Here is a 113,824-nt window from a genome sequence, read left to right as displayed (position 1 = left end):
AGCCATCAACTGCGCGGACGATCCCGACCGCCCCACCGCCGCCCGCATCACCAGGAACCTCGACCGGCTGCGCGCCGAGTACGAGGAGGCCTCACCGGTCTTCGGCCGCTACCGGCTCACCCAGATGCTCATGTGCTACGGCCGCCCCAAGGGCACCGACTTCATCCGCGAGGACGTACGCGACGTCGACACCCCGAAGATGCTCCTCGTCGGCACCCGCGGCGACCCGGCGACCCCGTACCGCTGGACCGTGGAGACCGCGAAGCGGCTCGGCCCGTCGGCCGTGGTGCTCGACAACAAGGGCGAGGGCCACACGGGATACGGTTCGTCGAAGTGCGTGCACGAGAAGGTCGACGACTTCCTGCTGTACGGCTCGCTCGCGGACGCCGGAAGCTCCTGCGGGGCCGAGGAGCGACCGCCGTCCTGAACGCGGTCAGCTGCGGGCCGCGGCAGGCCCCGTACATATGCCCCACTCTCACGGCCCGAGGCACGGCATCGACGCTCGCATATGCGCTCGTCGAACACGCGAATGAAAGAGTCCGCGGGCGCCGCCACAACTCCACCAACTCGCCTATCCTGTCTACGATTTACTCACTCCCGCGACTAATCCATCCGCACGAGTCGGGCACTCCGGGAGGACGTAGGCATATGCCACAGGCACCAGTGCATCGCGTCTTGCCAAATCCCTTACAGCGCGTCGCGGGCTGTGCAAGAGTCGTAACGGTCCTTCCCTCAGCCTTGGTCGTACCGGGCCTGTATCGGAGTACGTCATGCCGTCCCATCTCTCGGCGGACCACCCAGCCGCCCAGCCGCCCCCACGCGGCTCGGTCGACGCGCTGATCTCGCAGACGCGTCGGCTGCGCGGCGACGTGGACGCCGTGCGACGTGACGCACAGCAGGACGACACGGACCCCGAAGGGCGCTGGCAGCGCGCGCTGTACGATCTCGCGCTGCACCAACTGAACGATCTGGACGAGCACTTGGCGCAGTTGCGGGACGGCCCGCCGCCGGTGCCCGCGACACCCGACACGACGGCTCCCGTCGTACGGACCGTGCCGACCCCTTCTCGGCACGGCTCACTGCTCAGCCGGGTCGGCAGCGCCGAGTGGAACCTGCTGACCGACGAGGCGAGCTGGTCCGGCGAGCTCTACCAGATCCTCGGCCGCGACCCCGCCGCCCCCGCACTCACCCTCGACGAACTGCCGTCCGTCGTGCTCGACGAGGACCGGCCGAAGCTGACGGTGATGGTGACGGACTGCCTCATCGACGCCAAGCCGATCGACGGGGAGTTCCGGATCGTGCACCCGGACGGCACCGTACGGACCGTGCACATGATGGGCGAGCCCGTGCTCGCAGCCGACGGCAGCACCGCCTCGATGTGGGCCGTGCTGCGGGACGTCAGCGAACTGCGCCGCAGCCAAAGGACGGTGCGCGAGACCCGTGACTCGCTGCAACGCCAACGGCATATCGCGCAGACCGAGCACCGGCTCGCGGTCGAGCTGCAGGAAGCTGTGCTGCCGCCGTGGCGCGGCTCCCTGCGGCTCCCGCACCAAGGGCCGCCGGCCCTGGATGTCGCCGCCCGCTATCTGCCCTCCTCGACGAGCGCGCTGATCGGCGGCGACTGGTACGACGCCCTCGAACTGCCCGGCGGCGAAACGATGTTGAGCGTGGGTGAGCTCACCGGGCATGGCACCACCGTCACTTCGGGCATGGCGATGCTCCTCGGCGCGGTGCGCGGCATGGCCATGGCGGGCAGCGAACCTCGCCAACTCATGGCCTGGCTGAACCAGTTACTGGACGCCTCGGTCCAGCCGGCCCTGGGCAGCGCACTGTGCTGCCGCTACCGGCCCGACACCCGGGCGTTGGTGTGGGCGCAGGCGGGGCACCCCGCCCCCCTGCTGTTCCGCAACGGGACGGGGCGCGCGCTGACGCCGCCCGACGGTGTCCTGCTCGGCGCGACCTCGGGCGCTGCCTATGGGCAGGCCGAAGAGCCGCTCGAACCGGGCGACCTGCTGCTCCTGCACACCGATGGACTGGTCCCCGGGCGCAGTCGTGACGCGACAGTGGACCGCCTCCTCGACCTGGCCCCCCGCTTCGGCGAGGCGCGTTCCGCACAGGACTGCGTACGGACGGTCGTGGAGGAGTTCGGCGAGCGGGAACGCGAGGATGACGCCTGCGTACTCATCGCCAGGGTCGCCAACTGACCACGCGTTCACATGTGTTCAGTTCACCGAGCATGCGTTCAGTTCACCGCGCACGGTCCCCCTATGCCCGTGCGCTGTTGCCGCCCCGGATGTTCAGGCCCTTGGGCAGCGACAGTTTGATCTCCTCACGCAGTTCCTGGATCTTCGGGTAGCTGGAGTACTGACCCGTCAGCCGGTACATCTCACGCAGCCGGTCCCAGGTGCGATGGGAGGAGTTCGAACCCATCGAGGTCAGGGCCAGGCGTGCGTACCGGTCGGCCTGTTCGGGGTCGTCGGCGATGAAGCAGGCGGACGCGAGCGAGATGTGGTCGAAGATCTGCGACCGGTCCCGGCCCTTCTCGCGCAGCTTGAGCGCCTCCTTCGCATGGCGCTGTGCGATGGCGGCAGCCGCAGGCTCGTGCTCAGCGAGCGTCCGGTAGGCCAGGGCCTGCATACCGTGCAGGTCCGCCTCGTCGAAGAGCTGCATCCAACTCGGCGCCGGTACGTCGTTCTTGTCCGAGACGAAGAGTTCCTCCGCCTCTCCGAGGGTGCGCCGCATGGCCTGGCCCTTGCCCAGCGAGGCCTGAGCCCAGGCTTCGATGGTGTAGAGCATGGCCTTGGTGCGCGGCAGCACCTCGTCACCGGAGCCCGACTTGGCGAGCTTCATGAGGTCGAGTGCGTCGTCGGGCCGCCCCAGGTGCACCATCTGGCGTGCGGCGCGGGAGAGCGCCTCGCCGGCGCGGGGCCGGTCACCGCCCTCACGGGCGGCGTGGGCGGCGATGACGAAGTACTTCTGGGCCGTGGGCTCCAGGCCGACGTCGTGCGACATCCAGCCCGCGAGGACGGCGAGGTTGGCGGCGACGCCCCACAGGCGCCGCTGGAGATGGTCGGGATGTCGGTAGGCGAGCATGCCGCCCACTTCGTTGAGCTGTCCCACGACAGCCTTGCGTTGCAGCCCGCCGCCGCGGGCCGCGTCCCAGGCCCGGAACACCTCGACCGAGCGCTCCAGTTCCTCGATCTCCTGTGACCCGATGGGGGCGGCCTCATAGCGGTCGTACCCGGCGGGGTCGGCGTGCAGGGGGTCGTGGATTACGGGAGCGTCGGCCGAGAGAGCCGGGTCGGAGTGCAGCCAGTCGTGCATGGCGCTGCTGAGTGCGGATCCTGCGGCGAGCGCGGCGCCCGCGCCCACCAAGCCGCGTCGGTTGAGCATGAGGTCCATTCCCGTGAATTCGGTGAGGACCGCGGCAGTCTGCTCGGGCGTCCACGGCACTCCGTCGGGATGTTCCGCACTCCCGTCGCCCGGCCGTTTCCCCGTACGCCCGTGCCGGACCAGACCGAGGTCCTCGATGGTCACGACACGGCCGAGACGCTCGGTGAACAGCGCTGCCAGCACCCGCGGAACGGGATCGCGCGGGATTTCTCCCATGTCGATCCAGCGCCGCACCCGCGAGGTGTCGGTCGCCAGCTGGGGGTGGCCCATGGCCGCCGCCTGCCGGTTGACCAACCGCGCGAGCTCGCCTTTGGACCAGCCGGCCAGGCCGAACAGATCCGCCAGACGGGTGTTGGGTTGTCCGCTCACGTCAAGCCCCCAGGTTCTCGGCTGAGTTGACAGTAACCCCGTGTCAGTTGCTGCGGGACTATTCGCCAGGGTTCGCCAGGGTGCGCCAGATGGTGTGCCAGTGCGCATCGGGTGTCAGGTAGGAACGCGCCACCCCGACCCGGTCGCCGTAGGGACATTCCCCAGGGTGCACCGAGGCGGCCGGGGCGGGTAGCGCGGTAACTCGCAGGCACACGAAGGGATCCGTATCACCCATGTACGCAGCATCGTCCTCCGTGTCCGCCCCGCCCCGGTCGCTGCGCCCGCGTCCACAGGCTCCTCGAGCTGGGGAGTCGCCGAGGGCGGGCGGCGGCCCTTATCTGGACCCCGCGCGTCAGGGGTCACCCGTGCTCGGCGCCGGCCGGACGCAGCGCGTACCGGGGGTCGGTACCCAACCCCTCAGCGGGAGACTCGACTTGTCCGGCCCCCAGGGCGCGCAGCTGCGCACGGCGATCGCCTCGGTGCACCGGATCTGTCCGGAGTTCGCTCCGGTGCAGGTGCTGCGCCGCAGCGGCCGTGCGGTGCTCCTCGTCGGAACGACAGGGCGCAGCACCGCCGTCGCCAAGTGTTTACTGGACCAGTCTCCAGTCTGGGCCGAGCGGATCCGCCATGAGATAGCGGCATACCGCTCGTTCGTGCGGCACCGGCCTCCGGTGCGGGTGCCACGGCTGATCGCGGCGGATCCGGACAACTGCACACTGGTCATCGAGCGGATGCCCGGGCGGGTGGCGGCACTGCAGCGACACCCGGCGGAGGCCCCGCCGCGCGCGGACATCAGGGCGGCGCTGGGCGCGGTCTGCCGGCTCAACTCGTGGCGCCCGCCGGCCGGGACGTTCGACGCCCCGCTGGACTACGCGGCGCGGATCTCCCGGTATCACGAGCTGGGGCTGCTCACCGACCGCGACATGGGCGATCTCCAGAAGCTCGTGCACGGCATCGCGCACTCGGCGGGGCGCCAGGGGATGGGCCAGTTCTGCCACGGCGACGCCTTGCTGTCGAACATCCTGATCTCACCGGCCGGTCCAGTGCTGGTGGACTGGGAGCACGCGGGCTGGTACCTGCCGGGCTACGACCTGGCGACACTCTGGTCGGTCCTCGGCGACGCGCCGGTTGCCCGCCGCCAGATCAGCCAGCTCGCACAGCAGGCGGGCCTCGCGGCACGGGACGCGTTCCTGGTGAACCTGATGCTCGTACTGACCCGTGAGATCCGTACGTACGAGACGGCCGTGCAGCGTTCGATGCACGAGGCGACCCCGGTACCACCGGGCCCCGCCCACCCGGGCGCCGTGCCGTCCGGAGAGGAGCAGCGGCTGCTGCTGAGGCGGCTGCACGATGACTGCCAGCTGGCGCGGAGGGCGGTTCGGGCGGCGGTGGGCACGCGCTGAACGGGGGACGCAGTCCGCGGTGGCCTGGGCTCAGGCCACCGCGGACTGCGTCATAGATGTGGCCGTTTGCCCAGCAATCGCCGCGCGCACCTGCTCAAGCAAGGTGCACGATCGGGCCCCGTAGGCGGCGCGTGGCTGTGACATGTGCGGTTCTGCCGCCGGGCGCGACCCGCGCCCCGTAAGGGGCGCGGGGAACTGCGCGACCAGCAGACCCGCAGTCGAACTGCACTCAAGCGGCCGCTCAGCCCTCCTCGCCCCACACATACCGCCGCCCAGCAACCGCTTTGAACGTAACCTCCCCCTCCGGCAGGAGCCCACTGCGGACAGTGAGCCGCCGCGTCCGCGACGCGACCAACGCGACGCGAGTCGCACGTCCATCGACCCAGTCGATATCAACCGTGGCGCCGCCACGAGCGCGCAGACCGCGGACCGAGCCGTCAGGCCAGGTAGCGGGCAGCGCAGGCAGCACCTCGATCACGTCGTACTGGCTCTGCAGCAGCATCTCGACCATCCCGGACGTGGCCCCGAAGTTGCCGTCGATCTGGAACGGCGGATGGGTGTCCCAGAGGTTCGGCAGGGTCGAGAACTTGAGCTGTTCGCCGAGCATCTTGTGGGCGTGATCGCCGTCGCGCAGCCGCGCCCAGAAGTTGATCTTCCAGGCCTTGGACCAGCCGGTGCCGCCGTCACCGCGCGCCGTGAGCGAGACCTTCGCGGCGTCGGCCCACTTGGTGCCGGGCTCGATCTGCCGCCCGGGGTGCAGGGCGTAGAGATGCGAGACATGCCGATGCTCGTCATCCGGGTCGTCCAAGTCGGCTTTCCACTCTTGGAGTTGGCCCCAGGAGCCGATACGTAGGCCGGGGTCCACCTCGGCCAGTGCCTTCTCGAGGGACCGGCGGAAGGCGGGCGAGTCGCCCAGGATGCCGGCCGCTTCGAGGGTGTTGGTCAGCAGGTCGTACACGATCTGCTGGGACATGGCGGCGCCGGCCGTGAAGTCGCCGTGCTCGGGCGAGTAGCTGGGCGTGACGACCAGCGTGCCGTCGCGCGGATCGGTGCGCAGATTGTCGAGCCAGAACTCGGCGGCCTCCTTCATCACCGGGTACGCGGTCCTGCGGAGGTAGTCCGTTGAGCCGCCGAACCGGTAGTGCTCGTACATCTGCCCCGTGAGCCACGCCGCCGCCTCGGGGAACCAGAAGGCGGTCGCCCAGTCATGCACGCCGGTGAAGCCGTACGGGTTGGTCTCGTTGTGCACGACCCAGCCGCGCGAACCGAACATCTCCTTGGCGGTACGGCGCCCCGGTGCGCGCAGGGCTTCCACGAAGCGGTCGTACGGGGCTGTCGTCTCGGCGAGGTTCGCGGCCTCGGCGAGCCAGTAGTTCATCTGGATGTTGATGTTGGTGTGGTAGTCCGCCGACCACGGGGGCGAGGTGCTGTTGTTCCAGACGCCCTGGAGGTTGGCCGGCAGTGAGCCGGGGCGCGAGGAGGCGATGAGGAGGTAGCGGCCGTACTGGAAGTAGAGGGCTTCCAGGGCTCGGTCCGCGGAGTTCGCGCCGCCGGTGTAGTTCGCGAGGAGCCGGTTCGTGGGCACATCGGCGGGGACGCTCTGGCCGATGTACAGGGTGACCCGGTTGAACAGGGCGCGGTGGTCGCGGACATGGCGGACGACGAGGGACTGGTAGCGCTCGCCGACCCTGTCGATGGTCCGGGTGACGGCGGCGTGCGGATCCTCGCCGCGGTAGTCGGGGTACGTGTCGGCGTAGTCCGTACCCGCGGCCAGCACGAACCAGGCGCTGTCGGCCCCCGTCACGGTGATCGTGCCGTCGGCGTTCGAGGTGACGGTGCCGCCTTCGCTGCGTACCCGGACCTGGGCCTCGAAGCGCAGCCCGTTGTCCTTCAGCGCGCCGCGCACCGTGAGCCGCCCGCCCGCCGCGGTGACCGTGAAGTCGCTGCGGGGCGAGGCGTAGCGCAGGGTGAAGGTGACCTTGCCGGGGCGGTCCGCGCTGAGCCGCCCCACGATCACACCGTCTGGGTAGGAGGCGAAGAACTCCCTTTGGTGGCGCACCTGTTGGTGGGTATAGACGACCGTCGCGACGGCGTTGGAGATGTCGAGTTCCCGGCGGTACGAGTCCGGGGTGGCCGTCGGCGCGTCTGGGATGTCGAGGTACAGATCGCCGAAGGTCTGATGGGCGCCGTACCCGACACGCGGCTGCCCCAGCTTGTCGGCAACGCTCTCCGGGTCGAGCCGGGTCTTCGCGTCGAGCTCGTCCTGCATGGCAGTGATCGCGCCCGGCCGTGCCTCGCGCCAGTTGCCATGGTCGTAACCCTGGGCCGATCCGGGGCCGCCGGTCCACAGGGTCTTCTCGTTGAACTGAAGCCGCTCGGAGGCGAGCGCGCCGAACACCGTGGCGCCGAGGGCGCCGTTGCCGATGGGCAGGGCCTCGCGTTCCCAGTCGGCGGCCGGAGAGGCGTACCACAGCCCCATCGGCTCCTGCCGCGATACATCGGAGGAGTCGGCGGCGGCCACTCCTTCTGTGACGAGGCTCCCGCCCAGAGCCAGACCGACCGCCCCGCCAACTGTCGTCTTCAACGTGGTTCTTCGGGATATCTCATGCGACTCACGTGAATCATGCAGCTCATGCGACATGGCTCAGGACGCTAAAGGTCCGATCACCTGCTGACAATAGTCATGACGCAGCGTGCGGAATCCCGAACAACTCCGCTAGGACAAGTCCCGCACAAGAGGGACAAGAGGGCCGTCGATCGTCGATTTCAGCCCTGCTGGAACAGCTCCGCGGGCAGCGGCTTCAGCAGCGCGTACAGATCGTCGGTGATGGGCCGGTCCCAGGCGGCGATGGTCACCAGGACGCCGTCGCTGCGGTCGAACTGCACACAGGAGATCCGCGCCTCGGATAGCTTGAGGCGGCGCACGATCAGGAGGTTGTCCCCCTGCATCACCGGCGTGTCCTCGGCCCCGACGACGGTGACCTCCTCGTCGTTCTCCAGCGCCAGCAGCAGCTGAGCCACCTCGAACGGGATCTCGTCCTCGCCGACGTCCCGAGCCGGAGAGCCCTCCGGCAGATTCCCGATGATCATCGCAGGCCCACGGCCACCAAAGAGGTCGTAACGCAGGAACACACCCTGGCAACTGCCGTCGGGCGCGGGCAGCAGGCCCGCACCGAGATTGCCCGGCCAGTCCCCCGGGTCCATGGCCAGAACATCGAAGTCGGGCCCGGCGGGCGTAGCACTGCGGCGGCGGAGGAAGGACATGTCGCCATGGTACGTGCAAGTCGGGGCGCGACGACGCTCCGCTCGGGTGGAGGGGGAGGCCTGAGGACACCGCCCCTGGCCCCCGAAACCGGTCGCTTCTCCGCTGCGGGCCGGATGTGGCCGGTCACAGCCCCGCGCCCCCCAACGAAGCACGTGCCCCCAGCGAGTGGCAGCGAGACTGGCTACAGTTGCCGTGGCCATGATCAGACAAGGTGTACTCGACTACTGGCGCGGTCGGCTCGATCGCGTACCCGACGAGGTGTGGGAGCATCCCGCACCGGAAGTCCTGCTGCTGCCGGAGAACGCACTCACCGAAGTGCCCGCCCGAATCGGCACCCTCAGCACGCTGCACACGCTGGATCTCGGGCACAACCGCCTCACCGAGGTCCCCGACGAGCTGGGTGACCTGACAGGCCTCACGCGCTTCCTCTATCTGCACGACAACCAACTCACCGCGCTGCCCGAGTCGTTGGGCCGTCTCACCCGGCTTGCCTACCTCAACGCCGGCGAGAACCGCCTCACCGCGCTGCCGGAGTCCCTGGGATCGATGACGGGCCTGGTGGAGCTGCGCGCCCAGCACAACCTGCTCATCGAACTGCCCGCCTCGCTTGGCGAGTTGGCATCGCTGCGCGAGCTGTGGCTGCGCGGCAATCAGCTCACGGCGCTCCCCGACTCCGTACGCGATCTGCGGGAACTGCGGGAACTCGAGCTGCGCGAGAACGAGTTCACAGCCGTGCCCGAAGCGCTGCGCGAGCTGCCCTTGTTGCGGCGGCTAGACCTGCGGGCCAATCGGATCAGCGAACTGCCTTCCTGGATCGCGGAGTTGCCGTCGCTGGAAAAGCTGGACCTGCGATGGAACGCCGTCGAGGTCCCGGCCGGAGTGCGGCGGGACCTCGAAGGGAGTGGATGTGTCGTGCTGTGGTGAGGTGGCGGCTCAGCTTGCCTCACCGGTCGACTCGCCGGCCGGTGGCACCACCGCCACCGGGCTCGCCGCATGCAGCAGTACCGCCTGGGTGACCGAGCCGATCATGCGGATGGGGGCCAGTAGGCGTCGGCGGTGGCGGCCCACCACCATGAGGTCGGCGTCCTGGGAGGCAGCGACCAGGTGTCCGGCGGCGTCGCCCGGTGCCACCTGCACATCGACGCGGACGTCGGGGTGCCGTTCGCGATGCGGGGCCACGAAGCCGTCGGCCAGGGTTCGGGTGCCGGTTTCGATGGCCTGCTGGTCGATGGTGGAGGTGGTGATGAAGTCGCCGGGGACGGCCCACATCTGGAGCGGCCACGCGTAGGCCGCGACCACATGCACGCGGGCCGCGCGGCGGGCGGCCTCGGCGAACGCGAAGGCGAGGCTCGCCTCGTCGGGGCCGTCGACGTGCAGGCCGACCACCACGCGCGGGCCCGGTTCGGCGGGACCGTTCGCGTGCACCTGGCGTCCGGGCCGGGGCACCACGACGACGGGGCACTCCGCGTCACGCGCGGCGGCCATGCTGTTCGAGCCGAGGATCAGACTGGCGAAGCCGCCGCGGCCACGGGAGCCGAGCACCAACAGCTGGGCGGCGGAGCCGAGTTCGGGGAGTACCGCCGCGGGGGCGCCCTCCAGTACGGCGTACTCCGTCGCCGGCCGCTCCGTCCGGCTCTCCAGGCGGGTGCGTACGCCTCGCAGGACCGGGTCCTCGTCCGGCTCCGGCGGCGCGGCGGGCAGGACCTCGGGCGTGGCCCAGGGCGCGTACTGCCGCACATGGACGACGCACAACGGCGCTCCGCGCATCCGGGCGGCGTCAAAGGCCCACTCCAGAGCGCGCAGGCTGTCGTCCGAACCGTCGACCGCCGCGATGACGGGCAGGGTGCTCATGGGATGACTCGCCTCCGGAACAACGCCGTCTGTTCTCCGGAGCCACCTTCACTCAGGCATGGCCCCAGGTCGGGAGAGAAGACCGCGTGTCCGGGAACGAGGACGAAAACATCCCTCTGCCGTGCGTCAGGTGAGGTCGAACTCCCCCTCCCGTGCCCCCGACACGAACGCGCCCCACTCCGCGGGCGTGAAGATCAGGGAAGGGCTTTCGGGGCGGCCACTGTTGCGCATTGCGATGAAGCCCTCGACAAAGGCGATCTGGACATCCCCCAGCCCACGGCTGCTGGAGCGCCAGTCGGCATTGCTGAGGTCAAGCTCCGGCTTGTCCCAGCCTGCGAGCGGATGCTGCTGGATGGTGCTCTCGGCCACGTCCGTGCTCCTCCCGGTTCGTCGTCCGCGGCCAGCCTAGCGATCGGGTCCCGCCAGGCACAGGCCACGTGAGGGCCACAGTTCAGGAGGTGGGCGGTTCGGCCCCCACCAGCCACATCGAGAAGAACTGGGAGCCGCCGCCGTAGGCGTGCCCCAGCGCCCTGCGCGCCCCGTCGACCTGGTGTTCTCCCGCTTGGCCGCGAACCTGAAGGGCCGCTTCCGCGAAGCGGATCATGCCGGACGCACCGATCGGATTCGTGGACAGGACACCGCCGGACATGTTGACGGGCAGGTCCCCGTCGAGTTCCGTCACTCCGGACTCGGTGAGTTTCCAGCCTTCGCCCTCGGCGGCGAACCCGAGATTCTCAAGCCACATGGGCTCGTACCAGGAGAACGGCACATACATCTCCACGGCGTCGATCTCCCGGCGCGGGTCGGTGATCCCCGCCTGCTGGTACACGTCGGCCGCGCAGTCCTTGCCGGCCTGCGGCGAGACGCTGTCCTTGCCCGCGAACATGGTCGGCTCGGAGCGCATCGCGCCGCCGTGCATCCAGGCGGGCGGCCGGGGCGAACGGGCCGCCCCCGCACGGTCGGTGAGCACCATCGCGCAGGCGCCGTCCGAGGACGGGCAGGTCTCGGAGTAGCGGATCGGGTCCCACAGCATGGGCGAGGCCTGGACCTTCTCCAGCGTGATGTCGTGCTCGTGCAGATGCGCGTACGGGTTCTTGAGCGCGTTGCGGCGGTCCTTGTACGCGACCAGGGAGCCGACGGAGTCGGGTGCGCCGGTGCGCCGCATATAGGCGCGTACGTGCGGGGCGAAGAAGCCGCCCGCGCCGGCCAGCAGCGGCTGCTGGAAGGGGATCGGCAGGGACAGACCCCACATGGCGTTCGACTCGGACTGTTTTTCGTAAGCCAGGGTCAGGACGGTGCCGTGGACGCGTCCGGCGATCAGGTTCGTGGCGACGAGCGCGGTTGAGCCGCCGACGGATCCCGCGGTGTGCACGCGCAGCATGGGTTTGCCGACCGCGCCGAGGGCGTCGGCAAGGTACAGCTCGGGCATCATGACGCCCTCGAAGAAGTCGGGCGCCTTGCCGATGACGACGGCGTCGATGTCCGCCCACGTCAACTCGGCGTCGTCCAGGGCGCGTTGGGCGGCCTCGCGGACGAGTCCCGCAATGGACACATCCCGGCGCGCGGCGACATGCTTGGTCTGGCCGACCCCGACGACGGCCACGGGCTCCTTGCTCATCGGGCCTCCCCTTCGAGTACGGCAACCAGGTTCTGCTGCAGACACGGTCCTGAAGTGGCGTGCGCGAGCGCGCGCTCGGACTCGCCGCGGTGGATACGGGCCGCGGCCTCACCGATGCGTATGAGCCCGGCGGCCATGATCGGGTTGGTGGCGAGCGCTCCCCCGGAGGGGTTGACCGCGACGTCCTCGCCCAGCCGCAGCGCCTTACGCAGGACCACCTCCTGGGAGGTGAAGGGCGCGTGCAACTCGGCGGTGTCGACGGGCCGTTCGAAGGCGCCCGCCTTCTCGGCGGCGAGCCGCGTGGACGGTGAGTCGGTCAGATCACGCACGCCGAGACCATGCGCCTCGATACGGTGATCGATCCCCCGGATCCAGGCGGGCCGCTCGCACAGCTCACGGGCCCGCTCTCCCGCCGCGAGGATCACGGCCGCAGCCCCGTCGCCGATGGGCGGGCAGTCGCCGGTACGGAGCGGACGTACGAGGTACTCCCCCTGCGGCACCGAACCCCTCAGCTGGGCATGGGAGTTGGCGCGCGCGTCCTCACGACTGCGGGCGGCGACGGAGGCGAGCGCGGGCTCGTCCGTCTCCCCCGCGTCGATGAGTGCCTGCGCCTGAAGGGCGGCCAGGGCCACGGAGTCCGGCCACAGGGGCGCCACGTAGTACGGGTCGAGCTGCCGGGTCAGCACATCGCGTACGGAGCCGGGTGAGGACTTGCCGTACGAGTACACGAGCGCCGTGTCGGCGTCCCCGGTGAGGAGCTTCGTCCAGGCCTCGTACAACGCCCACGCCCCGTCCATCTCGACATGCGACTCGGAGATCGGCGGCCAGGCACCGACCCCGTCGAGCGCCATGGTGAAGGAGAAGGCGCGGCCCGCGAGATAGTCCGTGGAGCCGGAGCAGGTGAAGCCGATGTCGCTGGTCTTCATGCCCGTCCGGTCGAGAACGTCATGCAGCACCGGCATGAGCATCTCCACCTCGGAGAACTCGTCACTGGTGCGCCGGTGATCGGTCTGCCCGAAGGCGACCACGGCGATCTCACGCATCACACCAGCTCCTTGTACGTGTCGTAGTCCGCGTCGGGCTCCCCGGTCGGCCGGTAGTGGTCGGGATAGCGGCCACCGTCCGTCCACACCGGCTCGACCCGCAGCCCCATGCGCACCTGGTCGTAGGGAATTCCGCCGATACGGCCGTGCAGCGCGAGGTCGGCGCCGTCGAGCGCGATGTGCCCGTAGACGTACGGGACTTCGATGTCCAGGTTCTTCGCCTTGATGTTCACGATGCAGAACGTGGTGACCGTGCCTCCCGGCCCCACCTCGACCTCCTCCACGGTGGCCACCCCGCAGGTGGGACACGCACCCCTCGGCGGGACGTACACCTTGCGGCAGGACGGGCAGCGTTCGCCGACGATCCGCCGGTCGGAGAGCGCGTTGATGTAGCCGGACTGGGCGCGGCCGGGTGAGTAGGTGTAGTCGAGGCGGGCGGGGGCGACGATGCCGGTCACCATGTCCTCGAACTGCCCGTCGTGACCGGCGGGTTCGGGTGCTTCCGCCCTGTCGTACGGCTCGAAGCAGGCGATGTCCGTGATGGCGCCGGACCGTTCCTCGGCCCACCGGATACGGACGCGCATCCCGGTACGTACGGCATCGGGGCCGGGGGCGTCCAGAGCGTGCAGGAGGGAGGCGTCGGCCCCGTCGAGCTTCACCAGAACCCAGGCGAAGGGGGTGTCCAGGGGCTGACCGCGGCGAGGGGCATGGTTCCAGGCCCAGGTGGTGACGGTGCCGGTAGGAGCCACCTCGACGAGGTTCCGGATCTCCTCGGAGGTGACGGGGTCGTACTCGACGGGCGGGACGAGGGTCCTGCCGTCGCCGGTCTTCACACCAAGGACGACCCGCTCGCGCAGACCGGTGAGGAAGGCGCTCTGGACAGGGCCGAGGGAGCGGGTGAAGGGAAACTCGACGACGAGGGGGGCTTTGAGCACTTCGGGCACGGGGTCTCCTCGGGGGACGGGGGGCAGGGCCCTTGGAGGGGGCCGCCCCGTAGGGGGCGCGGGCTGTCGGCGGCGCGGGCTGTGAAACGTGGGGTGCGACCAGCGCCCCATTAGGGGCGCGGGGAACTGCGCGACCAGCCACAACGAACCCGCAGGTGTCGGACTGCCGTACCAACGGAGTTACTCTCGCCGGTACACCGGCGGCCGCTTCTCGGCAAAGGCGCGCGAACCCTCCTTCGCATCAGCCGTATCGAAGATCGGCCACCCCCGCTTCAGCTCGGCAGCCAGCCCATCAACCTCGGTCATCTCAGCGGTCTCGTACACAGAGGCCTTCACCGCCTCAACGGCCAACGGTCCACACGCATTGATCTGCTCGGCAATGGCAAGGGCCTTCTCCAGAGCCGTTCCATCGGGCACGACATGCCCGATCAGCCCGATGTCGGCGGCCTCCCGAGCCGAGTACGCCCGCCCGGTCAGCAACATCTCCAGCGCATGAGTCCTCGGAATCTGCCGCTGCAGCCGCACCGTCGAGCCCCCGATCGGAAACAGCCCACGCTTCACCTCGAAGAGCCCAAAGGTCGCGGACTCCCCCGCGACCCGGATATCGGTGCCCTGCAGCATCTCGGTACCGCCGGCCACACAGTGGCCCTCAACCGCGGCGATCACCGGCTTCCGCGGCCGGCGATGCCGCAGCATCGCCTTCCAGTGCAGATCGGGGTCGGCCTTGAGCCGGTCCCGGTACTGCTGCCCCTCCATGCCTTTGCCGGCCAGGGCCTTGAGATCCATGCCCGCGCAGAACGTGCCGCCCGCGCCGGTGAACACGATCGAGCGGATCGCGTCGTCCTCGTCGGCCTCGACCCAGCCGTCGTAGAGGCCGACCAGCATCGGCAACGAGAGGGCGTTCTTGGCCTCGGGCCTGTTGAGTGTGAGTACCAGTGTGGCGCCTTCGCGCTGCACGGTGAGGTGTTCGGTCCCACCCATGACGGTCCTCCTGTCTCGGGACGAGAACAGGTTGCAGTAGGTGCCGGGGCAGTTCAAGGGTTTTCTGACACGCAGTCAGATTTCTTCTGCGCGGACCCTTCACAGTTGGGGCGGGCTTTGCTCTGATGACGTCGAACCGAAGGACACATGCATCTCTGAATCGTCTTGTCGATCGTTTGCCGGGGTCAGGAGGAGCGGTGGAGTACAACCTTGCCGACCTGTTCGAGTCGATCGTCGACGTGGTGCCCGACCGCGAGGCGCTCGTGTACATCGACCACCCCGGCACGGGCGCGGAGCGCCGACTCACTTACGCCGAACTGGACGCGGCGGCCAACCGCATCGCGCACCACCTGATCGACAGCGGCGTACGCCCCGGTGAGCACCTCGGGCTGCACCTCTACAACAGCGTCGAATATCTGCAGACCGTGCTCGGCTGCCTGAAGGCGCGGATCGTGCCGGTCAACGTCAACTACCGCTACGTGGAAGAAGAGTTGGTCTACCTCTACCGTGACGCGGATCTGGTGGCCCTGGTCTTCGACGCGGAGTTCACCGAGCGGGTGGCGGGGGCGCTGCCGCGCGCGGAGAAGCTGCGGCATCTGGTGCGCGTGGGGGCCCCGGCTCCGGACGCTCCGACCCTGTCCGCGGTGGACTTCGCCAAGGCCGAGGCCTCAGGGTCCGCCGAGCGGGACTTCGCGCCGCGCTCGGCCGACGACCAGTTCATCATCTACACCGGCGGCACGACCGGCATGCCCAAGGGCGTGATGTGGCGTCAGGAGGACCTGTTCTTCTCGGGTTTGGGCGGCGGCGCCCCGACCGGAGAGCCGGTCAAGAAGCCGGAAGAGCTGGCCGAGCGGGTCGCGGCCGGCGGTGACGGGATCACGTTCCTCCCCGCTGCACCGCTGATGCACGGCACGTCGACCCTCACCGCCTTCATCGGCTTCAACTTCGGCCAACGCGTGGTGATCCACCGCAAGTTCGTGCCCGAGGAAGTCCTGCGCACCATCGAGAAGGAGAAGGTCACCAGCATGTCGCTGGTCGGCGACGCGATGCTGCGGCCGCTGATCGACGCGCTCAACGGCCCCATGAAGGGGACGGACTGCTCGTCCATGTTCAGCGTCTCGTCCTCCGGCGCGATCATGTCGGACACGGTGCGCGAACAGTTCCAGGCGCTCATGCCGAACGTGATGCTGCTCAACAACTTCGGTTCCTCGGAGTCCGGCTTCAACGGCACGGCGACGGAGGACTCCGGCCCGGACAAGGGCTTCCGGGTGCGCGTCAACTCCCGTACGCAGGTGGTGGATCCAGCGACGTACGAGCCGGTCGCGGTCGGCGAACCGGGCCGCGTCGCACAGCGCGGACATGTCCCGCTCGGCTATTACAACGACCCCAAGAAAACCGCCGAGACCTTCTTCCAGAAGGACGGCGAGCGCTGGGTCCTTCTCGGCGACATGGCGACCGTCGACGAGGAGGGAGTCGTCACCGTCCTCGGCCGCGGCTCCCAGTGCATCAACACCGGAGGCGAGAAGGTCTACCCGGAGGAGGTCGAGCAGGCCCTCAAGGCCCATCCGGACGTGTACGACGCGCTGGTGGCCGGAGTCCCCGACGAGAAGTGGGGCAACCACGTGGCGGCGGTGGTGCAACTGCGCGACGGCGCGCAGCGCCTGTCCCTGGACGACATCCAGACCCACTGCCGCGCCCGTCTCGCCGGCTACAAGATCCCCCGCCAACTGGTGCTCACCGCCTCCATCCAACGCTCCCCGAGCGGCAAGGCGGACTACCGCTGGGCGCGGTCGGTGGCGGAGGAAGCGAACCACTGAGCCCCCGGTCACCCGCACCCGAGCGCGAGGGCCGCCTCGACGCGCTCACCGTGCGCGCCGAGGCTCGGGCCGGCGCCACTCCGGAGGTCCGCGACAGGGCCGCGCACGCCATCGCGGCGGCCGTGAAGGACGGCATCGGCGTCTCGGTCGCGGTCGAGATCGTCGAACCGGAGTCGCTGGAGCGGTCGGAGGGGAAGATCAAGCGGATCGTGGACCTGCGCGCGACAGGGGCCTGACCGGTCGTACGGGTCTTTGGGCTCAAGTCCCTTGAGGGCTAGCTACTTGGAGGGGTTGGGCTGTGAGCCGTACGCCGTCAGGAAGCGGTCGCGGAAGGAGTCCATCCGCCAGACGGGGGCGTCCTTTTCGGGCTTGAGGCCGTCCGTCCAGTTCCAGTCGTCGATCTTGTCCAGTACGGACTTGTCCTGGGCGACGATCGAGATCGGCACGTCCCGGCTGGCCTTGCTGCCGCTGACCTTGGCCATCGGCTGGTGGTCGCCGAGGAAGACGAGCACGGTGTCCTTGCTGCCGTACTTCGTGACGTAGTCGATCAGGCTGGTCACGGAGTACTGGATGGATTTGCCGTACTCCTCCGTCGCCTTCTCGGAGTCGTAGAAGACGTCTCCGGGCTTCTTGCCGGCCTTCTGGATGTCCTTGTAGACGGAGCCGTCGCCGACCTGGTCCCAGGGCACCGTCTCGGGCAGGGGCGCCCAGGGCTGGTGGCTGGACGTCAGGATGATCTGCGACATGAGCGGCTTGTCCTGCTTCTTGCCGTGCTCCCGCTCCTCGAAGGCCTTCAGGGCGTACTGGTCGGGCATCGTCGACCAGCTGAACTTGGGGCCCTTGTAGCCGAGGTCCCGGGAGTCGTAGACCTTGTCGAGGCCGTAGAACTTGCCCTCCGGCCAGTTCTTCTGGACGCCCGGCATGACGCCCACCGTCCGCCAGGCGCCGGTGCGCTGGAAGGCCCCCGTGAGGGTCAGGTGCTCGCCGGCGGTGACGACGCGGTAGCGGTTCTGGTTGTTGATCCACAGGCCCGACAGGAACGTGGAGTGGCCGAGCCAGCTGTTGCCGCCGTAGGTCGACGACTTGAGCCAGCCGCTCTTGGCGGCGAACCCGGCCTTGGCCAGATCCTCGTTCTTGGCGGTGAGCGTCGCGTTGACGCCGGGTGCGATGTCCTCGTCCTCGATGGCGCTGCGGCCGTAGCTCTCGATGAAGGTGAAAATGACGTCCTTGCCGCGCAGGCCGGTGAGCAGCTGGTCGCCCGGCGTGTTGCCGAACTTGTCCTTCTTGGCCTCCTTGGCGAACGCCGCCTCGTCCTTGATGGTGGCACGCACCCGCTTCACCCGGTCCTCGACCAGGGCAACCGTGCTTCTGGCGGCGAGCGGCGTGCCGGCGAGCTGGAGGCCGAGCGCCGCGCAGGTGACCCAAGCGGTTCCGATCAGCACGGTGGTACGGGTGGCCTGGTCCCGGTCGCGGGCCAGGACGTTGCTCAGCCGGAGCACCGCCAGAGTCATCACGGCGAGTATGACCAGGACGAGGACGACGACCCCGATGACGGCGGCGATCGTGCCGACGCTGCCCATCGAGTCCTCGAGATAGGCCTTCGCGTCGTCGAACAGGACCCAGTCGAGGACCACGTTGAAGCCTCGGCCGAGGAACATGTTGAAGCCGATGTCGAGGATGTTCAGCACGGTCACCACGCCGAGGCCCAGACCGGCGAGGACCGCCGCCACCAGCCGTGGTTTGCGCGGCAGGAAGATCAGGACGCCGGCGCCGAGGATCGCCTCCACGGGTATGCGGACGAAGATTCCCGGCCGGAAGGCTTCCATCGAGGTCGGCATGAGGAGCGCGAAGCATACGAGGCCGAGGGAGAGGGCCGTGATCGTCCAGCCGACGTAGCGTGCGGCGGTCGGGTTTCTGTCGCGCCAGCGGCGGGGGGTGGCGGGGTCCGCCGGGGCGTCGGACGGGGCATCGGGGGTGGCGTCGGCCGGAGCTTCCTCGGGGGCGTCGGCGTCGCCCGCGGGGGCCTTCTCGTCGGTGGCGGCTGCAGCGGGTTCGGCGCGTTCAGCGGGGGCTTTCTCTTCGGTGGCGGCCTCAATGGGTTCAGCCGGTTCGGCTGCGGCCTCAGCGGTGGTCTGCGAGGCGGCGGGCCTTTCGTCGGCCGCACTGTCCTCGCCAGAAGCCTCGGTAACGGCATCATCAGGGGTGGCCGCTGGAGGAAGAACCTCTGGCGTCACGTCCTTTTCCGGGGTTGTCCGATCCGTGTCCGGCAGCTGAGGTGAGTTCGTGGTGCTCGACAACCCGGAGGTCCTTCCGTGCGTTTCCCGCTGGTGGCGCGGCGGACCGGGCCCGGGTGGCCGGGTCCGCCGACATGTGTACGGCTCGTCGGCCTCGACCGTTCAATCACCTGGGGCGATGGTTCGGGCGGGCTCGTCCTGGAACCGGTCCCTCAGCTCCCGCTTGAGGATCTTGCCGCTCGCGTTGCGCGGCAGCTCGTCCACGAACAGGACCCGCTTCGGCGCCTTGAAGCCGACGAGCTTCTCACGGGCGTACGCGAGCAGCTCCCCCTCCGCCAGCTCTCCCCGGCGGACGACCACCGCGGTCACGGCCTCGATCCAGCGCTCGTCCGGCAGCCCGATCACCGCGACCTCGGCCACCGCGTCATGCGTGTAGAGCACGTCCTCGACCTGGCGCGAAGCGACCAGTACACCACCGGAGTTGATCACGTCCTTCACCCGGTCGACCACGGTGAAGTAGCCGTGGGCGTCGCGCACGGCGAGATCCCCGGAGTGGAACCAGCCGTCACGGAAGGCCCCGGCCGTCTCCTCGGGCTTGTCCCAGTAGCCCTCGCACAGCTGCGGTGAGCGATAGACGATCTCGCCCCGCTCCCCATCGGGCACGTCCTTGCCGGACTCGTCCACGAGCCGCGCCTCGACGAACAGCACCGGGCGCCCACAGGAATCCATCCGTCCCTTGTGCTCGTGCGGCCCGAGCACCATGGCCAGCGGGCCGATCTCGCTCTGCCCGAAGCAGTTGAAGAAGGCCAGCTTCGGCAGCCGCTCCTTCAGGCGTTCCAGTACGGGCACGGGCATGATCGACGCCCCGTAGTAGGCCTTGCGCAGCCCGCTCAGGTCGCGGGTGGCGAAGTCGGGGCGGTTCGACAGCCCGATCCACACAGTGGGCGGGGCGAACAGGCTGTCCGCGCGACCGCTCTCGATCAGATCGAAGATCTGCTCGGCGTCGGGCGCGTCGAGGATGGTGTTCACGGCGCCGACCGCGAGATACGGCAGCAGGAACACATGCATCTGTGCCGAGTGGTAGAGCGGCAGCGAGTGCACGGGCAGGTCGCCGGCGCTCAGGTCGAGAGCGGCGATCGCGCTCAGGTACTCGTGCACCAGCGCGCGATGCGTCATCATCGCGCCCTTCGGCGCGGCAGTGGTGCCCGAGGTGTAGAGCAACTGCACCAGGTCCTCGGTACGCGGCTCCTCACCGTCGTACGGCGGCGTCGAGGCCAGCCGCGCAAGCAGCGAGTCGTCGGCGTCGCGCAACGGCAACACCCGTACGCCGTCCGGGAGTTGAGCGGCGAGGTCCGGGTCGGCCATCACCAGCGTGCTGCCGGACTGGCCGACGATGTACGCGAGGTCGTCACCGGTCAGGTTCTGGTTGACCGGTACGTGCACCAAACCGGCCCGCGCGCAGGCCAGGAAGCCGATCAGATACGCGTCCGAGTTGTGACCGTAGGCGCCGACCCGGTCGCCGGGTGCGAGCCCCGTGTCGCGCAGCACCTGGGCGGCACGGGAGACGGCATCGTCCAACTCCTCGTAGGTCCAGGTCCGTTCGCCGTAGTGGACCGCGACACGGGCCGGGGTACGGCCGGCACTGCGCCGCAGCACCCCGTCGACCGTCACGTTGGGTCCCACCGCCTCCGCCATGACCTGCTCCTTCGTCCCGCTTGCCTTGGCGTGATCCTCGTGGCGCCGCGTGAGCGGGGTCAAGCGCACCGCGCACATGGGTCGAAGCCGGCACACATGGCCTGAAGTGGATCAACCTCCTCGCCATTCGAACGTACGCACAGGCATCGGGACTTACCCGTTGTTACGCTCAACTTCCCCTTCCCCCAAGGACGTTGGGAGGCTCGACTTGCGCACCCGCCTGAGACAGCTCGTCGTCACAGCCGCGGCCCTGTTCACCGCCGCCGGATCCTTGCCGGCCGCCGCAGCCGACGATCAGGGCCGCCAGGAACACCCTTCGAACGGCGGTCACTCCGCCGTCATCCGCTACACCGAGTACGGTATCCCGCACATCCTCGCGAAGAACTATGCCGACCTCGGCTTCGGCGAAGGCTGGGCGCAGGCCGCCGACGAGGCGTGCACGCTCGCCGACGGCTTCGTGACCCTGCGCGGGGAGCGTTCGCGGTACTTCGGCGCCGACGCGGCCGCCGACGGCGAGCTCTCGGCGGCCCGGACCAACCTCACCAGCGACCTGTACTTCCGCGGGGTCCGCGAGACCCGCACGGTGGAGAAGCTGCTCGCCGAGCCCGCTCCCCGGGGTCCGAGCCGCAAGGTCCGGGACATGATGCGCGGTTGGGCGGCCGGCTACAACGCCTGGCTGAAGCAGAACAAGATCACCGATCCCGCCTGCAAGGACGCCTCCTGGATCCGGCCGGTCACCGAGCTCGACGTGGCCACCCGCGGCTACGCCATCGCCGCGATCTCCGGCGAGGGGCGCTTCGTGGACACGATCACGACCGCGCAGCCGCCGACCGGATCCGCCACCGCGTCCGCTGTCCCCTCCGGCGCCCCGTCCACCCGGTCCGCCCGCACCCCGGACGCGAAGGCCGTGGCAGGGGCGGCGCGCGAGCTGTGGGGCGACCCCGGTATGGGCTCCAACGCGGTCGCCTTCCGCGGCGACACAACGGCGAACGGGCGCGGTCTGCTGCTGGGCAACCCGCACTACCCGTGGCAGGGCGGGCGCCGGTTCTGGCAGTCGCAGCAGACGATCCCCGGCGAGCTGAACGTCTCCGGTGCCTCCCTGCTCGGCACTCCGGCGATCTCCATCGGGTTCAACGCGCACGTGGCGTGGAGCCACACCGTCTCGACCGGCATTCCGGCCAACTTCCACCAGCTGACGCTGGATCCGGCTGATCCGACAACGTACCTCGTGGACGGCGAACCGGAGCGCATGACGAAGCGGACCGTGACGGTCGCGGTGAAGGACGGCGCACCGGTGACCCGCACCCAGTGGTGGACCCGCTACGGCCCTGTCGTCACCTCCCTCAACGCCCAGGTCCCGCTGCCGTGGACCACCACGACGGCGTACGCCCTGCACGACCCCAACGCCGTGAACCTCCGCTTCGCCGACACCTCGCTCGGCTTCAGCAAGGCGCAGAGCACGGACGACGTCCTCGCGTCACTGGCCCGGCACCAGGGCATCCCCTGGGTGAACACGATCGCCGCCGACCGCGCGGGACACTCCCTCTACACCCAGTCGCAGGTACTCCCCCGAATAACCGACGAGTTGGCGGAGCGCTGCTCGACGGCGCTCGGCAGGACCGCGTACCCGGCGTCCGGCATCGCGATCCTCGACGGCTCGCGCGGCGACTGCGCCCTGGGCAGCGACCCCGATGCCGTACGGCCGGGGATCTTCGGCCCGGCACGGATGCCGACGCTCAAGGACGCGCCGTACGTGGAGAACTCGAACGGCACTCCGTGGATGACCAACGCCGACCAGCCGATCACCGGCTACGAGCGGATCTTCGGCACCGTCGGCACCGAGCTCGGTCTGCGCACCCGCGGCGCGATCGAGGACGTGGCGGCGATGGCCGAGAAGGGCGGTCTGACCGTACGGGACCTGCAACGGCAGCAGTTCGCCAACCGGGTGCCCGCGGGTGATCTCGCCGTCGAAGACGCGGCGCGGGCGTGCACCGCTCTGCCCGGCGGTACGGCGACGGGCAGTGACGGCAAGGCCGTTGACGTGTCGGAGGCGTGCGGGGTGCTGAAGGCGTGGGACCGCACCATGGACACCGACAGCCGGGGAGCGCTGCTCTTCGACCGGTTCTGGCGGAAGCTGGCTCAGGCGGTGCCCGCGGCACAGCTGTGGAAGGTGCCGTTCTCGGCGGCGGACCCAGTCCATACCCCGAACACGCTCAACACCGACGCACCCGGCTTCGCCACGGCCCTCGCCGACGCGGTGACGGAACTGCGGACCGCGGGGATCGCGCTCGACGCGAAGCTCGGCGCCCACCAGTTCGTGGTCCGAGGCGGCGAGCGGATCCCGGTGCCGGGCGGTGCGGGGCGGCTCGGCGTGTGGAACGTGCTCGAGCCGACGTGGAACGCGACGGACGGCGGCTATACGGAGGTGCCGTTCGGCTCCAGCCACCTCCAGGCGGTCGGCTGGGACGGCAGCCGATGCCCGGTGGCGCGCACCCTTCTCACGTACTCCCAGTCGTCGAACCCGAACTCGCCGCACTACAGCGACCAGACGCGGCTGTTCTCCGGTGAGAAGTGGGTGACGTCGCGCTTCTGCGAGAAGGACATCCTGTCCTCGCCGAGGCTCAAGGTGGTCCGGGTGAGCGAACGCCGCTGAGTTGCATGAGTGAAGTGCCGGAGTGTGGTGCCGCCCCCCGTGTGGCGGCACCGCACTCATCCCCCGCGGCCGGGCCGGGCCCCGTACATCAGTCGGCGCAGCACCGCTTCGGCGGGCCCTCGGCGTCCGGCGCGCTCCAGGGCGTAGGAACCGGCCACCGTGACCAGCCAGACACCGACCGCGAAGAGCACCATGGTCGCGCTGCTCAGATGCTCACCCAGGCCGAGCCCCCAGGCGGCCAGCAGTGGGGCGAAGATCAGCGAGTGCGTGAGATAGCAGGAGAGGGACCGCTTGCCGACCGCGGAAACCGCCGCCACGGCTGTGGTGCCACATCGGGCCTGCCGACCGGTCCACCAGTGTGCGAAGAGCGCGACGGCGGCGACATAGCCGAGTCCGGCGGCGTTGCCGGTGGCGTCCCTGAGCAGCATGAGCGCGCCCGACTCGCTCTGCGCGTCGGGCGGTACATCCAGGGCGCCGACGTGGGCGAGCGCGGCGGGCAGTGCGCCGAGCCAGCCGACCGCGATGCCGATGACCGCCGTCCGGCGCAGCAGGGTCAGATGACGCCCGGGCTCCTCCAGGATGCGGCGGCGCGCCGCCCAGAAGCCGAGCAGGAAGATGAAGTACCCACCGGCGATCACGGCGTACAGGGCGGCCCCCAAGGTGATGTACAGCCCGGTCTCCAGGCGGACGCCCGCCGCGCCGAACCAGCTCTCCTGGTCCGCACCGAACGCCTTGAAGCCGGGTTCCGCTCCGGCGTCGCCGAGCGTGGCCAGCTCTCCCTGGAGCATGGCCGAGACGAAGGGCAGGGCCGCGAAGGACACGAGCAGTGCGACGCCGATCCATATCCACCACTTCAGTGCGCGTTCGCCGCGCCGGAGGAAGGCCAGGCCCAGAAGGAGACTCAGCACGCCGTAGTAGCCGAGGATGTCGCCCGACATCAGCAGGGTGGAGTGCGCCAGACCGATGACGATCAGCCACAGGCTGCGCCTGCGCAGGATCCTCGCGGCGTCGCGCTCGGAGGCGCCGGCGCCGGTCTGCCGGAGGAAGAGCTGCATCATCCCGTAGCCGAACAGGAACGCGAAGAGCGGGTAGACCCGCAGGTCCAGCATGGTGATCATGGTGAACTGCACCGCGTGGTCGAGCCACGAGCCGTCCACGGGCTGCCATCCGGAGGGTCCGCGCCGGGCCGCCCAGAGGTGGAAGGCGGTGTTGGAGAGGACGATGAGCAGCAGCATGATCCCGCGTGCGAGGTCGGGGGCGAGCGCCCGCTCCTCGGACCGCACGGCCCCGCGGCGCAGCGGCTTTTCCTTGGTCTCGATCGTCATGGCCCCACGCTAGGAAGGGCGTGACGCAACCCGACATCCGCCGGAGGTCGGGCGAGGGCCGACGAAAGGATGACGTCGGCCCCGCAACCCGCGACCAAAGGTCAGACCGTCCTGGCCCGGCCCTCCCAGTACGGCTCCCGCAGCCGTCGCTTGTACAGCTTCCCGTTGGGATCGCGCGGCATCGTCTCGATGAAGTCGACGCTCTTGGGCCGTTTGTAGCCGGCCAGTCGGCGTTCACAGTGGCCGAGGATCTCGGCGGCCAGCGCCTCGCCCGGTGTGAAGCCGGGGGCGGGTTCGACGACGGCCTTGACCTGCTCACCCCAGTCGTCGTGCGGGATGCCGAACGCGGCGGCGTCGGCGACGGCGGGGTGGGTGAGCAGCGCGGACTCGATCTCGGCGGGGTAGATGTTGACGCCGCCCGAGATGATCAGGTCGATCTTGCGGTCGCGGAGGAAGAGATAGCCGTCCTCGTCGAGACAGCCGAGGTCGCCGACGGTGAAGAAGTCGCCGATGCGGTTCTTCTTCGTCTTGGTCTCGTCCTTGTGGTACGAGAAGCCGCCGGTGCTCATCTTCATGTAGACGGTGCCGAGTTCACCGGGCGGCAGCTTGTTCCCGTCGTCGTCGAAGACGGCGAGTTCGCTGATGGGCCAGGCCTTGCCGACCGTGCCGGGCTTCTTCAGCCAGTCCTCGGCGGTCGCGAAGGCTCCACCGCCCTCGCTGGCCGCGTAGTACTCCTCGACGCAGTTGCCCCACCAGTCGATCATGGCCCGTTTCACATGGTCGGGGCAGGGGGCGGCGCCATGGATGGCATGCCGCATGGAGGAGACGTCATAGCGGGCCCGCACCTCGTCGGGCAGCGCCAGTAGGCGATGGAACTGGGTCGGGACCATGTGCGTATGCGTGCATCGATGGGCGTCGATGAGGCGAAGCATCTCCTCGGGCGTCCACTTGTCCATCAGGACGAGGCGGTGGCCGATGTGCAGGGACGCGCCCGCGAACTGGAGCACGGCCGTGTGGTAGAGCGGCGAGCAGACGAGGTGCACGTTGTCGTCGAACGGTTTGATCCCGAAGATGCCGAGGAAGCCACCGAGATACGCCTCCTCAGGGAGCTTGCCGGTCAGTGGGCGCCGGATGCCGCGCGGGCGGCCAGTGGTGCCCGAGGTGTAGTTCATGACCCAGCCGAGGGTCCGGTCGCTGGGCGCCGACTCGGGCTGTCCGTCGAGGAGTTGGGCGTACGGCCGGAAACCCTCGACCGCGCCGACCGCGTACCGCCGCTCCTGGGGCAGCTTCGCCTCGTCGGCCGCGTTCCGTGCGGCGTCCGCGAACCGCTCGTGCGCGATGAGCACCTTGGCCCCCGAGTCGGAGACGATCCAGGCGATCTCGGGGCCGACGAGGTGGTGGTTGACGGGGACGAGATAGAAGCCCGCCTGCGCGGCGGCGAGGTACGCGGTGAAGAACTCGACACTGTTGGGCAGCACGACCGCGAAGGCGTCGCCGCGTTCGAGCCCGGCGGCCCGCAGTCCGTGGACGAGGCGGTTGGTCTCGGCGTGCAGCCGTCCGGCGGTCCACTTCTCCCCGTCGGGGGCGATCAGGACCGTACGCTCGGGGTCTGCGGCTGCCTGGGCCCAGAAGCCGTTGGCGGAAGCCTGGGGGGCCTGGGTCACTCCTCGCTCCTTCCAGCGATCCGGTTGATTCGGTCGACGGCCCGCTCGAAGCCGCGGGTGAGGTCGTCGAAGACGGCCTGGACACTGCGCTCGCTGTTCATCCGGCCGACGATCTGCCCGACGGGTGTGCCGAGCAGCGGCTGCACCTCGTACTTCTGGATCCGGGAGATGGCTTCGGCGACCAACAGGCCCTGGAGCGGCATGGGGAGCGTGCCGGGTCCGTTCGGGTCGTCCCAGGCGTCGGTCCATTCGGTACGCAACTGCCGTGCGGGTTTCCCGGTCAGCGCACGCGAGCGGACCGTGTCGCCGGACCCGGCGGCGAGCAGTTTCCGGGTCACGGCAGGCGAGTGCATGTCGGCCTCGGTGGTGGTCAGCCACAGGGAGCCGAGCCACACCCCCTGAGCGCCGAGTGCGAGCGCGGCGGCGACCTGCTGTCCGCTGCCTATGCCACCGGCCGCCAGTACGGGCAACGGATCGACGGCGTCCACGACTTCGGGCGTGAGCACCATGGAGGCGATCTCACCGGTGTGCCCGCCCGCCTCGTAACCCTGGGCGACGACGATGTCGATGCCCGCCTCCGCGTGCTTAAGGGCATGCCGGGCACTGCCCGCGAGCGCGGCGACCAGCACCCCCTGATCGTGAGCCCGCGAGATGACATCGGCGGGCGGTGAACCGAGCGCGTTCGCCAGCAACTTGATCGGATACTCGAAGGCGACGTCGAGCTGGTTGCGGGCCACCTGCTCCATCCAGCCGGTGATACGCCATCCGGAGGCCTCGCCCTCGGGGAGTTCCGGCACGCCGTACTTGGCCAGGGTGTCCTTGACGTACTGCCGGTGCGCCTCGGGGATCATCGCCTCGACATCGGCCTCGGTCACGCCCTCGACCTTCTTGGCGGGCATGACGACATCCAGGCCGTACGGCATGCCGTCGACGTGTTTCTCGACCCAGTCGAGGTCGCGTTTGAGATCGTCGGGGGCGGTATAGCGGACCGCGCCGAGCACGCCGAAACCGCCGGCCCGGCTGATGGCCGCGGCGACGGCGGGGAACGGCGTGAAGCCGAAAATGGCGTGCTCGACTCCCAGTTTCTTGCTCAGCTCCGTCTGCATGGCCGCAGGATGCCGCAGTCCTCCGGACGAGGGAAGACCTTTTCTGATGCAGCGTCAGATTTCTGCTGAGGCGGACTTCGGGAGGTGCGGCGTCAGTTCTCTTACGAACGGGGCAAGATACGTTCAACGGGCGGGCCGGGATGCACGATTCGCTACGGGAGGGCTTCTCGATGACCGAAGGCGCAGAGGGCAAGGCGGGCAGAGAAAGCAAGGACAGCGGGCCGACCCGTCGCCAACTGGTCGGAAAAACCCTGGCGTTGGGCGGCGCACTGGCCCTCGTACCCTTCCCGGCGGGCCCCGCCTCGGCCGCGCCCAAGCACAGCCGACCGACCCTGCGACCCGGAACCCCCGAGCGTGCGGGCCTGCTCGCCGGCCATCTGCGCCAACTCGTCGCGGATGCGGAGAAGTTCCTCGGCCCCTCCCCCAAGTACCCCTGGTACGCAGGTGCCGTGTTACTCGCCGGACGCGGCGGCACGGTCGCCCTGCATCAGCCGATCGGCAAGGCGGTGCGCTACTCCGCGTACGACGAGAAGACGGACACCGGCGTGGAGTTTCCCGCCGGGCAGCAGATCCCGATGGCCGAGGACACGATCTTCGACCTCGCCTCGGTCTCCAAGCTGTTCACGTCGATCCTGGCCGTGCAGCAGATCGAGCGGGGCGCTCTGGAGCTGGAGGGGAAGGTCGCCTCGTACCTGCCGGAGTTCGGGCGGGCGGGAAAGCAGGACATCACGATCCGCCAGCTCCTCACGCACACCTCCGGGTTCCGCGCCTGGATACCGCTCTACAACGCGCCGACGTACGAGGAGAAGCTCCAACTCATCTGGAACGAGGCGCCGATCGCCCCGCCGGGCAGCGCGTACCTCTACTCGGACCTCAACCTGATCTCGCTCCAACTGGTCCTGGAGCAGATCACCGGTCACCCTCTGGATGCACTGCTCCGAAACGAGATCACCGCTCCACTAGGGATGCACCGCACTCGCTACAACCCGCCCGCCTCCTGGAAGCCGAAGATCGCCGCCACGGAGGACGCCCGCAAGCCCTGGTCCGGGATCGACCGCGGCCTGGTGTGGGGCGAGGTGCACGACGAGAACGCGTACAGCCTGGGCGGGGTCGCGGGCCATGCGGGCGTCTTCTCCACCGCGTGGGACCTCGCGGTCCTCGGCCGCACGCTCCTCAACGGCGGCTCGTACGGCAGGGCCCGGATCCTGAAGCCCGAGTCGGTGGACCTGATGTTCACCGACTTCAACACGGCGTTCCCAGGCGATGAGCACGGCCTCGGCTTCGAGCTCTACCAGCACTGGTACATGGGCGCGATGGCCACTCCACGCACCGCGGGCCACACCGGCTTCACCGGCACGTCGATGGTCCTCGACCCCACGACCGACTCCTTCCTGATCGTGCTGGGCAACTCCGTTCATCCGGTACGCAGTTGGCGATCCGGCTCCGCTCCCCGGGTCGCCGCCGCGAACAATCTGGCACGGGCGGTCCCGGTCCGGCCCGCGCGAGGGCGTACGGCCTGGTTCTCGGGCATGGCCACCGCGACGTCCGCGACGCTGACGCTCCCCGCGCTCGCCGTCCCCGCCGGCGGCCGGCTGCGGTGCGCCCTGTGGTGGGACACCGAACCTCGGTCGGACGCCCTGTTCCTGGAGTCCTCGGCGGACGGCGGCACGACGTGGCAGCCGGTGCCGTTCACGACGCGGCGCCAAGGCGGGGAGACGCAGGAGCATCCGGCCGGTTCGGTGACCGGCTGGTCGGGCCGGGTCTGGCACCGGCTCACCGCGGACCTGGTCGCGGCGCCGCAGGTCCTACTGCGGTGGCGCTATACGACGGACGAGCGCTACGTCGGCCGCGGCGCGTACGTGGACGGTCTGCGCGTAGAGGACGACGACCGCGTCATCTTCGACGAGGCGAGACCGGCGGACGCGGCACGAATCGAGGCGAAGGGCTGGACGCCGTCCGGCGACTGACCGGCGACTGGCGGGCGGCGGACCAGCAACTTGGCCGACGCCTGACAAGCTAGCGGGGCTACCCGCGCCTCTGACCCTTCAGCACCGCCATCGCCGCGTTGTGCCCCGGTACCCCGCTCACTCCGCCGCCCCGCACGGCGCCCGCGCCGCACAGCAGGATGTTCGCGTGCCGGGTCTCCACGCCCCAGCGGCCGGTGCCCTCCTGGGCGTAGGGGAAGGCGAGGTCGCGGTGGAAGATGTTGCCGCCGGGCAGCCGCAGGTCGCGCTCCAGGTCCAGGGGGGTCTTCGCCTCGATACAGGGCCGACCGTCCGCATCCGTGGCCAGACAGTCGGCGAGGGGTTCGGCCAGGTGGGTGTCGAGTTGCGCGAGGGTCGACTTGAGCAACTCCTCGCGTACGGCGTCGTTGTCGTGGGCGAAGAGCCGGGCCGGTGTGTGCAGGCCGAAGAGGGTGAGCGTCTGGTAGCCCTGCCGGACCAGATCGGGGCCCAGGATCGTGGGGTCTGTGAGCGAGTGGCAGTAGATCTCGGAGGGCGGGGCGGCAGGCAGCTCACCGGACGCGGCCTGAGCGTGTGCGGTCGCCAACTGCTCGTATCCCTCGGCGATATGGAAGGTCCCGGAGAACGCCTCGCGCGGATCGACGGAGGTGTCGCGGAGCCTAGGCAGCCGCTTGAGCAGCATGTTCACCTTGAGCTGGGCGCCCTCGGCGGGAGCGGGAGGCTCCTCTCCGGTGAGGCTCGCGAGCTCCTGGGGCGAGGCGTTCACCAGGACGTGCCGGGCGGCGACGACTCCCTCCGCGTCTTCCGTCCGGTACGTGACCTCCGCCGCTCGTCCGTCGCTCTCGACCCGCACGACCTCGTGCCCGGTCGCGATGACGGCACCCGCTGCGCGGGCGGCTCCGGCCAGTGCGTCGGTGAGAGCGCCCATACCGCCGACCGGTACGTCCCAGTCGCCGGTGCCGCCGCCGATCACGTGGTAGAGGAAGCAGCGGTTCTGGCGCAGGGAGGGGTCGTGGGCGTCGGCGAAGGTCCCGATGAGTGCGTCGGTGAGCACGACGCCTCGTACGAGGTCGTCGGCAAAGTTCTCCTCGATGACCGTGCCGATCGGTTCCTCGAAGAGCACCCGCCAGGCTTCCGGGTCGTCGATGCGGCGGCTCAGTTCGTCGCGCGTCGGCAGGGGTTCGGTGAGGGTGGGGAACACCTGCTTGGCTACGCGGCCGGTCATGGCGTAGAAGCGCTGCCAGGCCTTGTACTCGCGGTCCGAACCCGTCAGTCGCGCGAAAGCCTCTCGGGTGCGGCGCTCGCCGCCGCCGACGAGGAGGCCGGTCGGGCGTCCGTCTCGCTCGGTGGGCGTGTACGAGGACACTGTGCGGGCGCGGACTCGGAAGTCGAGGCTGAGATCCCGCACGATCTTCCTGGGCAGAAGGCTGACCAGGTACGAGTAGCGGGACAGGCGTGCGTCCAGGCCGGCGAACGGGCGGCTGGACACGGCGGCGCCGCCGGTGTTTTGCAGGCGCTCCAGTAGCAGTACGGTCCTTCCCGCGCGGGCCAGGTAGGCGGCGGCGACCAGACCGTTGTGGCCTCCGCCGACGATCACTGCGTCGAATTCCTCGTGTCCCTTGAGTGCGCGCATGCCTCTTCGTAACACGGGGTGATCTAGGTCGGCCATAGATACGCGGCAGGCGGCGGTGCGCTTGGGGGGTTCCTTTTCCCCAGCCCCGCCCCTTCCCGAAACTGGGGCTGCGCCCCAGGCCCCCTGCCTCCGGCTGGGTGGGGCGCCTACGGCGGGTGGGTGGGTGCCTACCGGGGTGGTGGGTGACATGTTGTGTCGCGGCTGCGGGTTCGTTGTGGCTGGTCGCGCAGTTCCCCGCGCCCTAAAAAACCTGCGACTGCCCGCACCCCGAAGAGCAAGCGAACCGAAAAGGCCCCCGCCCCGGAAGGGGCCCGCGCCACGAACCAGCCCGCGGCCCGAATGGGCCCGCGCCCGTACCGCCCGCGACCCGGAAGGGGCCCGAGCCCCCGTACCCGCCCGCGCGGAAAAGCCTGGACCCCCGACTACCGGCAGCTTCCCTCCGGTGGGAGGGGACGTGGGCCGGTGCGTCGTATGCCCGTCGCTTAGCTTCGGTCTGGGCATACCTGCGCCCTGTGTCAGCACGGGGCCGTATGCCCTGTTGGCGACGGGCTGACGCACCGGACCACGGCCCCGCACCCAGCAACCACCCAAGGGGCGCGGGGAACTGCGCGAGCAACCACAACGCACCCGCAGCCGCGACACGCAGTGTCACTCGCCACCCCCTGGCGGGGTTTCGGGAAGGGGCGGGGCTGGGGAAAGAAACCGCCTCAACCGCCAGAGGCACGCCGCTGCCGAAGCGACGCCACCCGCCGGTACAACTCCACCGCCTCCGCACCCCGCCCCAACTGCTCCAGGCAATGCGCCTCGTCATTGCGACTGGCCAGCGCATCGGGGTGATCCGCACCAAGCACCTGCTCGCGCGCCGCGGCGACCCGCCGGTACTCCACCAGCGCGTCCCCCCAGCGCCCGAGCCAGCCCAGCCCGACGGCGACCTCGCGGCGGCTGACCAGCGTGTCCGGGTGATCCGGTCCGAGGACGCGCTCACGGATGGCGCACACGTCGCGCGACTCGGCCAGCGCCTCCTCCCAGCGCCCCAGCCGGCCGAGGTTGACGCAGAGGCCGTGCCGGGCGCGCAGCGTCTCGGGGTGGGCCGCCCCGTGGACGCGGGTGCGGTCGTCGATCAGGTCGCCGTACAGCGTCAGCGCCTGGGCGCTGCGCCCGAGCCGGCCAAGGCTGATACCGACCTCGTAGCGCGCGGCGAGCGTGTCGGGGTGGTCGGGCCCGAGAGCCGCGGCCCGGGCCTCGGCGACCTCCTGGTAGGTCTGGAGCGCCTCCGGCCAGCGTCCCAACTGACCGAGCGCGTAAGCCACTTCATACCGGGTGACGAGGGTGTCGGGATGGTTCGCGCCGAGCACCCGTCCACGGGCCGCGGCCACATCCACGGCCATACGGTACGAATCCTCCAGCCGCCCAAGCCGGCTGAGGTTGAAGGCCAGATTGTGGCGGCAGCGCAACGTGTCGGGATGGTCGGGCCCCATGGCGCGCTCCCGGACCGCAAGCACCGACGTGTACACCTGATGCGCCTCAAAGTGCCGACCCAACTGCCCCAGCACGTAAGCCATCTCCTGCCGCGCCGCCAGCGTGTCCGGATGATCCGGCCCAAGCACCCGCTCCCTGGACTCGGCCACACGCGTGTACTCGCGCAACGCGTCGGCGGGGCGCCCGGTACGGCTGAGGGTGAAGGCGACCTCGTACCGGCTGGCGAGGGTATCGGGATGGTCCGGCCCGAGCGCGTGCTCGCGTTCGGCGGCGACCGCGCGGTGCACCTCACCGGCCTCCGCCCAGCGGCCGAGGCGCCCAAGGCTCAGGCCCGCGTTGTGCCGACCGGTGAGGGTGCTGATCAACTCCGGTGAGGGAGTAGGCCGTTCTGCCTGGACAGGCTCCGGCGCGAATCGGCTGTCCGTACGGGCGATCCACTCGCCGGTCAGTCCCGCCGCAGCGTCCGGCGGTGTGCTCCGCGGCCCCGCGCCTGCCGCCTTGTGACCGGTGGTCATGCCACGGGTCCAGGACGGCAACCGCGGTTCGCGAGCAGCACCCCCAGCCGCAGCCCCAGCCGCAGCGGCAGCGGCAGCGGCAGCCGCAGCCGCATCCGGCTCCGGCTCCGGCGCCTGCCGGCGCACAGGAGGCGACACCACGGTCGGCACATACACCGGAGTCGTACGAGCCGCACTGATCCGGTGACTCAACTCCCGGGCGTCGCTCGGCCGTTGCTCAGGCTCCTTGGCCAGCAGGTCGAGGATGATCTCCTCGACGTACTCGGGGAGATCGGCCCGGTGGCGCCGCGGCGGCTCGGGAGGCGTGTCCCGGTGTCCGACGAGTACGGCCCAGGCGTCGTCGAGGTCGAACGGCGGCGCCCCGGTGGCGATCTCGTACAGCACACACCCGAACGAGTAGAGATCGCTGCGCTCGTCGACGGTCACGCCGCTGATCTGCTCGGGCGACATGTAGTGCGGGGTGCCCATCGCGATGCCCGTACCAGTCAGTCGGGCAGTGAAACCGATGTCGTGGCCGAGGCGAGCTATGCCGAAGTCGCAGATCTTCACCGTGCCGTCGGTGAGCCGCATGATGTTCGCGGGCTTCAAGTCGCGGTGCACGATGCCCTGTTGGTGGGTGTAGGCGAGCGCGGCGGACACCTGGTCGGCGATCTCCACGACGTCGGCGACCGGCAGCGGATGATGCTTGTTGTCCTCCAGGAGCTGGCTGAGGTTCCGCCCGTCCAGCAGCTCCATGACGAGATAGAGCACGCCGTCGGACTCGCCGAAGTCGTGGACGACGGTCACCCCGCGGTGCTGGAGGGCGGCGGCCACACGGGCCTCGCGCCGGAAGCGTTCCCTCAGGACGCGGGTGAAGGACTGGTCGTGATGGTGGCCCAGTGGTTTGAGGCACTTGACGGCGACCTGTCTGCCCAGCGACTCGTCGCGCGCACGCCACACCTCCCCCATGCCACCGCGACCGATCAGGTCGAGCAGCCGGTACCGGCCCTGGATCAGCCTGGTCTCCCCCATCTCTGCCGCCCGCCCCCGTCGCGTGTGCCCTCCCCTGGCCCGTCCAGTATGGCGAGCTACCGTCCGAGTTTGAACGGGGCAGGCCGGGAGCCGGGGCCGAGCCGTGACATGGCGCGGATAATGTGCTTGGGCGGGAGTTGCCAGCGCACACGTGCGGGAATCCTGCGCAGCATGGTGCCGGTGAAACGCAGTTGAAGGTTCACGGCCTCGCGCGAGGGTGCGGATCGTCCATACAGCTCATGGGCGTACGGCGGCAGTGAGGCGTACGCGACTTCCGCCACGCCCCGCCACACCAGTTCGCGCGCCGGGACGAGCAGGGCGGGTGTCGGCGGCCGGCGCAGGAAGTCCTCGACGTCCCGTGCGTCCTCTCCGGCGGCCAGCTCGGGCCGTATCTTCTCGAAGTACGCGGCGAGTTGGGCCTGGTCAGCGGGTACGTCCACGGGGTCGAGGCCCACCAGGCGGGCACTCTCGCGGTGTTCGCCGATATAGCGGTCGGCCTGCGCTTCCGTGAGGCGGATGCCGGAGCGGCGGGCGACATCGAGGTAGGAGTCGATCTCGGCGCAGTGCACCCAGAGCAGCAGCTCGGGTTCGTCGATCCGGTAGCGCTCCCCCGTGTCGGGGTCCGTGGCGGTGAGCATGGCGTGGATCTTCCGGACCCGGGCGCCCGCCTTCTCGGCCGCCTCCGTGGTGCCGTACGTCGTCGTGCCGACGAAGTTGGCCGTGCGCATGAGGCGACCCCAGGCGTCCTTGCGGAAGTCGGAGTTCTGCATGACGCCGCGTACCGCGCGCGGGTGCAGGGCCTGGAGGTAGAGCGCGCGGATGCCGGCGACCCACATCATCGGGTCGCTGTGCAGTTGCCAGGTGATCGAGTCGGGGCCGAAGAGTCCGGGGTCGCGCTTGTGATCCACGTCCACGCTGCCAGTGTGACCAGGCCATGGCCCTTTGGTACAGCCCCTGCGACACGGAAGGCGAGAGATCGGCCGGGGAGGCGTCGGAGGTCGCGCAAGTCGATCATCGTGGCTTGATTGCATACGTAGAGAATGCAAAAATCTCTGCAAGAGCGCGCATAGATCTGATCGCCTTTGACGAGTACTGTCTACCGCGTGCTGGCTGAGCGAAGACATCAACTGATCCTGCGAGCTCTGCGCTCGGGCGGCCCCGCCTCGGTGACCGATCTCTGCGGGCAACTGGGCGTGAGCGCCGCGACCGTCCGGCGCGACCTGGTCCGGCTGGAAGAGGACGGGCTCCTCACCCGCGTCCACGGAGGAGCGGTCATCGGGGAGGGTGACCAGCAGGGCGATCAGCCGTTCGCAGAGGTCGTCGAGGTGGGCGTGGCCGAGAAGGACGCGATAGCGGTGCGGGCCGCCGCCATGATCGAGGACGGTCAGTCGGTCCTGCTCGACATCGGAACGACCGCCTATCGGCTGGCCCGGCAGTTGCGCGGCCGTCAACTGACCGTGATCACCAGCAACCTGGTGGTGTACGAGGAACTCGCGAACGAGGAGAGCATCGCCCTGGTGCTCCTCGGCGGAATGGTGCGACGCGAGTACCGCTCGTTGGTCGGCTTTCTCACCGAGGACAATCTGCGACAGTTGCACGCCGACTGGCTGTTCCTCGGCACGAGCGGGGTCCGCCCAGGCGGCCAGGTCATGGACACCACCGTCATCGAGGTGCCCGTCAAGCGCTCCATGATCGCCGCCAGTGAACAGGTCGTACTCCTCGCCGACGAGCGGAAGTTCCCGGGCACGGGCATGGCCCAGGTCTGCGGGCCGAGGGAACTCGATGTGGTCGTGACCAACACCGCGGCGGACGCCGCGACCTGCGCGACGCTTCAGGAAGCCGGCGTCACCGTCGTACGGACGTGACCCCGAGGCGGTGGTTCAGCGCCACCGTCCGGACGGATTCCGCTGGTGAGCGCGGCGCTCGCAAGATCAATTCACGGCGCCGGGCAGGAGCCGTACAGATCACGCCACCCTCCAAGTTCAATCAAACTCGCGCAGGATCGCGATGAAGTCTTGCCAGATCTGCGCACCAGGTGCAAGCTTCTGCGTAATTCGAGCAGGTGTCATCACTGCACCGGTACTTCCTGAGCAATAACGCACCATGCCGCCATTCGCTGTCGACGGCTCAGGGGGAGGGGAGCGCTTATGTCTCGGGCCCTGCGACCAGGCAGCTCTGCCCTACGAACTGGCGCAGCCCGGTGCCCGGGTGAAGCACCCGCGGTCACCGATCACGTCGAACAGTAGGAGAACGAAAGTGGATCTGTCCCGTAGACGGTTCGTCCAGACGGCGCTGCTCGTCGCGGCGGGCGCCGGAGTCACCGCAGCGTGCGGGGGCTCGGACAGCAGCAGCGGTACGAAGGACGGCAAGGAACTGACCCTGTGGTACTGGGGCGGTGGCCTCAGCGACAAGGTCGTGGCGGACGCCAAGAAGCAGTTCACGGACGTGACGCTGAAGTCCTCGATCATCGGCGGCACCTTCAAGCAGAAGCTGCTCACCACGATGAACGGCCGCAGCTTCGTACCGGACATCACCGGGATCAAGGGCGAGGACATCGCCTCCTTCCTGCCCAACGCAAGCCGGTTCATCGACCTCAACACCCTGGGCGCCGACAAGATCGCCTCGGAATACCTGGACTGGAAGCTGAAGCAGGGACAGACCCAGGACGGCAAGCAGATCGGCTTCCCGATCGACATCGGTCCGACCGCGATGTACTACCGCGAGGACATGTTCGCGAAGGCCGGACTGCCCACGGACCCGGCCAAGGTGGCCGCGGAGATAGCCACTTGGGAGGACTACTTCGCGATCGGAGCCGAGATCCAGAAGGCGTACCCCAAGGCGTTTCTGCTCAACAACATGACGGCCGTCTTCGACATGTCCCTCGGTCAGGGCAGCAAGCGCATGATCGACGAGGACAACAAGTTCATCGGCGACCAGGACCACGTCCGCACGTGCTGGGACCTCGCCGTGAAGCTCTACGAATCCGGCGCCGACGCCAAGATCAACGACGAGAGTCTGAAAGCCGCCGTGGCCGACGGGTCCGTGGCCACCCAGCTGGGGGCCGCCTGGATGGCGCTGGACGTCAAGGACATGGCGCCGGACACCGCGGGCAAATGGCGGGTCGCTCCGCTGCCCGGCGGGCCCTCCAACATGGGCGGCTCCTTCCTGGCCCTGCCCAAGGAGTGCCGCAACCCGGAAGTCGCCTTCGAGATCATCAAGTGGCTGCTCAGCCCAGAGAACCAGGGCCGTGGCTTCCAGGACGCGGCGCTGTTCCCCTCCGCCCCGGCCGCCTACGAGCTGCCCGCCCTGACCGAAGGCGACCCGTTCTTCGGCGGTCAGAAGACGATCGAGGTGTTCGGCCCGGCCGCCGAGAAGGTGCCGGCCTTCTACGAGGCTCCGGCGAACGCGGCGGTGGCCGTGCCGTTCTACAACGAGCTGACCAGCATCGAGTCGAAAGGCAAGAAGCCGGACGACGCCTGGAAGGACGCCGTCGAGCAGGCCAAGCAGATCGGCAAGCAGCAGGGCGTGAGCTGAAGTGGCAGCACCCCCCACGGCCGGGCCCGCCGCAGCACCCCAGGTTCCTCAGAAGCACCGCCGCACCGACCGGAGTTCCGGACGGCCGCGGCGGCGCCGGGGGCCGCGGCGGCTTCTGTCCTTCTGGCCGCAGTACGTGGCGGTGTCGCCGTTCTTCCTGCTGTTCCTGACCTTCCTGTTCTTCCCGATGATCTATTCGCTGTACCTGGCGTTCCAACGCTGGGACGGCATCGGCGAGATGAGCTACGTCGGGCTTGAGCAGTTCCGCTTCCTGTTCGAGGACCCCACCTTCTGGCTGGCGCTGCGGAACACCCTGGTGATCTGGGTGTTCTCCACATTCCCCATGCTGTTCATGGCACTGGTGCTGGCCACCATGCTGAATTCCACGCGCCGCCTCACGAGCTTCTACCGCGTTGCCTATTTCGTCCCGAACGTCACTTCTGTGGTCGCGGTCTCCATCTTCTTCTTCTCGGCCTTCAGCGACCGGTACGGCGTCGTCAACGCGGCATTGCAGGCGGTGAATGTGCCGTCGGTCCCCTGGCTGAACAACGAGTGGACGATCAAAGCGGTCATCGCCATGCTGATGACCTGGCAGTGGACCGGCTACAACATGATCATTTACCTGGCCGGTCTGCAGGCGATTCCCTCGGATGTCTACGAGGCCGCCAAGCTCGACGGCGCGGGGCCGGTACGGACCTTCTTCTCGATCACCGTCCCGATGATGCGCCCGATCATTCTGTTCACGGTGATCATCTCGACGGTCAACGGCCTGCAGAGTTTTACGGAGCCTCAGGTTCTGTTCGGCAGCAACGCGGCCAACAATCCGAATTCCGGCGGTCCGGGACAAGCCGGACTGACCACGCTTCTGTACTTCTACCACCAGGCTTTCGACAACAACAACTTCGGTTACGCCGCCGCGATCGTCTGGGCGTTCTTCCTGGTCATCCTGCTGTTCGTGGCCATCAACTGGCGACTTGTCCAAGGAAGGAGAAAGGGGTGAAGGCGCTCAAAGTCCGCCGGCCGCGGACCGCCAGAGGAATGCTCCTCCACGCGATCCTGTTGGTCGGGGTCCTGGTCTCGATGTTCCCGTTCTACTGGACCATCGTGATGGCGACCAACACGACGCAGGACATCTCCAAATACCCGCCGAAGCTCACCTTCGGGCCTCATCTGTTCGACAACATCCAGCGCTTGCTGGACAGCATCGATTTCTTCGGGGCGATGTTCAACACGGTCATCGTGGCCGTGAGTACGACGGCGCTCGTCCTGCTTCTCGACTCGCTGGCTGCGTTCGCGTTCGCCAAATACGAATTCCCCGGCAGACGTGTGCTGTTCGGTATGCTGATGGCCATCTTCATGCTGCCGCTCCAGCTCGCGATCATTCCCCAGTACCTCATCATGGCGGAACTGGGCTGGCTGGGATCACTCAAGGCCGTCGTCTTCCCGGCGACAGCGAATGCCTTCGGAATCTTCTGGATGCGTCAGTACATGATCGGCGCCATTCACGACGAACTCATCGACGCCGCCCGCATGGACGGCTGCGGCTTCTTCCGGCAGTACTGGCACGTCGGATTGCCGGCCGTACGGCCGGGGCTCGCCTTCCTCGGCATCTACACCTTCGTCGCCGCGTGGAACGACTACGTCTGGCCGCTCGTCGCCCTGGTCAACCCGGACCGGGTGACCCTGCAAGTCGCCCTCTCCCAGCTCAACGTCTCGCACGGCCGCCAGGACTACGCCATGGTCATGGCCGGCGTACTGCTCGCCGTACTGCCGCTGGTGCTGGTGTTCTCCCTGTTCGCCCGCAACTTCATCGCCGACGCCACGAAGGGGGCGGTGCGCGAGTGAGGGACAGCCACCCTCCCCTGGGCGGGTGGCATAGGTCACGGACTTCGCGACGCACGCGAGGTGGAACGAGACGTGCCGTCTTGTTATGGTGAGGTCATGGCTTTCTTCTACTTTCTCTGAGTCCGGGCACGGCCAACAGCGCCGTTTCTGTTGCCCCGTAGACATCTCGCATCCTCAGGGAAAGTGACATGCGCGAACGCGCCCATACCGCTGTGCCCGCCCCCGTGGCACAGCTGTCCGTCAAGGACGTCACCAAGTCGTACGGCACCCGGACCATCCTCGACCAGGTCTCCTTCACCGTCCGCCCAGGCGAGAAGGCCGCCGTCATCGGCGAGAACGGCTCCGGCAAGTCCACTCTGCTGCGGCTGCTGGCCGGAGCAGAGGTGCCGGACGCCGGGGAGATCACCGGCAGTTTCCCCGGCGGCACCGGCCACCTCGCCCAGACCCTCGACCTCGACCCGGGCTGCACCGTGCAGGACGCCGTCGACCTCGCCCTCACCGAACTGCGCGGCATGGAACGCCGGCTGCGCACGGCGGAGGAACACCTCGGCGAGGCGTCGGAGGACGAACTAGCCGCGTACGGCGAGCTGTTGACCGCGTACGAGGAACGCGGTGGATACGAGGCGGATGCCCGCGTCGACGCCGCCCTGCACGGGCTCGGGCTCGCCGGGATCACCCGCGACCGCCTGCTCGGCTCGCTCTCCGGCGGCGAACAGTCGCGGCTCGCGCTCGCCTGCGTACTGGCCGCCGCCCCCGAACTGCTGCTCCTCGACGAGCCCACGAACCACCTCGACGCAGCGGCGGTTCACTGGCTGGAGGAGCATCTGCGCGCGCACCGCGGGACCGTTGTCGCGGTCACCCACGACCGCGGCTTCCTGGAACGCATCGCCACCACGATCCTCGAGGTCGACCGCGATACGCGCACAGTGCACCGGTACGGCAACGGCTGGGCCGGCTACCGCGCCGCGAAGGCCGCCGCCCGGCGCCGTGCGGAACAGGAGTACGCGGACTGGCTCGAGGAGGTGGCCCGTACCGAGGAGTTGCTCGAGGCCGCCGGGAGGCGGCTGGCCACCACCGGCAAGGACCCGCGGCAGGGCTTCGGCAAGCACCGCCGCTCGCACCAGGCGAAGCTCGGCGGGCAGGTGCGGGCGGTCCGGGAGCGGCTGGCCCACCTGCGACGCAACCCGGTGGCGGCGCCGCCGGAACCGCTGCGGTTCACGGCGGCGCTGACGGCGGCGGACGGAGAGCGTCCCGCCGACAGCCCGCTCGTCGAGTTCGACGGCATAGCGGTCGGTGAACGGCTGCGTCTGGACGGGCCGTTGACGATCGCGCCCGGGCAACGGCTGCTGGTCACTGGCGAGAACGGGGCGGGCAAGACGACGCTGTTGCGCGTCCTGGCGGGCGACCTGGAGCCGGACGCGGGCACGGTACGCCGCTGCGCGCGGGTCGGGTACCTGGCGCAGGAGCTGCCCGCGCGCTCGACGCGGCTCCCGCTGCTCGCCGCCTTCGCGGACGGGCGGCCCGGGCTGTCAGAGGAGTATGCCGAACAGCTGCTGACGCTGGGCCTGTTCCGTGAGGAGGACCTGCACGTCCCGGTCGCGGCGCTGTCGGCGGGGCAGCAGCGGCGGCTGCAGATCGCGAGCCTGGTGACGCGGCCCGCGGACCTGCTCGTACTCGACGAACCGACGAACCACATCGCGCTCGATCTGGTCGAGGACCTGGAGGCGGCACTCGCGGAGTACCCGGGCGCGGTGGTCGCGGTCTCGCACGACCGCGGCTTCCGCGAGCGGTTCCCGGGACAGCGACTGGAGCTGTGCGGCGGCCGCAGATGCTGACTGCTGACCCTGCCGGGCCGAGGGCAAGTGCCCTGGCGCGGGAGGCGTGGGCCTCCGCCCACGAGCGCCGCGCGAGAGCCGCACACGCGGGCCTGGACCAAGGCCCTGGCCGCATCCGCCCACGAGCGCCGCGCGAGGGCCGCACACGCGGGCGCCGGCACCAGGGCTCTGGCCCGGTAGGGCCTGCGACCTCCGCCCGCGAGCGCCGCGCGAGGGTTGCACACGCGGGCGCCGGCACCAGGGCTCTGGCCCCGGCGGGCCCTGGCCCGGTGGGGCCTGGCCCCTCGCCCGCAAGCGCCACGCGGGCTCTGTACCCCTCGCCCCGTCCATCCGTCAGAGATTCACCTGCAACGATTGGAACGACTGAGCCATGACCTACTTCGTGACCCCACAGCAGGCCGCCCGCCGTACCTCCGCCGCAGTCGACGCGGCGGTCGGAGCAGGCCGCGATCTCGGACTCACCGTGACAGATGCCTCCGTCCTCCACGACGTCTTCTCCGTCGTCGTCCACCTCGCGCCCTCACCCGTCGTGGCCAGGCTTCCCACCGTCCTGCCGCGCTCCACGAGCCTCGAATCCCTTGCGCGCCGCCAGCGGGCGGAACTGGACGTGACGCGGTGGCTCGCAGACCAGGGAACCCCCGTGATCCCTCCCAGCCCTCTCATGCCACGGGAACCCGTTCAGCGCGACGGGTTCTCGATGACCTTCTGGCAGTTCGTCGAGGAGGACCGGGGCAAAGAGCCCGACTACGTGGCGAACTCGGAAAGCACCGCCGACCTGCATGCCGCGATGCGCGCATACCCGGGCAGGCTGTCGTATCTGTCGTCGGCGGAACCGCAGTTCATCGAGGAAAGCCTCGCTCTGCTCGAGGAGCGCCCCGACCTCCTCGGTCCGGCCGATCTGGACCGCGCACGCCGCGAGTGGCAGGTCCTGGAGCCTCTCGTGCGGTCACGCACGGCGTTCGAGACACGGTTCCCGGGGATCGACCTCCAGCCCGTCCACGGCGACTCCCCGCCCGCGAACATCTTCTCCGGGACGGACGGGGACCTCTACGCCGACTTCGAACTGATCACTCTGGGCCCCGTCGAGTGGGACCTGGCCGCCCTCGGGCCCGACCTCGAAGCCGCCTACAACCGCGGCGCGCGGCGCAACGGCATGAGGCCGCTGAACGAGGACGTCCTGAGCTTCGTGAACGCCGTGGGGATGCTGCGGGTCATCGCCTCCCTCACGCTGGTGCCACAATTGCCCGTACTGCTCGACTACTTGAAGCCGTCCGTCGACCAGTGGCAGACGATGCCGTTCGCCGGGGGCATGGCCTACTGAGACCCCCCTTGCGGTGGCTCACCGGGCTCCGGTGCGTCACCGTCCCCGGTGGGTCACGCGAGGGCGTTGTGCAAAACGCCTCCGACTGCCGCTCGACGGAGCCGAGTTCGCCGATGACAAACCCGCACTCGACGGCCCCACCGTGCTGAACGACACCAACGGCGAACCCTTCGCCCCCAAGGCCGTCGCCCCAGAGGCGATCCGCCGGAGCCCGGGCGGCAAGAGCCTGCTGTGGACCAGCGAGGGCACCTCCTCCTCGCGGCAGTCGCCGACCCAGGAAACGCACAGGCGGTTCGTGGAGGCTTCACAGACGGCTCCCGTACTGTCATGCACACCCAGCGGGCGACACGGAAGAGCAAAGGCGCGCAGTAATGAGCGAAGAACTCCACGACCACGACAGAGGTCTCTCCTTCGACCTCCCCACGCTTCACCGCCGCAAGATGATCCGGCTGCTGGCCGGCGTGAGTCTGGTCCCGGTGGTGGGCTGCAGCAGCGACGATCCGGCCACCGCCGGCTCCTCACCCAGCTCGGCCTCGCCATCGGCGGCCTCTTCGGGGACCTCCGAGGCGAGTTGCGAGACCATCCCGGAGGAGACGGCGGGGCCCTACCCCGGCGACGGGTCCAACGGCGTCAACGTCCTCAAGGAAAGCGGCGTCGTCCGCTCGGACATCACCTCCAGCTTCGGCTCCGCGAGCGGCAAGGCGGAGGGCGTACCGCTGACGATCACGCTCACCGTCGTCGACGCCGCCTCCGGCTGCGATACGCCGAAGGAGGGCGCGGCCGTCTACCTCTGGCAGTGCGACCGGGAGGGCAACTACTCGCTGTACTCCAAGGGCGTCACCGAGGAGAACTACCTGCGCGGCGTGCAGGAGACCGACGCCAAGGGCAAGGTCACGTTCACCAGCATCTTCCCGGCCTGCTACCCGGGACGCTGGCCGCACATCCACTTCGAGGTGTACGGCAGCCTGGAGGACGCCACCAACGCCACGTCCATCACGGCGACTTCACAGCTCGCCTTTCCGAAAGACGTCTGCGACACGGTGTACGCGAGCGACGGCTACGAGCAGAGCGTGCAGGAGCTGAGCCGGCTCTCCCTGGAGGGCGACATGATCTTCAGCGACGGTTACGACCAGCAGATGGCCACGGTCGAGGGCAGCGTCGAGAAGGGCTACGCGGCCACGCTTACGGTGCCGGTCTGAGCTTGAAGTGCTCTCCTGGCTGTAGCCGGGAGATTCCCTCCTAGCTTGCGGTGGCGGGCTTGACGCCGCGGGGGCGCCTGACGACTGCCCTTCCGGCAGCCGGGACGAGCGCGTGGCCCATCCGGTACAGGTGCAAGACGTTCCGTCTATGTCACCGCGCTGGAGTCCAAATACCGATGTCCGCACTGGCCGTCATGTCGTCTGCAATCTTCATGTCCATTTGGTCTTCGTCACCAAGTACCGGCGCGGGGCCATGACAGGTGAGATGCTGACGCGCTGCGAAGAGATCATGCGAGAGGTCTGCGAGGGCTTCGAGGCTGAACTGAAGCAGTTCAGCGGCGAAGAGGATCACATCCACCTGCTCGTGCACTACCCGCCCAAGGTCCAGCTCTCCAAGCTGGTCAACTCCATCAAGGGCGTCTCCTCCCGTTACCTGCGCAAGGAGTACGACGCTCACGTCCGCCGCTACCTGTGGGGCGGCCACTTCTGATCCGACTCCTACTTCGCCGGAAGCTGTGGCGGGGCGCCGCTGACCGTCGTTCGCCAGTACATCGAGAACCAGCAGCGCGCCGTGTGACGGCCGTCGTGGGCGCCGGTCAACAGCGCGGATCCGTGCCCACAGCCGAAGTCAGAGCAGTTCTCAGATGCGCTTCACCTCCGCCCTGCGGGCGGAGCACTGCCCAAGATCAAAGGTAGAAAAGTGGCGACCGGACCTGCGGGTGCAGGTCCGGTCGCCATCCTGTGCCTTCCAGCGAAGGCGTCAGCGCTCAGTACTCAGCTCAGTGCTCAGTACGAACTGCGCCTCATCCGGCGGAGGAGCAGGAAGCCGGAGATCAAGAGCACCGCTCCGGCCGCGGCCGGCCACAGCTGGGTGCCCGTCTCGGCGAGCGAGCCGCTACCGCCCTGCGGTTGGGTCTCTGCACCGGCCGCCTGATCGTTCCCACTGACGTCCGGCGCCTCGTTGTTGTAGTCGCCTTCACTTCCGTTGCCGTTGTCGTCCGAGCCCTCCGCCGGTGCCGCGTCCTGATCGCCCTGGGTGGGCGAGGGCGTCGCGTACACCTTGGGGTCCGGGCGGTTGGTGGCCGCGTCGCCGACCTCGGGTTCCGCGTCCGGCGCCTTTGTGGCCGGCTCCTGCGGGTCCTTGTCTCCGGCGTCTCCGGCGTTGTCACCGTTACCGGCATCCGCTCCGCCGTTGCCGCCGTTCCCGGCGTCGCCGCCATTGTCGCCGGCTCCGTCGTCAGGCTTCTCCGTCGGCTTGTCCGTCGGCTTGTCCTGCGGCTCCTCACCTGCGCCCGCGTCGCCGCCGGCACCCGCGTCGCCGCCCACGCCGCACTTCCGGCCGGCGTTGATGCAGTCGACCATCTCCTTCATCAGGTCCTCGTCGAAGACGTTGATGAAGTCGCCGTGGTCCGTGACCGGCTTGTGCACCTGCTCTGGGAAAGTGTCCACCGCGAACAACGGAACCGTACGGCCGCCGTCGTTCAGGCTCGGCGCGTCGACGTCGTAGACGATGCGCTGCACCAGCTGCGGGATGGCCTGGAAGCCGTTCCCACAGTTGCCGTTGGCGTCGGCGAAGGCCACGTGGGCGCGGTGGTTCGCGCTGTCGATGTTCCGGCCGTCCCAGCAGCTCTGGAACTTGAAGGTGCGCACCACGTCACTGCCCTGGGGACAGAGCGGGTACTTGTCCTTCAGCTGCCGGTCCTCGAACCCGGTGCAGCTCCACGAGGCGTTGGCGTTCGCGGTGCCGTTGACGAAGGCCTTGGCATCACCGGTAATGATGCGCAGCAGTCGCGGCATCTCGGTCACCTTGCTCTGCGGGTTACCCACAAAGTTCAAGGTCACCTTCTTGGGCGTCACGATCTCACCGACGTTGCCCTCGAGGCCGCCGCCCGGCGAGTTCGCGTCCTGCTCCTGCACGCCGTTCTGCAGACGCAACACCGGCCAGTAGTACGTGGACTTGTCGCCCTGGTCCACGCACGTCGTTTCGCCGTTCGCCAGGTCTTCGTCGCTCGCGAAGGCGTCGTTGGCCTGGTTGCCGATGTAGTCGTGGAAGTGGTGGGCGCCGTTGGTGACGCCGGGAGCCACGATGATGTTGTCCGAGTTGAACAGGCCGTTGGCGTTCACGCCACAGCTGGTGGTGAAGGTGCCGCGGGATGCGTTGGCCTGCTGCTGCGGCTGGGCCACGTTGGGCTGCACGTTCTTGATGTCGACGTAGTCCGCGGCCACGGGAGCCTTCCCGCCCTGACCGCCGTTGTCGCCCTGCTGCTCGCCCTGGCCCTGGTCCTGGTCCTGGCCATCACCCTGGTTCTGGTCCTGACCCTGTTCGCCCTGGTTGGCGTCGCCTGCGTCCTGGCCGTCGCCGCCCTGGTCGCCGTTCTCGCCGCCGCCGGCCTCGTTCCCGGTGGCGCGCAACGTACAGGCGGCAAGGGATTCAAGACCCTGAGGCTTCTCCCCCACACGTCCGATGGCGATGGCGATCCGGTCGATCGTCGCGGTCCGCTTGTCCTTCAGCGGATTCATGATCGCGTTGTCGGCGAAGCCGGCGTCCTGCAGCTGGGCCCGCGCCGTGTTCTGCAGTCGCTGGTAGGCCTCGGCGATCTGCTTGTCGAGGAGGGCGAGTTCCTTGTCGACCTCCGCCCTCGCCTGGTCAGGGACCGCCGTCAACTTACTGCCGACGTCCGGGCAGTCGATGGTGGCGGCACCCGAAGCCAGTACCTGGTCGTTCTGGTTCGGCTGCTGACCCGAGCCGCTCTCGGTGGCCGTGGCGTAAACGTTCGCCGCTACCAGCGCACCTCCTCCCAGCATCAGCGCGGCCGCCGCAAAGGTCGTGCGTCGTGCGCCTGTTGGGCGTCTTCGCGTGTTGCGTCTCACGGGAGTACTCCTACGGTTCGTCGGAGGCACGGGCAAGAATTTCCCCTGCCCCCATACGGAGCCGAGCCCCGCCGTGTTCAAACACCCCAGAAATTCATAGAGACCTCTCACGAATCAGTCGCACCCGAACGGGGGCCACGAGCCCATTCGCACAGCTCAGCGAGGTCGGTTCCGCTCCGTACGCCACCATGAAAGGCATGACGGACACGACGGATACGCCGGACACCCCGGACCCACCACCCACCCCCGGCAACGTGGACAGTGGCGTACGGCTGACGGGCTGCTACTGGCTCGTCACCGCTGTGCGTCCGTGAGGTCCCGACCGTACGTGGCCTTCAGGCGCCGTGGCCGGTGAAGGGGCCGCCCGCGCTGAAGGCCGCGTCGGCGAAGCGTTCGCCGATGCGGCGGTGGGTGGCGGCGTCGGGGTGGAGGTCGTCGGGCAGGGGCAGCTCGGCGAAGTCCCGCTCGCCGTAGAGGTCGCGGCCGTCGAGGTAGTGCAGGTGCGGGTCGTCGGCCGACCGCTGCCGCACGATGCGTGAGAGTTCCTCCCGGATGACGCCTAGCGTCAGCTTCCCGGCGGGGACCTCGGCAGGATCGCCGGTGGCCACGAAGCGCAGCTCTCCGGCGGCGAGGGCGTCGAAGTCGAAGGCGCCGGGGCCGGGCGTGTCCTCGTGGATGGGGCACAGGATGGGCGAGACCATCAGCAGTGGTGTGGTGGGGTGGCCCTCGCGGATGGTGTCGAGGAAGCCCTGCACGGCGGGGGTGAAGGCGCGCAGGCGCATCAGGTCGGCGTTGACCACGTTGATGCCGAGCTTGAGGCTGATCAGGTCGGCGGGGGTGTCCCGGATCGCGCGGGCGGTGAAGGGGTCGAGCAGGGCGCTGCCGGCCAGGCCGAGGTTGATCAGTTCCACGCCGCCGAGGGAGGCGGCGAGTGCGGGCCAGATGGTGGTGGGGCTAGCGGCGTCGGAGCCGTGGCTGATCGAACTGCCGTGGTGCAGCCAGACTTTGCGGCCTCGATCGGGTACGGGCTCGACTGGGGCGTCGGTGCGGAGGGCGACGAGTTCGGTGGTCTCGTTGTGCGGCAACCAGATCTCGATGTCTTTGTGGCCCTCGGGTAGTTCGGTGAAGCTGAGGGTGCCGGGCGGGCCCGGCTGGTGCTCGGCGGCTCCGGTGGTCAGGTCGATCGTCAGGGTGTTGCCGCCCGTCACGGTGGCCTGCGCAGTCAACTGACCGTCCACGAGCAGGTCGTACACGCCGTCCGGGCGGGGCGGGGCACCCACGTAGGTCCGCTTGGTGGGCAGCGTGTCCAGTTCGACGGTGGTGGCACGGGTGCGGAAGAGCAGTCGTACGCCGGAGGGTTGTGACTCCGCCATGGCGAGTTGCGGGTCGGTGTACTGGGCGCGGGCTCGGGCGGGCAGACGGTGGGGCAGTACGCCGTGTGGGGTGGGCTCCAGGTCGAGGGCACCGCGGAGGAGGTCCGAAGTGATGGGCGTGGTGGTCCAGTTGGAGTGGGTGGGCATGGCCTCCGCCTGTTGATCGGCATGGTGGGATTGCTCGGGTTGCTCGGATGTGCCGCGTGGCGCACGGTCTTCGTCCGGTGCCTCAGGGTGCGGGCCAGTTCCGCAACAGCACGTCGAGGGCGTCCAGGATCCGCGACCAGGACACCTGCGAGTCGGGGGCGCTGTGACTGAAGCCGCCGGCCAACTCCAGGCTGACGTAGCCGTGGAAGACGCTGCCCAGCATCCGGACCGCGTGGGTCTGGTCCGGTTCGGCCAGGTCGTAGCCGCGCAGGATGGCCCGCGTCATCTGTGAGTGTCTGCCGCCGGCGCTGGCGGCGGCCGCCTCGGGGTCGAGCCTGAACTGGGCCGCGGCGTAACGGCCGGGGTGCTCCCGGGCGTAGTCGCGGTAGACGTTCGCGAAGGCCGTCAGGGCGTCCTTGCCTGCCCGGCCTGCCAGGGCGTCGGCGGCCCGGTCGGCGAGTTCTTCCAGAGCGAGCAGGGCGATCCTGGTCTTGAGGTCATGGGAGTTCTTCAGATGCGAATACAGGCTCGCGACCTTGACGTCGAACCGCCTGGCGAGCGCCGAGACGGTCACCTGCTCGAAGCCGACCTCGTCGGCCAGTTCGGCTCCCGCCCGGGTCAGGCGTTCCGCCGTCAGCCCTACGCGTGTCATGCCTCTACCTCCCATTCCGCATAAACAATCATGCGACTGCCTAATACCTTTAGGCAAATTACGTAACTGCCGCGGGAGCCCGCTCGCGTGAAAGGCTCAGCAGGCGGCCGGACGACCACGGCGTCGGCCGCCCCATGACATCCCCACAAGGAGAGGCGGCGGCATGCGCATCGGACTGCTCGGTACAGGACCGTGGGCCGAGATGGCCCACGCCCCCGCCTTGAGCGAGCACCGCGAACTGGACTTCGTGGGCGTGTGGGGCCGCCGCAAGGAGGCGGCCGAGGCCCTGGCCGAACGGCACGGGACCCGCGCGTACGAGGAAGTCGACACCCTGCTCGCCGACGTGGACGCCGTCGCGATCGCCCTGCCTCCCTCCGTGCAGGCCCCGCTCGCGGCGCGCGCGGCGCGGGCGAACTGCCATCTGCTGCTCGACAAGCCTCTCGCGGCTAGCGTCGAGGAAGGGCGGGCGGTAGTCGAGGCGGCCGGGCAGGCCGGCGTGGCATCGGTCGTGTTCTTCACGGCCCGTTTCCAGTCCACCACTCAGGCCTGGATCGCCGAACAGGCCGCTCTGGACGGGTGGTTCACGGGGCGCGCGGAGTGGCTCGGTTCGGTGTTCACGGACGGCAGCCCGTTCGCCGACTCGCCGTGGCGACGGGAGAAGGGTGGCCTTTGGGATGTCGGCCCGCATGCCCTGTCCGTACTGCTGCCGGTTCTCGGCGACGTCGAGCGGGTGGCGGCCGCCGCGCACGGCCCGGAGGACACCGTGCACCTGATCCTTCAGCACGTCAGCGGGGCATCGAGCACGCTGACGCTCAGCCTCACCGCTCCGTCCGCTGCAGCCGGGGCCACGCTCGAACTGCGAGGCAAGGCAGGCGTCTCCGTACTGCCCGAGCCGACAGAAGGAGCGGTCCCGTCTCTCATGCGGGCCGCCGACGCTCTCCTCGCCGCCGTCCGCACCGGCCGCCCGGATCCGTGCGACGCCGCCTTCGGCCTGCGGGTCACGGAGATCCTGGCCACGGCAGAGGCCCAGCTCACAGAGCGGAACTGACGGGAATTCCCGGCCATCCCATAAAGCTGCTTTATGAGGTCATAGGCCGGACCCTCGTACCAAGTAAGGCTTGCCTTAGTTTAGGGTTGCCGACGAGTTGCCTGTTCACCACTCGAAGGGAACCTGATCATGCCCCGCCCCCTGCGGGTAGCCATTGTCGGAGCCGGCCCCGCCGGGATCTACGCCGCCGACGCGCTGCTGAAGTCCGAAGTGGCCGCCGAACCCGGCGTGTCCATCGATCTCTTCGAGCGGATGCCCGCTCCGTTCGGCCTGATCCGTTACGGCGTGGCCCCCGACCACCCCCGCATCAAGGGCATCGTCAAGGCCCTCCACCAGGTGCTCGACAAGCCGCAGATCCGCCTCTTCGGCAACGTCGACTACCCCACCGACATCAGCCTGGACGATCTGCGCACCTTCTACGACGCCGTGGTCTTCTCCACCGGGGCGACGGCCGACCGGGCACTCGACATACCCGGCATCCACCTCGAAGGCTCGTACGGCGCGGCGGACTTCGTCTCCTGGTACGACGGTCACCCGGACGTCCCGCGGACCTGGCCCCTGGAGGCGGAGAAGGTCGCCGTACTCGGTGTCGGCAACGTGGCGCTCGACGTGGCGCGCATCCTCGCCAAGACGGCCGAGGAACTGCTGCCGACCGAGATCCCGCCGAACGTCCACGAGGGCCTGAAGGCCAACCGGGCCAAGGAAATTCACGTCTTCGGCCGCCGTGGCCCTGCACAGGCGAAGTTCAGCCCGATGGAGCTGCGGGAGCTGGACCACTCCCCCAACATCGAGGTCATCGTCGACCCCGAGGACATCGACTACGACGAGGGCTCGATCGAGACCCGGCGCGGCAACAAGCAGGCCGACATGGTCGCCAAGACGCTGGAGAACTGGGCGATCCGCGATGTCGGCGACCGCCCGCACAAGCTGTTCCTGCACTTCTTCGAGTCGCCGACCGAGATCCTCGGCGAGGACGGCAGCGTCGTCGGCCTGCGCACCGAGCGCACCACTCTCGACGGCACCGGCAACGTCAAGGGCACCGGCGAGTTCAAGGACTGGGACGTCACGTCGGTCTACCGCGCGGTGGGTTACCTCTCCGACAAACTGCCCAAGCTGCCCTGGGACGTCGAGTCGGGCACGGTGCCGGACAGCGGCGGCCGGGTGCTCGAGGACACCGGCGCGCACCTGCAGTCGACGTACGTCACGGGCTGGATCCGGCGCGGCCCCGTGGGCCTGATCGGCCACACCAAGGGCGACGCCAACGAAACGGTCGCCAACCTCCTGGACGACTACACGAACGACCGCCTGCACACGCCCGGTTCACCCACTCCGGAGGCCGTGGACGCGTTCCTCGCCGAGCGCAACGTCCGCTTCACGACGTGGGAGGGCTGGTACCGCCTGGACGCCGCGGAAAAGGCACTGGGCGAGCCCGAAGGCCGTGAGCGCGTGAAGATCGTCGAACGCGAGGACATGCTCAAGGAGAGCGGCGCGTAACACTCGAGCCGCGTGGCCGGGCCCTTGCCTATGTAGCAGGGGATACGGTCCGGCCGCGCGGCGTTTCGCTGTGCGGCCGGGGCGGTGGTGTCACGCCCCGGACGCGCGGCTGACGACGTTGATGTTGAAGGTGTGGGTGCCCAGACCGCCCGCGATGCCCATGAAGAGCAGGGCGAAGTGCTCCTGGCCGCGTGCCGTTGTGATGCCGCCGATGTCCAGCTGCGAGGCCGGCGGCCAGCCGAGGTCTTCGAGCAGCGTGGCGGTGGTCCGCTTGGCTGCCGCGCTGTTGCCGGACAGGAAGACGGTGGTTGGGCCGTCCAGGCCGGCGGGGTCGGTCATCGCGGACGCGTCCATGGTGCACAGCGTCTTGACCACCATCACCCCCGGGAATGCCGCCTGAATCTGCTCACTCAGGCTGTTGTTGGGGTGGGACAGCTCGGTGAAGTCGTCGGAGAGCCCGACACCGACGTCGACGAGTGTCTTCCCGTCCAGCGCCGCCGCTCCGATCGTGGTCAGAACGTCCAGCGATGCCGTTCCCGGGGTCGCGTTGACCACGACCTCCGCATGTGTGGCCGCCTCGCCGAGACCGGCGACGGCGAAGCCCAGATCCTTGCGTTCCTCCGGCCGACGCGACCCGAGTACGACCTCGTGACCCGCCGCGGACCAGCCCGCTGCCAGTGCCCGGCCCACATTGCCCGTGCCAAGAATTCCGATACGCATGCTGTGACGCTAAGTTGCGCACCAGTCCCGGCGGATCGGGCCGTAGGACCAAGCGAAACCGGCACCAAGGACGTACGTCCACAGAGTCTGACGTAACTTCAGGGGAACAACCGGCTTCGTCCGTACGTACATCACAACGCCGGTGCGCCCCGCGGCACGTGCGGCTCGCGAAGGAACGAGGAAGGTCAGCACCATGACGGAGAGCTCTACCCCAGCCACTGAACTGACGTCGCAGTACCTCGCCCAGGTGGTCGGCGACCTCGACCGCAACACCAAGGAACAGGAACGCATCCGCGCGGAAATCAGCGCGTTGCAGGAGCAGTTGCTCGCCCTGCAGCATGACCACACCGTGCTCCTGAACATGCAGCGGGCGCTCGGCGCGGACGCCCCCACTCTGCCCACTCAGCCCGCTCCGACCGAAGACGCCGCGGCACCCGCGTCCCCCTCCGCTCCCAAGCGGAAGAGGGCGAAGCCCGCGACCGAGTCCGGCACCGGAAAGCCGGCCGGGTCGAAGAAGGCCACTACCGCTAAGGTCGCTGGGACCACGGCCAAGAAGGCGGCGGCCAAGAAGCCCAAGACCGAGCCGAAAGCCGAGCAGCCCATAGCCAAGACGGAAGCCTCAAAGTCCGCCCAGCCCACGCTCGTTGAACTCATCCGCCGTCACCTCGGCGAGCAGACCGAACCACGCTCCGCGGCGGAGATTTCCACCGCACTCGGCAAGGCCCACCCCGAGCGTGGCATCAAGACCACCGTCGTACGCACCACGCTCGAAGGACTCGTGGCCAGGAGCCAGGCCCACCGCACCAAGCAGGGCACCTCTGTCTTCTACACCGCCCCGGACGCCCCGGAGCCGGCGGCGCCGTCCGCGGCCGAAACCCAGTCGGCCGGGGACTGACTGACGAGCCGTCACCTGCGCTGGAGGTGCGGCGGCGCCTCCGGCCTCGTACGTCACGCGTGGGGGTCGAAGGCGATGCCGGCCGGCTTGGCCGCGGCGAGGTGGTTGTTGAAACTGCCGTCCTTGAGGCCGAAGTTGGCGCTGCCGAAGTTGGCCTGGCTCAGCCTGTCGCGCAGTCCCGCGGGGTAGCCGTTCCAGCCGACCAGCGGCGGATACTGCCAGGTGCCCTTGTGGTTCTCCGGCGGCTCGTCGCCCGAGCCCGCGGGGCGGAAGGCGTGCGTGCTGGCGCCGTCCTTGTGGTACACGATCTTGGGGTGGTTGCCGTCCCAGCGGATCCGGTCGCGGCCGTACACGTCGAAGCTGCCGTGGGCCGAAGTGGACACGTACATGGCCTGGTTGTTCTGCACCCACAGGACGACGTGCTCCCAGTCGTGGCGGTGTCCGCCGAGACTGCTGCCGGCCACGGCCTGGTCCTTCTCGAAGTACAGGCCGTACATGATGGCGCACCAGCCGTTGTTGCACTTGTAGCGGGAGTAGCCGTTGGTGTTGTCCAGGTCCGAGGCGTCGCGGCATTGGCCGTTGAGGGATCCGGTCGGGTTGAGGCCGCCGTTGATGGCGCCGTCGGGGCCGATGGCCGGCGTGGAGTAGCAGCCGTCCGTGTCGTAGTCGTACGTCGGCTGGAACGTCTGCTCCAGTGCCTCCGCGTTGGCGGGCAAGGACCGCGGCGGTGCCGCGAGAGCAGAGCCCGGGAAGGCGACGACCAGCGCAACGGCGCTGCCGAGTATGAGAGTTGCCCTGCGGATCCGTGAACTCGTCTTCAACGCGTCCTCCTGAACGACCACGGTGGGGGTTGCGCATGATGGCATGACTGACATGCTCAGAACAGTCACCTGGATGCGCGTTGACACGTGATCTCAGAGAGGTGTTGTCACGATGAAGCGCCCGCCAACTACACGGGAGTTGACGAGCCGAGTCGGCCGTCGCACGAGTGACGGCGGATCAAGTGCGGCTCACACCTCGACGCCGGCGCGGCCATCGAGGCTGTGCGGGCGGGCACGATCGACGCGTTCTTCCGTGCCGTCACAAGGCCGCGCGGCTACTCCCCGACGGCATCGAGACCACCCGCGTCCTCGATGAGCCGCTCCAACTCCTCACCGGAGCGGCCCACGAGTTCGCCGACAGCCGTGCGGTCACGCCGCCGCCCTTGCCGGGCACAGGATATGGATGCCCGGTATCGTCACCGGAACCGAATGGGCCGCCTTCTACGACGGACTCGCCCTCGCCTTCGGACTCACCATCGACGCGACCGGCCCCAACTTCGGCCTCGAGCCGCTCCTGGACATGAGCGCCGACTCGCCGGCCCTGGCGACCTTCGTCGGCGAGGGCACCCGGTTCGTCCGGCCCGCCGACTACGACCTGCGGCGCAGAACACCTCCGCGTCAACCGGGGGGCAACAACGCCGTGAGCCGCAACAGCCAGGCCAGGGCGGCAAGTTCAACAGTCGTCTCAGGAACCCAGACGTCGCCACGCCCGCTGAAGCAGAGTCCTCAGCAGTGCCGCCTCCTCGCCACCGAGGGCCGTCACGATGCTCTCCTGTTCCTGTTCCACGGCCGCCGTCCAGCGTCCGAGTGCCTCGTTGCCGCGCTCGGACGCGAAGACCAGCACGCGTCGCCGGTCCGCGTCGTCCACCCGGCGCAGGACGAGGTTGAGGGACACCATGCGGTCGACCACCTTGGTCAGGGTGGGAGCCGACAGGAGTGCGAACTCGGCGATCTCCGTCATCGCGTGGCCGGTGCCGTCGCCCAGGAACGACAGCACGCGCCACTCCTCGAGCGTCGCACCCTCCGCCTTGAGCGCCTCACCGAGCCTCGATACGACGCTCCGCTCCACGAGCGTGAGCGCCCGCGCGAAGTCGAGGTCGGATACGGCTGTCGCCGGGGTCGTCGTCATCGCCCTGCCAAAGCTTCGTCGGTGTCGTTGCGGCGCCATGGTGGCCGGTCGTCAGCGCACGGCAGACCGGCAGGTTCGCATGGAGTGATTCCACGATACAGTCATTTCCTTATCGCCGCGAAATATTCTCGTAGCAACCAATCGCTAGTGTGAGCGCCTATGATCGAGAAGGCGTCTGTCCGGCTCGGCACTCCGGCAGGCCCCCGGACCCGGGACGCGCTGAATGTCGCCCTCGTGATCCCGCTCCAGGGCCCGGCCGGAATCTTCGGCCCGTCCTGCGAGTGCTGCGCCCGGCTCGCGGCCGAGGAGGTCAACGCCGAGTCGGGAGTGCTGGGCAAGGAGCTGCGGCTCGTACTCGTCGACGGCGGGGCGCCGCGCGAGCAGGTGGCGACCGAGATCGACGCGCTGATCTCCGGCGGCGTCGTCGACGCGGTGGCCGGCTGGCACATCTCCGCCGTCCGGGAGGTCGTGGCCCCGCGCATCGACGGCCGGGTGCCGTACGTCTACACCGCGTTGTACGAGGGCGGCGAGCGGTCCCCCGGCGTATTCCTCACCGGTGAGACCCCGAACCGCCAACTGCGGCCCGCCTTGCAGTGGTTCGCCGGCGAACTCGGCATCCGGCGGTGGACGATCGTCGGCGACGACTACGTCTGGCCCCGTTCCTCCGCCCGCGCCGCCCACCGCTATCTGCGCGAACTCGGCGGCGAGGTCTGCGACGAGATGTACGTGCCGCTGGGCACCAAGGACTTCGGCCAGGTCCTGGCCAGGGTCTCGGCCAGCGACTGCGAGGCCGTCCTGATGCTGCTGATCGGTGACGACGCCGTGCTCTTCAACCGCGCGTTCACCGCCGCCGGGCTCGACCGCGACCACATCCGGTTCAGCTCGCTGATCGAGGAGAACGTGCTGCTGGCGACCGGGCCCGAGAACACCCGGGGCCTGATGACTTCGGCCGGTTACTTCGAGGACCTGCCGACGGCGTACGGCCTTGACTTCGCCGCCGCGTACTTCCGCCGGTTCGGGCCCCGGGCGCCGGTGCTCAACAGCCTCGGCGAATCCTGCTACGAGGGCGTGCGCATGCTCACCGAACTGCTGCGCCGCGCGGGCACCATGGACATGGACCGCATCCAGGCCACCGCCGAGGGCCTCGAGTACGAGTCTCCGCGCGGCACCGTGCAGATCCGGGACCGCCATCTGAAGCAGCGGGTGTTCCTCGCCGCGGCCGACGGGCTGCAGTGGGACGTGCTCCAGCAGCTGCCGTAGCCGCCCCCCTCCCCGTGGCGGGCCTTGCGGTGGGCCTTTCTTTTACACGCACGTAACGCGCCGCCCTCTTGCCCAATTGCTTCGGTTGGAAATAGTTTTTTCTCGAAGCTTTTGGAGGTTGGTCGTCATGGCCACGTATCAATACCGCTGCCCGGGCTGCGGCACCTTCGACGTGATCCGTCCGATGGGCCGCGCCCTCCCCCAAGAACCGTGCGAGGCGTGCGGAGACCAGGCCCGCAGGGTCTTCACCGCCCCGATGCTCACCCGCACCCCCGCTCCCCTGTCCCGCGCCCTGCACGCCCAGGAGGCCAGCGCCCACGAACCGCGCGTCGTCGGCGAAGTGCCCGCGACCCTCCGTGGTCCGGCTGCGCCCGCCGACCCCCGGCATGCCCTGCTGCCCAAGCCATAACTCCCCCTGTTCTGGAGGCCGTTCATGCCCGAAGTCGTCTTCAGCGTCGACCAAGCCATGTCCATGCGAGACCAGAAGGTCCCCGGCCACAACCGCTGGCACCCCGACATCCCGCCGGCCGTCACCGTGAAGCCGGGCTCGGATTTCCGCATCGAGTGCCGGGACTGGACCGACAACCAGATCGGCAACAACGACTCGGCCAACGACGTCCGTGACGTCGACCTCACCCACGCCCACATGCTCAGCGGCCCCATCGCGGTGGAGGGCGCCGAGCCCGGCGACCTGCTCGTCGTGGACATCCTCGACCTGGGCCCCGTACCGCAGTCGCAAGGAGAAGGTTCCGGGCAAGGCTGGGGCTACACCGGCGTCTTCGCCAAGAACAACGGCGGCGGCTTCCTCACCGACCGCTTCCCCGACTCGTACAAGGCCGTCTGGGACTTCCACGGCCAGCAGGCCACCTCCCGGCACATCCCCGGCGTCCGCTACACCGGCATCACCCACCCCGGCCTCTTCGGCACCGCGCCCTCCGCCGAGTTGCTGGCCCGCTGGAACGCCCGCGAGCAGGCCCTCATCGACACCGATCCGCACCGGGTTCCGGCGCTCGCGCTGCCTCCGCTCGCCGACAACTCGCTGGCCGGCACGGCGGACGGCGAGACGGCCTCCCGTATCGCCGCCGAAGGCGCCCGTACAGTCCCGGCCCGGGAGAACGGCGGCAACCACGACATCAAGAACTTCACCCGCGGCTCGCGGGTCTTCTATCCCGTCCTCGTGCCCGGAGCCCTGCTCTCCGGCGGCGACCTGCACTTCAGTCAGGGCGACGGCGAGATCACCTTCTGCGGCGCCATCGAGATGGGCGGCTTCATCGACCTGCACGTCGATCTGATCAAGGGCGGCATGGAGAAGTACGGGGTGACGACCAACCCGATCTTCATGCCCGGCAACGTCGCGCCCCAGTACACCGAGTTCATCTCGTTCGTCGGCATCTCCGTCGACCACGAAACCGACACCAACCACTACCTCGACGCGACGATGGCGTACAAAAACGCCTGTCTCAACGCCGTCGACTACCTGATGTCCTTCGGCTACAGCGGCGAGCAGGCCTACCTTCTGCTCGGCTCGGCCCCGATCGAGGGCCGGCTCAGCGGCGTCGTGGACATCCCCAACGCGTGCAGCACCCTCTACCTCCCCACGGCGATCTTCGACTTCGACATCCGGCCGACGGCCGAGGGCCCGAGAAAAGCCGACCGCGGCCAGTGCGCCGTCACCTCCTGAACGTCCCGAAAGGCAGCCCCATGAGTGACCATCTCACCTTCCAGCTGGGCGACTTCACCACCCAGAGCGGCGCCACACTGCGCGGCGCGCACCTCGCCTACACCACGTACGGCGAGCTCAACGCGGACAAGTCCAACGTGATCGTCTACCCGACCTGGTACTCCGGCCGCCACTGGGACAACGAGTGGCTCATCGGCCCCGGCATGGCCCTCGACCCGGCCGAGTACTTCATCATCGTCCCGAACATGCTCGGCAACGGCCTGTCCACCTCGCCGAGCAACACCCCGCCGCCGTACGACCGCGCCCGCTTCCCCGACATCACGGTGTACGACCAGATCGAGGCCCAGCACAAGCTGGTCACCGAGGAGTTCGGCATCGAGAAGATCCAGCTCGTGACCGGCTGGTCGATGGGCGCCGGGCAGACCTTCCAATGGGCCGTCAGCTACCCGGAGATGGTCGAGCGGATCGCCCCCTTCTGCGGCTCCCCGCGCACCAGCCTCCACAACAAGGTCTTCCTGGAGGGCGTCAAGGCCGCGCTGACCGCCGACGCGGTGTACAACGGCGGCTGGTACGACGCGGAGAAGTGGCCGACCACCGGACTGCGCGCGCTCGCCCGGGTGTACGCGGGATGGGGCTTCTCGCAGGCGTTCTACTGGGAGAAGGAGTACGAGAAGCTCGGCTACACCTCCCTGGAGGACTTCCTGGTCGGCTTCTGGGAGGGCTTCTTCCTCGACGGCCGCGACCCCAACAACCTGCTCACCATGCTCTGGACCTGGCAGAACGGCGACGTCGGGCTCACCCCCGGCTTCGACGGGAACACCGAGGCGGCGCTGGCCTCCATCAAAGCGACCACGCTGGACATGCCCGCCGAGAAGGACCTCTACTTCCCGCCGGAGGACGAGGCCTGGGCCGTCAGCCACATGCCGGGCGCCGAACTCCGGGTGATCCCCGGCATCTGGGGCCACTTCGCCGGCGGCGGCAGCAGCCCCAAGGACACCGAGTTCATCGACACGGGTATCAAGGAACTGCTGGCCAAGCCGGGCGGATTGGCGTAGCCATGAGCAACGGACGCATCAGACTGCCGCACGAGGTCAGCGCCTCGATCATCGCCTTCGCCACCGTCTTCCTGCTGATGAGCCCGCTCAACATGCCGACCTGGGCGATCTTCATCACCTGGGCTGGAACGTTCATGCAGGGCGGCCCGAGCATCGCCAACGCCATCTCCATGATCACCGCCACCACGACAGGGGCGGGGTTCGCGGTGGTGGCCGTCCTGCTCAACCGGGAGACGGGCACGATGTTCGGCACCGGGTCGTTCGCCCAGACCCTGGCGCTGGGCGTGGTGATCTTCTTCGTCAACGGCACCCTGCTGGCAACCGGTCGGCTGAAGCCGTTCGCTCTCATCCCGGCGATGTTCTTCGGCTTCGCATCGACCTTCGCCACGTACTTCGGCGGATTCGGCTATGACGCGGGGAATCTGGGCGCCGCCTTCGTCAGCGCCGCCGCGATGTGCGCTCTCGGCCCGCTCGCGGCCACTCTCGGACTGCGGCTGATGTTCGCCCCACCAGCCACGGCAGCCGAGCCCGACATACGCGAGACCGGGGAGGTGACACCTTCGGCCAGCGAAGCACGCGCCTGAGCACGGGGCCCGCCATGAGCTGCGCTGCTCGATTGGCGGGCCCCTCATCGATCTCATCGGCGAGCCGACCGAGCCGAGGCCGAGGAGGGGCGTGCGGCGGCATGTACGGCGCCGATCATGCCGGTTGTGACCACAACCACCCGTAGCGAGTCCGGCTCGGGCATCAACGGCCCGCGCGGATCAGCCCCGTCAGGTACCGCCAGAGCGATGAGCGTTGCCGGGCGGACGGGTCCGGCACCACCGGTCCGGCCGCCTCCGGTCCAGGAGCGGCGGACGCCGGTTGCTCGGCCGGTGAGGCGAGTTCGTACCGTACGGGCAGGGAGCGCAGGCCGCGCATGAACGGGGAGGCGCGCCAAGGGAGTTGGTCGGCGGGGAGGGCGAGGGCCAGGTCGGAGAACCGTTCGAAGAGGCGGCTCACGCCCACCGCCGCCACGGTCGAGGCCAGCTCCCGGGCGGGGCACTGGCGGCGGCCCGCACCCCACGACAGGTGGGCGCGGGTGCTGATCGTGGTGCTCCCCTCCACGTGTTCGGCGAAGAGCGGGTCGGCGTGTGCGGCGGCCGAGGAGACCCACACCGGGTCGCCCGCGCGGATCGTGTAGTTGCCGAGCGGGGTGTCCTTGGCGGCGAACCGCGGCACGAAGTTCACCAGCGGCGGCTTGCGCATGACCGCCCGGTTCATGGCCTCCCTGACCATCCCGGCGGACAGGCTGGCCCGTACACCGCCCTCTCCCGACACGACTTCGACCACGGTGTTGGAGACGAGGATGCCGACGTGGTCGGACGTCATGCCGAGGAGCATGAACAGTTCGCGGGCCAGTTCGTCGAGGGAAAGATCCGGGTGCGCGGCCAGCAGGTACGAGGGGAAGTCGTCCCCCGGTTCCTTCAGCTTCGCCGCCGCGAGTTCGGCCAGCGTCTCCAGCAGCCGCTCCAGGGCGGGTTCGGCGTCCGGGCCCGCGTCCAGTACGCGCCACATGTCCATCAGCGCGTCGTCACCCTGCGAGCCGGGGAAGCCCAACAGATGGCTGGCCACCATCAGCGGCAGCGGTCGCGAGAACTGCGCGGACAGGTCCGCCACACCCGTGCCGCCGCCCTGGGCGATGAGGGTGATCAGTTCGTCGGCGTACGCGGTGACGGCCGTCCGGAGGCGCTTCGCCTGCGGGTGGCGCGGGTCCTGGAACGGCTTGAGCGCGGCGTCCCACGCGGTCCGCAGCGTCCGGTACCCCGAACCGCCCTGAATCAGTACGTGGTTGACCTCGAGCGAGGGCCCGAGCGGCCAGTCGGCGGGCACCCTGCCCTCGGTACGGGCCCGCCAGTTCTCCAGACCCTTCGGCCAGCCGTCGTCGTCCTGAAGCACCTGGAGGGACTCGCGGTATCCCAGCACCAGCCAGGCGGGCACACCGAGCAGATCGACGGGCGCGACGGGGCCGTGCTGCTGCCTCAGCCCTTCGTAGACGAGCGCGGGGCGCGTCTCGTAGTCCCGGGTCAGCAGCGGCTGCGGGTTCAGCGCCTCGAGCCGTGTGTCGTCCAGGTCCGCGGATGCGCCGTCGCCAAGCTGGGATTCCATCGTGTTGCGGCCCTCCGACACTCTCCGTAACGGCGGGCGACCGTTCGGTTTTGTTACTGACCGGTGGGGACCATACCTCAGGCCGGACAGGGGGAGTTGTCCGGGTGCGGTATCCACGTGAGGATCGGATCAACCTCGCCGAGGAGGACATATGACCACCCTTGCCGATCCCGTTCCCGGCGGGCGCCCGGGCGATGTCGAGCGGGCCACCGCGCTGAGCGCGGAGCTGACCGGGCGGGGTGTGCACGGCATCGTCCTCGCCTATGTCGACACCGCGGGCATCGGCCGGGTGAAGACGATCCCGACGGCCAAGCTCGCCTCGGCCGCCGCGTGGGGTGTCGGTATGTCGCCGGTGTTCGACACGTTCCTGGCGAACGACTCCATCGTCTCCACCGACGTACTCGGCTCACCTGACGGCGATCTTCGCCTGTACCCCGATCTCGATCACCTGGTCGTCCTGTCCGGGCAGCCCGGCTGGGCATGGGCCCCGGTGGACCGGGTCACGCAGGAAGGTGAGCGGCATCCGGGGTGCGGCCGGACCTTTCTGCGCCGGATCGTCGCCGACGCCGCTGAACGGCACGGGATCTCGTTCAAGGCGGGCATCGAGATCGAGTGGGCGGTCGGACAGGGATCGGCCCCCGGTGACGACTTCGTGCCCGCAGTGTCGGGCCCTGCGTACGGCGCCACCCGGCAGGTCGAACTGAGCGACTGCACCGCCGAGTTGATGTCCGCACTGGCCGCCCAGGGGGTGGATGTCGACCAGTTGCATCCCGAGTACGCGGCCGGTCAGTTCGAGCTCTCGGTGGGCGCGCTCGACCCGGTCGCCGCGGCCGACCGTAGCGTGCTCGTACGGCAGACCATCCGGGCGGTGTCACAGCGGCACGGCCTCAGGGTCTCGTTCGCCCCGGCCGTCTTCGCCGAGGGCGTCGGCAACGGCGGCCATGTCCATCTCTCCGCCTGGCGCGAGGGCAGAAACCTGCACTCCGGCGGCGAGGGCCGGTACGGCATGACGGCCGAGGCGGAGTCGTTCGCCGCCGGACTGATCGCGCATCTGCCGGCGCTGACGGCCGTGACCGCACCGAGCCCGGCCAGCTATCTGCGGCTCAAACCCTCGCAGTGGGCCGGGGTGTTCACCGCCTGGGGCCGCGAGACCCGCGAATCCGCGGTGCGCGTCATCACCGGCACGGCGGGCCGTCGCGACCAGGCGGCGAACCTGGAGGTGAAGCCCGTCGACCTCGCCGCCAACCCGTATCTCGCGCTCGGCTGCCTCGTCGCCGCCGGACTCGACGGCCTGGAGTCGTCCGCGGCCCTGCCCGACGAGATCACCGGAGATCCGGCGCGGTTCGGCGCCGAGGAGGCGGCAATCCGGGGCGTACGCCGCCTGCCGACATCGCTGGACGAGGCAGTAGAGGAGTTCCGCAAGGACGAACCGCTGCGCGCCGCGCTCGAACCGGTCCTGGCCGACGCCGTGATCGCCGTGCGCCTCGGCGAGATCGCGGCGGTGGCCGGGCTGGACGACGGGCAGGTGGCGGCGGCGTACCGCTGGATCTACTGACATGCGCGCCGGACCCGTCCAAGAGACGCTCGCCGCGCTGCGGTTGGTGGACCACCACTGCCATGGTGTCGTCACCGCCGACCCGGACCGCGAGCGCTTCGAGTCGCTGATCACCGAGGGCGGGACCTGGCCCGGGATCTCACCGTTCGACAGCCCTGTCGGCGTGGCGATCCGCCGCCACTGCGCTCCCCTGCTGGACCTGCCGCGCCACGCACCGCCCGAGGAGTACCTCGCCCGGCGGGCCGAACTGGGCCGGCACGAGGTCGACCGGCGCTTTCTCGCCGCCGCGGGCACGGACGTGTTCTGTGTGGACACCGGGTTCGCGCCAGGTCGCCTCACCACGCCGCGGGAACTGGCCGAGGTCGTCGGCGGGGCCGCGTACGAGGTCGTACGGCTGGAGAGCGTCGCCGAGGCCGTGGCGGCGGAGGGGGTCGAGCCGGACGCGTACGCGGACGTCTTCCGGGCGGCGGCGTGGGATGCCATACGGCGGCCGGGCGTCGTCGCGGTGAAGTCGGTGGCCGCCTACCGCACCGGCTTCGACCTGGACCCGGTTCGCCCCTCGGACCCGGAGGTCACCGGGGCGGCCCGGCGGTGGCTCGCGCGCGGCGGACGCCTGGACGACCCGGTCCTCGTACGGCACTTGCTGTGGACCGCCGTGGACCTCGGGCTGCCGCTCCAGCTGCACACCGGCTTCGGGGACAGCGACATCCGGATGCACCGGGTGGATCCGACCCTCCTGACCGACTGGCTGCACCTGACCTCTGGCACCATTCCAGTGCTGCTCCTGCACTGCTGGCCCTATCAGCGCCAGGCCGCCTACCTGGCGACGGTCTTCGAGCAGGTGTACCTCGATGTCGGTCTCACCCTGCACTACGTCGGCCCCGCGCGGGCCCGGGCGATCCTGGAGGAGGCGCTCGAGATCACCCCGTTCCGCAAACTGCTCTACAGCTCCGACGCCTACGGAGTCGCGGAGTTCTACCATCTCGGTGCTCTCGCCTTCCGGCACGGACTGGCGGGGCTGCTCCAGGACCGGGTGGACGCCGACGAGATGAGCCTGCCCGACGCGCTCCGGATCAGCAGGTGGATGGGGCGCGACAACGCCTGCCGCGTGTACGGGCTCCCGCTATCCCACGCAGAGGTCCGAGCCTGAGGCGGACGGCTCAGGGCCCTGCGGGTTCCGCAGCGGTACGACGCCCACGCAGCGGCCGTCGCTGTCCAGCAGCCGGCCCATGTGCTTGACCGTGCGCAGGACCACGGACCGGTCGCCGATGGCCAGGCGGGGCAGCCGGCGCGAGAGGTGTGCCTCGAAGGTGTGGACGTCGGCCAGCTCACGCAGCCAGACGTCGATGACGAGGTTGTGGGGTCCCGCCGTGATCGCGCACGACCGGACCTCCCGCACACCGGACAGCACCCGTACGGTCTCCGCCAGGTACTGGCCGGGTACGGACGCGAAGTACACCGCGGACAACGGCCAGCCGGACAGGGGTCGGGCCAGGTCACAGCGCAGGCTCACCCGTGAGGCGAGCAGAGACTGGAGTCTGCGGCGGACCGTTGTCAGGCCCGCTACCGTCGCCGCCGCCAGTTCGCGCAGGGACATCCGGCCGTCGGTGCCCAGCAGTTCCATGAGCCGCGCGTCGAGGCCGTCCCATCCTGTGGGCTCGACAGCGGCCGGTGGCGCGGGCAGGGCCGCCTCGATCCTGGCGCACTGGAGCGAGTCCAGGCTGCGCAGCCTCCAACGGCTGCCCTCGGTGGGCACGCCCGTCGACAGGTGGGTAGGGCTAGCCCGTACACCCGGTGTCGCATCGACGCCGAGGGAACCATCACCTACGCCGGCCCCGCCGCTTCGGCGCCCGAGGACGTCACGCCGACGCGGACAGTCGACGCCGGGGGCCGTACGGTGCTGCCCGGCTTCTTCGACTGCCATGTCCATCTCGCCTATGCGCAGGGCTCGCCGCCCGGTCGTCGCGCCGAACTCGACCCCGTTCTGGTCACGTTGGACACGGCCACGCGGATGCGGCAGACCCTTGACGCGGGCATCACCACGGCCCGTGACGTGGGTGGTCTGTCCGTGGGCTACCGCACCGCCGTCGAGACGGGCCCATCGTCACGTTCAACACGAGCGCCTGCGTGATGGCTGTGAGCGGGTCGAGACTGCGGCGGCGGCGAGTCTGGGCGCGAGCCGCCGACAGATCCTGCAGGGGATCGTGCTGCCGTCGACCGTGCCGTACATCGTCACCAGAGCTCGCCTGGCCATGGGCAACAGCTTCCTGACCATCGTCTCCGCCGAGATCGTCGCCGCCCAGGTCAGGCTCGGCTCGCTGATCTGGACGTCCCGCAACTACGAGCGCATCAACTGGGTCTTCGTCGGGATCATTACCTTGGGCATCCTGGGGTTCGTCTTTGACCGCGTGCTGTGGATCGTCGCTTCCCGCGGGTCCTGCGTCGATACGGATTGAATCCTCCCCTCCCTGAAGGGGGAGGGGATTCCTGGCTCAGGCCGCCTCCTGGAGCAGCGCTCCAGGAGGTCTTCCGCCCTCGGCACCAGCCGGCTTGAGACCAGCCCGGACGAGCATCACGCGTGCGGAGTTCTTGTCCCGTGGGGACACGGTTCCGCAGGCGGTGCAGGTGTAGGTGCGCTCACCCAGCGGCAGTGCGTGCTTGGCTCTCGCTCCACACTGCGCGCAGTCCATCGTGGTGTGCGCGGGGTGTACCAGGCGGATGTCCCGCCCGTGCTTGCGGCCCATCTCGATCAGAGCGGCCTTGGTGGCGCCGATGGCGGCGTCGGCGGCCTTACGGGACATGGTGGTCCTGGCCAGAAATTTCGGATGGAAGTCCTCCACCGCGATGGCGTCATGGTCGATCACAACGCGTTTGGCCCACTTGCGGCCGGTGTCCTCACGCTGCCTCGCGACCTTCTTGTGTGCCTTCGCCCGCAGTGTCTTCGCCGCGCGGTAGCCCCTCGACCCGGCCTTGCCCTGCTTCGGTTTGCGGCGGGCCATCATCCGGTCGTACCGGGTCAGCTTCGTCTGGGCCTTCTTGCCGTGCTCGGCGTGCGGCAGGTCGTGCGCGTCGGAGGTGGTGGTCGCGGTCTCCTTCACACCCCAGTCGACGCCGAGTGCGCGGCCGGTGGCGGGGAGCGGCTGCACCTTGGCGGGGACGACGAAGCTGGCGTACCAGTGCCCGATGCTGTCCCGGTAGATGCGCACCGACGTCGGGTCGGCGGGCAGGTCTCGGGACCACACCACGGTGAGGGCGATGCCGCCCGCCAGGTGCAGCCTGCCGCCCTTGAGACGGAAGCCGCGCCGGGTGTAGTTGAGCGTGGGCAGCGTCTCGCGCTTGGTCTTCCACGTCGGCATCCCCGCCCGGCGGTGCAGCGGGACCCCCTCGCGGATGTCCTTTTGCGCCTTGGCCCTGGACTTGCCGAAGGCCCGGATGAGCTGCTGCTGGGGAACCGACGAGCCCTCCCGCAGCCACGGCGTGCGGGCGCGGGCGTCGGTCAGCATCTTGTCGAGCTGGGCCGGGCCGCACGTTTGCTTGTCGGTGCCCTCGGGACGGTTCTGGTTCCAGGCATGGACCTGCTTCGACTTGGCCACACACTCGTTCCACCCAGCGGCACCGGTCCCACTCCGCCGCCAGGGCGGTGCGGGCGGTCAACGACACGCGCAGCCGGTAGGTGTAGCGGGCCTGTCCGGCCTCCGCAGCCGCCGTCACCTGCGCCATCTCGCCCCCTCACGCTCCTGGCCGGGACACAGTGTCGTCCCGGACCCGGCGAAGGACCATATGTGCGAAGCCAGCACAAACGCACCCCGATCCCCCGGCCGCCACCCTGACCAGCGATCACGGGCACGCGCGTTCGTACCGCCCTCGGCGATGCTGACAGCGGTACGGGCGCTCCGCGCCCTGAACCGGATACGGCGACGCTCCGCGTCGCAACACCCGGATGCGATTCCCCCTCGGCGTGAACACCAGGGCCTCCCGCAAGAAACAGGTGACGCTGTGAGTGGCGAGACCTCGCGTGCCCTTGTCCTGGAAGAGTTCGGCACCCTGCCCCGGCTGGTGCAGCGGCCGGTGCCCGTACGGGAGCCCGGCCAGACCCTCGTACGTGTACGGGCGGCGCAGGTGGGCCACCTCGATCTGAACGTCGTGGACGGCAAGTTCGGTATCCCCCCGAGGGCTCGGGAAAGTCTGCTGTGCCGTCGCGCCGCACGAGTATCGGAGCCGGGTGACCGTAGTTGAGGAAGACGTCCCTGTGGTCGGAGCCGATCTCGGCGAGGACGGCGGTGACGAACTTCTCGCCCTCCACCTCCCGGGAGACGCTGCGCTCCAGACGTGCGCCGACCCCTGCCAGCTCCGCCTCGTCATGCGCCGCCTCCCGGAACGCGCCCAGCACCACGGCGGCCGTCTCAACGGCGGCCAGCCCTTTGCCCTGCACATCGCCCACGATGACCCGGACACCACGCCGTGAGGCCACCACCTCGTACAGATCACCGCCGATGTGCGCCTCGGCCACGGCCGAGGTGTACGACACCGCCGCCTGCAGCGGTCCCACTGTCAGGGGCACGGGGCGCAGCAGCATTCGCTGGGTGACCTCGGCGATCGACCGCACGCCGACCAGCTCCTCTTCGCGGCGTCCGATGGGGAGCGCGCACGGAGGCCCGTTCGTGGAGCTCGGGCGTCAAGTGGCGGTTTCCCACGCCCGCCCCTCAGCCCGGCGAGCGTTCGTGTCGCCGCTCACGTCCAGTGCCCGCTGTGGTGATGCGCCCTGGCAGACCGGTCGGACTCCCGGGCGGCTTGCCCCTCCCATTCGCTCACAGCCTGCGCTCCCCTGATGAGTCCTCCGTCTGGCCGAAAGGGTGACGTCAGACCGCAAGAGCGTGGCATGCCTGTCAGCGGTGGCCTGTGTACTGCGGAAACGTCAACGAGAGGTGGCACAGAGATGTACGCAATCATGACGGGGCCGTGGCGGAGGGCAGTCGCTTTCGTCGTGGCGGGCTGTCTCGCGGTGATGTGGGGGGCGACGGGATGCGGCAGCACAGAGAACGAGTACAACCCGCCGGGCGCCAACGCCCGTCTCGGACCCGTCCTGATCCGCTACGCACACATCGCCGAACCCCCCGACGGCCCGTGGGAACCGGGCGACGACGCTCCCTTCTATCTCTGGCTGTTCAACCAGGGACAACGCGAGGACAGGCTGCTCGGCGCGGAGACGGCCGTCGCACGCTCCGTGGACATCGTGAGCACGGACGGCACTGTCCGAGGCCCGGTCCCACTGCCCACCGGGAATCTCGTCGAACTGGAGAAAGGACGCGCCCATCTGCTGCTCAGGGACCTGCGCCAGCAGATCCGAGGCGGGGACTACGTGTGGATCACCCTACGCTTCGAACGAGCCGGCGAGATCGCACTGCAGGTGCACTCCCAGATCCCCACCTACGTCGACGACGACGCCACCGACGCACCAGGACTGACATCCCCCTCACCGGACGAATGACGCCAACGAGGCAGTGACCGCCGGCAATGAGCGATCCAGGAACGGTGCGCACGGCGCGATGTGGGTCGCTCGGTCGGACGCGCCACGCCGCCCTCGGCGACGGTTCACGCCAACCTCCGGGCTCCGCCGTGTCATGGCCCCGCCCGGCTGCCCACCGGCAAGCCACGGCGCCTCGGCCTGGGCGGCCGCGGTGACACCGGCCTCCTGCTTGGGTGGCGTACGCCCCACCCGCCGACCGTGCTCGCCGACTCATCGGACGGTGAACCGTCCCAACGATGGTGCCGCCTGCCGCGCGGTGCCGGCTGCGCGGCCGGGCCGTGCCCGGGGATCATGGCCAGTCGGCGCAGCAGTTGTGTCACGGAGACGCCCTCCCGTGGCCGTTCCGGCGCGGGGTGAGTGGTGCGAACGCAAGGGATGATGCCGCTCCGGCCTCCTTCCGGGAGGCCGTAGCGTTGAGCAGCGGGAAAGCGGCAGCCAGGGAGTGCAAAGGCCGGCGACAGCCTCAACGCCTTCCCCGACCCCGAAGACCCCTTCGACCGTTCCGCCGGCCTCACCGTCGGCCGCAGCAGCGACCACACTGTGCCCGGCTCCTGACCGGTGCCGCATCACCGAACGCACTGACATCTCGCTCACCGTCCGCTGCCCGACGGCCCACCTCCGATCCAGCAGTAGGAGCCGGGAAGGCAGTCCAGGGTCTACTCCTTCTCACCGTCGCTGCGACGCTCCTCCTCTTCTTCGGCGGTCTTCCGCTCAGTCGCCTCACCGTGGGACGACGACTCCTGCGCCCGCTGAGCGATGGCGAGTTCCAATCCGGCCACCAGCACATAGACGACGGACACCAGGAAAGCGGTCACCGGCCAGGCGATCACACCGCCGATGAAATGTGCGGTGGTCCATGCCAGCACCGCCGATGTTCCTACAGAAACGACACTGAGAGAGATACCCATGGCCGTGACTGTGCTGGGCTCCTGCTCCAACGGCTTGCGAAAGCTGTTCGACGCGATCGCCTGCAGAACACTGAACGCAACGGCCGCGCCCAGGGCGAAATAGATGATGTGCGCCGCTCCGGACACCTTGGCTTCGGTGTTCAGCAGGGCCAAAGCCGCGGTGATCGACACTGAGAACCCGTAGGCCTGCCCGTTGTTGCGCAGCGAGGCCCGCAGTCCGTGTGCCAGGTGATTGAGGTGCATGCCTGCCTGGTTCCACCATGAGTGATCAGCCCTGTTCACATAGTTTTGTCATTCTCCATGCCGGTACGGCCCCCAGTGCCACCCGCCACCGCGGGTCCCGCCCGCACTACCTGGGAGGAGCAGCGGTGCCACTTGCCGGCCCCCAGACACTGCCTCGTGCTCCGGGACGGTCAGGACGACAGCGTGGTGCGGGTGAGCCCGCGACCCAGGTCGGCCAGAGCCCAACCGGCCCGGATCGGGATCTGTCGGCCTTCGGAGGGGACATGCTGTCGGCCGGTCCCGGACCGCACCTGCCGCTCAACCGACGCCGCCCGCTGGGCTGATGGCCTCCAATACCGTGACGAGCTGCGGGCACCGAAACACGGACCCGTCCGCCGGCCGCCCTGTGGCTCAGCGGCGCACGGCGCGCACCCCGAGTGCGGTGACGGCCGCTCCGAGGGCAGCGGCGGTCACGGTGCGAAGTGCTCGTTCCCGCAGCGGCGGGGTCGGGAGAGGTGCGGCGCCGCGTTCGGGCAGCCGGGATACGGCTTGGGTGCCCTTCTCGCGTGCCAGTCTCATCACTTCGGCGACGTGCAGGGCGTGCCGCCCGGTGCCCGCGTCCTTGATCTGTGTTTTGCAGGAGAAACCGTCGGCCACCACCAGACAGTCGTCGGCGGCGTCGCGTACGGCGGGCAGCAGGGCCTGCTCGCCACAGTCGAGGGAGATGCCGTACTTGCCGGATTCGAAGCCCCAGGACCCGGCGAGGCCGCAGCACCCACCTTGGAGGTTCTGCACGTCCAGCCCCATCGTCTCCAGCAGTTCCTGTTCGGGGGTCATACCGCCGGTGGCACGTTGGTGGCAATGGCCCCACAGCAGTGCCTTGCCGTCGAGTTGAGGGGGTTCGATGCCAAAGGCCTGGAAGAACTCGGGGAAGTGGTAGGCGTTGCGGGTCAGCCGCTTGGCGTCGTCGTCGTGCGGCAGCAGTTTGGGCAACTCGTCTTTGAAGACGGCCAGGCAGCTCGGCTCCATGCCGACGATGGGCGTGTCGGCCCTCAGGTGGGGGCGCAGGATGTCCAGCACCCGGTGGAGATAGCGTTCGGCGGTGTCGAGGAAGCCGTAGTCGTACAGGGGCCGTCCGCAGCAGATGTGCTGCTCGGGCATGACGACTCGCCAGCCCGCGGCCTCGATGGCCTCGACGCAAGCCACGCCGACGTTCGTGTGGAAGTGGTTGTTGAAGGTGTCGGGGAACAGCACGACGGGGCGGCCGGCCGGGTTGGCGGCGCCCCCTCGCCGGACGAACCATTCCTGGAGCGTCATCGGGGCGAAGCGGGGCAAGGGGCGGCGGCGGTCGATGCCCGCCGCCAGCTTCGCGATCCAGGAGAGCCCAGGCGTGTGAGTGGCGAGATTGGCGAGTTCAGGAATCCGTGAGGCGATGCGGGCGGCCTGGTCGATGAACCCGAAGGCGTAGGCGTGGCGGGGGCGCCAGCGGCGGAGCGACTTGTAGTGGTGGTGCAGGAACTCCGCCTTGTACGTGGGCATGTCGACGTTGACGGGGCAGTCGTTGGTGCACCCCTTGCAGGCCAGGCAGAGGTCGAGGGCGTCCTTCACCTCCTGCGACTGCCATCCGTCGGTGATGACATCGCCCTTGAGCATCTCGTACAGCAGGCGCGCCCGGCCCCGCGTGGTGTGCTTCTCCTCGCGTGTCACCTGGTAGCTGGGGCACATCGTCGTCTCGGCTTGCGGCACGCGGCACTTGCCGATGCCGACGCACCGCAGGGTCGCGTGGGCGAAGTCCCCGCCGTCCTCCTGGTAGGCGAACTTGGTGGCGTGCCGCGGCGGGTTGTAGTCAATGCCCAGTTTGAGGTTCTCGTCCATCCGGTAGGGATCGACAACCTTGCCGGGGTTCATCATGCCCTGCGGGTCCCAGATCGCCTTGAACTCCCGCATGGCCTGAACCAGTTCCGGTCCGTACTGCTTCTCCAGCAGCTCGCCGCGCTGCTGACCGTCACCGTGCTCCCCGGAGACCGAGCCGCCCAGCGACACGGCCAGGTCGGCGGCCTCCTCGATGAACGCGCGGTAGGTGGCCAGGCCACCGGCCGTCCGCAGATCGAAGCTGAGCCGGCAGTGGATGCATCCCTGGCCGAAGTGGCCGTACATGGCGCCGGTGATGCCGTGCTTGTCCATGACCTTCCGCAGCTCGCGGACGTACTGGCCGATCCTGTCCGGGGGAACCGCGGAGTCCTCCCAGCCCGGCCAGTGGTCCTGGCCGTCGGGCGGAAAGGCGGTCGATCCCAGACCGCTTTCCCGGATCGCCCACACGTGCTCGCTGGTGCCGCCCTCCTGCTTGCTCTTGGCCACCCGGATGCGATCCGGCTCGTACCCCTTGTCGTCGGTGAGCCACCGTACGAAGCCCTGTGCCTGATCGAGGGACTCCTCGGGGGTGTCCGCGCCGAACTGGACGACGAGCCAGGCCCCGCCGCCGAGCCGCGGCAGCTTCTCGATGTCCTCGGCGTTCATGTTCTGCAATTGCTGATCTCGGATGAGCTGGTCGTCCAGGGCCTCCAGGCCGATCGGCTTCCACCGCTCGATGATCTCCATGCAGTGCTCGGCGGCGTCGGCGAGGTCGTCGTACTCCACGACCACGGTGGTGCGTTGCAGAAGGGCGGGAGTGAGCATGAGGACCGCTCGCAGGGCGGTGGCGCAGGTGCTCTCGGTGCCGACCAGGGCCCGGGCGACGTTGAAGCCGCGTTCCGCCAGGAGTTCGTCGAGGTTGTAGCCGGACACGCGGCGCGGCACGTAGTGCTCCGAGCGGAAACCGGCCCGGATGGCGTCGGCGTACTTGTCGCGCAGGTCGCGCAGCGCGGCGTAGATCTCGCCCTTGCGGCCGCCCTCGGCGATGATGTCGTCGAGGTGCTCCTCCTCGTTCACCCCCACCCAGAAGCGGGCGCCGTCATAGGTGACGACCTCCAGGGCGTGCACGTTGTCGCTGGTGCGAGGGCCGGGGCCGTACAGCTGCGACTGCACCGAGTGGATGCCGCAGGAGTTGTTGCCGATGTTTCCCCCGATGACGCATTGCGAGTGGGAGGAGGGATCGGGTCCGAACACGAGGTTGTACCGGCCGGTGTGCCGATTGAGTTCTTCGTTGATGACGCCGGGCTCGCAGGTGACCAGGCGCCGGTCGGCGTCCACCTCTCCGACATCGGTCAGGTACTTGGAGTGGTCGATCACGACGGCTTCGTTGACGGTCTCGCCTGACAGGCTGGTGCCGCCGCCGCGGTTGAGGACGGGTGCGCCGAAACGGTGGCACAGCTTGTGCACGGCGACGACGTCGTCCAGCGTGCGGGGTACGACGACCCCGACCGGCACCTGCCGGAAGTTCGACGCGTCCTGCGCGTACAGGCCCAAAGAGCCGCTGTCGAAGCGCACCTCGCCGTCGACCGCCTTGCGCAGGGCCCGCTCCAGCCTGCCGACGTGGAGGGTCTGCCGGGCTCGCGGGGGTCCCGCGATGTCGGGGTGGGTCTTCGTCGGCACGTCGCGTGTGCTCCGGCGGGATGCCTTCGCCATCGGTCTCCACTCTCCTTCGCGAGCCTGGTCAGGCTGGTCGTGCTCCATACACGCGGTAGGGCTCCGCGTCGGCCCACTTGATGTCCAGACCGAGCCCCGGCCGGTCGGTGGCGGGCCTCACGGTGCCGCCGACCGGCGGCAGGGTGCCGTCGAACAGCAGGTCCTCGACCCGCACGTGGTCGTGGAAGTACTCCAGGTGCCTCAAGCGGCGCACAGCGCAGAAGGCATGGGCGGAGACCGCCGGAGCGCAGTGGGCGGACAGGTCGAGGTGCTGGGCCGCCGACAGTCCTGCCACCTCCAGCAGTGCCGTGATGCCTCCGCAGCGGGTGACGTCGGCCTGGAGACAGTCCACGGCGGGACCGTCCACGAGGTTGACGAAGTCCCTCATGGTGAAGGCGTACTCCCCCGCCGCGACCTCCAGGCGCTCCGGGCCTCGCTCGCGCAGCATCCGCAGGCCCTCCAGGTCGGCGGAGCTGACGGGCTCCTCGAACCATCGCACGTCCCACTCGTCGTGGAACCTGCGGGCCCAGTAGAGCGCTTCCTTCCGGGTGAGCGCGCCGTTGGCGTCGACGAACAGCTCCGGCTCGTCACCGATGGCCTTGCGGACCGCGGTGAGGCGTTGCGGATCGCGCTCCGGCTCCCGCGAGGTCTTCAGCTTCACCCGCGGGATACCCTGCCGCACCCATCCGCCGAGTTGGTCGGCGAGGCGGTCGAGGGAGTAGTTCGTGAAGCCACCGCTGCCGTAGACCGGTACGCGGTCGTGGTGGGCGGGGAGCAACTGGACCAACGGGAGCCCCAGCCCTCTCGCCTTGAGGTCCCACAGCGCCACATCGACCGCGGACAGGGCCATGGCTCCGACGCCGGGACGGCCGGCGTTGCGGATCTGCTGCCCCATCCGCCGCCACAGCGCCGGCGGCGACGAGACGGCTTGGCCGTGCAGCAGCGGGGCCAGCTTCGAGGACACGAAGGAGGCGACCGACACGTCTCCGTAGGTGTACCCCAGCCCGGTGTGCCCACCGGCGTGCACACGAACCAGGACCATGGTCGTGGAATCCCATTCCAGGGTCCCGTCCTGCTCCCTGCCGTCCGGACCGTCGGTGGGGACCTGGAAGGCGTGCACGTCGACGGCATGGACGCGACGGTCCTCACGGTCGGGGCCCGCTTCGGCGGCCGGGTCCCCGGTCATCGCGGGTTGCTCCCGTGCGGCCGGTGGAGATCCTGCTTGCCGACGGTACGGAGTCCGTCGATCAGCCCTGTCTGACGGCCGCAGGCCCTTCCCGCATCCCACTCCCGCAGGCACCACGACGCGAAGTCGGCCACCAGCGTCATGACGCCTCCCTCGGACTCGGCTCTGACCTCACCAGTGGGTGACCTGTGAGCGGAGCATCTAAACGGCGAGCCCGACCAACCACTCTCACGGACGGGGCGGTGGGTGTTCCCGTCCCACCACGCAGGGCCGGATGGTGGCGCCAGGACCAGCGCTACGGCCGTGGAGGGCGGCGACGGGAGGCACGGCCCCGGAACGCGCCGTACCGGCTGGGGACGGCGCATGGTGGCGGACGTCACCGCGCGGCGGCGGGCCGAAATCGCCGCGATCGTGGAACGCTTCGCGCCGCCGCCGCAGGCGGCATTGGTCCGCGTTCCGCAGCTCGCCGTCCTCCGGCTCGCACCAGCCGACCACGGCAGTCTCCCCGCACAGCGGTGCTGAGACGTTCGACATGAACTACGGGATCCGGTGGCGAATGCCACGGTCGTCGTGTGCTTTCCGGGCCCGCGGGTACACCGGGACCCCAACACGACTCTCACAGGAGATGAACGAGATGTTCCTCCTCGGTCTGCTCCTCCTCGCGGCCACCGGGGCCTTCACGGGCCTGGTGATCGCTGACAACCTGTCCGGCGGCCCGGAGTACACGGTGTCGATACTCGGCGAGAACATCGCCACGATAAACACGCTGGCCGTCTTCTGCGCCGGCCTGGCTCTGGCGCTCATCTTCTGCCTGGGTCTGGCAACGACGATGAGTCCGGCGGTACGCCACCGCAGGCTCCGTCGTCCGCACGAGGTGCACGGCACGGGCGCTTCGCGACCGGCTGACGAGGTCGACGACGGGCGCTGAGCAACGCGGCGCAACGGGCATGGCATCGGTGGTGGCCGCCACATCCCAGACCGCGTCCGGCTGGTGCCTGGTGCCTGGTGCCCACCATGCGCGGGCGCGTCGTGGGCAGATCCTCACATGCGTGATCGTCTGGAATCCGACGGTCGCTGTGCAGGCTGCTGGGCGAGCGCGTCGCCTGAGGTCCTCACGCGCGGCCAGCCCCTCCTGTCCCACTCGGCGAACTCGATGTCCACTTCGTCGACGCCTTCACCGCCGTCGTGGGCGACGCGCGCTCTCGGCGGCGGGGCTGCTGTGGGACTCGGAAAGACATTGGTCAAGCACGCCGTCGCGAACCGGTAGCGGTAGGCAGGTGCCGTGAGGAGCCGTCGGGGTCCGTACGGGGGCATTCCGTCTGTCGCCCCGCCGGGAGCGCGTCCCGCGGCGGATGGTGATCGTTCGTTTCACAGCACCTTCGCCGGGTGACTCCAGGGGCCGTACGAGATGGAACGACTCCTGCGAGGTGGTGGTCGCGTCGACCAAACGGACATGAGCGCAGCGCAGTCCGCGCTCTTCCGCTCCACGGCCGGTCGGCGAAGCGAGCCTCGCTACGCCTGCCGAGACGGCCCGCTCAGAACGGGTCGCCGCCGGCCGACGGTGTCCGTCCCCGCCCCAGAGGGTTCGCGCCGCCGCGCGTCCCTCGCGCCACCCGACCAGGAGGACCGTTGTCCTCAGCCACCTATGCGCACCGGACGAACGACGCCGCAGCAGCCTCGGATCTCTCCTCGGACAGCATCGACGCGCTGCTGCGGGACATGGCGGCCCAACCCCCGGGGCCGAACCGCACAGCCCTCCGAGAGAGGGCGATCCGCCAGCTGCTGCCGATGGCACGCCGGGTCGCCCGCCGCTTCCGCGATCTCGGAGAGGACTTGGACGATCTTGTGCAGGTCGCGGCACTGGGACTGGTCAAGGCCGTCGACGGATACGACCACACACGGGGATACGCGTTCCTCTCGTACGCGCTGCCCACCGTCGTCGGCGAGCTCAAGCGGCACATCCGTGACCGGACCACGACGATGCGCCTTCCCCGCCCTGTGCAGGAGGCGTCCGGCCAGGTCTTCCAAGCCGTCGAGGAGCTTGAGCAGCAACTGGCCGGCTGTTCGCCCACGCCCGGGCAGATCGCCGAGCACACCGGTCTCGAGACGCACCGCGTCATGTCGACGCTGCGCGCGATCCGGGAATGCCGCCCGCGTGCCCTGGACGCCCCGGCGCCCGACGGCGAGGGCGCTCCTCTTGTGTCGCTGGTCGGCTCCGAGGACCGTAGGCTCGAACGCGTCGTCGACACCGTGACGTTGGCCTCGGCCGTGCGGCAGCCCACGGACAGGGAACGTCGCGTCGTCTACCTGCGCTTCTACCGCGAGTGGACCCAACAGCAGATCGCCGACGACATCGGCGTCTCGCAGATGCAGGTCTCGCGGATCCTGACACGCTGTTTTGCCCAGCTGCGCGGCGCCCTGACGGAAACCGATCCGACTCCGGCTCCGGACAACGAGCGGAAGGCCGCCGCTCGCCCGTCCGCCGGGCCCGCCGTCATCCGGCGCCCGGCCCGCCGAAACCTCGACGACCTCGGCCTCGGCGCGGGCGGCGCAGGTGGACGGCTCCGGGGCCGGACGTGGCCGTGCAGCAGCCGACCTCTCCGGTGAACTTGGCGTGCGCGCACGCCATGAACGCGGCCATCTCCTCGTGCCTGACCTGGATGAACTCCGGATTTCCCTGGGCCCGGTCGAAGGCACCCAGCAGTCCGTTGATGCCGTCACCCGGGTATCCGTACACCCGCTGTACGCCCCACCCCGTCAGGCGTTGCAGCACGTAATCGGCGACTTCAGTCATGGGTTCTCCTGAACGGGTGGTGAGGACGGTGGGCCCTTGGGTTACCTCCCGCGATGGCCCGCAAACCGCTTCGCGTGCGTCCGTTCGGGTGAGCTCCAAGCACACCGGGCTGCCCCGGGCACCTGCGCGGGACGGCGCGGTCACGTCCCTCCGGTACGGACGCTCGTACGCCGAGCCGCAGCCCGGCGCCGGAAACGCGCGAGCCCGGTGATCAGGTGGCTGACATCCGCGTGGGCATCAAAAAGCATGTACGTCTCAGTGCGCCCGGCCACCCTCCACGCTGGTCTTCGGCTTCGGGTCAGTCCTGCTTGCCGCGGCCGGTGAGCATGTCGCGGACCCGGTCCACCATTCCGGTCCCTGGGGCGAGGAGTTTGTTGAGCGGCGGGGTGTCCGGGGCTGCGGGGTGCGGGCGGGTCGGCGCGGTCTCTTTGGCCTGGCGTACCTTTTCGCCCAGTTCACCGAGTGCTTCCGGAGGGCAGGCCCCGGCCAGCAGGCGGAACAGGCGGTCTTCTTCGTCCCTGACGTGTTCGGTCACCGACGACTTGAGCTGTCCGATGAGGATGTCGAACTGCGCGTCGCCGGGCTCGCAGGACTCCAAGTCCTTCAGCAGGCGCTCCACTTCGCTGTGGTCGGCGATCTCCTTGTCGGCGAGGTCGTCACCACCGTCGACGTACCGGCGCACCGCCGGGTACAGGTGCTCTTCCTCCGCCACCGAGTGCCTGACGAGCTCGATGGTCAGCTGGTCGGCCAGCTCTCGGCGCCTGGAGTCCGCCGCGGTGTGGGTTTCGATCTGCGCGAACAGCTCGTCCACTTCCCGATGGTCCGCTGTCAGCTCCTGGATGACGTTTCCTCCATGCCCCATGTGCGGGCGCTCCTCTCCTTGATCTGAGCCGACCTGGTGTCCGCTCAGGGCTCGGTCGTATGGTCGGCAACCGTGCTGCGAGTACCCGCCTCCCGCAGCTGCACGGCCCTGCGCCGTGATCCTCGTTCGCTGCGCTGACTGGGCGCCTGTGGAAAGCGTCGGCACGCGCGTAGTGCACTGCCATGGCCAGGGCGGGCTCGCTGACTGCCCGTGACCGGATGTGACGGTGCAGCCGCCTCCTGGGCGCGAGGACTTTCTCACCAGGGCTTGGCCCGACCGGCTCCCGGCGGCCCAGCGGCGACGGCGCTCGGTACGGGCCCCGCTTTCAGGAGCCTGCCACACACCAGGACGGGCCGCCTGGCGACGGCTCGCTGTCGCGTTCGCCGTCGTGGCCGCTGTCGTGGCCGCTGTCGGGCTGCTGCTCGCAGCGATCCTCTCGGCACCCGGCAGCGATGAACGCCGGTCGCCCCAGCCGTATGGGCTGGCTCCGCCCTCACCGTCGCAGGTCCTTGAGGACCGGCCCGGATCAGGCATGCCGTAAGGCATCACCAGGCTGCCCGACCGGGAACGCCGCGTGCTGAGGCTTTACTTTCTCAACTCCCTCACCCAGCGCGAAGTCGCGGACGTCGTGGGCGTGTCCCAAATGCAGGTGTCCCGGCTGCTGAACCGGTCCTGCACCTTCCTGCGGCGTGCAATGACGGGCTGCTGACCGGGCGGCGCCGCCCGGGGAAGAGTGCCTGCGGGACCGTGCCGTTCCCGTGGCTTCGCGTACGCACCCTTGACGTACGTGTGGAGATGAGGCGCGGGAGGTGCTCATGTCCGGGCGGGCGAGGCGGGGCCCCGGCCTTTTCCCGCTCAGCGGGCAACGGTTTACATGTACGCCCTGTGGCCGCACGAAGACACACCACGGGCCCCCGCCCGAGAGCCCCAGCTTCTGTTGGCGCTCGCTGCCCTACACCACTACCACGGAGAAGGCGGAGTTCACGCCGTCGGCGATGACGTTGATCTGCACGACGCCGGGGGAATCGCCGGCGATGAGCGGCACATCCGTGGTTCCCGTACCGTCCGAGGCCGTGGTGACCCGGACGGGCGAGCCACCTCGGAAGTCGGTACCGGTTCCCTCGGGATCGTCGACGAAGAAACTCACCATGCGGCCGCCGGCGGGTTCGCCATCGGACGCCACCAGGACGGCGAGAGGTGCGAACTCCTTGCCTCGCTCGACGCGTTGGCGGTCCCCGGCGATCAGCGTCAATGTATCCGGCACCTGGGTCCCCTCCCATCGGAAACCGCCTTGACGCACTCTGCGTCCGGACGATGTCTCTCAGCCCTTTTGGGTCTCACGGCATACGACCGCTGAAACCCTGATCGTCGCCCCGTGTGCGGAAGTTCGGACGGGTGGGAGGCCACCGGAAGCCGGTCCCGGCGGTGTACGGAGCAGCGTCCCGGGCACTCGGGCGAAGCTCAGCCGACCGTTCACCCGAACCGCCCGGAGAGCGTATGGCCGCGGCCATCGAGGACTATGCCCTGCTCGGCGATCTGCACACCGCCGCGCTGGTCGGCCGCGACGGTTCCATCGACTGGCTCTGCCTGCCCCGTTTCGACTCCCCGGCGTGCTTCGCCGCCCTGTTGCACCACGAGGAGGCCGGGCGGTGGCTGCTCGCGCCCGCGTCCGGAGGCCCTGCCACGCACCGCCGCTACCGCGGCGACACCCTGATCCTGGAGAGCGTGTGGCACACCCCCGAAGGTGACGTGCGCGTTGTGGACTGCATGCCACTGCGCGGCGAGGCGGCGGACGTCGTGCGCGTGGTCGAGGGCCTGTCCGGCCACGTGACCATGCGCATGGAGTTGCGGCTCCGACTCGACTACGGCCATCTGGTGCCCTGGGTGCGCCGCATCGGGCCGGACCTGGCCGCGGTGGCAGGACCCGATGCCCTCTGGCTGCGCACACCCGTCGACCTGCACGGCCGAGATCTCACGACCGTCGCCGAGTTCACCGTCCAGGCCGGGCAGCGCGTGCCCTTCGTGCTCACCCACGCCCCCTCCCACCTGGCCCGCCCGGAACCCGTGGACGCCGACATGGCACTCGCGGACACCGAGGCGTTCTGGACTGACTGGATGTCCCGGTGCCGCTACGACGGCCGATGGCCTCAGGAGGTGCGGCGTTCCCTTCTCCTGCTCAAGGCGCTCACCTACGCGCCCACAGGCGGAGTCCTCGCCGCGGCCACCACATCCCTTCCCGAGGAGATCGGCGGCGAGCGCAACTGGGACTACCGCTACTGCTGGCTGCGGGACGCCGCCTTCACCCTGCAGGCACTGCTCGGCACCGGCTACGTCGACGAAGCCGCGGCCTGGCGGGAGTGGCTCCTGCGCGCCGTCGCCGGCGATCCGGCGAAACTGCAGATCATGTACGCCGTCGACGGCGCACGCCGACTTCCCGAGCACACCCTTCGCTGGCTGTCCGGCTACGAGGGTTCCGCCCCGGTGCGCATCGGCAACGCCGCCGCCGACCAGCTCCAGTTGGACGTCTGGGGAGCGGTCCTCGACACCTTGCACCTGGCCCGCAGCACCGGCCTCACCCCGCACGAGACCGCCTGGGACATGCAACGCGCCCTGCTCGACCACCTCGAGGGCCGCTGGAAGGAGCCGGACAACGGGCTGTGGGAGGTCCGCGGACCTCGACGCCACTTCGTCCACTCCAAGGTCATGGCCTGGGTCGCCGCCGACCGGGCCGTGGACACCGTGGCCCGCCATGGCCTCAGCGGCCCGGCGGACCACTGGCGCGCCCTACGGGACCGCATCCACGCCGACGTGTGCGCAGACGGCTACGACTCCGAGCGCAACACCTTCACGCAGTACTACGGCTCCCGAGGTCTCGACGCCTCACTGCTCCTCCTGCCCCGGGTCGGATTCCTGCCCTGGAGCGACCCTCGCATCCACGGCACCGTGGAGGCCGTACGGCGGGAGCTGTGCGACGACGGTCTGCTGCTGCGTTACCGTCTGGGCGCCGACGACAACGTCGACGCTCTCCCCGGAACCGAGGGTGCCTTCCTGGCCTGCACGTTCTGGCTGGCCGACGCGCTCCACGGCATCGGGCGCCAGGCCGAGGCGGAAGAGCTCTTCGAACACCTGGTGTCCATGCGCAACGACGTCGGCCTGCTCAGTGAGGAGTACGATCCCCGCGCCCGCCGCCATCTGGGCAACACCCCGCAGGCGTTCAGCCTCGTCGGCCTGGTCAACACGGCGCGGTTCCTCAGCGGGACACAGACGAGGACCGCGCGCCCCGGCATGGATCAGGGTCCTCCTGGCACAGCCCCGACCGCACACGGACTCCCCCGCATCTGAGACGCCCGTGCCATGTCGCACCGGCAACTGCGGGCAGGACGACCGTGAGTGGCCTTGCCCATGCCGACCAGCTGCCGGATCTCCTCCCCCTCCTCACGCACGTGCTCCGCGCACAACGCGGCGTCGCACGAGGCGCACACCGCCGCGGGACCGTATCAGGACAGTCACCACCCCATAGGGGGCTCACCAAGCTCCACGCGTCGTGGGTGACACCAGGCGGAAGGCCCGGCAGCCGGCGACACGCCCCGTGTATGCGCTCGTCGGTCACAGCGGCCGGCTGCGCCAGCCGCCGCAGCACCGCCTTTCGTCCGACTGAGACCTGACACGGGCGCGCAGGCCAAAGCTGCGGCGACTACTCACCATGGGCAGGTCGACCCCGCGGGAGCCCTGTCCCGCGTTCAGTCGTCGCCCTCGCCCTCGCCTTCGGCCCGGTCGCCGTCGATCGCCGGTTCCGGGGCCAGACGGCCGGCCACCACCACGCCGTACAGCACGTGGTCGAGCGCAATGACCACACGCCACAGCACCTTCCGGTGCTTCACCTGCTCGATGCCGAGCATGGGAGCGATCCCCATCTCGAAGCCCAGCCAGAACGTCAATCCGTAGACCACGCCCGTCCCGGGAAATCGACGGATCCGTGCAGGCAGCAAGCCGAAAGCCAGACCGCCACCGGCGCCGTACACCCAGTGGAGCAGCTCGGTGACGGCTTCACGCTGGTGCTTTTCCAAGCGCGAGAAGAGGTATGGCGCCTGCTTCTCCACGATCGCCTCTGGCGGCGTCCGCTCCCCCGGAGCGATACCCGCCGCCACTGTGCGGCTGCCCGTCATCGCCATGGCGGCGACAAGCCCCCGCGCCCCGGCACGACTGATCGATGACCACGTCCTTTTCGGTTCGGCCACGGCTCTCCCCTTCTGGTTGCCCCCTCGGCGATGGTCTGCTCGGCGCCGCCCCTACGCCCGTGCCCGGACGCAATGTCCCTGCCTGGCAGTCCCTCCCCCGTCGGCTGACACGTCCCCGCAGCACAGGGGTCAGTTCTGACATGGCGCAGATGTTCAGAAACAAGCCGTCGATTCGAGTGGGGAAACTCGCACTTCCGTGGACGGCAACCGATTTTCGACAAATCTTGGCAGTATGTCGCGAGTACCCCGCTCCAGGAAAGCCCAACCCGCTGGTGAGAGGCGATCGGCCACCTGCGGCTCCGAGATGCACACGCCCGAGCCGTTCTGCCAGAGTCCGGAGCACTGCTCTGTCAGAGCGCGCCGAACCAGCCTCCGGGCCCTGTTTGTCGACCGCTGCCAGGGAACCCGGAGGGCCTGACAGTCCCAACGGCTCACATGCCAAGGGAGTACGTCCCATGCAGCCAGTCACCAAAGGCCTGCTGGCAGGCGCGGTCGGCACCATCGCACTCAACCTGACGACCTACGGCGACATGCTGCTGCGCGGCCGGGCTTCCAGCGACGTCCCTACCCAGGTCGCCGATCGTCTCGCCGACCGCATAGGCGTCGACTTGGGTGACGGAGAGGCCAAGTCCAACCGCGAACAAGCTGCCGGCACGTTCCTCGGCTACGTCACCGGCCTCGGCGTCGGCGCGGCGTACGGCCTGCTGCGGCGCGGCAGCGGAGCACTGCCCGCCTGGGCGGTCGGCCCGCTGCTCGGCGCGGCCGCCATGGCGGGCAGTGACGCCCCGGCCGCCGCGCTGAGAGTGACCGATCCCGCCTCGTGGGACCTGACGTCGTGGGCGTCCGACGTGGTCCCACATCTTGTGTACGGCCTCACCACCGCCTCGGTGTACCAGGTCCTGCGCTGACGGCGCCCGGGACAGGCGTCCGGCATGGCGGCTGCCCGAGAGCGGCATTCATTGCCATGGCGAGGAAAACGTCCGGGCGGAACCAACCCACCTGCCGCATCCGTGCTTCGAGAAGACCTCCCCGGCCGACGGAACGAGTGAGAAACCGTGTCGGCGTGGAAGCCCATTCCCGGAGGCTTTCCGTACCGCCCGTTTCAGCGGCTGCTCAACAAGCCGACGTCTCGTCACCTCCTTGGGAGCACGATGTGGAAGCGCAGGAAGCGTGCTCGGCCGGCACGAGCAGCCCGCTTGGAACTGTGCGACCTGTGCGGCGACGTGTTCCCGGCGAGTGACGCGGTGAGCGGGTACGTCCCTGACTCCTCCGCCACGCATGCCACCAACGACTGGTTCGACGGCCTTCGCCACGTGACGGCCTGCAGGGACGTGCACTTCGACGCCATCAGAGAGACGTACCGGCGTCGGCCCTTCATCGAAGAGGAACTCTGGGCGGCGAAGATCACCCGCGTCCTGGCGTCCGGTCCCCCGGTTCTCACCATGGAGCAGCTTGCCTGCCTGACCGGCCTGCATGAGCCGGAAATCCGGCGCGCCATCGCATGGCACAACGAGCGGCGGAGTCAACCGCCGGAGCCGTGATTAGGGGTGAGAGCAGGCGTTCCCGGCCGGTCGGCCGGACAGTGTGTCGTGACGGAAAATCTCAGCCCAAGGAGGCCGTGAGGACGTCGCGCGGGTGACGTTCGCGGTGCAGCCGGGGTGACCGGGGCAGGATGCGGGCGGTCGCGTGGTAGTTGTCCATGAGCGTCCTCGGTCCCTTTACGACTGCGCCTCCGCGGGGAGTCCGTCGCGGGTGGGACCTGACCGTGCTCCTCCTGCGCCGCCAGACGCCTTCGACCGCGTGCCACCGCTCTGGCGGGAGGGCTTGCTCTTGCGCGATCCACCGCCGGACGACTTGGTTTCGCCAGCCTGAGCGCGCTGCTTGATACGCCCGCCCGTGGCCCTCGGCGCACGGCGTTGCCCGCGGCTCCGCCGGACGGCTCAAAGCGGGTGCGCCGGAGGGGCAGGCAACGGTGAACGGTGCCACGGTGGTGGAAGGGATGGCACGCGTACGGATCCGTGGAGGCGGGATGGCGGAGGCTCTGGCGGGCAGTGGAACGGCGTGCGCCGTTGCCATGGACGGCACCAGGTCGCCGTCGGACGGATACGGCGGTCCTTTGGATCGACTCGGTGCGGTGGCCGACGCCGTCCTGTACGAGGGCTATCTGCTCTACCCGTATCGCCGGTCCTCCCCCAAGAACCGCGTGCGGTGGCAGTTCGGCGTCCTGTTCCCGCGGAACTGGGTGGAGCGGGACAACCCCGTGCTTCCTGGCATCTCAGGATCTGTCGACTCCTGGTACCAGCGGACCGAGTGCCTGCTGCGCAGTCGCCGGTCCGACGCGCTCGTGCGGGTGAGGGTGCGGTACCTGCAGATGCAGCACAAGCAGGTGGAGGAGGCCGGTCCGCAGGAGCGGTACAGCCCCGTCGAGTCACTCCACACGGACGACGGAACGGTCCACCTGACTTTCGCCGAGGCGGTACCGCTCGAACGGGACGTCGTCGTCCCGCTGGGCGACCTGATGCGGCGGGAGCACACCTTCCCCGTGGGTGCGTCAGAGGGGGAGGAGATCGAACCACTTCCCGGGGGCGCCGGTCGGGTGGTGCGGCGACGGGCGGCCGTCCGTGCGACCACCACCCTCCTGGCCGAGCAGATCGAGGAAGACATCTGCCGTCTGCGGATCCGTACCGAGAACACGCAATCCGCACCCGATCCGCGCGCCGCTCGCGAAGAGGCGCAGCGCCACGCGCTGATCGCGACGCACACTCTCATCGGCGGCGACGGCGTGGAGTTCGTGTCGCTGATCGATCCGCCGCCGGGCCTCGAGCGGTACGCGCGCGACTGCCGCAACGCGTTCACTTTCCCCGTCCTCGGTGGCGAATCGCCCGCACCCGCGGTCCGTACCCGCGGCGCCGAGGACCTGCCGGACACGTACGCAGGAGCCGGCCTCACCGGACACGCCGTGCTCTCCGCGCCGATCATCCTTCCCGACCACCCGCAGGTGGCGCCGGAGAGCCCGGGCGATCTCCACGACGCCGCGGAGATCGACGAGATCCTGACGCTGCGCACCCTGCTCCTCACCGATGAGGAGAAGCGCGAGGCACGAGCCACCGACCGGCGTGCCGCCGAGATCCTCGACCGGGTCGAAAACATGCCTCCGGAGGTCTTCGCCCGGCTGCACGGCACCATCCGCTCACTGGTCCCCGCCCCGCCCGCGGCCCTCGGCGCGACCACCCTCCCGGACATTCACGCGCTTCCCGGCGAAGCCATGCCGAGCCCCGTCGACGTCACGGCTCCCCCCGCCGCACCGGCACGCCCCGACGCCGGTGCGCTCACCGCCCAGGCCGCTGAGCCGGCCGGACCGAGGAACCGCGTTGGCGCAACGGCCGCCACCGACCGGCCGGCGTGGTGGCAGGAGGGCGCCGACGACGGCCTGTCCCCCACAACCGACACGGTGCTGATCGACGGCGTGCCGGTGGGGGGCGGCCACCGGGTGCGGCTCCACCCGCGCGTCCGGGGGGCCGACGCCCAGGACATGTTCCTGGCCGGGCGGACCGCCCGGGTCGCGGCGGTCCTCCACGACGTGGACGGCAGCGTCCACCTCGCCGTCACCGTCGACGACGATCCGGCGGCGGAGCTGCACGGCTGGTACGGCCGTTTCCACTACTTCCGGCCCGACGAACTCGAGCCGCTCGATCCCATGGACACCGCGGGTCCGGCCGCGCTGCCCGAGGCTTCCCGGCCGCCGCACGAGCGGCCCCGAGATCTGGCCGACGGGCCGGAGGAGGGACGGTCCGATGGACGGTCTTGAGGTGCTGGTGCACGACCACCGCATGGTCGAGCAGCTCTTCCGCGACTATCACTCCGCCGCCTCCGCGGCGCAGCGACGCGGCGTGGTGGAGCTGCTGATCCGCGAGCTGTCCAAGCACGCGGCACTGGAGGAGCTCATGGTCTACCCCCTCGCCAGGAAGGTCCTGCCGGACGGCGAGCGGCTGGTCGACGACCATCTCGGCGAGCACATGGCCGTCAAGAAGACCCTCGCTGAGCTGGACGGGCTCGGCGAGGACGACGAACGCACCGAAGAACTGCTGGCGCAGCTGCGGCGGGACGTCGAGGAGCACGTGCGCGAGGAGGAGACCGAATTCATTCCCAAGCTGCGCGAGGCAGTCGATCAGCAGCGGCTCGACGAGCTGGGGCGGATGCTCGTGAAGGCCAAACAGACCGCGCCGACCCGCCCCCACCCCCACGCCCCGGACAGGCCGCCCGCGCTCGCTTTCGCCGGGCCGGTGGCCGCGGTGTACGACCGGTTCCGGGACCGACTGCAGCGGAGGCCCAAGACATGACGACCGCAAGCGGCACCCGTGAGGTCGCCACCGAACCGAGCCGGTCCGAAGCACGCGAGGACGGCTTCGACGAGATCACCGTCCTGTGGATCTCCGAGGGGATGAGCTGCGACGGCGACTCGGTGTCCTTCACCGCGGCCGGCCAGCCGGCGATCGAGGACCTCGTGCAGGGGCTCGTCCCCGGGCTGCCGAAGGTCAACCTGCACAACAAGGTGCTCTCCCCGAGCCTCGGCGGCGAGGACTTCCTCGCCCCCTACCGCGCGGCGATCCGCGGCGAGCTCTCGCCGTTCATCCTCGTCATCGAGGGGTCGATCCCCAACCAGAAGATCATCGAGGGCGAGGGGTACTGGACGTCGTTCGGCAACGACCCGGACACCGGCGAACCGCTCACTCTGAACTGGTGGATCGACCGGCTCGCCCCGAAGGCGTGGGCGGTGGTCGCCGCCGGCACCTGCGCCACGTACGGCGGCATCCACGCGATGGCGGGCAACCCGACGGGCTGCATGGGTCTGGCCGACTACCTCGGCTGGGACTTCAAGTCGGAAGGCGCCCTCCCGATCGTCAACGTCCCCGGCTGCCCGATCCAGCCGGAGAACTTCATGGAGACTCTGCTCTGGGTCCTCTACCACGCGGCGGGGGCCGCCCCGGCACCGGCGCTCGACCACATGCTGCGGCCGCAGTGGCTGTTCGGAAAGACCGTGCACGAGGGCTGCGACCGCGCCGCGTACTACGAGCAGGGCGACTTCGCCAAGGACTACAACTCCCCCAAGTGCCAGGTGAAGGTGGGCTGCTGGGGCCCGGTGGTGAACTGCAACGTGCCCAAGCGCGGCTGGATGTCGGGCATCGGCGGCTGCCCGAACGTCGGCGGCATCTGCATCGGCTGCACCATGCCGGGCTTTCCCGACATGTTCATGCCGTTCATGGACGAGCCGGCCGGCGGCAGCCTGTCGTCGATCCTCATCAAGCCCTACGGGGCGTTCATCCGCCGCATGCGCGGCATCACCAACATCGCGGTCAACCGCGAACCCAAGTGGCACCACAACAAGCCGGTGCTCACCTCCGGTTACGACCCCGACTGGCGTCCGTGAACCACGACCCGGCGCCCGGCGAACCCACACCACCGACCGTCGAACGCAGCGAACAGCGAGGGCAGGAACGCACATGACGACAACCGAGGACCGGATCCGGGCGGGCGAGCGCAGACCGCCGCAGATCGTCGACATGTCCTGGGACCCCATCACCCGGATCATCGGGAACCTCGGCATCTACACGAAGATCGACTTCGCCAACCAGGAAGTCGTGGAGTGCCACAGCACCTCGTCGCTCTTCCGCGGCTACTCGGTGTTCATGAAGGGCAAGGACCCGCGCGACGCGGGCTTCATCACCTCGCGCATCTGCGGCATCTGCGGCGACAACCACACCACCTGCTCGAACTACGCGCAGCAGATGGCCTACGGCATCAAGCCGCCGCCGCTCGCTGAGCACATCGTCAACCTCGGCGAGGCCGCCGAGTACATGTTCGACCACACGATCTTCCAGGACAACCTGGTGTTCGTGGACTTCTGCGAGGCGATGGTCAAGGCCACCAACCCGAGTGTGCTGGCGCGGGCCGAGCGGACCGAGGCGCCCCGCGGGCAGATTCACGGCTACCGGACCATCGCCGACATCATGCGCGCCTTCAACCCGTTCGAGGGCGAGGTGTACAAGGAGGCCCTGAAGGTCAGCCGCGTCACCCGCGAGATGTTCTGTCTCATGGAAGGGCGCCACGTCCACCCGTCGACGATGTACCCGGGCGGCGTCGGCACGATGCCGCAGCCGAACACGTTCACCGACTACCTGTCCCGCCTGATGAAGGTCCTCGACTTCATCAAGCAGGCCGTGGCGATGAACGACGACGTGTTCGACTTCTTCTACGAGGCGCTGCCCGGCTACGAGGAGGTCGGACGCCGCCGGATCATGCTCGGCTGCTGGGGCTCCTTCCAGAACCCGGACGTGGTCGACTACCGCTACGAGACCATGAACGACTGGGGCAAGGCGATGTACGTCACGCCCGGCATCGTCCTCGACGGCGAACTGGTCACCAACAACCTGGTCGACATCAACCTGGGGATGCGCATCCTGCTGGGCAGCTCCTACTACGACGACTGGGTCAACGAGAAGCCGTTCGTCACCCACGACCCGCTCGGCAACCCGGTCGACATGCGGCACCCGTGGAACCAGACCACCGTCCCTGTGCCGCAGAAGCGCGAGTTCGACGCCAATTACAGCTGGGTCATGAGCCCGCGCTGGTACCACAAGGAGAGCGGTGAGCACCTCGCCCTCGACACCGGCGGCGGTCCGCTCGCCCGATTGTGGTCCACGGCGCTCAACGGCCTGGTCGACACTCCGTACATCAAAGCCACCGGGCACAGCGTGCGCATCTCGCTTCCCAAGAGCGAGAAGCTGCCGGAGACGACGCTGGAGTGGCACATCCCCAAGTGGAGCAACACCATCGAGCGGGACCGCGCCCGGCCCTATTTCATCGCCTACGCGGCCGCGATGGCCCTCCAGTCCCTGGAGGAGGCCATGCAACTGGTGCGCGCGGGGAAGACCAAGGTGTACGAGGACTTCGAGGTGCCCGACGAGGCCATCGGCTGCGGCTTCCACGAGGCGGTGCGCGGCGTCCTCTCCCACCACCTGGTGATCAAGGACAAGAAGATCGCCAACTACCACCCGTACCCGCCGACCCCCTGGAACGCCAGCCCCCGCGACAGCTACGGCACCCCCGGCCCGTACGAGGACGCCGTCCAGGGACAGCCCATCTTCGAGGAGAACGGGCCGGAGGACTTCAAGGGCGTCGACATCATGCGGACCGTCCGAAGCTTCGATCCCTGCCTGCCCTGCGGGGTCCACATGTACCTCGGCAAGGGCAAGACGCTCAGCACCCTGCATTCCCCCACCTACGGAGCGTCCCATGGCTGAATCCGCTCACTCGGCCGCCGCGGAAGAGGCCGGTGGCGCAGGTCCGGCCCCGCGGCTGGACGACGGCGAGGTCATGGCACGGCTCACGCGCATCGACGAGCTGCTGGAAAAGGTGCAGATCGCGCCGGGCCCCACGGCCAAAGCAGCCCTCGACGCCGTCGGCGCGCTGACCGAGGTCTACGGCGAGGCGCTGGCCCGGGTGATGGACCGTGCGGACGCCGCGCTGGGCGCACGCCTGGCCGACGACGAGTTGCTGGGTCACCTGCTGGTGCTGCACGAGGTCCACCCGGAGCCGCCCGAGCGTCGGGCCGCCCGGGCCGTCGAGCGGCTCCGGCCCGCCCTCCAGGAACGCGGCGGTGATGCGGAACTGGCCGCAGTGGAAGGCCCGGTCGCGCGAATCCGGCTCCGTACCCCTGGATGCGGATCCGGGTGCGGGTCGGCATCCGCCGACGTCGAGGAGGCCGTCCGAGAGGCGGTTCTCGCCGCGGCGCCCGAACTGACGGCCGTGGAGCCGGTGGCGGAGCAGGAGTCCCGGCAGGCCGCGTTCGTCCCCCTGGACACGCTGGTGCGCCGACCCGTCCAGCCGCAGGGAGCACCATGACGGCCGGTGGCGCCCTGGCCCGCGTGATCCGCTCGTCCGCCGGCCGACGGGCGGGCGGCGCCGAGGCGCGCTGCGACCTGTGCGGCGCGCCGATCGCTGCCGACCACCGCCACTTGTACGACACAGGCCGCGAGGAGACGCTGTGCGCCTGTCGTGCGTGCTCGGTGCTCTTCGTGGGCGACGGGGCCGGCGATGGTCACTACCGGCTGGTCCCGCAGCGGCGGGTGAGGCTCTCCAAGATCGAGACCGGGCCGCTCGGTGTCCCCGTCGGTCTGGCGTTCTTCGTGCCCCGGACGGACGGCACCGTGTCCGCGCACTACCCGAGCCCGGCGGGTGCCACCCGGTGGGAGGTGGACGCGGGCGCCTGGCGGGAGACGGTGGCGAGGTGTCCGGAGCTGGCCGGCGTGGAACCCGAGGTGGAAGCGCTGCTGGTGAACACCGCCAGGTCCCTGAACCACCACTGGATCGTGCCGGTCGACGACTGCTTCCGGCTGGTCGCCCTCGTTCGCCAGGAGTGGCGGGGGCTGTCCGGCGGCGGCCGGGTCTGGCCCGCCGTCGAGCGGTTCTTCGCCGAGCTGACCGAGCGACGGTAGCCGCGAACCACAGGAGAGGAGAACGGCATGGGCAGGATCAAGGTCGGCAGACCCCAGGTGAGGCCGGACACGCCCACCCACGTCTACGGCATCCACCAGGGCAACAAGGGCCCGTACCGCCACCAGTCCGGACACAACGAGGACGGCACCGCCGACGCGCGCCGGTCCACGGGGATCCACTGGAAGCGGCACAACGCGATCATGAAGATCATGCCGAGCATCTCCCCGGGATGAGGGCCCGGGCCGGGCGATGGCACACGTCACGAAGAGACCAGTAATACGAGCGAGCAGGGAGCGGCTATGACGGCCAGACAGATCCTGATGGCGGAGGCGGTGCTGGTGGGCGGAGCCTTCCTCGCACTGTTGGTCAAGGAGTTGCCCGGAGCGGTACGGGAGGTGCGGATCTGGCGGATGGCCGGCTTCCACGCCGGTTCCCGGCATCCGCGCTGAGCCCGCCGTGCACGAACTGTCGATCGCGACCGCGATCGTCGAACGGGCCGATGAGCTGGCGCGGGCCCAAGGCACGGACGCCGTCGCGGCGGTGAGCGTACGGGTGGGCGAGCTGTCCGGCGTGGTCCCCGAAGCCCTCGACTTCGCCTTCGAGGTGGCCCGCGACGGCACCGCCCTGGCCGCCGCGAAGCTCGTCGTCGAGCGGGTGCCCGCCCGCGCCTGGTGTGAGTCGTGCGCCGAGCAGTTCTCGGTGGGAGTGCCGCCATTCTTCTGGTGCCCGCGCTGCGACCGTCCCTCCACGGCGCTCCGCAGCGGCCGGGAGCTGGAGATCACCGACATCCGACCGGCGTAGTACGGCCCTGACGGTGCGGGCGAGGCCGCCCCACCGCCAGGGCCGTTTCCGGTCGGCGCTGCGGGTCAGCAGATGCGCGGCAACTGCTCCCCGAGGGGCATGTCCACCACTCGGGTGCCGCCCAGGCCGGTGGAGACCACGACCATGCCGGGGTGGTCGGCGACGCACTCCCCGACGATCGCGGCGCCCGAGCCCTGCGGGTTGGCGCGCATCGCCGCCAGCACCTGGTCGGCCGCCTGCCGGGGCACGAAGGCGACGAGACGCCCCTCGTTGGCGACGTAGAGCGGGTCGAGTCCGAGGAAACCGCAGGCGTTCGCGACCGCGTCCGGCACCGGGATGGCGCACTCGGACAGCCTCACCCCGGTGCCGGAGGCGCGGGCGATCTCGTTGAGCGAAGCGGCCAGCCCGCCCCTGGTGGGGTCGCGCAGCACGTGGATGTCCCTGGTGACGGCGAGCATGGCCGCCACCAGGTCGGCAAGGGGCGCGGTGTCGCTGGCGACCTCGACGCCGAACTCCAGTCCTTCCCGGACACTCATGATCGCCACGCCGTGCAGGCCGATCGGCCCGCTGACGATGACGGCGTCGCCGGGCCGCGCACGCTGAGGACGCAGGTCGACCCCGTCGGGAACAAGGCCGATCCCGGAGGTGGTGACGTACACGCCGTCGCCGTGCCCGGACTCCACCACCTTGGTGTCGCCGGTGGCCACCGTGACTCCGGCAGCCTCGGCCGCCGCTCCCATGGCGCGCGCGATCCGCTCGACGACGGTCAGCTCCACGCCCTCTTCCAGAACGAACGCGGCGGAGAGGTATGCGGGCCGGGCGCCGCTCATCGCCAGGTCGTTGACGGTTCCGTTGACCGCGAGGTGCCCGAGGCTGCCGCCGGGAAAGAACAGCGGCCGGACCACGTAGGAGTCGGTCGAGAAGGCCAACCGGGCGCCGTCGAGTTCAAGAACGGCGGAGTCGGCGAGCGCGGCGAGGGTGGCGTTGCCGTAGGCGGGGACGAAGACCTGCTCCATCAGCTCCGCCGACAGCGCTCCTCCGCCGCCGTGCCCCATCACCACGACCGGCTGGTCGCGCAGCGGGGCGGGACAGGTCCAGTTGGCCGGGTCGACCGTGTCGGCGAGTTGTTCAGGCAACGGGGTTCATCTCCTCCCGCGCGGCCCGGTCGGCCTGCGGTGTCTGGCCGTTCATCCGGCGGTACAGGTAGTAGGCCGCGCAGGCGCCCTCGCTGGAGACCATGGTGGCGCCGAGCGGGGTGCGCGGGGTGCAGGTCGTGCCGAACGCGGAGCACTCGGTCGGCTTGATGAGCCCCTGGAGCACCTCGCCGCTGCGACACTCGGCGGGCTCCTCGGTGCGGATGCCGGTGACGTCGAAGCGGTGCTCGGCGTCGTACGCACGGAAGGCGTCGGTCAGCCGCCAGCCGCTCGACGGGATGCGCCCGATGCCGCGCCAGGACCGGTCGGTGACCTCGAACACCTCCTCGATCATGCGGACCGCGGCCGGATTCCCGTCCTCGCGCACGGCGCGGGCGTACGCGTTCTCCACGCGGTGCTCGCCGCGCTCCAGTTGACGGACGGCACGGCGGATGCCCTCCAGGATGTCGAGGGGTTCGAATCCGGTGACCACGACCGGTACGCGGTGCCGCTCGGCCAGCTGCGGGTACTCGGCCGTGCCCATCACGCTGCACACGTGCCCGGCGGCCAGGAAGCCCTGCACCCGGCAGGACGGGGCCGTCATGATGGCCTCGATCGCGGGCGGCACCCGCACGTGGGACACCAGCAGGCTGAAGTTGGTCAGGCCCAGGCGGCGGGCCTGGTGCACGGCCATCGCGTTCGCGGGGGCGGTCGTCTCGAAGCCGATGGCGAAGAACACCACCTCCCGGTCCGGGTGCCGACGGGCGAGTTCCAGGGCGTCGAGCGGTGAGTAGACCACCCGTACGTCACCGCCCTCGCCCTTGACCCGGAACAGGTCACGGTCGGTGCCCGGCACCCGCAGCATGTCGCCGAAGGAGCAGAAGATCACCCCTGGACGCGCGGCGATTTCCAGCGCCTTGTCGATCATCTCCAGCGGTGTGACACACACGGGACAGCCCGGGCCGTGGATCAGCTCCACCTCCTCGGGCAGCAGTTGGTCGATGCCGTGCCGGATGATCGAGTGGGTCTGTCCGCCGCAGACCTCCATCAGTGCCCACGGCCGGGTGACCGTCGCGCGGATCTCGTCCAGCAGCCGCCGGGCCAGATCGGGGTCGTGGAACTCGTCGATGTACTTCATCGGCTTCCCGCCTCCTTTGCCGCCTGTTCCCAGGCGTCGCCGAACTCCTCCTCCAGCAGCCCCAGTTCCTCGAAGAGCCGCAAGGAGGCCTGCGCCGACTCCTCGTCCAGACGCTGGAGGGCGAAGCCGACGTGCACGATGACGTACTCACCCACCCGCACCTCCGGCACGTACTCCAGGCACGCCCGCTTCTGCACACCGCCGAAGTCGATCAACCCGGTGAGCGGGTCGGCGCCGTCGTCGATGGCGACGACCTTGCCGGGCACTGCCAAGCACATGGGTCACTCCTCTAGTCGTTCGTGCGCCGCGACCACCAGTTGGCCGAGGGACAACCCGCCGTCGTTCGGGGGGACTTCGCCGTGGCGCAGTACCGCGAAGCCGTCCCGGGCCAACAGCGCCGTGCACTCCTCCTCCAACAGCGCGTTGGCGAAGACACCGCCGGTCAGGGCGACGGTGGTCAGGCCGGTGGCCCGGCGCGCATGTCGGCAGATCTGCACGACGGCCCGTGCGACGCCGCGGTGGAAGCGGGCCGCGAGCACGGGGGCCGGGGTACCGCGTCGCAGATCGGCGACGAGCACCCGCAGCACCGGAGCGGGGTCGCACCGCAATGGGGTGCCGGGCGTGCCGTCTGCGCCGGTGACGCCGAAGTCGTACGCCGCCCTGTCCGCGTCCCAGGCGACGGCCGCGGCGGCCTGAAGTTCCAGCGCGGCCTGCGCCTCGTATCCCGCCCGGTGGCAGAGGCCGACGAGGGAGGATACGGCGTCGAAGAGCCGTCCCATGCTGGACGTCGGCACGGACGCCAGCCCGCGTGTCAACTGCCTCTCCAGCACGGAGAGTTCCACGGAGGTGCAAGCCGCGACGCTGGGCAGGTCCGCCTCCCACGGCAGGCCTGCGTCCCACAGCCGCGCCAGCGCCATGCGGCAGGGGTTGGTCACACCCGCGTCTCCGCCGGGCAGCGGGGCGGGGGTCAGGTGGGCGAAGCGCCGGTAGCCGGCGTAGTCGGCGAGCAGGACCTCGCCGCCCCAGATCGTGCCGTCGTCGCCGTAACCCGTGCCGTCGAACGCGACGCCGATCACGGGCGCCGTGCCGTCGAGGCCGTGCTCCGCCATCGCCGAGGCGATGTGCGCGTGATGGTGCTGGACGAGGAAGGGCCTTTGCCCCGGCGAGGCGGTGGCGAGGTCGCGGGCCCACCGGGCCGAGTGGTAGCCCGGGTGCCGGTCGGCGGCGACGAGTCGGGGCGTCACGCCGGTAAGACGACGCATCCGCCGGTCCGCCCGCCCGGCGGCCTCCAGGGTGGCCAGGTCGCCCATGTCACCGATGTGCGGGCCGAACCAGGCCTGGTCTCCCTCACCCAGGCAGGGGACGTTCTTCAGGTCGCCCCCCACGGCCAGCGCGGGACGCACCGCGACCGGGAGGCGCAGCGGGCGGGGCACGTAGCCGCGGGAGCGGCGCAGTACCTGCTCGGTGCCGTCGGGCCGCACGCGCACCAGCGAGTCGTCGCACGGCGAGGCGATGGCCCGGTCGTGGACGAGCCAGGCGTCGGCCAGCCCGGCCAGGCGGGTGAGCGCCTCGTCGTCGTCCGTGACGATGGGTTCCCCGGAGCGGTTGCCGCTGGTCATGACCAGAGCACGGGGGCCCGGTGGGTCGCCGGGGAGACCGAACAGCAGGGTGTGTACGGGGGTGTAGGGCAGCATCACGCCGAGGTGCGGGCTGCCTTCGCACACTCCGCGAGCGAGCCCGACGGTCCCTTCCGGTGTGCGGCGGCGCAGTAGGACGATGGGCCGCCGGGGGCTGGTGAGGGCCGCCCGTTCAGCGCCGGAGAGCAGGGCGATCCGCTCGACCGTGGCCAGGTCGGCACACATGACCGCGAACGGCTGGCCACCTCGCTTCTTGCGGGTGCGCAGCACGGCGACGGCCCGGTCGTCGGTGGCGTCGCAGGCCAGGTGGTAGCCGCCGATGCCCTTGACGGCGACGATCCGCCCCGAGGCCAGCAGGGCCCTGGCCGCCGTCAGTGCGTCCGCGTCCTTGGCGGGATGCAGGTCGCTCCCGGCCGCGGGCACCAGACACAGCCGGGGTCCGCAGTCGGGGCAGGCCGCGGGTTGGGCGTGGAAGCGCCGGTCGCCGGGATCGCCGTACTCCGTGGCACACGCGGCGCACATCGGGAAGTCCGCCATGGTCGTGGCCACCCGGTCGTACGGCATTCCCGTGGCGATGGTGAAGCGGGGCCCGCAGTGGGTGCAGGTGACGAACGGGTGCCGGTGACGGCGGTCCGCCGGATCGCTCAGCTCCCGCAGGCAATCGGCGCAGGTCGCGGTGTCGGGCGGGAGCAGCGTGCGTCCCGGGGACTGCTCCGAGGGCCGGATCGTGAAGGGGGCGCCGGTGCCCGTGGCGGGGACGGACTCAACGGCGATGCCGGTCACGGCGGCCAGCGGGGGAGGCTCCTGGGCAAGCCGGTCGCAGAATCGTTCGACGCCCTCCGGCGGGCCCTCCACTTCGATCAGCACACCGTTCGGGGTGTTGCTCACGAATCCGGCGAGCGCGAGGTCGGAGGCCAGGCGGTGCACGTAGGGGCGGAAGCCCACGCCCTGCACCGTGCCGCGCACGGTGATACGGCGCCGCACGCCCTCGGTGGTGGGGGCGGTCACGAGGCGGGGCCGGCCACGGCGTGCGGGTGTGGATGCGGCTCGTCCGGGGATGCGGGGCCGTCCTCGGGCTCGTGGACGTGGCCGTAGGGATGCGGGGCGAGTGGAGGCCGGTGCGCGGGGTCGCCGTCGCGCACGGCGAGGACTCGTTCCAGGACGGTGTCGACACCGTCACCTGTGCGGGCGCAGGAGCGTACGACCTCCACTCCGGGGTTGACCTGCCGCACATGGGCTCGGAAGGCCGCAGCGTCGAAACCGGCGGCCTCGGCCAGGTCGGTCTTGGTGAGGACCACCAGGTGGGCGGAGCCGAAGGCGGTGGGGTACTTCAGCGGTTTGTCCTCGCCCTCGGTCACTGCCATGAGCACGATCCGCAGGGTTTCGCCGAGGTCGTAGGACGCCGGGCAGACCAGATTGCCGACGTTCTCCACGAACAGCACAGCGGTGGCCTCGGGCAGCCAGCCGTCGAGATGGCGGCGGACCTGCCGGGCCTCCAGATGACACAGTCCGTCGGTCAGCAGCTGTTTCACCGGCGCTCCCGCGCGGGCGAGCCGCCGCGCGTCGTTCTCCGTCGCCAGGTCCGCGGTGAGCGCCGCCACGGGGACGCGCCGTTCCACCGCCCGGGCCAGCACCTGTCCGAGCAGCTCCGTCTTGCCGCTGCCGGGGCTGGACAGCAGGTTGACCAAGGTCACGCTCTGCCGGGCAAGTTCGCCCCGCAGGTCGGCGGCCAGGCCGTCATTCTTCGCCAGCACGGCCCGGGTGACGTCGGCGGACTGGCACATGCGTACTGCTCCTCGTGATCGGCTGGAAACGAATCGGGACGGGGGGACGACCGAGTCCGGTCCGCTGCGGATCCGCGCGGTGGGCGACAGGGCCCGGCCCGCTATCGATACTCGACGCCGCCGGGTACCGGATGCGGGAGACCGGCCGCGGACGCGTCCGCGGATTCCTCCGGGCGGTCCAACGGCTGGGTGGCGGCAGGGTCGGCGAGCAGGACCGGCACGATCGTGTGCAGGGCCGTCACGGCCCGGACGACCGCCTCCCGCACCGGTGTGCTCAACCCCGGGACGATATCCTCGTCGCCGCGCGGCAGCACCTGCGGCTCGCAGGCGAGCACGAGGACGCGCGGCAGCGTGCCGTGGCCCAGGTGCGCGGCCAGGGACAGCACCTTGGCCGGGTCCATGCCGTGGGCCTCCGGCGGGGTGGTGGCAGGCGTGGCCTCCGGCAGATCGGGTTCGATCAGGGACAGGGTGCCCGGGCGGTGACCGCGCGGCGCGGCGTCGACGAGAACCGCGGTGGCGTAGCCGTCCAGCAGTTCGTAGGCCAGGTCGAGGCCGCGGATGCCGAAGTCCCGCACCCGCACCTGGGGCGGCAGCGGGCGCCGATCGAGGGCGCGGATCACCTCGGGGCCGAAGGCGTCGTCCGCGAGGAAGATGTTGCCGACGCCCGCCACCAGCAGACGCGTGCGGGGCTCAGTCACCGGACGCTCCCGGCGGCGGGCTCGCCGACAGGGGCGAGCGGCCGGGCAGAGCCGCTCGGCGTCTTCCGTACGAAGGCGGAGCGCAGGGCGTGGTAGGGGGCTTGCGGGTCGAAGAAGATGGTGTGCATGCGGGCCAGTTCGGCCTGCCGGTACTGTGCGAGCGGCCGGATGGCCTCGTCCCGCTCCCGTGCCTGGGCCTTGGCCGCGACCCGCTCTGCCAGGTCCGGGGCATCGGCGAGTGCCACGGCCACACGCTCCACCTCGGCCGCGAACTCCTGTGCCGCGACCGGCACCAGGCGGTCCACCAGCCCCATGCCGACGGCCGCGGCGGCACTCACCGGCAGCGCCTCGGTCACCAGCCGCTCGGCCGTCTCCGCTCCGACGCGGCGCGGCAGGGTGTACGTCCAGAACTCCGCCCCGTACAGGCCCATCCGCCGGTAGTGCGGGTTGAGGACGGCGCCCGTACGGCACCACACCTCGTCGGCGGCGAGGGCGAGCATGACGCCGCCCGCCGCCGCGTTGCCACCGAGCGCCGCCACGACCAACCGGTCGGTGGTGCGCAGCACCGCCTCGACCAGGTCGTCCATCGCGTTCAGGTTGGTCCAGGACTCCCCGGCCGGGTCGGCGGCCGCCTCGATGACGTTCAGGTGGATGCCGTTGGAGAAGAAGTCACGGGTACCGCCGAGGACCAGCACCGAGGTCGGGCGGGAGAGCGCATACCGGTAGGCGGCGAGCAGCCTGCGGCACTGGCCGGTGCTCATGGCACCGCTGGGGAAGGAGAACCTCAGCAGGCCGACGTTGCCGAGCTGCCGGTAGCGGATGTCCGCCCAGGTGCGGCGGTCGAGGGGTAGCTCGAGCGGGGCCGGCATGTCCGGAAGCCTCAGGGGAGGACCCGTGGGGCACGGCAGGCGACCGCCCGAAAGACCGCTGCCGACCGGGCCAGGGAAACGGTGGGCCGACGGATCCGACAGCGAGGCCAGCACTGAGGCCGCCGGGCGCCGGAAGGGCGCCGGGTCGCCCGAGCTCTTGCGCGGTCGGATTTCGGGGATCCAGACCGCGCCGTCCCGGGTGGCCCGGCACACGGCTCCGGCCCGCGTCGCGAGCAGGTCGCCGGGACGGCCGCGCAGCCGGTCCTCCGGATGCCCGCCGTGCAGGAACACCTCACGGCCCAGGAGTTCGTCCAGCACTCCCGGCTGCGAGTCGGCCCCGCGGAGTTTACGCAGCACGGTTTCGGTACTGTCGCCCTCCCAGTCGATGCGCCGCCGCTCCTGGCGGAAGAAGTCCCGCCACACCACGCGGACCGAGGGATCGCTCTGCGGCCGCGGTTTGAACGAGCCGTCGGCGTACCGCTGCACAGCCTGCCGCACGGCGGCAACGGCGGCGTCGGAGGCCTCGTTGCGGTACAGGTCGCTCTTGCCCACCGGCGGCACCGAGAACGGCACCGCCGCCCAGACGGCCCCCGCGTCCATCGCCGCCTCGGCCTGCAGGACCGTCACGCCCCAGCGCGGCACCTCCTCGGCGATCGCCCAGTCCAAGGACGACGGCCCGCGGTCGCCGGGCGGTCCCGGGTGCACGATGAGACAGGTGTTCTCCCGCCACACGTCTTCTGGCAGGGCCGTCTTCAGCATCGGCGCGATGATCAGCTCCGGGCGCAGTTCCCGTACAGCGGCGCGGACCTCGTCGGCACCGTACGCGGCGAGGACAACGTCCACCCGGTGGCCGTGCTCCGACAGTTCGGCGTACACGCGCTGGGAGAGACTGTTGAAGGTGCTGGCGACGAGCAGGATGTCCATGACGCGGCATGCTCGCCGCTTCCGCCCGGGGTGCGAAGGACCGTGGCGGCGTTTCGCCCGCAGCCGTCAGTCTCTTCCTCCATCCGGATCGAATCGCGCTGGTCGTCGAACGCGTCGTCGTTGTGGCTGGCCCGGATGGCCGCCGGCATGGCACGGGCGATCGCGTCGAGCCGGCGCCGCACGGCGTGTTCGGCCCGCATCTCGGCGGAGCCCTATCCCTCGCTGTCGGCGCGGACGGCCCGCTTTACGCCGGCCGCCGAGGACCGGAACGGCGCGCACACCCGCGGGGGTGACCTCACCGCCGTCGATGGTACGTCGTTCCCTCGCCTCAGGAACCAGCGTCCGATCCGCCGGGGCCGATGTCCTCCCCACCGCGCTCGACGGGCTCGCTCCGCATCGGTGCATGCTCCTGCTCCAGCTGCCCTGCCTCCTTCTCCATGGCCCCGGCGGTGGCGTGCGCCCCGGCACGGATCCGGTTGCGGGCCGCCATGCCGAACGCCGCGGCCCCGGAAGCGTACGCACCCGTCAGCACCACCGACGTCTTTGCCCTCGGCAGAACGGACTCGGCAGCCCGCAGCAGCGCCTCGTGCGCCGACCACAGGGCGAGCACACCGCAGGTACCGGCGCCCGCGAGCAACAGTCCGCCCGCTCCGAACCTCCTGAGCGCGGTCACGGCCTCGTCCTGCATCGCCCTGACCTCCCGTCGGGCCAGTTCAGCGGTGTCCTCCGCCAGCCGGGCCGCGGCATCCCCCATGCGGCCGCCGTCCGACGCCGAATCATCACCTCGCGTGTGCATCGCCCTCTCCTGCCTGCCGTTCCACGAATCCACCGCCGGCCCTTCGGTGGTCGACTCCGGACCACACTCAGTACCCCCGCGGCGCCGTCCCTATCACCACGTTGATCATTGCGCGCTCCCTGGATTGCTGGTGGCCAGTCCATGTGGGTCGCTTCAGTGCGGGTCGCTGCTGCGTCGCTCCGGGTCAGCGGGTGGCGGCCGACCTGCGGCGGCCGCGGAGCTGATGGCCCGTGCCCTTGGAGCACCGGCAGCCGGGCGCTACCCCGGATTGCGCCTGCCTCCGGGGGGTACCCCAATGGATTCAAACAGGCCGGTAAGGAGGCAAGGATGTTCCTGGGCGAGGAGGCATCGGTGTACGCGGTGCGCGGAGGGAGGGTTCTGCCGGCATGGTCTGGCCGGTCGGTCGTCGGCCTGGACGGTGAGAACGTATGAGCGGCACCGCTGCGGCGCTGTCTCTGCTCGGTATGGCCCTGGTCGCCGTTGCGAGCGTCTATGCGTCGGCGTGGGCGGGGCGGATCGGTTCGGCAGCGCTGTCCGCGACGCCGTTCGGATCGGGATCGGAGCCGGTGGAGCACGCGGTAAGCCGGTTCCATGTGCGCTGGTACACGGTGACGATGCTCTTTCTCGCCTTCGACATGGAGATGGTCTTCATGTACCCGTGGACGCGCGTGATCTCCGCCATGGGGCCCAGCGCGGTGATCGAGATGTTCTTGTTCCTCGGGATCCTGCTCGCCGGGATCGCCTATGCCTGGCGGGAGGGCGCTCTGCGATGGACGTGACCGGGCCGGCGCTGCGCGGCACCGCGGCACGACCGCGCGTGCTGCTGGCGACTCTGCCGCGTGGGACAGCGGTACGACTGGCCGCCGAGCGGCTGCTGCGGCTGCGGGACTGGCCGCAGGTCTCCACTCCGGCGCAGGCCGATCTCCTCCTTGTCGCCGGTCCCCACTGCGTGAGCCTGCAGGCGGCGCTGGACCGGCTGTGGCAGGACCTGCCCGCGCCGCGCGCCCGGGTGCACGCCCGCAGTGCTGACGAGGTGGAGGACGCGCTGGAGGCCGGCCGGGCCCGACTCCGCTCACCGACCGTCCAGCACGAGCAGGCAGCCCCTGAGGAAGGCGAACAGCAGGACGGGGAACAGAGAACGCAGGAACATCAAGAGGGCGACCAGGACGCTCCCGGACACGCGCAGCGAGACCACCACGGCAGGGACAGGGCAAGCGGCAGGCGCACCGCGGACGACCAGGCCGATGACGCCCACGGCGGGCACAGCGGTGGACGCGACCAGCATGATGCCGGCCATCGACCGGAGGCAGAGCAGGGCGCCCGTGGGGACGCCCACGATGGCCAAGAGGCCGACGGTCACCGCGACGACGAGGGGCACGGCAGCAACGGCGGCCACGGGGGCGGGGAGATGGAGATGCCGGCCGGGCTGCCGATGGCCGAGCAGGGTGAGGACCGCGACGGCCTGACGCTGGACCAGTTGCATGTGCCGTTGGGGGCGTTACTGACCGACTGGCCCACGGGCCTGACGATCCGTCTGGTATTGCAGGGCGACGTCGTCCAGCACGCCACTCTCGAAGAACCGGCGACGCCCGTTGCCGACGCGGCGGCTGAGCCTTTCTGGGTGCGGCCCTGGCTGCGGGCGGCTGCTGGGGATCCGGTGCCCGTGGGCGAGGCGGTGCGTAGGCGCATGGCAGCGCACATGGACAGCCTGGGCCGGCTGCTGGCCGTGGCGGGTTGGCCGAGCGAGGTTCTGTCGGCCCGGCGGCTGCGGGACGACCTGCTCTCCGGCGCGCCCCGCGCCGCGGTTGCGCCTCGACTGGAACGCTTCACCCGCAGGGTCGGCTTCTCGCGCACCTTGGCCTGGCTGACTCGCGGCATCGGCGTCGTGACGGCACAGGACGCGGGGGAGGCAGGAGTGAGTGGTCCGGCAGCGCGGGCCGGTGGGGACGTGACCGACCGCTACCGGCAGTGGCTCACCGATATCGGGCACGACCTGCGACGGCTGGAGGAGTCGTCTCCGCTCGAGGTGGCGGTGGAGGAGAGCCCGCGTGGCCACTGGAGTGCCGAACACCCGCCGTCGTCCGCCCTGATCGGGCTGCTGCCCCGGCTGCTGGAAGGCGCCGAGCTGGCCGCGGCCCGCCTCATCGTGGCCAGCCTCGACCCCGATCCGGACGAACTGGCCGCCCGCACGCTGGAGGTGACGCATGGTTGAGGCGGGGGCGTGGTGGACGCTGCTGGCCGCCCCGGGGCTGCTGCTCGGCTTTGCGGTGCTGGCGGTGGCCGGCGACGCGGTGCTGGACGCCCGGAGCGCGGGACGGCCGGTCAGCCTCGCCACCGCGGTGCGGCCGTTTCTCGGTGTGCCGCGGGCGCTGGTGGCGCAGCCGCGGCGGATGCCCGCCCCGGACCGGCTGCTGTGGCGGACCGGTGTCATCACCGTGCCGGTGGCCGCCGTGCTGTCCACGCTGGTCATCCCGTTCGGAAACCACGCGGTCGCCGACCTGTCCGTCGGGGTGGTGTGGTTCAACGCCATGGAGGTGCTGACCTGGGCCGGGCTGTGGCTGGCCGGCTGGGGTCCCAACGCCGCGTTCTCCCTGATCGGCGGGTACCGGTTTCTCGCCCAGGGCTTGGCCTATGAGCTGCCGCTGATGTTCGCGCTGATCTCCACCGCCACCGGGGCGGAGTCGCTGCGGGTGGGCGACATCGCCGCCGCGCAGCACGGGCTGTGGTACGCGGTGTGGATGCCGGTCGCCTTCGCCGCCTACCTGGCCGGTGTGCTGGCGTTCAGCTTTCTGGGCCCCTTCGCCTATCCAGTCGGCCGCGACCTCGCCGGCGGTGTCCTGGGCGAGACGTCCGGCGTGGACCGGCTGTTGCTGCAGGCCGGCCGGTGGCTGTGGCTGGCATCCGGCTCGGCCATGGCGGTCCCGCTCTTCCTGGGCGGCGGCGCCGGGCCGGGCTTGCCGGCCTCGGTGTGGTCGCTGGTCAAAACGCTGCTGGTGCTCGGTCTGCTGGTGTGGGTGCTGCGGCGGCTGCCGATGATCCGAGCCGACCGGTACGTGGAGTTCGCCTGGGTGGTGCTCATCCCGCTGACGATCGTGCAAGTCCTGGTTCCAGCCGTGGTCAACCTCAACCGATAGAAGGAAGGGAACCGCGTCATGGGCACGACCAACACCGTGCTGCTGGTGGTTCTGGGAGTACTTGCCCTGGTCTTCGGCGTGCTGGTGTTCACGCTGAACTCGATGGCACGGGTCACCTTCTCGCTGCTGGCGGCCCTGGTGTGCGTCGGCGGCGTCACGACCGTCCTCGGCCTGCCCTATCTGGGCGTGGTCATCGTGCTGATGATGGTCATGGAGATGGTGGTCATGGCCGTGTTCATGATCGCCTACATGATGAACCCGGCCGGACTGATGCCGATGTCGATGCTGCACAACAAGCGCGGCGCGCTCGTCATCAGCGGCGTTGTCTTCGCCGCGCTGGTCGCCGGGATCTTCCTGGTGCCCTGGCGGGACAGCGCCGCACTGCAGCCCCGGGACACGACCTTCCAGGTCGGCAGGGCGCTGATGGCCGAACAGATGCTGACCATGGTCACCCTCGGGTTCGTGCTGCTGGCCACCATGGTCGCCGCCACCGTGCTGGCCACCCACCGCGGCCGCTACGACCGATTCGGCGACGACCTGGACCAGCGGCCCGCGAAGGACCCGGCCGGCGGAGGAGTGGGCCGATGACGTTCGAACTGATCCTGGTGCTGGCCGCGGGCCTGTTCTGCACCGGCCTGTTCGGCGCGCTGTCCCAGCAGTCCATCGTCATGATCATGATGGGGATCGAGCTGATGATCGGCGGCATCATCGTCGCGGCCGCCGACTTCTGGCACTTCCTCGCCCCCGGGGCCCCAAGCGGCCAGGTGGTGATTGTGGCGGCCGTGGTCGCGATGGCGGTGGAGATGGCGATGGGCTTCGCCGTCACCACCGCGATCTACCGCGCCCGCCGGGTCGACATGACCGACATGGCCGGCGACCTGAAGGGATGAGCGCGTTGATCTGGCTGCTGATCGCCCTTCCCCTCGGCGCGGGAACGGCCCTCGGTCTGACGGGCGCTCGCTACAACCGGCTGGTTGCCCCCATCGGCGTGACGGTGGCCGTGGCGACGCTCGGCGTGGCCGTCGCCGCCGCGGTGACCCGGCCCGAGACGAGTGCGCCGCTGTTCGCCGGAATGCGGGCGGGCCTGGCAGTGGACGGACTGTCCGCGGTGATGGTGACCCTCGTGGCCGCGGTCACCGCCGCCGTCCTGGCCTTCGCGGCGGGGGAGTTCGCCCACGAGGAGAACCGGGGGCGGTACTTCGGGCTGATGCTGATCTTCGCCGGATCCATGCTGGTCACCGTCACGGCGACCACGCTGCCGCTGCTGCTGATGGCCTGGGAGGTGATGGGCGCCACCAGTTGGGCACTGATCGGCTACTGGTGGCACCGGCCCGAGCGGGTACGCGCGGCGGACACCGCGTTCCTCACCACCCGCACCGCCGACCTCGGCCTGTACCTGGCCGCCGGCGCGGCGATGGCCGGCGGCGCCGGTTCCCTGAACCTGGACACCCTGCCGCACGCCACCTCACCGTGGCTGCACCTGATCACCGCAGGTGTGGTCGTAGCCGCCCTGGGCAAGTCGGCGCAGCTGCCGTTCTCCTTCTGGCTGTCGCGGGCCATGCAGGGACCCAGTTCCGTCTCGGCGCTGCTGCACTCGGCGACCATGGTCGCCGCGGGCGCCTACCTGCTGTTACGCCTGCATCCGCTGCTGGCCGCCACCGGCTGGGCCGGTCCGCTGGTCGCCTGGGCCGGCGCCGTCACCGCTCTCGCCCTCGGCGTGGTCGCCGTCGCCCAGCGCGATCTGAAACAGCTGCTCGCGGCGTCCACCTCGGGGCAGATCGGGTTCATGGTGCTGGCCGCCGGCAGTAGCGGGGTCGCCGCGGGCACCACCCAGCTCGTCGCGCACGCCGCCACGAAATCGGGACTGTTCCTCGCCGCCGGAGCCTGGCTGACCACGCTCGGCACCAAGCAGCTGCCCGCGCTGCGCGGCGCCGCCCGCACCCACCCTCTGGTCGGCACCACCTTCACCGCCGGAGCGCTGACGCTGGCCGGGCTGCCGCCACTGTCGCTGTGGGCGGCCAAGGACGAAGTCCTCGCCTCCGCACGTGCCGAGAGCACCGCGCTGTACGCTGTGGGGCTCGCGGCGGCCGCCGTCGCCGCCGTCTACAGCATCAAGGCCGTCTGGTACGTCACCCGGCCGCTGCCCGACGATCCGGATGCCGGGTACGACACCGAGCAGAGCGGCACCCGGCGCACCGCCCGCACGACGCCGGCACCGCTGCTCGCCCTCACCCTCGCCGCGGCCGTGCTGGGCGTGCTGACCCTGCCCGGACCGGCGTCCTGGCTGAAGCGGCTGGTCGGTGCCCCGGGCGAGCCGTCCCCCAAGCCGTGGGAGCTGGGCCTGTCCGCCGGTGTCGCACTCACCGCCGCGGGCCTGGCCTGGTGGTGGGCGCCCCGCCCCGCGCCGGCGCCGGGAGCTGTGGTGCGGTGGGCGCATGGGTGGCTGTATCTGGAGCGGGCCGCGCACGCCGTGGTGGTGCGGCCCGTACTGGGGCTGGCTCGGGCGCTGGCCGTCTTCGACGACCGCGTCGCCGACGGTGCCGTACGGCAGGCCGCCCGCGGCGGGATCGTCACGGCCCGGCTTGCCGGCCGGCTGGACGACGGCGGCATCGACGCCGCCGTCGGCGCGGTGGCCGCCGGCGCCCGGAGACTGGGCCGGTGGGCGCGGCGTCCGCAGACCGGGCTGCTGCACCAGTACTACGCCCAGGCCGCCGTCGGCTTCGCCGTTCTGACCCTGATCGTGCTGTTGGTGAGGTAGTCCTGTGCTGAGCGTCGTCACGTTCCTGCCCCTGCTGGTCTGTGCGGTACTGCTGCTCCTGCCCCGCACGCTCTCCGACCGGGCGTACATCTGGGTGTGGATCGCCACTGCCGCCGTCGACCTCGCCCTGGTCGTCGCCGTCTGGACCGAGTTCGACCCGGGCGGCGGAATGCAGTTCCAGCAGCGGGTGCGGTGGATCCCCAGTGCCGGGGTGGGTTACCACGTCGGCGTCGACGGCCTGTCCCTCCCCCTGGTGGCGCTGACCTGTCTGCTGTTCCTGACCGTCGCTGTGTACTCGCTGAAGGAGCGGCGACGGGCGCGTTCGTACGTGTGCCTGTTCCTGTTCCTGCAGACCGTCAGCCTGGGCCTGTTCGTCGCCCTGGACCTGATCCTCTTCTTCGTCTTCTTCGACCTGTCGATCGTCGGCATGTTCTTCGTCATCGCCGGGTGGGGCCACGGCGAGCGAGCCCGGGCTGCGGCGTTGAAGTTCTTCCTCTACACCTTCATCGGCTCCCTCGCCCTGCTGCTCGGCTTCATCGGCCTGTACCTCGCCGCCGAACCCCACACCTTCGACCTCGTCGACCTCACCCAGAGCAATCCGCTCGCCGGCCGCGGCCTGTACGCCGGCCTGGTGCTGCTGACCATCGGCGTCGGCCTGGCGATCAAGACCCCGACCGTGCCGTTCCACACCTGGCTGCCACCCGCCCACACCGACGCCCCCGCCGCCGGCTCGGCGATCCTGGCCGGCATTCTGCTGAAGATGGGCACCTACGGCTTCGTCCGCATCGCCATGCCCCTGGTGCCGGCCGGCTGGCGCCACTACGCCCTGGTCATCGTCGTCATCGGCGCCGTCTCCGTCGTCTACGGTGCGCTGGTCGCCCTGGCGCAGACCGACTTCAAACGCATGATCGCCTATACCTCGGTCAACCACATGGGTTACATCGTCCTCGCCGTCGGTGCCGCCGGAACGCTGGCCGGCACCGACGCCCAGGCCCGCTCCCTCGCGGTCACCGGGGCGGTCACCCAGATGGTCAGCCACGGCCTGATCACCGGCGCCCTGTTCCTGCTCAGCGGCGTGCTGTACGACCGTGGGCAGACATACGCGATGGATGCCTACTCCGGACTGGCTGCGCACACTCCACGCTTCGCCGGCGTCACAGCCCTTGCGGCGTTCGCCAGTCTCGGCATTCCCGGCTTCTCCGGGTTCATCGCCGAGTTCCAGATCTTCACCGGCGCCCTGGCTTCCCAGACGATCGCCACCGCCATCGCCCTGACCGGCATCCTGATCACTGCTGCCCTGTTCCTGCGCGCCTTGCGCTCCATGTTCCTCGGCATCCCGCGCCTGCCGCAGACCGCCCCCACCGGCGGCGTCGGCGACCTCAAGGGCACCGAGACCGTCTCCACGGTGGCGCTGCTGGCGGTCGCGCTGGTGATCGGCGTCGCGCCGCGCTGGCTGCTGGACGTCATCGAACCGGCCAGCCGCACGGTTACCGGACTGGTGGCCCGATGAACGAGAACCTCGCCGCCCTCGTCCCCGAACTCTCCCTGCTCGGCGCCGCCGTCATCGGCCTGCTCGCCGGTGCCTGGCTGCCCCGCCGCCGTCAGTGGACCGTCGCGGTGCTGGCGGCCGCCGCCTGCGTGGCCGGCCTGGTCGCCACCGGCATCACCATGGCCACCGGCCGCGAACAGACCGTCTTCTCCCACGCGTTCGCCGTCGATGCGGCCACCGACGTCGGCCGCCTGATCGTTCTGGGTGCCCTGCTGCTGATCATCGCCATGTCCGTGGAAACCGTCCGCGGTCACAAACGTGAGGCCGAGTACTGGGTGCTGCTCCTGCTGACCGGAGCCGGCACCCTTGTCCTGATCGGCGCGAACGATCTGCTGACGCTCTTCGCCGCCTACCTGCTCGCGAGCATCCCCGGCTACGCGCTCACAGCCTTCGCCAAGGACGAACGCGGCACCGAGGCAGCCCTGAAGTACTACCTGATGGGCGTCCTGCTCGGCACCACCATGCTCGCCGGCACGGCTCTCCTCTACGCGGCCGGCCACGCCACCCTCTACCGCGAACTGCACAGGGCGCTGCCCACCGCCGCCTACGGACTTGTCGCCGTCGGGCTCATCGGCGTCCTGGCCGGCCTGCTGCTCAAGGCCGGGGCGGTCCCGGCGCACTTCTGGGTCCCCGACGTCACCGAGGGCGCGCGCACCCCCGTCGGCGCCTACGTCACGACCCTGCCCAAGATCGGCGGCCTGATCGCCGGCTATCGCCTGCTGCACCAGGCCCTGCCCGACAGTGACGTCAACTGGCCTCTGCTGCTGGCCGTCATCGCCGCAGTCACGATGACGCTGGGCAACCTGGCCGCGTTCTTCCAGAACTCCGTCAAACGCTTGCTCGCGTACTCCACCATCAGCCAGGTCGGCTACCTCCTGATGGCCCTGGCCGTCGCCACCCGCACCGACCTCGCCCAAAAGAGCCTGCTGTTCTATCTCGCCGCTTACGCCGCCACCAATCTCGGCGCGTTCGCCGTCGTGACCGAACTCCCGCACGCCCGCGACCTCGACGACTACCGCGGCCTCGCCCGCCGCCACCCCGGTCTCGGCGCCGTCCTGGTCGTGTGCCTGCTGGGCCTGGTCGGCACCCCGCCCACCGGCGTCTTCCTCGGCAAGCTGGAGATCTTCAGCGCCGCCGTCGACGGCGGCTACACCTGGCTGACCGCCCTCGCCGTCGCCAACACCGTCGCCTCCCTCTTCTACTACCTGCGCTGGCTCGCCCCCCTCTTCACCACCACCGATCCCGCACCCACCGAAGCCCACGCCGCACTCGGCCGCTGGGCTGCCGCCACGGCCTACACCGCTGCTTCGGTCTCCCTCGTCCTCGGCATCGCCGGCGGCGCAGTCCTCCCCCTCGTCACAGGACCTCTCCTTCGCTGACACGCCCCTGCTTCGTTCGCCGCGCCACCAACGGCCTGCTGAGCCGGACCGGTACACCGAGCCGGGCCACAGCGGCGTCCACGCCCACCGCGTCGATGACGCGGTCGACACCGATACCGCCGGTCAGTTCGCGCACCGCCTCGACGGGGTCTTCGGCGTTGAAGTCGATGGTCTCGGCGTGCCGGTCGCGGGCCACATCCAGCCGGTCCGCCACACCGTCGACCACGATGATCCGCAACCGACGTCCACTACGACGCCGACAGCCTCGTGCCCGAGGATGCGGCCCTCGCGCAGGCCGGACATCGTGCCGGGAACGAAAAGCAGGTCGGTGCCGCATATGGCGGAGGTCGTGATCCGCATGATCGCGTCGTACGGGTCCTGGATCTTCGGCTCCGGCACGCTTTCGAGACGGATGTCCCCGACTCCGTGCCACACAACTGCCTTCATGCGCATGCCTCATCCGCGGATTACCACATGCCCCATCCGCGGATTGCGGGGTGAGGAGCCTCGTCCTGGCGGTCACCGGCTCATGACGCTCGCCGGCCGTTTCCTGCTCATCGAGAAGGTGAGGCCCACTCCCTGGTATGTGCCGCGGTGGCTGCCCTGCCCGACGTACCGGCGCCCCAACGGGCTCAGGTCAGGCCGAACAGGCCACCGATCGACGCGGTGATCCTCCGCCGCAAGGAGCCACCGGCACGGTGCGTGAGTGACGGGCCCCGCGCACCCGCCGAGCCGCGGAAATCTGCCCAGTCCGGCGGCGTGTCCCCGTCCACCATGAACTCCAGCAGCATCGGCCCCTGCCCGGCCAGCGCGCCCTCCCAGACGGCACCCACCTGACCCTGCCGGTCACAGCGGACACCGGGCAAGCCGAGCAGCCGGGCGTACTGGGTGTATGACACGGCGGGGACCTCGCCGGTCGCCGGGATACGCGGGTTCCCGGCCTCTTTCCGACGCTCCCAGGTCAGCCGGCTGAGGTCCTCGTTGTTGAAGACGCAGAAGATCGTCGGTGGGAGGCCGGCGAGTCGTTCCAGGTGCCGCCGCACGGTGATCAGCTCGTTCATGCCGCCTGCTTGCAGGGCTCCGTCGCCGACCAGGGCGATCACCGGGCGTTCGGGAAACGCCAGACGGGCGGCGACGGCGTAAGGCACGGCCGCTCCGGGCGTGGCCAGGCGTCCCGACAGGGTCGTGCGCATTCCGCTGCGCAGCTCCAGGTGCCGGGTCCACCAGTCCAGAGCGGAACCCGAGTCGGTGACGACGACGGCGCGGTCCGGCAGCCGCGCGGACAGCTCGGTGACCACGGAGCGGGGGTTGATCGCCATGCCGAAGAACCGGTGGGCTTTCGCATGGCCATCGGCTCGCCATTCCCGGATCGCGCGCTCGACGTTCGTGCGCCATCTGCGGCCGGATGTGCGGTGCAGCAGGGGGATGAGCATCTCCAGTGCCGCGGCCACATCGCCTGTCACCCGCGCGGCAGGGGACGCCTCACGGCCCACCGGAGAGGCCTCGGCGTCCACGTCGACGGTGACGACCCTGCGCGCACCGGACTCGGGCACCAGAGCGGTGTCGAAGTCCTCCGCCCCGACCAGCAGCAAGGTGTCGCAGTCGCGGAGCAGGGCGGCGGCGATCACACTGCCGTACGGACCCGCCACGCCGGCGACGTAAGGCAGGTCGTCCGGGAGGACGTCGCGGGCCAGGTATGTCTTGGCGACGCCGGCGGCAAGCAGCTCGGCAACGCCCACGACCTGGCCGGATGCGTCCGCAGCACCCGGCCCGACGACGACCGCCACCCTGCGGCCCGCGTTCAGGACGTCGGCCGCCTGGTGTACGTCCCGCTTCTCCGGCGACCACACCGACGGGCGGTGGCGCGCGGGGACGGGCACCTCTTCGTTCCCGCGCGGTGCTCGGGGCGCCTGGGCTTCCAGAACTGAACGGGGAACGACCAGCGTGGCCACTCCTCGCTCGGACAGCGCCGCTCGAACGGCACGGTCCAGCGCGCTCCCCACCAGAGCCGGGTTGGAGACCAGCTCGCAGTACACGGATGCCTCGGCGAAGTGGTGGGTCGCATGGATGGACGGCCGTCGGCCGCCGCCGGATGGTGCTTCCTGGCCGACCACGGCCACCACCGGCCGGCGGTCGAGTGCCGCGTCGTACAGGCCGCTGAGGAGACGCAGCGCGCCGGGGCCCGAGGAAGCGAGGCAGCAGCCCAGCCGCCCGGTCAGCTTGGCATGGGCGCACGCCATGAGAGCGGCCGACTCCTCGTGCCGCACGTGCACGAACTCCGGGGTTTTCCGCCTGCCCGTCAGCGCGGTGACCAGAGCGTCCACGTCCCGGCCGGGGAAGCCGAACACCCGGTCCACACCCCACGCCCGCAGACGTGCCGCAACGAATTCGGAGACGCTGGCCACGTGGACCTCCCGCACCGTAGGCCGACCGGGTAGCCCACGGTCCGGACCGCAAACAGAGACATGATCGCTGTCGCGCGCCGGCCGACGGCCGGCGCCGCGCCGTTGCTTCACCCGCCGCCCGCATCGCTCTCCGGTGTCGCTCTTCCGGTCCCTCCGTTATGTTCTTCGCGGTCCTGCAAGAGGGCCGCTGGCCTCCGGGCCCGGCATGACTGTTCCTCCTGTCGAACGGATGACCTGGGGGATGGTGTCACCGGGCCCGGGAGGTGCCGTCGGAGACTCTGATCAGAGGTCCGGCCACCACCCGGTCCGGCTCTCGGTCCTGACGTCGATGCCCGGCGTCGGCGTCAGGACCGCCGCCGTCCTGCTGGTCACCGTCGGCGACGGCTCCAGCTTCCCGAGCGCCGCCCACCTGGCCTCCTACGCCGAACTCGCCCCGACCACGAAGTCGTCGGGGACCTCGATCCACGGCGAACACGCGCCCCGAGGCGGCAACCGCCGGCTCAAGCGCGCCATGTTCCTCTCCGCCTTCGCCTGCATGAACGCCGATCCCGCCTCCCGCGCCTACTACGACAAGCAACGCGCCCGCGGCAAAACCCACACCCAGGCTCTCCTCCGCCTCGCCCGCCAACGCATCAGCGTCCTGTTCGCCATGCTCCGCGACGGCACCTTCTACGAACCCCGCACCCCCAAGGACGTCGAGCTCGCCGCATAACCCCGGCAAGACCGAATCATCCCAAACCCGACAGGGGCGCCTTGACGAAGGACATGGAGGCACCCCCTGTTTGGTCCGCGCGTACCGGGGACACCCGTGTCAGGCTCGAAACCAGCAGTCAGCGACTGAGCACGCAGCGCAGTCGCCGAAGTGGGCGGCAGGAGGGCGAAACACACTGTGGCGGTGGCTGACGAGAACCGACCGACCCGGTCGACTGCGGGTGGGGAACGAGTGGTGAGCGCGCTCGACAAGCGTCTCCCGCTCTCTTCCGCGGGCAAGGAGTTCCTGCGCAAGGCGTTCCCCGACCACTGGTCGTTCCTGCTGGGTGAGATCGCCCTGTACAGCCTGCTCGTCCTTGTGCTGACGGGCGTCTTCCTGACCTTCTTCTTCCAGACCGACATGGCGAAGCAGCCGTACACCGGCTCCTACGAGCCGCTGCGGGGTGTGCTGACGTCGGAGGCGTACGCCTCGGTGCTGCACATCAGCTTCGACGTGCGCGGCGGTCTGCTGATCCGGCAGATCCACCACTGGGGCGCCCTGGTGTTCGTCGCCGCGATCGGCGTGCACCTGCTGCGGATCTTCTTCACCGGTGCCTTTCGAAAGCCCCGGGAGGTGAACTGGACGATCGGCGTGACGCTGTTCTTGCTGGCCATCCTGGAGGGTTTCTGCGGCTACTCGCTCCCCGACGACCTGCTCTCCGGGACCGGCCTGCGCACGGCCCAGGGCATCATGCTCTCGATTCCCGTCGTCGGCACCTACCTGTCGTTCTTCGTCTTCGGCGGCGAGTACCCCGGGGACGAGATCATCCCGCGCCTGTACGTGGCCCACATCCTGCTGGTGCCGGGACTTCTGCTGGCGCTCGTCGCCGTCCACCTGACGTTCGTCGTCGACCACAAGCACACCCAGTGGGCCCGGCCGGGCCGCACCAACCGCAACGTGATCGGCAAGCCGCTCTACCCGCAGTACGCGACCAAGTCCATCGGCCTGTTCTTCACCGTGGCGGGCGTGCTGACCTTCCTCGGGGCACTGCTGCAGATCAACCCGATCTGGGCGTTCGGCCCCTACCGAACCGATCAGGTGTCCATCGATTCCCAGCCGGACTGGTACGTGGGCTTTCTGGAGGGCGCACTGCGCCTGATCCCCGCTGCGGAGACCGACGTCGCCGGGCACACCGTCGTGTGGGACGTGTTCCTGCCGGGCGTGGTCCTGCCCGTCACCCTGTTCCTCATCCTGTACAGCTATCCGTACTTCGAGCGGTGGATCACCGGGCCCATGCCCGAGCAGCATCTGTGCGACCGCCCGCGCAACCAGCCCACCCGCACCGCCCTGGGCGTCGCCGCGGTATGCGCCTACGCCGTGCTGCTCATGGCCGGCGGACAGGACGTCATCGCGCTCGTCTTCGACATCCCGCTGGAACTGGTGACATGGACCTTCCGCACCGCGCTGTTCGTGCTGCCGTTCCTGGCCTACCACGCGACCAAACGGGCGTGCCTGGGACTGCAGGCGGCCGACCGCCGACGTCTGCTGGAGGGTCAGGCGGCCGCCGAGGTACGGCAGAGCGCGGCCGGCGGCTACGAGCAGGCACGGACACTGCTGCCCCCGGCCGGGGCCTACCGCATCCTCGTGCGCGCCGAGCCACGGCCACGGGCACACGGTACGGAGGTATGGCGCTGGTTCCACAAGCACCGCATCCGCAACGGGCTCAGCCGGTGGTACTTCGGCAAGCGGGTGGAGCTGCCCGTCACCGACTGGCAGCGGCGCCGC

The 113,824-nt window shown here is 69.8% G+C and carries 96 protein-coding genes and 8 pseudogenes (3 of these 104 running past the window's edge); 57 read left to right on the top strand and 47 right to left on the bottom strand.

What is annotated here, in order from left to right; genetic code table 11:
• A protein-coding gene (locus tag OHT21_RS43060; RefSeq protein ID WP_328773677.1) for an alpha/beta hydrolase crosses the window boundary here: on the top strand, window positions 1-427 show its 3' portion. It extends 1,181 nt beyond the left edge of the window; only the last 427 of its 1,608 coding nucleotides appear in the window; its start codon lies off the left edge, out of view; the stop codon is at window positions 425-427.
• A gap of 343 nt (window positions 428-770) precedes the next feature.
• Window positions 771-2,204 (top strand): PP2C family protein-serine/threonine phosphatase, encoded by a 1,434-nt coding sequence (locus tag OHT21_RS43055; RefSeq protein WP_328773676.1) that lies wholly within the window; start codon window positions 771-773, stop codon window positions 2,202-2,204.
• Between the two features lie 61 nt (window positions 2,205-2,265).
• On the opposite strand, the gene OHT21_RS43050 is transcribed toward OHT21_RS43055, so the two are convergent.
• Entirely contained in the window at window positions 2,266-3,762 is a 1,497-nt protein-coding gene (locus OHT21_RS43050; protein ID WP_328773675.1) for a DNA-binding protein NsdB, read from the bottom strand.
• A gap of 233 nt (window positions 3,763-3,995) precedes the next feature.
• On the opposite strand from OHT21_RS43050, the gene OHT21_RS43045 reads away from it, so the two are divergent.
• Window positions 3,996-5,165: an aminoglycoside phosphotransferase family protein gene (locus OHT21_RS43045; RefSeq protein ID WP_328773674.1), complete on the top strand. Its 1,170-nt coding sequence runs from the start codon at window positions 3,996-3,998 to the stop codon at window positions 5,163-5,165.
• Between the two features lie 241 nt (window positions 5,166-5,406).
• Here the strand turns inward: OHT21_RS43045 and OHT21_RS43040 are convergent, their stop codons facing one another.
• Both OHT21_RS43040 and OHT21_RS43035 read right to left on the bottom strand, forming a co-directional pair.
• The gene (locus OHT21_RS43040; RefSeq protein WP_328774442.1) at window positions 5,407-7,644 is read right to left on the bottom strand and encodes a glycosyl hydrolase family 95 catalytic domain-containing protein; all 2,238 of its coding nucleotides are present in this window, start codon (window positions 7,642-7,644) and stop codon (window positions 5,407-5,409) included.
• Between the two features lie 287 nt (window positions 7,645-7,931).
• A complete protein-coding gene (locus OHT21_RS43035) occupies window positions 7,932-8,429 on the bottom strand; it encodes a hypothetical protein (RefSeq protein WP_328773673.1) in 498 nt (165 codons plus the stop codon).
• A gap of 199 nt (window positions 8,430-8,628) precedes the next feature.
• On the opposite strand from OHT21_RS43035, the gene OHT21_RS43030 reads away from it, so the two are divergent.
• Window positions 8,629-9,354 (top strand): leucine-rich repeat domain-containing protein, encoded by a 726-nt coding sequence (locus OHT21_RS43030; protein ID WP_328773672.1) that lies wholly within the window; start codon window positions 8,629-8,631, stop codon window positions 9,352-9,354.
• A 9-nt stretch (window positions 9,355-9,363) separates the two neighbouring features.
• On the opposite strand, the gene OHT21_RS43025 is transcribed toward OHT21_RS43030, so the two are convergent.
• The 6 genes from OHT21_RS43025 to OHT21_RS43000 all read right to left on the bottom strand — a co-directional run bounded on the left by OHT21_RS43025 (window position 9,364) and on the right by OHT21_RS43000 (window position 14,867).
• Complete coding sequence (locus OHT21_RS43025; RefSeq protein WP_328773671.1) at window positions 9,364-10,281, bottom strand: universal stress protein; 918 nt, start codon at window positions 10,279-10,281, stop codon at window positions 9,364-9,366.
• 126 nt (window positions 10,282-10,407) lie between these two features.
• On the bottom strand, window positions 10,408-10,650 hold the full coding sequence (locus OHT21_RS43020) for a DUF397 domain-containing protein (RefSeq protein ID WP_328773670.1): 243 nt from the start codon (window positions 10,648-10,650) through the stop codon (window positions 10,408-10,410).
• Between the two features lie 82 nt (window positions 10,651-10,732).
• Window positions 10,733-11,899, bottom strand: a complete 1,167-nt coding sequence (locus OHT21_RS43015) for a thiolase domain-containing protein (protein ID WP_328773669.1) — start codon at window positions 11,897-11,899, stop codon at window positions 10,733-10,735.
• Window positions 11,896-12,942, bottom strand: coding sequence for a thiolase domain-containing protein (locus OHT21_RS43010; RefSeq protein WP_328773668.1), 1,047 nt, complete (start codon window positions 12,940-12,942; stop codon window positions 11,896-11,898). The genes OHT21_RS43015 and OHT21_RS43010 overlap by 4 nt, the downstream gene beginning before the upstream one ends.
• Window positions 12,942-13,886, bottom strand: a complete 945-nt coding sequence (locus tag OHT21_RS43005) for a Zn-ribbon domain-containing OB-fold protein (protein ID WP_328773667.1) — start codon at window positions 13,884-13,886, stop codon at window positions 12,942-12,944. The genes OHT21_RS43010 and OHT21_RS43005 overlap by 1 nt, the downstream gene beginning before the upstream one ends.
• 180 nt (window positions 13,887-14,066) lie before the next feature.
• Complete coding sequence (locus tag OHT21_RS43000) at window positions 14,067-14,867, bottom strand: crotonase/enoyl-CoA hydratase family protein (protein WP_328773666.1); 801 nt, start codon at window positions 14,865-14,867, stop codon at window positions 14,067-14,069.
• Window positions 14,868-15,064: 197 nt separating this feature from the next.
• Between OHT21_RS43000 and OHT21_RS42995 the strand changes: the two genes are divergently transcribed.
• Together OHT21_RS42995 and OHT21_RS42990 are read left to right on the top strand one after the other, a co-directional pair.
• Window positions 15,065-16,684, top strand: coding sequence for an acyl-CoA synthetase (locus OHT21_RS42995; protein WP_328773665.1), 1,620 nt, complete (start codon window positions 15,065-15,067; stop codon window positions 16,682-16,684).
• A gap of 23 nt (window positions 16,685-16,707) precedes the next feature.
• Window positions 16,708-16,920 (top strand): annotated as a pseudogene (locus tag OHT21_RS42990) (phenylacetate--CoA ligase); the annotation flags it as partial.
• A 42-nt stretch (window positions 16,921-16,962) separates the two neighbouring features.
• Here the strand turns inward: OHT21_RS42990 and OHT21_RS42985 are convergent.
• The gene (locus tag OHT21_RS42985) at window positions 16,963-18,918 is read right to left on the bottom strand and encodes a sulfatase-like hydrolase/transferase (RefSeq protein WP_328773664.1); all 1,956 of its coding nucleotides are present in this window, start codon (window positions 18,916-18,918) and stop codon (window positions 16,963-16,965) included.
• Window positions 18,919-19,080: 162 nt separating this feature from the next.
• A complete protein-coding gene (locus OHT21_RS42980; protein WP_328773663.1) occupies window positions 19,081-20,613 on the bottom strand; it encodes an acyl-CoA synthetase in 1,533 nt (510 codons plus the stop codon).
• Between the two features lie 208 nt (window positions 20,614-20,821).
• Here OHT21_RS42980 and OHT21_RS42975 point away from each other — a divergent pair, with 208 nt between their 5' ends.
• Window positions 20,822-23,266: a penicillin acylase family protein gene (locus OHT21_RS42975; protein WP_328773662.1), complete on the top strand. Its 2,445-nt coding sequence runs from the start codon at window positions 20,822-20,824 to the stop codon at window positions 23,264-23,266.
• Between the two features lie 56 nt (window positions 23,267-23,322).
• Here OHT21_RS42975 and OHT21_RS42970 read toward each other — a convergent pair whose 3' ends face one another.
• The 3 genes from OHT21_RS42970 to OHT21_RS42960 form a co-directional block, all read right to left on the bottom strand.
• Window positions 23,323-24,591 carry a DUF418 domain-containing protein gene (locus tag OHT21_RS42970; RefSeq protein ID WP_328773661.1) on the bottom strand — a complete coding sequence of 423 codons (1,269 nt, stop codon included), beginning with the start codon at window positions 24,589-24,591 and terminating at the stop codon, window positions 23,323-23,325.
• A gap of 101 nt (window positions 24,592-24,692) precedes the next feature.
• On the bottom strand, window positions 24,693-26,255 hold the full coding sequence (locus OHT21_RS42965; RefSeq protein WP_328773660.1) for an acyl-CoA synthetase: 1,563 nt from the start codon (window positions 26,253-26,255) through the stop codon (window positions 24,693-24,695).
• On the bottom strand, window positions 26,252-27,361 hold the full coding sequence (locus tag OHT21_RS42960) for an NAD(P)H-dependent flavin oxidoreductase (RefSeq protein ID WP_328773659.1): 1,110 nt from the start codon (window positions 27,359-27,361) through the stop codon (window positions 26,252-26,254). Before OHT21_RS42960 ends, OHT21_RS42965 begins: the two co-directional genes overlap by 4 nt.
• A gap of 170 nt (window positions 27,362-27,531) precedes the next feature.
• Here OHT21_RS42960 and OHT21_RS42955 point away from each other — a divergent pair, with 170 nt between their 5' ends.
• A complete protein-coding gene (locus OHT21_RS42955) occupies window positions 27,532-29,328 on the top strand; it encodes a serine hydrolase (protein WP_328773658.1) in 1,797 nt (598 codons plus the stop codon).
• Between the two features lie 58 nt (window positions 29,329-29,386).
• On the opposite strand, the gene OHT21_RS42950 is transcribed toward OHT21_RS42955, so the two are convergent.
• From OHT21_RS42950 to OHT21_RS42940, 3 genes are all read right to left on the bottom strand, one after another.
• Complete coding sequence (locus OHT21_RS42950; protein WP_443050578.1) at window positions 29,387-30,994, bottom strand: phytoene desaturase family protein; 1,608 nt, start codon at window positions 30,992-30,994, stop codon at window positions 29,387-29,389.
• 671 nt (window positions 30,995-31,665) lie between these two features.
• Complete coding sequence (locus OHT21_RS42945; protein ID WP_328773656.1) at window positions 31,666-33,963, bottom strand: serine/threonine-protein kinase; 2,298 nt, start codon at window positions 33,961-33,963, stop codon at window positions 31,666-31,668.
• Between the two features lie 56 nt (window positions 33,964-34,019).
• Entirely contained in the window at window positions 34,020-34,877 is an 858-nt protein-coding gene (locus OHT21_RS42940) for an oxygenase MpaB family protein (RefSeq protein ID WP_328773655.1), read from the bottom strand.
• Window positions 34,878-35,066: 189 nt separating this feature from the next.
• On the opposite strand from OHT21_RS42940, the gene OHT21_RS42935 reads away from it, so the two are divergent.
• The 8 genes and pseudogenes from OHT21_RS42935 (at window position 35,067) to tnpA (ending at window position 44,274) form a co-directional block, all read left to right on the top strand.
• Window positions 35,067-35,828 (top strand): DeoR/GlpR family DNA-binding transcription regulator, encoded by a 762-nt coding sequence (locus OHT21_RS42935; protein WP_328773654.1) that lies wholly within the window; start codon window positions 35,067-35,069, stop codon window positions 35,826-35,828.
• 391 nt (window positions 35,829-36,219) lie between these two features.
• Window positions 36,220-37,497: an ABC transporter substrate-binding protein gene (locus OHT21_RS42930; protein WP_328773653.1), complete on the top strand. Its 1,278-nt coding sequence runs from the start codon at window positions 36,220-36,222 to the stop codon at window positions 37,495-37,497.
• A gap of 136 nt (window positions 37,498-37,633) precedes the next feature.
• Complete coding sequence (locus tag OHT21_RS42925; protein WP_328773652.1) at window positions 37,634-38,497, top strand: carbohydrate ABC transporter permease; 864 nt, start codon at window positions 37,634-37,636, stop codon at window positions 38,495-38,497.
• A gap of 38 nt (window positions 38,498-38,535) precedes the next feature.
• Window positions 38,536-39,342, top strand: coding sequence for a carbohydrate ABC transporter permease (locus tag OHT21_RS42920; protein WP_328774441.1), 807 nt, complete (start codon window positions 38,536-38,538; stop codon window positions 39,340-39,342).
• Window positions 39,343-39,530: 188 nt separating this feature from the next.
• On the top strand, window positions 39,531-41,177 hold the full coding sequence (gene abc-f, locus OHT21_RS42915) for a ribosomal protection-like ABC-F family protein (protein WP_328773651.1): 1,647 nt from the start codon (window positions 39,531-39,533) through the stop codon (window positions 41,175-41,177).
• Between the two features lie 370 nt (window positions 41,178-41,547).
• Entirely contained in the window at window positions 41,548-42,498 is a 951-nt protein-coding gene (locus OHT21_RS42910) for a phosphotransferase (RefSeq protein ID WP_328773650.1), read from the top strand.
• A 371-nt stretch (window positions 42,499-42,869) separates the two neighbouring features.
• On the top strand, window positions 42,870-43,697 hold the full coding sequence (locus OHT21_RS42905; RefSeq protein WP_328773649.1) for an intradiol ring-cleavage dioxygenase: 828 nt from the start codon (window positions 42,870-42,872) through the stop codon (window positions 43,695-43,697).
• Window positions 43,698-43,845: 148 nt separating this feature from the next.
• Window positions 43,846-44,274: pseudogene (tnpA, locus tag OHT21_RS42900) on the top strand (IS200/IS605 family transposase).
• A gap of 209 nt (window positions 44,275-44,483) precedes the next feature.
• Here the strand turns inward: tnpA and OHT21_RS42895 are convergent.
• The 3 genes from OHT21_RS42895 to OHT21_RS42885 all read right to left on the bottom strand — a co-directional run bounded on the left by OHT21_RS42895 (window position 44,484) and on the right by OHT21_RS42885 (window position 48,740).
• Window positions 44,484-46,502, bottom strand: coding sequence for a DUF1996 domain-containing protein (locus OHT21_RS42895; protein WP_443050701.1), 2,019 nt, complete (start codon window positions 46,500-46,502; stop codon window positions 44,484-44,486).
• A gap of 401 nt (window positions 46,503-46,903) precedes the next feature.
• Entirely contained in the window at window positions 46,904-48,088 is a 1,185-nt protein-coding gene (locus OHT21_RS42890) for a GDSL-type esterase/lipase family protein (RefSeq protein WP_328773647.1), read from the bottom strand.
• Window positions 48,089-48,170: 82 nt separating this feature from the next.
• The gene (locus OHT21_RS42885) at window positions 48,171-48,740 is read right to left on the bottom strand and encodes a TetR/AcrR family transcriptional regulator (protein ID WP_328773646.1); all 570 of its coding nucleotides are present in this window, start codon (window positions 48,738-48,740) and stop codon (window positions 48,171-48,173) included.
• A gap of 163 nt (window positions 48,741-48,903) precedes the next feature.
• Between OHT21_RS42885 and OHT21_RS42880 the strand changes: the two genes are divergently transcribed.
• Window positions 48,904-49,788, top strand: coding sequence for a Gfo/Idh/MocA family protein (locus tag OHT21_RS42880; protein ID WP_328773645.1), 885 nt, complete (start codon window positions 48,904-48,906; stop codon window positions 49,786-49,788).
• A gap of 129 nt (window positions 49,789-49,917) precedes the next feature.
• Window positions 49,918-51,282 (top strand): FAD-dependent oxidoreductase, encoded by a 1,365-nt coding sequence (locus OHT21_RS42875; protein WP_328773644.1) that lies wholly within the window; start codon window positions 49,918-49,920, stop codon window positions 51,280-51,282.
• A gap of 90 nt (window positions 51,283-51,372) precedes the next feature.
• Here OHT21_RS42875 and OHT21_RS42870 read toward each other — a convergent pair whose 3' ends face one another.
• Window positions 51,373-52,002 carry an NADPH-dependent F420 reductase gene (locus OHT21_RS42870; protein ID WP_328773643.1) on the bottom strand — a complete coding sequence of 210 codons (630 nt, stop codon included), beginning with the start codon at window positions 52,000-52,002 and terminating at the stop codon, window positions 51,373-51,375.
• A 193-nt stretch (window positions 52,003-52,195) separates the two neighbouring features.
• Between OHT21_RS42870 and OHT21_RS42865 the strand changes: the two genes are divergently transcribed.
• A complete protein-coding gene (locus OHT21_RS42865) occupies window positions 52,196-52,897 on the top strand; it encodes a hypothetical protein (RefSeq protein WP_328773642.1) in 702 nt (233 codons plus the stop codon).
• A gap of 53 nt (window positions 52,898-52,950) precedes the next feature.
• On the opposite strand, the gene OHT21_RS42860 is transcribed toward OHT21_RS42865, so the two are convergent.
• Complete coding sequence (locus tag OHT21_RS42860; RefSeq protein ID WP_443050577.1) at window positions 52,951-53,763, bottom strand: NPP1 family protein; 813 nt, start codon at window positions 53,761-53,763, stop codon at window positions 52,951-52,953.
• A 153-nt stretch (window positions 53,764-53,916) separates the two neighbouring features.
• Between OHT21_RS42860 and OHT21_RS42855 the strand changes: the two are divergent.
• Window positions 53,917-54,322 (top strand): annotated as a pseudogene (locus OHT21_RS42855) (LysR substrate-binding domain-containing protein); the annotation flags it as partial.
• An 81-nt stretch (window positions 54,323-54,403) separates the two neighbouring features.
• On the opposite strand, the gene OHT21_RS42850 reads toward OHT21_RS42855, so the two are convergent.
• Window positions 54,404-54,847 carry a MarR family winged helix-turn-helix transcriptional regulator gene (locus OHT21_RS42850; protein WP_165342690.1) on the bottom strand — a complete coding sequence of 148 codons (444 nt, stop codon included), beginning with the start codon at window positions 54,845-54,847 and terminating at the stop codon, window positions 54,404-54,406.
• Window positions 54,848-55,006: 159 nt separating this feature from the next.
• On the opposite strand from OHT21_RS42850, the gene OHT21_RS42845 reads away from it, so the two are divergent.
• The 5 genes from OHT21_RS42845 (at window position 55,007) to OHT21_RS42825 (ending at window position 59,427) form a co-directional block, all read left to right on the top strand.
• Window positions 55,007-56,107: a substrate-binding domain-containing protein gene (locus OHT21_RS42845; RefSeq protein WP_189321763.1), complete on the top strand. Its 1,101-nt coding sequence runs from the start codon at window positions 55,007-55,009 to the stop codon at window positions 56,105-56,107.
• A gap of 127 nt (window positions 56,108-56,234) precedes the next feature.
• Window positions 56,235-56,516 (top strand): FmdB family zinc ribbon protein, encoded by a 282-nt coding sequence (locus OHT21_RS42840; protein ID WP_328773641.1) that lies wholly within the window; start codon window positions 56,235-56,237, stop codon window positions 56,514-56,516.
• Between the two features lie 24 nt (window positions 56,517-56,540).
• Window positions 56,541-57,788, top strand: coding sequence for a formamidase (gene fmdA / locus OHT21_RS42835; RefSeq protein WP_328773640.1), 1,248 nt, complete (start codon window positions 56,541-56,543; stop codon window positions 57,786-57,788).
• 20 nt (window positions 57,789-57,808) lie between these two features.
• Window positions 57,809-58,843: an alpha/beta fold hydrolase gene (locus tag OHT21_RS42830; protein WP_328773639.1), complete on the top strand. Its 1,035-nt coding sequence runs from the start codon at window positions 57,809-57,811 to the stop codon at window positions 58,841-58,843.
• A 2-nt stretch (window positions 58,844-58,845) separates the two neighbouring features.
• Window positions 58,846-59,427 (top strand): DUF1097 domain-containing protein, encoded by a 582-nt coding sequence (locus OHT21_RS42825; protein ID WP_328773638.1) that lies wholly within the window; start codon window positions 58,846-58,848, stop codon window positions 59,425-59,427.
• A 163-nt stretch (window positions 59,428-59,590) separates the two neighbouring features.
• Here the strand turns inward: OHT21_RS42825 and OHT21_RS42820 are convergent, their stop codons facing one another.
• Window positions 59,591-60,991, bottom strand: a complete 1,401-nt coding sequence (locus OHT21_RS42820) for a cytochrome P450 (protein WP_328773637.1) — start codon at window positions 60,989-60,991, stop codon at window positions 59,591-59,593.
• Window positions 60,992-61,142: 151 nt separating this feature from the next.
• Between OHT21_RS42820 and OHT21_RS42815 the strand changes: the two genes are divergently transcribed.
• Together OHT21_RS42815 and OHT21_RS42810 are read left to right on the top strand one after the other, a co-directional pair.
• A complete protein-coding gene (locus OHT21_RS42815; protein ID WP_328773636.1) occupies window positions 61,143-62,546 on the top strand; it encodes a glutamine synthetase family protein in 1,404 nt (467 codons plus the stop codon).
• Window position 62,547: 1 nt separating this feature from the next.
• Complete coding sequence (locus tag OHT21_RS42810) at window positions 62,548-63,696, top strand: amidohydrolase family protein (protein WP_328773635.1); 1,149 nt, start codon at window positions 62,548-62,550, stop codon at window positions 63,694-63,696.
• Here OHT21_RS42810 and OHT21_RS42805 read toward each other — a convergent pair.
• Window positions 63,670-64,302: an Lrp/AsnC family transcriptional regulator gene (locus tag OHT21_RS42805; protein WP_328773634.1), complete on the bottom strand. Its 633-nt coding sequence runs from the start codon at window positions 64,300-64,302 to the stop codon at window positions 63,670-63,672. The genes OHT21_RS42810 and OHT21_RS42805 overlap by 27 nt on opposite strands.
• Window positions 64,303-64,350: 48 nt before the next feature.
• On the opposite strand from OHT21_RS42805, the pseudogene OHT21_RS42800 reads away from it, so the two are divergent.
• Window positions 64,351-64,644 (top strand): annotated as a pseudogene (locus OHT21_RS42800) (amidohydrolase family protein); the annotation flags it as partial.
• Window positions 64,645-64,750: 106 nt separating this feature from the next.
• Window positions 64,751-65,002: an ABC transporter permease subunit gene (locus OHT21_RS42795; RefSeq protein WP_328773632.1), complete on the top strand. Its 252-nt coding sequence runs from the start codon at window positions 64,751-64,753 to the stop codon at window positions 65,000-65,002.
• Window positions 65,003-65,038: 36 nt separating this feature from the next.
• Here the strand turns inward: OHT21_RS42795 and OHT21_RS42790 are convergent.
• A pseudogene (locus OHT21_RS42790) lies at window positions 65,039-66,266 on the bottom strand (RNA-guided endonuclease InsQ/TnpB family protein).
• 276 nt (window positions 66,267-66,542) lie between these two features.
• Here OHT21_RS42790 and OHT21_RS42785 point away from each other — a divergent pair.
• Window positions 66,543-66,782: a hypothetical protein gene (locus OHT21_RS42785; RefSeq protein WP_328773631.1), complete on the top strand. Its 240-nt coding sequence runs from the start codon at window positions 66,543-66,545 to the stop codon at window positions 66,780-66,782.
• Here the strand turns inward: OHT21_RS42785 and OHT21_RS42780 are convergent.
• Window positions 66,718-67,182: pseudogene (locus OHT21_RS42780) on the bottom strand (PP2C family protein-serine/threonine phosphatase); the annotation flags it as partial. The gene OHT21_RS42785 and the pseudogene OHT21_RS42780 overlap by 65 nt on opposite strands.
• Window positions 67,183-67,482: 300 nt before the next feature.
• On the opposite strand from OHT21_RS42780, the gene OHT21_RS42775 reads away from it, so the two are divergent.
• Entirely contained in the window at window positions 67,483-68,034 is a 552-nt protein-coding gene (locus OHT21_RS42775; RefSeq protein ID WP_328773630.1) for a copper chaperone PCu(A)C, read from the top strand.
• 695 nt (window positions 68,035-68,729) lie between these two features.
• On the opposite strand, the gene OHT21_RS42770 is transcribed toward OHT21_RS42775, so the two are convergent.
• The 4 genes from OHT21_RS42770 to OHT21_RS42755 all read right to left on the bottom strand — a co-directional run bounded on the left by OHT21_RS42770 (window position 68,730) and on the right by OHT21_RS42755 (window position 74,096).
• Window positions 68,730-69,224, bottom strand: a complete 495-nt coding sequence (locus tag OHT21_RS42770) for a hypothetical protein (RefSeq protein WP_328773629.1) — start codon at window positions 69,222-69,224, stop codon at window positions 68,730-68,732.
• A 390-nt stretch (window positions 69,225-69,614) separates the two neighbouring features.
• The gene (locus OHT21_RS42765) at window positions 69,615-72,767 is read right to left on the bottom strand and encodes an FAD-binding and (Fe-S)-binding domain-containing protein (RefSeq protein ID WP_328773628.1); all 3,153 of its coding nucleotides are present in this window, start codon (window positions 72,765-72,767) and stop codon (window positions 69,615-69,617) included.
• Window positions 72,768-72,795: 28 nt separating this feature from the next.
• Window positions 72,796-73,953 carry an enolase C-terminal domain-like protein gene (locus OHT21_RS42760; RefSeq protein WP_328773627.1) on the bottom strand — a complete coding sequence of 386 codons (1,158 nt, stop codon included), beginning with the start codon at window positions 73,951-73,953 and terminating at the stop codon, window positions 72,796-72,798.
• A complete protein-coding gene (locus OHT21_RS42755; protein WP_328773626.1) occupies window positions 73,950-74,096 on the bottom strand; it encodes a hypothetical protein in 147 nt (48 codons plus the stop codon). The genes OHT21_RS42760 and OHT21_RS42755 overlap by 4 nt, the downstream gene beginning before the upstream one ends.
• A gap of 220 nt (window positions 74,097-74,316) precedes the next feature.
• Between OHT21_RS42755 and OHT21_RS42750 the strand changes: the two genes are divergently transcribed.
• The 3 genes from OHT21_RS42750 to OHT21_RS42740 all read left to right on the top strand — a co-directional run bounded on the left by OHT21_RS42750 (window position 74,317) and on the right by OHT21_RS42740 (window position 76,560).
• Window positions 74,317-74,475: a hypothetical protein gene (locus OHT21_RS42750; RefSeq protein ID WP_328773625.1), complete on the top strand. Its 159-nt coding sequence runs from the start codon at window positions 74,317-74,319 to the stop codon at window positions 74,473-74,475.
• A gap of 103 nt (window positions 74,476-74,578) precedes the next feature.
• Complete coding sequence (locus tag OHT21_RS42745; protein WP_328773624.1) at window positions 74,579-74,881, top strand: hypothetical protein; 303 nt, start codon at window positions 74,579-74,581, stop codon at window positions 74,879-74,881.
• A gap of 791 nt (window positions 74,882-75,672) precedes the next feature.
• The gene (locus OHT21_RS42740; RefSeq protein WP_328774439.1) at window positions 75,673-76,560 is read left to right on the top strand and encodes a sigma-70 family RNA polymerase sigma factor; all 888 of its coding nucleotides are present in this window, start codon (window positions 75,673-75,675) and stop codon (window positions 76,558-76,560) included.
• Here OHT21_RS42740 and OHT21_RS42735 read toward each other — a convergent pair.
• Window positions 76,505-76,747 (bottom strand): annotated as a pseudogene (locus tag OHT21_RS42735) (thiamine pyrophosphate-binding protein); the annotation flags it as partial. The gene OHT21_RS42740 and the pseudogene OHT21_RS42735 overlap by 56 nt on opposite strands.
• Before the next feature lie 298 nt (window positions 76,748-77,045).
• A complete protein-coding gene (locus tag OHT21_RS42730; protein WP_328773623.1) occupies window positions 77,046-77,609 on the bottom strand; it encodes a hemerythrin domain-containing protein in 564 nt (187 codons plus the stop codon).
• Window positions 77,610-78,153: 544 nt separating this feature from the next.
• Between OHT21_RS42730 and OHT21_RS42725 the strand changes: the two genes are divergently transcribed.
• A complete protein-coding gene (locus tag OHT21_RS42725; protein WP_328774438.1) occupies window positions 78,154-78,318 on the top strand; it encodes a sigma-70 family RNA polymerase sigma factor in 165 nt (54 codons plus the stop codon).
• 243 nt (window positions 78,319-78,561) lie between these two features.
• Here the strand turns inward: OHT21_RS42725 and OHT21_RS42720 are convergent, their stop codons facing one another.
• A complete protein-coding gene (locus OHT21_RS42720) occupies window positions 78,562-78,873 on the bottom strand; it encodes a hypothetical protein (RefSeq protein ID WP_328773622.1) in 312 nt (103 codons plus the stop codon).
• A 233-nt stretch (window positions 78,874-79,106) separates the two neighbouring features.
• On the opposite strand from OHT21_RS42720, the gene OHT21_RS42715 reads away from it, so the two are divergent.
• Entirely contained in the window at window positions 79,107-80,951 is a 1,845-nt protein-coding gene (locus OHT21_RS42715) for a glycoside hydrolase family 15 protein (RefSeq protein ID WP_328773621.1), read from the top strand.
• A gap of 398 nt (window positions 80,952-81,349) precedes the next feature.
• Here OHT21_RS42715 and OHT21_RS42710 read toward each other — a convergent pair whose 3' ends face one another.
• The gene (locus tag OHT21_RS42710; RefSeq protein WP_328773620.1) at window positions 81,350-81,847 is read right to left on the bottom strand and encodes a hypothetical protein; all 498 of its coding nucleotides are present in this window, start codon (window positions 81,845-81,847) and stop codon (window positions 81,350-81,352) included.
• A gap of 455 nt (window positions 81,848-82,302) precedes the next feature.
• On the opposite strand from OHT21_RS42710, the gene OHT21_RS42705 reads away from it, so the two are divergent.
• From OHT21_RS42705 to hypA, 11 genes are all read left to right on the top strand, one after another.
• Window positions 82,303-82,755, top strand: coding sequence for a hypothetical protein (locus tag OHT21_RS42705; RefSeq protein WP_328773619.1), 453 nt, complete (start codon window positions 82,303-82,305; stop codon window positions 82,753-82,755).
• Window positions 82,756-82,998: 243 nt separating this feature from the next.
• Window positions 82,999-83,388, top strand: coding sequence for a hypothetical protein (locus OHT21_RS42700; protein WP_328773618.1), 390 nt, complete (start codon window positions 82,999-83,001; stop codon window positions 83,386-83,388).
• 488 nt (window positions 83,389-83,876) lie between these two features.
• The gene (locus tag OHT21_RS42695; RefSeq protein WP_328773617.1) at window positions 83,877-85,655 is read left to right on the top strand and encodes a hypothetical protein; all 1,779 of its coding nucleotides are present in this window, start codon (window positions 83,877-83,879) and stop codon (window positions 85,653-85,655) included.
• Window positions 85,642-86,187: a hemerythrin domain-containing protein gene (locus OHT21_RS42690; RefSeq protein ID WP_328773616.1), complete on the top strand. Its 546-nt coding sequence runs from the start codon at window positions 85,642-85,644 to the stop codon at window positions 86,185-86,187. The genes OHT21_RS42695 and OHT21_RS42690 overlap by 14 nt, the downstream gene beginning before the upstream one ends.
• The gene (locus tag OHT21_RS42685; protein WP_328773615.1) at window positions 86,184-87,275 is read left to right on the top strand and encodes a hydrogenase expression protein HypE; all 1,092 of its coding nucleotides are present in this window, start codon (window positions 86,184-86,186) and stop codon (window positions 87,273-87,275) included. Before OHT21_RS42690 ends, OHT21_RS42685 begins: the two co-directional genes overlap by 4 nt.
• 73 nt (window positions 87,276-87,348) lie before the next feature.
• On the top strand, window positions 87,349-89,148 hold the full coding sequence (locus OHT21_RS42680) for a nickel-dependent hydrogenase large subunit (RefSeq protein WP_328773613.1): 1,800 nt from the start codon (window positions 87,349-87,351) through the stop codon (window positions 89,146-89,148).
• Window positions 89,141-89,749 carry a NifU family protein gene (locus OHT21_RS42675; RefSeq protein ID WP_328773611.1) on the top strand — a complete coding sequence of 203 codons (609 nt, stop codon included), beginning with the start codon at window positions 89,141-89,143 and terminating at the stop codon, window positions 89,747-89,749. The genes OHT21_RS42680 and OHT21_RS42675 overlap by 8 nt, the downstream gene beginning before the upstream one ends.
• Complete coding sequence (locus OHT21_RS42670) at window positions 89,746-90,342, top strand: DUF5947 family protein (protein ID WP_328773610.1); 597 nt, start codon at window positions 89,746-89,748, stop codon at window positions 90,340-90,342. The genes OHT21_RS42675 and OHT21_RS42670 overlap by 4 nt, the downstream gene beginning before the upstream one ends.
• Before the next feature lie 27 nt (window positions 90,343-90,369).
• The gene (locus OHT21_RS42665; protein WP_328773608.1) at window positions 90,370-90,576 is read left to right on the top strand and encodes a hypothetical protein; all 207 of its coding nucleotides are present in this window, start codon (window positions 90,370-90,372) and stop codon (window positions 90,574-90,576) included.
• 66 nt (window positions 90,577-90,642) lie between these two features.
• Window positions 90,643-90,792, top strand: a complete 150-nt coding sequence (locus OHT21_RS42660; protein ID WP_328773607.1) for a hypothetical protein — start codon at window positions 90,643-90,645, stop codon at window positions 90,790-90,792.
• 7 nt (window positions 90,793-90,799) lie between these two features.
• A complete protein-coding gene (gene hypA / locus OHT21_RS42655; protein ID WP_328773606.1) occupies window positions 90,800-91,144 on the top strand; it encodes a hydrogenase maturation nickel metallochaperone HypA in 345 nt (114 codons plus the stop codon).
• Between the two features lie 65 nt (window positions 91,145-91,209).
• Here hypA and hypE read toward each other — a convergent pair whose 3' ends face one another.
• From hypE to OHT21_RS42615, 8 genes are all read right to left on the bottom strand, one after another.
• Window positions 91,210-92,280: a hydrogenase expression/formation protein HypE gene (gene hypE, locus OHT21_RS42650; protein ID WP_328773605.1), complete on the bottom strand. Its 1,071-nt coding sequence runs from the start codon at window positions 92,278-92,280 to the stop codon at window positions 91,210-91,212.
• Window positions 92,273-93,415, bottom strand: a complete 1,143-nt coding sequence (gene hypD, locus OHT21_RS42645; protein WP_328773604.1) for a hydrogenase formation protein HypD — start codon at window positions 93,413-93,415, stop codon at window positions 92,273-92,275. Before hypD ends, hypE begins: the two co-directional genes overlap by 8 nt.
• Complete coding sequence (locus OHT21_RS42640) at window positions 93,412-93,693, bottom strand: HypC/HybG/HupF family hydrogenase formation chaperone (protein WP_328773603.1); 282 nt, start codon at window positions 93,691-93,693, stop codon at window positions 93,412-93,414. The genes hypD and OHT21_RS42640 overlap by 4 nt, the downstream gene beginning before the upstream one ends.
• Before the next feature lie 3 nt (window positions 93,694-93,696).
• Window positions 93,697-96,060, bottom strand: a complete 2,364-nt coding sequence (hypF, locus tag OHT21_RS42635) for a carbamoyltransferase HypF (RefSeq protein ID WP_328773602.1) — start codon at window positions 96,058-96,060, stop codon at window positions 93,697-93,699.
• Complete coding sequence (gene hypB / locus OHT21_RS42630; RefSeq protein WP_328773601.1) at window positions 96,057-96,836, bottom strand: hydrogenase nickel incorporation protein HypB; 780 nt, start codon at window positions 96,834-96,836, stop codon at window positions 96,057-96,059. Before hypB ends, hypF begins: the two co-directional genes overlap by 4 nt.
• Window positions 96,837-96,937: 101 nt before the next feature.
• Window positions 96,938-97,534 (bottom strand): hydrogenase maturation protease, encoded by a 597-nt coding sequence (locus tag OHT21_RS42625; RefSeq protein WP_328773600.1) that lies wholly within the window; start codon window positions 97,532-97,534, stop codon window positions 96,938-96,940.
• A complete protein-coding gene (locus tag OHT21_RS42620; protein ID WP_328773599.1) occupies window positions 97,531-99,327 on the bottom strand; it encodes an enoyl-CoA hydratase-related protein in 1,797 nt (598 codons plus the stop codon). The genes OHT21_RS42625 and OHT21_RS42620 overlap by 4 nt, the downstream gene beginning before the upstream one ends.
• Before the next feature lie 328 nt (window positions 99,328-99,655).
• Window positions 99,656-100,123 (bottom strand): phage holin family protein, encoded by a 468-nt coding sequence (locus OHT21_RS42615; protein ID WP_328773598.1) that lies wholly within the window; start codon window positions 100,121-100,123, stop codon window positions 99,656-99,658.
• A 428-nt stretch (window positions 100,124-100,551) separates the two neighbouring features.
• Between OHT21_RS42615 and OHT21_RS42610 the strand changes: the two genes are divergently transcribed.
• The 8 genes from OHT21_RS42610 to OHT21_RS42575 are packed head-to-tail and all read left to right on the top strand — an operon-like array spanning window position 100,552 to window position 108,943.
• The gene (locus OHT21_RS42610; RefSeq protein WP_328773597.1) at window positions 100,552-100,902 is read left to right on the top strand and encodes an NADH-quinone oxidoreductase subunit A; all 351 of its coding nucleotides are present in this window, start codon (window positions 100,552-100,554) and stop codon (window positions 100,900-100,902) included.
• Window positions 100,893-102,335: a hypothetical protein gene (locus tag OHT21_RS42605; protein ID WP_328773596.1), complete on the top strand. Its 1,443-nt coding sequence runs from the start codon at window positions 100,893-100,895 to the stop codon at window positions 102,333-102,335. The genes OHT21_RS42610 and OHT21_RS42605 overlap by 10 nt, the downstream gene beginning before the upstream one ends.
• On the top strand, window positions 102,328-103,257 hold the full coding sequence (locus OHT21_RS42600) for an NADH-quinone oxidoreductase subunit H (protein WP_328773595.1): 930 nt from the start codon (window positions 102,328-102,330) through the stop codon (window positions 103,255-103,257). Before OHT21_RS42605 ends, OHT21_RS42600 begins: the two co-directional genes overlap by 8 nt.
• Window positions 103,258-103,275: 18 nt before the next feature.
• Window positions 103,276-103,845: an NADH-quinone oxidoreductase subunit J gene (locus OHT21_RS42595; protein WP_328773594.1), complete on the top strand. Its 570-nt coding sequence runs from the start codon at window positions 103,276-103,278 to the stop codon at window positions 103,843-103,845.
• On the top strand, window positions 103,842-104,147 hold the full coding sequence (locus OHT21_RS42590; RefSeq protein ID WP_328773593.1) for an NADH-quinone oxidoreductase subunit NuoK: 306 nt from the start codon (window positions 103,842-103,844) through the stop codon (window positions 104,145-104,147). The genes OHT21_RS42595 and OHT21_RS42590 overlap by 4 nt, the downstream gene beginning before the upstream one ends.
• Window positions 104,144-106,015 carry an NADH-quinone oxidoreductase subunit 5 family protein gene (locus OHT21_RS42585; RefSeq protein WP_328773592.1) on the top strand — a complete coding sequence of 624 codons (1,872 nt, stop codon included), beginning with the start codon at window positions 104,144-104,146 and terminating at the stop codon, window positions 106,013-106,015. Before OHT21_RS42590 ends, OHT21_RS42585 begins: the two co-directional genes overlap by 4 nt.
• Before the next feature lie 4 nt (window positions 106,016-106,019).
• Entirely contained in the window at window positions 106,020-107,525 is a 1,506-nt protein-coding gene (locus OHT21_RS42580) for a complex I subunit 4 family protein (protein ID WP_328773591.1), read from the top strand.
• The gene (locus OHT21_RS42575; RefSeq protein ID WP_328773590.1) at window positions 107,522-108,943 is read left to right on the top strand and encodes an NADH-quinone oxidoreductase subunit N; all 1,422 of its coding nucleotides are present in this window, start codon (window positions 107,522-107,524) and stop codon (window positions 108,941-108,943) included. The genes OHT21_RS42580 and OHT21_RS42575 overlap by 4 nt, the downstream gene beginning before the upstream one ends.
• Here OHT21_RS42575 and OHT21_RS42570 read toward each other — a convergent pair.
• The 3 genes from OHT21_RS42570 to OHT21_RS42565 all read right to left on the bottom strand — a co-directional run bounded on the left by OHT21_RS42570 (window position 108,921) and on the right by OHT21_RS42565 (window position 111,348).
• The gene (locus OHT21_RS42570) at window positions 108,921-109,181 is read right to left on the bottom strand and encodes a zinc-binding dehydrogenase (RefSeq protein WP_328773589.1); all 261 of its coding nucleotides are present in this window, start codon (window positions 109,179-109,181) and stop codon (window positions 108,921-108,923) included. The two genes, OHT21_RS42575 and OHT21_RS42570, sit on opposite strands and share 23 nt — an antisense overlap.
• Complete coding sequence (locus OHT21_RS44865; protein WP_443050700.1) at window positions 109,067-109,303, bottom strand: alcohol dehydrogenase catalytic domain-containing protein; 237 nt, start codon at window positions 109,301-109,303, stop codon at window positions 109,067-109,069. The genes OHT21_RS42570 and OHT21_RS44865 overlap by 115 nt, the downstream gene beginning before the upstream one ends.
• Before the next feature lie 272 nt (window positions 109,304-109,575).
• Window positions 109,576-111,348 (bottom strand): thiamine pyrophosphate-binding protein, encoded by a 1,773-nt coding sequence (locus OHT21_RS42565; protein ID WP_328773588.1) that lies wholly within the window; start codon window positions 111,346-111,348, stop codon window positions 109,576-109,578.
• A 298-nt stretch (window positions 111,349-111,646) separates the two neighbouring features.
• Here OHT21_RS42565 and OHT21_RS42560 point away from each other — a divergent pair.
• A pseudogene (locus tag OHT21_RS42560) lies at window positions 111,647-112,060 on the top strand (transposase); the annotation flags it as partial.
• Window positions 112,061-112,291: 231 nt separating this feature from the next.
• On the top strand, window positions 112,292-113,824 hold the 5' portion of the coding sequence (gene qcrB, locus OHT21_RS42555; protein WP_328774437.1) for a cytochrome bc1 complex cytochrome b subunit. Its footprint extends 54 nt past the window's final position; only the first 1,533 of its 1,587 coding nucleotides appear in the window; it begins with the start codon at window positions 112,292-112,294; its stop codon lies beyond the right edge, outside the window.
• Window positions 113,802-113,824: the 3' end of a hypothetical protein gene (locus tag OHT21_RS42550; protein ID WP_328773587.1), read on the bottom strand. The gene runs 802 nt beyond the window's last position; 23 of the gene's 825 nt are visible here — the last part of the coding sequence; its start codon lies beyond the right edge, outside the window; it ends in the stop codon at window positions 113,802-113,804. The genes qcrB and OHT21_RS42550 overlap by 77 nt on opposite strands.

It is taken from the genome of Streptomyces sp. NBC_00286, from assembly GCF_036173125.1.
Classification (GTDB): domain Bacteria; phylum Actinomycetota; class Actinomycetes; order Streptomycetales; family Streptomycetaceae; genus Streptomyces.
Note: the sequence above shows the minus strand (reverse complement) of the source record. Positions and strands in the feature narration are given on the sequence as shown.

What these genes read in the sequence shown, in the direction of transcription:
- OHT21_RS43055 (WP_328773676.1), top strand. Translation starts at nt 771, where the DNA reads ATGCCGTCCCATCTCTCGGCGGACCACCCAGCCGCCCAGCCGCCCCCA.
- OHT21_RS43045 (WP_328773674.1), top strand. Translation starts at nt 3,996, where the DNA reads ATGTACGCAGCATCGTCCTCCGTGTCCGCCCCGCCCCGGTCGCTGCGC.
- OHT21_RS43040 (WP_328774442.1), bottom strand. Translation starts at nt 7,644, where the DNA reads ATGGGGCTGTGGTACGCCTCTCCGGCCGCCGACTGGGAACGCGAGGCC.
- OHT21_RS43035 (WP_328773673.1), bottom strand. Translation starts at nt 8,429, where the DNA reads ATGTCCTTCCTCCGCCGCCGCAGTGCTACGCCCGCCGGGCCCGACTTC.
- OHT21_RS43030 (WP_328773672.1), top strand. Translation starts at nt 8,629, where the DNA reads ATGATCAGACAAGGTGTACTCGACTACTGGCGCGGTCGGCTCGATCGC.
- OHT21_RS43025 (WP_328773671.1), bottom strand. Translation starts at nt 10,281, where the DNA reads ATGAGCACCCTGCCCGTCATCGCGGCGGTCGACGGTTCGGACGACAGC.
- OHT21_RS43015 (WP_328773669.1), bottom strand. Translation starts at nt 11,899, where the DNA reads ATGAGCAAGGAGCCCGTGGCCGTCGTCGGGGTCGGCCAGACCAAGCAT.
- OHT21_RS43010 (WP_328773668.1), bottom strand. Translation starts at nt 12,942, where the DNA reads ATGCGTGAGATCGCCGTGGTCGCCTTCGGGCAGACCGATCACCGGCGC.
- OHT21_RS43000 (WP_328773666.1), bottom strand. Translation starts at nt 14,867, where the DNA reads ATGGGTGGGACCGAACACCTCACCGTGCAGCGCGAAGGCGCCACACTG.
- OHT21_RS42980 (WP_328773663.1), bottom strand. Translation starts at nt 20,613, where the DNA reads ATGGCGGAGGCGGTGGGACCCAACGTGACGGTCGACGGGGTGCTGCGG.
- OHT21_RS42970 (WP_328773661.1), bottom strand. Translation starts at nt 24,591, where the DNA reads ATGACGATCGAGACCAAGGAAAAGCCGCTGCGCCGCGGGGCCGTGCGG.
- OHT21_RS42960 (WP_328773659.1), bottom strand. Translation starts at nt 27,361, where the DNA reads ATGCAGACGGAGCTGAGCAAGAAACTGGGAGTCGAGCACGCCATTTTC.
- OHT21_RS42955 (WP_328773658.1), top strand. Translation starts at nt 27,532, where the DNA reads ATGACCGAAGGCGCAGAGGGCAAGGCGGGCAGAGAAAGCAAGGACAGC.
- OHT21_RS42950 (WP_443050578.1), bottom strand. Translation starts at nt 30,994, where the DNA reads ATGGCCGACCTAGATCACCCCGTGTTACGAAGAGGCATGCGCGCACTC.
- OHT21_RS42945 (WP_328773656.1), bottom strand. Translation starts at nt 33,963, where the DNA reads ATGGGGGAGACCAGGCTGATCCAGGGCCGGTACCGGCTGCTCGACCTG.
- OHT21_RS42920 (WP_328774441.1), top strand. Translation starts at nt 38,536, where the DNA reads ATGCTCCTCCACGCGATCCTGTTGGTCGGGGTCCTGGTCTCGATGTTC.
- abc-f (WP_328773651.1), top strand. Translation starts at nt 39,531, where the DNA reads ATGCGCGAACGCGCCCATACCGCTGTGCCCGCCCCCGTGGCACAGCTG.
- OHT21_RS42910 (WP_328773650.1), top strand. Translation starts at nt 41,548, where the DNA reads ATGACCTACTTCGTGACCCCACAGCAGGCCGCCCGCCGTACCTCCGCC.
- OHT21_RS42905 (WP_328773649.1), top strand. Translation starts at nt 42,870, where the DNA reads ATGAGCGAAGAACTCCACGACCACGACAGAGGTCTCTCCTTCGACCTC.
- OHT21_RS42895 (WP_443050701.1), bottom strand. Translation starts at nt 46,502, where the DNA reads ATGCTGGGAGGAGGTGCGCTGGTAGCGGCGAACGTTTACGCCACGGCC.
- OHT21_RS42890 (WP_328773647.1), bottom strand. Translation starts at nt 48,088, where the DNA reads ATGCCCACCCACTCCAACTGGACCACCACGCCCATCACTTCGGACCTC.
- OHT21_RS42885 (WP_328773646.1), bottom strand. Translation starts at nt 48,740, where the DNA reads ATGACACGCGTAGGGCTGACGGCGGAACGCCTGACCCGGGCGGGAGCC.
- OHT21_RS42880 (WP_328773645.1), top strand. Translation starts at nt 48,904, where the DNA reads ATGCGCATCGGACTGCTCGGTACAGGACCGTGGGCCGAGATGGCCCAC.
- OHT21_RS42875 (WP_328773644.1), top strand. Translation starts at nt 49,918, where the DNA reads ATGCCCCGCCCCCTGCGGGTAGCCATTGTCGGAGCCGGCCCCGCCGGG.
- OHT21_RS42870 (WP_328773643.1), bottom strand. Translation starts at nt 52,002, where the DNA reads ATGCGTATCGGAATTCTTGGCACGGGCAATGTGGGCCGGGCACTGGCA.
- OHT21_RS42865 (WP_328773642.1), top strand. Translation starts at nt 52,196, where the DNA reads ATGACGGAGAGCTCTACCCCAGCCACTGAACTGACGTCGCAGTACCTC.
- OHT21_RS42860 (WP_443050577.1), bottom strand. Translation starts at nt 53,763, where the DNA reads ATGCCATCATGCGCAACCCCCACCGTGGTCGTTCAGGAGGACGCGTTG.
- OHT21_RS42850 (WP_165342690.1), bottom strand. Translation starts at nt 54,847, where the DNA reads ATGACGACGACCCCGGCGACAGCCGTATCCGACCTCGACTTCGCGCGG.
- OHT21_RS42845 (WP_189321763.1), top strand. Translation starts at nt 55,007, where the DNA reads ATGATCGAGAAGGCGTCTGTCCGGCTCGGCACTCCGGCAGGCCCCCGG.
- OHT21_RS42840 (WP_328773641.1), top strand. Translation starts at nt 56,235, where the DNA reads ATGGCCACGTATCAATACCGCTGCCCGGGCTGCGGCACCTTCGACGTG.
- fmdA (WP_328773640.1), top strand. Translation starts at nt 56,541, where the DNA reads ATGCCCGAAGTCGTCTTCAGCGTCGACCAAGCCATGTCCATGCGAGAC.
- OHT21_RS42830 (WP_328773639.1), top strand. Translation starts at nt 57,809, where the DNA reads ATGAGTGACCATCTCACCTTCCAGCTGGGCGACTTCACCACCCAGAGC.
- OHT21_RS42825 (WP_328773638.1), top strand. Translation starts at nt 58,846, where the DNA reads ATGAGCAACGGACGCATCAGACTGCCGCACGAGGTCAGCGCCTCGATC.
- OHT21_RS42820 (WP_328773637.1), bottom strand. Translation starts at nt 60,991, where the DNA reads ATGGAATCCCAGCTTGGCGACGGCGCATCCGCGGACCTGGACGACACA.
- OHT21_RS42815 (WP_328773636.1), top strand. Translation starts at nt 61,143, where the DNA reads ATGACCACCCTTGCCGATCCCGTTCCCGGCGGGCGCCCGGGCGATGTC.
- OHT21_RS42810 (WP_328773635.1), top strand. Translation starts at nt 62,548, where the DNA reads ATGCGCGCCGGACCCGTCCAAGAGACGCTCGCCGCGCTGCGGTTGGTG.
- OHT21_RS42775 (WP_328773630.1), top strand. Translation starts at nt 67,483, where the DNA reads ATGTACGCAATCATGACGGGGCCGTGGCGGAGGGCAGTCGCTTTCGTC.
- OHT21_RS42770 (WP_328773629.1), bottom strand. Translation starts at nt 69,224, where the DNA reads ATGCACCTCAATCACCTGGCACACGGACTGCGGGCCTCGCTGCGCAAC.
- OHT21_RS42765 (WP_328773628.1), bottom strand. Translation starts at nt 72,767, where the DNA reads ATGGCGAAGGCATCCCGCCGGAGCACACGCGACGTGCCGACGAAGACC.
- OHT21_RS42760 (WP_328773627.1), bottom strand. Translation starts at nt 73,953, where the DNA reads ATGACCGGGGACCCGGCCGCCGAAGCGGGCCCCGACCGTGAGGACCGT.
- OHT21_RS42755 (WP_328773626.1), bottom strand. Translation starts at nt 74,096, where the DNA reads ATGACGCTGGTGGCCGACTTCGCGTCGTGGTGCCTGCGGGAGTGGGAT.
- OHT21_RS42750 (WP_328773625.1), top strand. Translation starts at nt 74,317, where the DNA reads ATGGTGGCGGACGTCACCGCGCGGCGGCGGGCCGAAATCGCCGCGATC.
- OHT21_RS42745 (WP_328773624.1), top strand. Translation starts at nt 74,579, where the DNA reads ATGAACGAGATGTTCCTCCTCGGTCTGCTCCTCCTCGCGGCCACCGGG.
- OHT21_RS42740 (WP_328774439.1), top strand. Translation starts at nt 75,673, where the DNA reads ATGGCGGCCCAACCCCCGGGGCCGAACCGCACAGCCCTCCGAGAGAGG.
- OHT21_RS42730 (WP_328773623.1), bottom strand. Translation starts at nt 77,609, where the DNA reads ATGGGGCATGGAGGAAACGTCATCCAGGAGCTGACAGCGGACCATCGG.
- OHT21_RS42715 (WP_328773621.1), top strand. Translation starts at nt 79,107, where the DNA reads ATGGCCGCGGCCATCGAGGACTATGCCCTGCTCGGCGATCTGCACACC.
- OHT21_RS42705 (WP_328773619.1), top strand. Translation starts at nt 82,303, where the DNA reads ATGCAGCCAGTCACCAAAGGCCTGCTGGCAGGCGCGGTCGGCACCATC.
- OHT21_RS42700 (WP_328773618.1), top strand. Translation starts at nt 82,999, where the DNA reads ATGTGGAAGCGCAGGAAGCGTGCTCGGCCGGCACGAGCAGCCCGCTTG.
- OHT21_RS42695 (WP_328773617.1), top strand. Translation starts at nt 83,877, where the DNA reads ATGGCGGAGGCTCTGGCGGGCAGTGGAACGGCGTGCGCCGTTGCCATG.
- OHT21_RS42690 (WP_328773616.1), top strand. Translation starts at nt 85,642, where the DNA reads ATGGACGGTCTTGAGGTGCTGGTGCACGACCACCGCATGGTCGAGCAG.
- OHT21_RS42685 (WP_328773615.1), top strand. Translation starts at nt 86,184, where the DNA reads ATGACGACCGCAAGCGGCACCCGTGAGGTCGCCACCGAACCGAGCCGG.
- OHT21_RS42680 (WP_328773613.1), top strand. Translation starts at nt 87,349, where the DNA reads ATGACGACAACCGAGGACCGGATCCGGGCGGGCGAGCGCAGACCGCCG.
- OHT21_RS42675 (WP_328773611.1), top strand. Translation starts at nt 89,141, where the DNA reads ATGGCTGAATCCGCTCACTCGGCCGCCGCGGAAGAGGCCGGTGGCGCA.
- OHT21_RS42670 (WP_328773610.1), top strand. Translation starts at nt 89,746, where the DNA reads ATGACGGCCGGTGGCGCCCTGGCCCGCGTGATCCGCTCGTCCGCCGGC.
- OHT21_RS42665 (WP_328773608.1), top strand. Translation starts at nt 90,370, where the DNA reads ATGGGCAGGATCAAGGTCGGCAGACCCCAGGTGAGGCCGGACACGCCC.
- OHT21_RS42660 (WP_328773607.1), top strand. Translation starts at nt 90,643, where the DNA reads ATGACGGCCAGACAGATCCTGATGGCGGAGGCGGTGCTGGTGGGCGGA.
- hypD (WP_328773604.1), bottom strand. Translation starts at nt 93,415, where the DNA reads ATGAAGTACATCGACGAGTTCCACGACCCCGATCTGGCCCGGCGGCTG.
- OHT21_RS42640 (WP_328773603.1), bottom strand. Translation starts at nt 93,693, where the DNA reads ATGTGCTTGGCAGTGCCCGGCAAGGTCGTCGCCATCGACGACGGCGCC.
- hypB (WP_328773601.1), bottom strand. Translation starts at nt 96,836, where the DNA reads ATGTGCCAGTCCGCCGACGTCACCCGGGCCGTGCTGGCGAAGAATGAC.
- OHT21_RS42620 (WP_328773599.1), bottom strand. Translation starts at nt 99,327, where the DNA reads ATGGACATCCTGCTCGTCGCCAGCACCTTCAACAGTCTCTCCCAGCGC.
- OHT21_RS42615 (WP_328773598.1), bottom strand. Translation starts at nt 100,123, where the DNA reads ATGCACACGCGAGGTGATGATTCGGCGTCGGACGGCGGCCGCATGGGG.
- OHT21_RS42610 (WP_328773597.1), top strand. Translation starts at nt 100,552, where the DNA reads ATGAGCGGCACCGCTGCGGCGCTGTCTCTGCTCGGTATGGCCCTGGTC.
- OHT21_RS42605 (WP_328773596.1), top strand. Translation starts at nt 100,893, where the DNA reads ATGGACGTGACCGGGCCGGCGCTGCGCGGCACCGCGGCACGACCGCGC.
- OHT21_RS42600 (WP_328773595.1), top strand. Translation starts at nt 102,328, where the DNA reads ATGGTTGAGGCGGGGGCGTGGTGGACGCTGCTGGCCGCCCCGGGGCTG.
- OHT21_RS42595 (WP_328773594.1), top strand. Translation starts at nt 103,276, where the DNA reads ATGGGCACGACCAACACCGTGCTGCTGGTGGTTCTGGGAGTACTTGCC.
- OHT21_RS42590 (WP_328773593.1), top strand. Translation starts at nt 103,842, where the DNA reads ATGACGTTCGAACTGATCCTGGTGCTGGCCGCGGGCCTGTTCTGCACC.
- OHT21_RS42585 (WP_328773592.1), top strand. Translation starts at nt 104,144, where the DNA reads ATGAGCGCGTTGATCTGGCTGCTGATCGCCCTTCCCCTCGGCGCGGGA.
- OHT21_RS42575 (WP_328773590.1), top strand. Translation starts at nt 107,522, where the DNA reads ATGAACGAGAACCTCGCCGCCCTCGTCCCCGAACTCTCCCTGCTCGGC.
- OHT21_RS44865 (WP_443050700.1), bottom strand. Translation starts at nt 109,303, where the DNA reads ATGCGGATCACGACCTCCGCCATATGCGGCACCGACCTGCTTTTCGTT.